Here is a 115,343-nt window from a genome sequence, read left to right as displayed (position 1 = left end):
GTGGCGAGCGGACGCTGTGACGGCCTCGTGGTGATTGGCCAAAGTACCCTGCACGCGCAGCTGAACCAGCTTGCACAAAAAAAAGTGCCCTTTGTGGCGTGGGGTGCGCAACTGCCTGAGCAGCAATATTGCTCGGTGGGAAGTGATAACCAACAAGGCGGCCGCCGCGCGACAAACCACCTTATTCGCATGGGCTGCAAACGCATTGTGTTTGTGGGTGACGCTGAGGGGCCTGAGGTGCAGTTGCGGCTTGCGGGCTACCGCGAGGCGCTTGAGCTGAGCGGCCTTGGGTATCAGGAAGAACTGGTGCGGCCCGCTCATTTCTATCCGGAATCGGGCATGGAAGCGATTGACGTGCTTATTGAACAGGGCATCAAGTTTGACGGTGTGGTTGCCGCAAGTGACATGATCGCTATCGGTGCCATGCGCGGCATTGCGCGCGCGGGCTTGCGTATACCGCAGGATGTTTCCGTGATCGGGTATGATGATGTGCTTGTGGCGGCTTATTCAAGCCCCGCGCTCAGCACAATCCGGCAGGATGTTACCAAAGCAGGCAGGTTGCTGGTGAGCAAACTCCTGCGCATGCTCGAAGGCCAGAACGTGCAATCTTCCAACCTGCCGACTGACCTGATTATCAGGGAGTCTTGCGGCTCTTAGAACCGCAAGACAGCTTCGGGCTTAGCTATACAGATGCGATGAAACCGCCGCACACGGGCAGGCGGTTCTGGTGTGCGCTCTCAACGCCGCCGATGCCTAACAGAAATTTTTGGGGGGGCATCGGACAGGCCCAAGTGGCTTCTTCCTCACCAAGGTTGAAGACGCAGAGCAGGGTCTCATCACCTAGTGTACGGGTAAAGGCGATCACCGGCTCCGGCACATCAATGAAACTAATCTCACCTGTAACCAGAGCAGGGTGCACTTTCCTGAGGGTCAGCAAATCACGCGTGAAGGCGAGGGTGGATGCCGGGTCATCTTCCTGTGCGTTTACCGCGAGCGGGAAATGCGCTGCATCAAACGGCAGCCACGTGTCAGCAGGCCAGCCGCCGCCTGCACCTTCGCATGACCAAGGCATGGGCGTGCGGCATCCGTCGCGGCCCAATGTTTCTGGCCAGTTTTTGATCGCCTCAGGGTCCACAAGCCGGTCGTAGGGCACATCTGCCTGCGGCAGGCCCAACTCTTCGCCCTGATAGATGAAAATCGTTCCCTTGAGCGATAGAAGGAGCGCGTTCATTGCCTTGGCGAAGGCTTCGGCTGGTCTTGACCGTTTCCAGCGTGATACCACCCGCTTGCGGTCATGGTTTGAGAAGGTCCAAGACGGCCAACTGTCTGCCGCCTGATCCCAATCTTCAATTGCGCCGCGAATGCCGGGTACGGTTAGCTCTTCTTCCTCAAGGAAAATGAAGCTATAGGCCGTGTGCAGCAGTTGGTTACCTTTGGTGTAAGCCGCCATTTCCTCCAGCGAGCGCCTGCCACCCACTTCCGCAACGGTAAATTTGGCACCGTAGTCGTCAATCAGCGTGCGGAGACGTGTGAGGAATTTTTCAATATCGGGATGCGACTGGTTATAAATCTGATCCTGCATATCGAACGGGCGTACCGCATTGCCGTTCTTATAGGGCGGGTTATCCCTCAGCTCCGGGTCATGCATATAGAAATTTGTGGCATCAAGCCGGAACCCATCAACACCCCTGTCCAGCCAGAAGCGGGCCACGGACAGGAGTTCTTCCTGCACCGCCGGGTTATGAAGGTTCAGGTCCGGCTGTTCTGAGAGGAAGTTGTGCAGATAGTATTGCTTGCGTGCGGCGCTCCATGTCCATGCAGGTCCCGCGAAAACAGATTGCCAATTGTTTGGCGGGCTGCCGTCAGGCTTCGCGTCAGCCCAGACAAACCAGTCTGCCTTGTCGCCGTTTTTGTCCTTCTTACTTTCCTGAAACCATTCGCAGTCCATCGAAGCATGGGAATAAACCTGATCAATGACGACTTTCAGGCCTAGTGAATGAGCCTTTGCCAGCAGACGGTCAAAATCCTCTAGCGTACCAAATACGGGGTCAACATCACGGAAGTCCGCGACGTCGTAGCCGAAGTCATGCATGGGGGATTTGAAGAAGGGTGATACCCAGATACCGTCCACCCCAAGGCTGGCAACATAGTCCAGTTTGGAGGTTATGCCGTTCAGGTCACCAACGCCGTCGCCATTGCTGTCGCAAAAGCTGCGGGGGTAGATCTGGTAAATTACAGCGCCTTGCCACCATTCACTCACGCTTGATACTCCATCATTACTCATTTGTGCAGCCGTTCAGGCTGTGCGCTGACCAGCTTAAGGCGGGCATGGTCACAGCAGTTTTTTTGTTGTCTGTTTTGAGGGATACGGTCGTCCCGCCTACATGGCAGATTGTGCCAGAGAGGCTCAGGTCCGCACTGGCCTCACGACCAGAAGTGTTGAAAATGATGACCAATGTTTCATCATCATTTTTACGCTCTATGGCAAAGATGCCAGGCTCATTAGCCGCATGTAAAACTGTTTGCTCACCACCACGCAGCGCTGGATGCTTCATCCTGAAGGATGCGAGTTCAGTCAGCGTCTTATAAAGAGGGTGGCTCGTGTCGAAATTATCGACCTCTGGCGTCACATCTGAGCCGATCGCTTCATTGTCGTTATAAACAGCAACCTGGCTCGGGAACATGTCTTCCCGTGCGTCCTGGTCATGCCCGTCGCCGGTGAAGCCTTGTTCATCACCATAATAAACAACCGGCACCCCGCGGGTCATATACATCAGCGCGTGCGCCAGTTGGCTGCGTGCCAGGGCTTCGGATTTATCGGCATTCTCGGCGGTGACGATAAAGCGGCCGATGCGGCCCATATCGTGGTTGCCAAGGAAGGTGGGCAGGATAGAGGCGCTGCTCCATGCTGTGTCATAGAGGTGATCCTGCGCGTAAAAGTCTTTCAGGAGCTTCGGCGCCTTGCCGTCAGCGATAACCTGACGGGCCTGCCACTGAAAGCCAAAATCAAGCACAGCGGGCAGCTTCGCAACGCGTGTGAAGTGGCTCAGGTGTTCCGGGTTGCCGTCATAAACCTCACCAAACACATAAAACTGGTTGATACCTTCTGATTTGGCATGGTCGACAATGGCGGGCGCAAAAGTCTGCCAGAAACTATCGTTAACGTGCCGCACTGTATCGATACGGAAACCGTCGATCTTGAACTCGCTGATCCAGAATTTATAGATGTCAATAAAACCCTGTTTGACATCAGGGTGTTCGGTGAACAGATCATCAAGGCCGGCGAAATCACCATAGAGCGAGCTTTCGCCCTTCCATTCGCTGTCTCCCCGGTTGTGATAGTAGCGAATATCGTTGAGCCACGCGGGCACTTTCACGCTCTCTTCGCCTTTCGGGATATAGGGCGTGTAGGCGAAGGTCTGGTCCGTCAGTTTTGCAAAATTCTCTAGCGTTTGATGCTCGGGCTCGTCGCCTTCGAAGCCTTGGTTGATGGGTTTGCCATCTGCTTCTCCGACCGTTGTGTAGGGGTAATCCGCCTTGCTGCGATAGTCGCAAAGTGGCACATTGCCGTCCGCTGTCAACTCTTCTTCGGGCAAACATTCCTGATATTTGATCACGTCCGCCGTGTGGTTGGTGATGATGTCAAAAATCACCTTCATGTTGCGCGCATGGGCAGCGGCGACAAAGGCTTTGAGGTCATCATTGGTGCCAAGGTGTGGGTCTATCTGCGTAAAATCAGTGATCCAGTATCCGTGATATCCGGCGGTGACATTCTCGACATTCCCTTGGGTTGGCTTGTTTTTGAAAATGGGGGTGAGCCAGATTGCGCTGACGCCCATATCGGCAAGATAGTCCAGTTTGTCGGTCAGGCCCTCGAGGTCACCACCGTGATAAAAGCCTTTATGGCTGGGATCAAAGCCGTGATCAATCGGTGTGCCCTCGATGCCGCCGCGATCATTGCCTGTATCGCCGTTTGCGAAACGGTCCGGCATGACAAAATACATGATGTCATCGGTTATTGGCCGTTCATTATAGGGCTTAAGGGCCTCGGGTCGCGGTGTTGCAGGGCCTGAGATGGCAGCAGTTGTGACGCAGCTTGCAAGAGCTGTCGCGGCCAGCAGGTTGCGGCTGAGTGAAAAGATTTGTTTACGCATTACTAGTTTCTCCTCTGCCAACAATCAGGGTGGTGAAGCCGCCAATGATCATGGATACGCCGCCGATAACGAGTGCATAGATTGGCTCACCGCCGAAGAAGCTTTTCACAATCAGGCTCAGCACACTTGCGGCCAGCAGCTGTGGGATAACGATGAAAAAATTGAAGATGCCCATATAGACGCCCATTTTTGCAAAAGGCACCGCGCTTGAAAGCAGCGAGTAGGGCACGGACAAGATGGACGCCCAAGCGATACCGACACCGACCATGGATAGAAGAAGCCACGTTGGGTCGCTGATGAAAATCATGGACACCAGCCCGGTGCCACCGAGGCATAGGTTAATAAGGTGCGTGACGCGACGACCAAACAGATCAGCGAGTTTGGGGATCAGGAGCGCCGCAAGCGCCGCAAACACATTATATGCCGCAAATAAAACACCGACCCAGTCAGCCCCTTCGTTAAATGCGGCGGACGTAGTGTCTGTCGCACCAAAATGAAAAGCGGTTACTGCGGGGGTCGAGCTTGTCCACATGGCAAAAAGGGCGAACCATGAGAAGAACTGCACCGCTGCCAGCTGTTTCATCACGCGGGGCATGAGGAAAATATCGTCAACCACTTCACAGAAGCCGTTACGGCCCATATCACGGTGTTTCAAAATGCCTGTGGCGATCTGCAAAAGGCCAAACGTCGCTATACCGCCCACGAGGATATAGAGCTGCTTGTCCAGACCTTGTGACGCCACAAGCCAAATGCCCGCGCCACCCGCTATCAGCCAGAAGGTTGAGGCTTTCAAGTACACTGAGGATGTGCGCTCACGTGTTTCGTGTTGGAGCGGTTCAGTGTGCTTTGCTTCCGCCTCAGCGAAAGCATCCAGCTGTTCCGGCGTATATTCCCTGCTTTTTAGGACGGTCCATAAAACCGCGAACAGCAGGGCACCACCACCGATATAAAAAGACCATTTCACCGAATCGGGGATCACGCCTTCAGGCGCCACATTGCTTACATCAAACCAGTTGCTCATCATATAAGGCAGCGCAGAGGCCACGACTGAGCCAACGCCAATGAAAAAGCTTTGCATTGCGAACCCGGTGGTGCGTTGCTTTTCTGGCAGGTTGTCACCAACAAAGGCGCGGAAAGGTTCCATTGTGACATTGATGGAGGCATCCATGATCCAGAGCATGCCCGCCGCAACCCATAGGGCAGGGGAGTTGGGCATGAACAGAAGTGAGGCCGTTGCGAGAATAGCACCCCACAGGAAATAAGGGCGCCTGCGGCCCATGCGGGTCCAGGTTCTGTCGCTCATATATCCGATGATGGGCTGAACGATGAGGCCGGTCAGAGGGGCTGCAACCCATAACATGGGGATGTCGTCAAAGCTGGCGCCAAGGGTCTGGAAGATACGGCTGACATTGGCATTCTGCAGGGCGAAGCCGAACTGTATGCCCATGAAACCAAAGCACATATTCCAGATTTGCCAAAACCCCAATTGTGGCTTGTTGGTCATAAAGAACCCTCTTCCCAAACGGTATAAAACCTTAACTTTCGATTGCCGTTCTTCCCCTCGGCAATTCTCGTATTATCAGTTTTTGCAAAAAATGCAAAAAAAAATGAAAATATTTTTATCAAGGGGTGATGGGTGTTGGTCCGTGTCTGCGAAAATGAGGTCTATTATTAGTTATATATTAAAAAAATAGCTCTATAATTGCGCTGTTGCAGGAAGATCACGGTGTTTTCATTGTTTGCAATGTTTAGCAAAAAAATGAAAAAATATCTTGATTTTTGCAAAATTATGGACGCATTTTGAAAAAAGGGAATGCCAATGCGCTCCGGTGGAAGGGGGCGTACAGGTTCACCAAAGCACTTTGGTTTAGGGAAAGGTGCAGGGTGACCCGGGAAACGTTAAGAGCGGAAGGGGAAGGTTGCATGCGCACCTCAAGGACTAGGTCTACACTTTTATCATTTGCGTCACTCTCGGCAATCGCGCTCGCGGCAGCGCCTGCAATTGCGCAAGAGACAGAAAGCCAAGCCACAGAAGTTGGCGAGCTTGAAGAAATTACCGTAACCGGCATTCGTGCCAGTATCATGAACTCGGTCGCCCGCAAGCGTGAGAGTTCGTCAATCGTTGAGGCGATTTCGGCGGAAGACCTCGGCAAACTGCCAGATGCGTCGATCGCAGAATCGATTGCTCGGTTGCCGGGCCTTGCGGCGCAGCGTCTTGACGGCCGCGCCAACGTGATCTCCATCCGTGGTCTCGCGCCTGATTTCACCACAACGACGCTGAATGGTCGTGAGCAGGTTTCAGCCAACAACAACCGGGCCGTGGAATATGACCAGTATCCGTCTGAGCTGATCAACGGTGTTGTTATCTATAAAACGCCTGACGCCAGCCTTACCTCACAGGCCGTGGGCGGTACTGTTGATATGCAAACCATTCGCCCGCTTGCTTATGGTGAGCAGGCGCTGGTGGTGAACGTGCGTGGTGAATACGCTGATCTGGGCGCCTTGAACTCAGGCACATCTGCCTGGGGTTACCGCGCCAGCGTTTCCTATGTTGACCAATTCGCGGATGACACCGTTGGTGTGGCGTTTGGTTATGCCCGTATGCTTTCGCCAACACAGGAAGAGCGCTGGAACGCCTGGGGTTTCCCGGGCGACAATGGCAATGCTGACGGCAACCTGGTGATCGGTGGTGCCAAGCCATATGTTAAATCAAACGAGTTGACCCGTGACGGCCTGCTCGGTGTGATTGAATATGCGCCGCACGACAGCGCATTCCGCACCACGATCGACGCCTATTATTCCAAGTTTGATGATGAACAGACCCTTCGGGGTATCGAAATCCCGCTTTCATGGTCTGGTGCACAGTTGCAGGACGGCTGGACCGAAGTGGACGGCCTGATCACCGAAGGTCAGTTCAATGGCGTTGAGGCTGTTGTTCGCAATGACTTTGTTGACCGTAAAGCGGAAACCATCGCCCTCGGCTGGAACACCGAATACCAGATGAACGAAAGCTGGCTCCTGGAAGCTGATCTCAGCTACTCCAAGGTGGACCGTGTTGAGCGCAACACGGAGACCTATGCTGGTACTGGCCGTGGCTCAGGTGTTGGCGCAACCGATGATATCGGCTTCAGCATCACGCCAGACGGTGCTGCTGTCTTCACGCATGGTCTGAACTACTCTGATCCGGCCCTTATGCAGCTTGGTGGTCCGCTGAGCTGGGGTGGCGGTCTTGTCAATGCTGGTGCCTATCCGGCCGACAACGCGCAGGATGGTTTCATCAACGCACCGGAAGCGGATGACGAGCTTTATGCAATTCGTCTGAGCGCAGAGCAGACAGTGCAAAACGACTTCCTGAGCTCCATTGAGTATGGCGTACGCTACGCAAAACGCACAAAAAGCCTGGATGACAAAGGCTACTTCCTGACGCTGAAAGACTATCCAGCGGATGTGCCAGTGCCTTCGCAGTATCTGCTGGACCCGACATCGCTTGCGTTCATTGGCATGGGCAATGTGCTCTCCTATGACGCGCGTGCGCTCTTTGACTCCGGCGCTTACGTGCTCACTGATGCGTCCGAGAGTGAACTGTCCCGTTCCACCAACAGTTGGCTCGTGGAAGAGAAAGTCTTCAATGGCTACGTGCAAGCCAACATCGACACCATGGTGGGTGACCGCCAGTTGACGGGTAACGTGGGTGTTCAGGCAGTGCATACCGACCAAAGCTCCACCGGTGCTGCGGCGCGTGTTGTGGCGGTGAACGGTGTGAACACGGTTCAGCTCATTGAGGTAACCGACGGTGCCAAATACTGGGATTTCCTCCCCAGCATGAACCTGAGCTACAACCTCAGTGAAAATAACAAGATCCGCTTCAGCGTGGCGCAGGTACTCGCCCGTGCGCGCATGGACCAGATGAACGCGGGTTTTGAGCTGGGATATGACCAAGTTACTCGGACCGTGCGCGGTAAAGGTGGCAACCCACAGCTGAAGCCGTTCAAAACCTGGCAGTTTGACCTTGCTTTTGAAACCTACTTTGGTGACGGCGGTTACGTATCGCTCGCAGGCTTCTACAAGAAGGTGCAAAGCTTCCCGTTCACCACATTCACCGAGTATGATTTCTCCGACATCCTGGCGCAGGCAGAGATCGACGACGCTATCTCAACAACCGGTTTGATCGAGCAGCCTGACAATATTGATGGCGGCAAGGTTTACGGTGTTGAGTTCTCCGCAAGCCTGCCGTTCAACATGGTCAGTGAATCGCTTGACGGTTTTGGCGCCTTGTTCTCAGCAAGCTTGACGGAAAGCTCGATCAAGGAAACACCGGATAGCGACCCGATCCAGATGCCTGGTTTGTCCAAAACGGTTATCAACAGCACCGTTTACTATGAGAAGTATGGCTTCCAGGCGCGGGCCAGCTTGCGGCACCGCTCAAGCTTCCTGGGTGAAGTTTCAACGCTCAGCCTGCAACGCGCGCTTGTGGACGTGAAGCCTGAAACCATCATCGATGCACAGATCGGTTACGATTTGAGCGAGGTTGGTATCGATGGTCTCTCGGTGCTCTTCCAAGTCAACAACCTAACGAACGAGCCGTTTACGTCATACTATAACGGTGACCCTCGTCAGGTGCGTGACTTCCAGAGCTATGGCCGCACATATCTGTTTGGTGTGAAGTACCGCATGTAGGACACATGAGACTTGTGAAGTCTTGAACCCCCAATCCCCGCCGGTATAGTCATCGGCGGGGATTTTTATTGAACAATACCTGAAGGGCAGAGATGCATCAGTCGGCTGGAGCGAGTGTGAAGAAAGTTGTGATCGCAGGCGGCGGTACAGCCGGATGGATGGCGGCGGCTTTTCTTGCCACCCGGCTTGGCCGCAACCTTGAGATCACCCTCATCGAATCCGAGCAAATCGGCACTGTTGGGGTGGGCGAAGCCACTATCCCGCCGATCCAGCTTTTTAACAAAGCGGTCGGGATCAAGGAAAATGATTTCCTGAAGCACACCAAGGGCACCTTCAAGCTGGGTATTCAGTTCCAGAACTGGGGCCGTGTTGGTGACAGTTACATGCATGCTTTTGGCTCCACCGGCCATAACCTTGGTATGACCCCGTTTCACCATTATTACCTTCGCGCCCGGCAGGAGGGCATGGAAGAAAACCTGTGGGATTATTCCTTCAATGACCTTGCGGCCAATGCCGGGAAGTTTGCGCCCATAGACAAGATCGAAGGGTCACCGCTCGCGGGGCTCGTGCACGCCTATCATTTTGATGCAGGGCTTTATGCGCGTTACCTACGCACCTTGGCGGAAGGGCGCGGTGTTCGGCGCGTGGAGGGCAAGATCGCAAGTGTGGCGCAGGATAATGAGACCGGGTTTCTCCGGTCACTCACCCTCGAAGACGGTACGACTATAGAGGGCGATTTCTTCGTTGATTGCACCGGCTTTCGGAGCCTCCTCTTGGGGGACAAGCTTGGTGTCGATTTCGAGGATTTCGCACACATGCTACCGTGTGATCGTGCTATTGCTGTGCAAAGTGAGAATGTCGCACCGCTGCGGCCTTATACACAGTCCATCGCGCACGCGGCGGGGTGGCAGTGGCGGATACCCCTTCAGCACCGAACCGGCAATGGGCATGTGTTCTCGAGTGCCTATATGAGCGAGGATGAGGCGACATCGATCCTTCTGGGTAATCTTGAAGGCAAGCCTGTTACTGAGCCGCGCACCATCAAGTTCCGCACCGGGCGACGGCAGGTTTTCTGGGAAAAGAACTGCCTCGCGGTTGGTCTCTCAAGCGGGTTTCTCGAGCCACTTGAAAGCACCAGCATCCACCTCATCCAGTCCGCCATCGTGCGGCTGGCAAAAATGTTCCCGACCCGCGGTGTGAGTGAGGCTGTGGTGCGGGAACATAACAGGCAGGCCATTGCTGAGTTTGACTATATTACCGATTTTATCGTGCTGCATTATCACTTGAACCAGCGCGGGGATAGTGAGTTCTGGCGCTACTGCGCCGCGATGGAAGTGCCGGAAAGGCTCAAGCGCAAGATAGACCTCTTCAAGGAGGATGGTTTTCTTCTTAGGGAAGATGACGAGCTGTTCACTGAAGGTTCCTGGCTTCATGTATTGCTTGGTCAAAACGCTGTTCCCAAGGGATATGGTGCGCTGGCGGACGATATCAGCTCCAAGGAGTTGACGGACTTCATGACCAACCTGCGCACCATCATGAACGGTGCTGTTAAGCGCCTGCCCACGCACGAGGCCTATATCTCAAGGTTCTGTGCTTCCTCGTAGTTTAGGGCTTGCGGGTTTGACAAAGCTGAGCGGAAAGTGTCGTAATGGCGCGTCATTTTTGAAGTAGAATAGAGCCAGCCTTCATGCGCCTTCGTCAGATAGAAATTTTCCACGCGGTTTATAGCTGTGGTTCGGTCACCATGGCGGCCGAATATCTGAATGTCTCGCAGCCTTCCGTCAGCAAGGTGTTGCGAAACGCGGAAGATACGCTTGGATATAAGCTTTTTGATCGCATCAAGGGCAAGATGGTGCCAACCGCTGAGGCTCACGCGCTGTTTGAGGATGTAAAAGGCATCTACGACCAGCTTGGGGCCCTGCAAAACCGGGCCAATAACCTCAAGCTCGGCCGCTCTGGTCATGTGCGTATCGCTGTGATGCCAGCACTCGGGCTCGATGTTCTGCCGCGCGCTATTGCGGGTTTCAGGCAGAAACACCCGGATGTGACCTTTGATGTAAGCACCGCGCATTTCAGCGAAATATTGTCTTCCATCCGTGAGCAGAACTGCGATATCGCCATCGCGTTCAACCCACCGGCGCTGGCGGGGATAGCGAGGCACCCGGTGGGGCGTGGCGAGTTTGTGTGTGTGCATCAGGCGGGGGATGTGCCGATACGCGAGGGGCGGGTGAGCCTCGCCGCGCTTAACGAGCGCGAGGTGGTGGGCATCAGGTCAAGCGGCCCGCTCTCCCAACTGCTTGCGGCCCATCTGCAAAACAGCCAGGTACAGCTTCAGTCGGTGGTGTCGGTACAGACCTATTATATCGCCAAGAACCTTGTGGGGTTTGGGTGTGGGATTGCGCTCGTAGATCATCTGACCGCCTTGGCCGGTAGCGAACCGGCGCTTGAACGCACGCCACTTGAGCCTGCCATTCCTTATGAGGTGGTAGCGCTGTCGGATGAGGGCAGGCCGCTGTCGCGGGTGTGTGCAAACTTCCTCAGGCACTTCAGGGAAGTTTACGCCGAGGTTGGCACGCTCTAAGCTATAACCTCAGGTTATGAATTGGGTAAGTCACAGAATTTCAACTGACGGCATGGCCAGACTATAGTTCTCTAAATCGCTGAAATCGCGAGATTATGAGAGGGCTAGACAATGATCAAAACGCCATATCTATTATTCCTTGGTGAAGCGCAGGACCCGATAGCGGTGAAAACCGCGCGCGGCGTGGCCCAGTGGCGGCCATCGCTTTGCCTTGCGGAACATAGCCTTGAAGGTTGCACCATCAGCCTCGGCTTGCCCGCAATGACGCCGCGTGAAGCCAAGGCCGCAGGCGCACAGTCATACGTGCTGGGCCTCGCAAACGCGGGCGGTGTGATCACAGATAAATGGGTTGAAGCGATTGTTGAGGCGATTGAGGCGGGGCTTGATATTGTAAGCGGGCTTCACCGTAGGCTTTCAAGTGTTGAGCGCATTCGGGATGCGGCAGCGCAGCACGGTGTGGCGCTCGTTGACCTGCGCTTCACAGACAAACCCCTGCCCGTTGGAAACGGTGCCAAACGCGCTGGCCTGCGCCTCCTGACCGTGGGCACAGACTGCTCAGTCGGCAAGATGTACACGACCCTCGCGCTTGAAGAAGCGATGCGGGTGCGCGGCATGAACGCGGACTTCCGTGCAACCGGCCAAACCGGCATTTTGATAGCGGGCGAGGGGCTGCCGATTGACGCGGTGGTGTCTGATTTTATCTCGGGCGCCGTTGAACAACTGACCCCTGCGAACAGCCCGGACCACTGGGACCTGATCGAAGGCCAGGGTTCGCTTTTCCACCCATCATATGCGGGCGTGAGCCTCGGCCTTCTGCACGGTGCGCAGGCTGATGCCCTTGTGCTGTGCCATGAACCCAACCGCCCTCATATGCGCAGCTTGCCGCATTATAAGTTGCCAACAATGGCGGAAACGCTGGCGTTGAACCTTGAGACGGCCCGCCGCACCAACCCGGATGTGAAGCTCGTGGGTATCTCGCTCAACACCTCGTCGCTGGATTTGGAAGCCGCGCAAAAACTTTGCGCAGACACGGCGAAGGATTTTGGTGTACCGTGCGTGGACCCGCTGCGCATGGGTGTGGAAGAAATTGTAACAGTGTTAGAAGGTTTTACCTGTCCATGAGTAGACGTGTTGAATTCCACGCTGAAACCTGGCCCCTCAAAGAACCCTTTCAAATCTCTCGAGGTGTGAAAACTGAAGTGACCGTTACGGTCGCGGAGGTGAGCGAGGGGGTGCATAAAGGCCGTGGTGAATCAGTGCCTTACGCCCATTATGGCGAGAATGCCGAAGCGGTGATCAGCGCGATGAAAAGCGTGCAGAAAAACCTTGAGCTGGGCTGCAGCCGCGCGGACCTTCTGGGCCTTCTGCCTGCGGGCGCCGCACGGAACGCGCTTGATTGCGCCTTGTGGGACCTTGAAGCCAAGATGGCAGGCCGCACAGCTTTCGATATCTCCGGCGCCGCCGCCGCGCGGGAGCCGAACACAGCGCTGACAATCGGGATCGATACAGCGGAGCGGATGGCCGCAAAAGCCGTGCAGCTGCGCGATTGCAAGCTTCTCAAGGTGAAGATAGACCGTGAGCAAGTTGTTGAAAAAATTAGGAAAATACGGGAGGCAGCACCATCACCCCGTATGATTGTTGACCCCAATGAAAGCTGGGATATTGAGCTCCTTGAGCAGGTGCATAAAGACCTCGCCGCTCTTGGTGTTGATATGCTGGAGCAACCGCTACCTGCCGGAAAAGATGAAGCATTACAAGGCTTTGCGTCTGCCGTGCCGCTTTGTGCCGATGAAAGCTGCCATACCCGTGCTGACCTGCCGCGCCTGAAAGGACGCTATGATATCATCAACATCAAACTTGATAAAACCGGCGGGCTAACGGAAGCGTTGGCGCTGAAAAACCAAGCGGAATCAATGGGTTTCAGGATCATGATCGGGTGCATGATCGGCACCTCACTCTCCATGGCGCCAGCCCTTTTGCTGGCCGAGGGCGCCGAGTTTCTGGACCTTGATGGCCCCGTGTGGATGGAGCGCGACAGGGACGGCGGCCTCAACATCGATTTTGGCGCCATCAGCCCGCCATCCGCAGAATTCTGGGGATAATCAGCCCTTTTGGGGGTGTGGCGTCAGTGTGGCGGAATCCAGGTCATAACCGGGTATTGTGTGGCGTAAGTGTGCGCGTTTCTGCGGCGTATGTGTGGCGCGAGTGTGGCGCAAATCCCAGCTATTCTGGCACACCATAACCTCAGGTTATGGCATCACCATAAAACTCGTTTCCAATCACCTCAAAATGCTCGGCCTTCTCTGGTATCTGGAGAAGGAAGTCGCGGTCAAAGTCATAATATTTTGCGGTGTCATAAACCTCGCCCGCGAATTGTTTGATCGCCTCGATATCCGGCCAGAAGGTGAGCATCGTCACCATGGTTGCCGGGCCAAGCTGTCGGTGCAGGCAAAAGGCGCCCCGATTGGAGCTGATGCGTTTATAGTCGGGGATCGCAATCTCCCCCATCAGGCGCACATACTCTTCCGCTTTTTCGTTAGGGACATATCCTGTCCATAGTCTCGCTATCATGGCTCGGCCTTTCAAAATGTTCTAAGCGTGGTGGTGATGAGAACCCCGGTGCAAAGCGACAGAAGCGCGCGTTTGCTGATGATCATCACCAAACAGGCAGTGGCAACACCAACCAGCCGCGTGATGTCGCCGCTTGCCAGCGCAGGCGCCACAAGCGCCGCCAGCATGGAAGACGACAGATGCTTGAGCAAACGCTCGAGCCGCTTGGGGTTTTTGATGCGGGCCGCGAACCATGCACCGATGGCGCGGGTGAAATAGGTCACGGTCGCCATGATGAATATCGCGAGCCATGTGGCGCTAGTGCTCATCATCACACCATGCTCCGATCATCGCGCCAACGGCGGCACCTATAAGGATGGCCCAGTGCAGGGCGATCACCGCTGCGAGCAGGGCGGAAACCAAAGCTGACGACGCGAGCGCGGGCATCTCCGCCCGGCCTTTGGTGAGCCCGATCAGCGCACAGGCAAAAAAACCTGGCATCACAACATCAATGCCATAAGGGTGAAGGGAGCCAATCGCCTGCCCGAAAGAAACCCCAACGGCTGTGCCAATAAACCAGGCCACCCAAAGCGCAATGCCGCCCCCGGCCAGATGGGCCACGTCCATATCCCCCTTGCGGATAGCGCTTTGGCTCGCCGCCCAGTTCGCGTCACTAAGTACGGAAAGCGCAAGATATTTAACCGGTGCACCAAGGTGCGCCAGATACTGCCGTAGCGTCAGCGCCAGCACGATATGGCGCGCGTTTAGGGCAAGGGTAATGAGCGCGATGGCGATATAGGGCATCGGCTCGCCCCACAGCTCAAGCACCGCATATTGGGCGGAGCCCGCAAACACAAATGCGCTCATGCCAAGGGCGGCACTTGCCGGCAGGTCATGTTCAAGCGCCGTGGCCCCAAAACCAATACCAAAGGCAATCACCGCTGGTACCGCCGCCATATTGGCTTTCATCCCCCGTCTCAGCCCGGCTTTGGTGAAGGGCGCATGGTTGCCCGATATGTTTTCTGCGTGATCCATAGCCGGAATATCAGGGCAGGCGGGTTGATTGAAAAGTGGCATTAATGCCATTATATGGGAAGATAGTGCCAACAAGGATTATGGGATGCAAAACACCGGTTTAAAGTCGCCTGAACGAACCCGCCCACACCATATTGCGGTGCTGGCCTATCAGGGGCTTTGCCTTTTTGAGTTTGCGACCGTGATGGAGGTGTTGGGCAACCGGCCCGATGCTAGCGCTACAGCTTGGTACCACTTAGATGTCTGCTCGCTTGAAGGCGCACAGGTGCGGGCAACGGGCGGCGCACTAGTTGAAGCCACGGGCGGGCGCGAAGCATTGCTGTCGGCGGATAGCATCATCGTCCCCGGCTGGCGGCTCGGCCCTGTACCACAAGAGATTACCAGCGCCCTTCTTGAGGCGCACGCAGGCGGCACCCGCATTGCGTCGGTTTGTACAGGCGCGTTTGTGCTGGCAGCGGCTGGGCTGTTGGATGGGCGGCGCGCCACCACACACTGGAAATATGCGGGCACACTCGCGGATGCTGCGCCTGCTGCCACCATTGAACCCGGCGTACTTTATATTGATGAAGGTAATGTGGTAACCTCTGCCGGTTCTGTCGCTGGCATAGATATGCTGCTGCACCTGATGCGCCGTGACCACGGTGTTGAGGCCAGCAACAAGGTGGCCCGCATGATGGTGGCGCCGCCCCAGCGGGAAGGCGGGCAGGCACAGTTTATCGAGCATACGCGGCCCTTAAAGGCTGCTCCTGCAATTGGTGCCGTGCTGGATGCCATCAGGAGAGACCCGGCGGGCGAACATTCCGTGAGCGAGATGGCCCTTAAGGCACATATGAGTACCCGCACCTTCTTTCGGCGCTTCAAGGCTGCAACCGGGCACACACCGCTTGAATGGATACTGCTAGAGCGCCTGCGGCTCGCAAAAGACATGCTGGAGTATACGGATCTCACCATTGACCGTATCGCGTTCGAAGCGGGCTTTGGCGCAGGCGATACCTTCCGGCATCATTTCCGGCGTATCGTGGGGGCGAGCCCCATAGCCTACAGGCGTAGCTTTCAGACAGTATAGCACATCAGGAGTGTCGAGATTTTCCTCAATGTTAAGAAATGGGCAATCAGTGAGTGTTATAGATTGAGGAACAACCATGTGTTTGAAGGAACCTCAGTATGGCATATAAACTCGCAAACATTTTAGTACTGGATGATGATACCGCGGTCAGGGAGGGTGTGGCCAAGGTTCTGGGCAAGGCGGGTTATACGGTGCACAAGGGGGCAAACGGCCGGGAGGGGCTGTCTATTCTGGAGAACATCGAGTGTGACCTCGTCATAACCGACATTATTATGCCGGAGATGGAAGGCATAGAGACCATCACTCACATAAGAGAGCGTTTTCCTGCATTGAAGATCATTGCGATGTCGGGCGGCGGGCGTCTAGGAAACACGGATTTCCTGAAAATTGCGAAAGATATCGGGGCCGCGGCTACGATTTCCAAGCCTGCGACCGTCAGGCAATTATTGACAACGGTCGAAGACAACCTGCCTCCGTTTGCCAAAATGTAATCCGGAACATATCCGCGAGGCCGTTAGCCCCCGCTGTGGGCGCCCGCAAACTTGTTTACGCAACAGTGCGAAACTGGCTGGTGTAAAGGTCCGACAGGGTGAGTTTCTTCGCAACTGGTTTTGGTGGGCTTTTCACGATACTGCCGTCCATATAAGTCACTCCGGCGCCGATGGCACCCGATACCAAGCTCATTGAATTCACACCGCTCAGGAAAATCTTGATCTGTGTCAGGTCTGCCATTTTGCAGAGGTTTTCCAGTTCTCCAAAGATGCTGACCTCCCGTAGTTTAAGCTCGGCAACATCGTGGCCAACTGCATATACACCGGCCTGTTTAAGGTCGTTCAGGTAGCGATACCGGGGTGGAAGCCGGAGCGAGATCGCGCCGCATTGATTTTTTAGAAACCCTACAGCCTCGGAAATCCGGGAAGACCAGGTGTTGGCGTCAATGTTGATGATCTCCAGTTGTAGCCTCGGGCGCAGGGTCTCGGGCAAGCTGTTCAGGGTTTGCACGACTATTGACCTGTTGCGGGCTGATGAGACCGAGGAGAATTTTATCGGGGCGATCAGCGTGATTGGTTCACCTTCTGTGGCGGTGGCGACAACATCTCTGATTACCTGCCGCAATACCGCGCAATCCATTTGAAAATGAGCATTTTCCAGATTGTGGCCGGAAAATAGCCGTTCCACCGAAAATGGTTTGCTAACATCCTTATAGGATATCTTGCAGCGGAACCGGGAAATTTTCTCCTCAGGAATATCCCATACCGAGCTATAGATGAACTTCACCTGACTAAGTGGATCAAGACGGTCCGCCGCTTTTTGCTTTTCCTCGAAATAGGCGTCTGGATCGATCACCAGTTCCTGATTGGTGTTTTGCTCGGCCTCATGCTGGTCGTTCGTGGTGACCTCAATCGTCTCCTTATATTTTTCAGCCTGATTTTTCAGCTTCGCAATTGCTTGTGAATAGGTTTCCGTGATCTTGAGTATATTGGCCAGTTCGCTCGCGCCGTCGGATGTGCCGGTGAAGGACGTGCCGGTAGATACCAATTGACGGCAGGCATCCTGGGTTTCCTGCAGGGCGGGGGAAAGCTTGTTCAGGATATTGATGAAATCGTTGATGTCTGCGTCGTCGGTAACGCCAGCCAGCATCTTTTTTGTGTACGCTATGGTTTTCTTGGCGTCAGACAGAACGGTGGTTGCCGGAAGCATGTCATTGGCCTCAAGCTCCATTCTGGCGCGGGAGTAGGTTTCACGCCAATCGGAATTGTCGAGCGAAGCAAAGACCTCGGCGAGAGTCATTTCCGGATTTTGACTGCTGGTCAGGGGCGCTGCCGTTGACTGGATTTCAAATCCTTCAAGAAGGGCATCCGTGCCAAATACCTTTTCAATGACTTCGTGCGATATGGTTTTCAGGCGTTGGCTGGTTTCCTGTTTGTCGGCATTGGCAAAAACAATGACATAGTTGAGTTCCGAGCGTCTCATCACCTCGTCACCCTTTTGCAGGTGGCGATCAATGATCGTCTCGATGTTCATCTGGATCACTTTGCTCAGGCGATCCCAGCGGTCACCCACTTTTTCTTTAATTTTTGCGATATTGAGAACATGCAGATTGCTCGCTACCACAACATCCTGTCGTGACGCGATCGCTTGCAGCCGCTTCTCAAAGTCGGCCAGTTCGTCATGTCTTTTTTTGGATCCGGTATTCTTCTGACGGCGCTTTGGCCGGTCTGTGTTGTGGCCGGGCTGTTTGGGGGAAATTCCAAAAATGGATTGAAGAAAAGATTGATTCTTCGTTCCTGTCTTGGCGTTGTTTTGCATTACTTTTCCACGTACATAATAAAAAGCACAAACAATATAAATAAATTATAATATTGTTTACTTTATTATTTGTGCATCCGGTGCCTCAACCCCATTTGGTTTCTCAATATTCGTTTCCAGTATAAATTAATACAATCACGATTAAGAAATCGTGAACGTATTTGTACTATTTATAGAGAGGGGCGAGATGAAGGAGTTCGTAACCGGATGCTGGCAACCGATCAATTATCCAACACGCTACTCGATGGTTCTGCGTATCAACACGACCTATTGTTCGCCATTGCCGACAATGCGGCAGACGGGATCGTTGTTGCGGATGAGTGTGGAAAAATCCTGCTTGCCAATAAGGCCGCCTGCGTGATGTTCGGATATTTTCCAACCGAGCTTGTGGGGAAAGATATAAAAACGGTCTTGCCTGCGGGTTTTGGGGCCGAGGCACAGGGCGCTATTCGCAGGTATTCCTCCGTTAGTATGCGTCAGGCCACAAGTGGTTCGTTGGTGGAACATAGCGGATTGGCACGGGACGGACAGGAGGTACCCCTGGAGCTTAGTATAGGGGCTGTCACGATGGAGGAGGGCCGCACCATCTATATCGCCAATATGCGCGATATTACCGAGCGTAAACTGGCGATGGATAAAGTTAGACGCCAGGCACAAATTATCGACCAGATAAAGGACGGGATTCTCGTCACTGGGATCGACCGCCGGGTAAGAAAGTGCAACGCCCTTTTGTGTGAAATCCTCGAAATGCCCAAAGCTGACGTTATTGGTAAAGATATCTATGAATTGGTGGAGTATGACCTTGGCGGAGACCTTACGCGGGAAGACCTGAGGGCCGAGGTGGTGGAGCACGGTGTATGGAACGGCCAGATAAGAATTGTTAACGCGGCGGGCAATGCACGATGGCTTGATGTTTCTGTCACGCCTCAGCGCACCGATGGCCATGAGATTGATGGTTTTATCTCCGTATGGCGCGATATCACCAGCCGTTATGAGGAAGAAGTGGCTGCGGCCCGCTGCGAGCGTATCGAGTCCTTAGGGCGGGTCGCTGGAGGCGTGGCGCATGATATCAATAACCTTCTGTTCCCTCTGTTCCTGAGCCTGGACAGTGCACTGGAAGATCTCAAGTCAGTAGAGAAAACAGAGTTTCTGGAAGAACTTGAAGAGAATGTCTCGGATGCGCTGTCGGTTGGTATGAACATCAAGGAAGTGGTGCAGAACATCATGGTGTTCTCCCACGACAGTTCCACTGAAGTAACGGAATGCGATACCGACGCCTTGTTTAAGGAAATGTGGCGCATCGCCAAGCTTTGTGTGCCGTCGTCTGTTAACGTACGAACGGACTTCACCAGCGAGAGTGGCAGGATTTGTTTGTCTGGCACCGCGCTGAGCCAGGTGGTGGTAAATCTTGTATCGAACGCAGTTGATGCGGTTGACGCTGCGAAAGGGGAAATTACGGTTAGCACAAGGATCGTCCGCGGGCAGGATATAGCTAAGCCTAGATTGTTTGATATCCGACCTGAACGTTATGTGGCGCTCTACGTCGAAGACAATGGCACCGGTATAGACGAGTTTCTATTGGATAAGATTTTTGAACCCTTCTTCACCACCAAAGGGGTTGGCGAAGGGTCTGGTATCGGGATGTCGCAAGTCAGTCAGATCGTGCAGGGACTGGATGGCGCGATAGATGTAGAAAGCGAGGTTGGCAAGGGAACCCGGTTTTCAGTGTATCTCCCCTTGATCTAAAGCCCTGATCCAGCCACGAACCAGAGAGGCTGGCCTCGACAAGAGCGGCTGCCTGAGCACCACGCACAAAGAAAATTGTGCGTGCCCGTCTTTATGCGATTTTTATCTGGGCTCTAGCCCTCCCTATCGAAAACTCATGTCTGATTGTTGATCATCTTCTCATTAGGAGACGAATGATGACAGCAACACACACACCGTATGGCAGGAGTTCAGATTTTGATGCTTTTGCTGTCAGCCTTCATCAAACCCTCAATCGTCATCATGACGCGCTTGAGGAGGAGGGCCTTGGCAGTGATGCACGCCAGCTTTCGCGCTGGATCGAGCGGGTCTATGCCGGCTCGGTAACCGCGCTTGAAGCGCTTGAGCTTCATGGCCCTCAAAACCTCGTGCATCTGCGTGACCAGATCATGCATGCGCTCGAGGAGCAAAACCACATCGCGGAAGAAAGCCCCGTGCCTGCTGCGACGCAGGACGACAAGCAGCATGACTATGCAGCCGCCCTTCGCGATGTATCCGACGCGATTGATCAACTGATCAAAGCAACAGAACCCGAAACAACAGGAGACGACGATATGAAGCTCGTAACGCCTATTAAAGACGGCCAGTCAATGGATACCGGTATCGGTGAAGACAGCCGGGCAAAAGTGGCGGAGGCGCTTGGCGGGATGTTGGCGTCCACATATTCGCTTTATGTGAAGTCGCTCTTTTACCACTGGAACGTAACGGGCCCGCGCTTTCATAGCCTGCATAAGCTCTTTGAAGAGCATTATCAGGACTTGCACGAAGCGGGCGATGAGATCGCCGAACGTATCCGGGCGCTGGGGCATTTCACGCCCGGCACGCTCAAGTCATTTGGGGCGCTGTCTGCCGTTGATGACGATGAGAAGCTGCCTTCAAGCGCGGAAGACATGCTGAAGAACCTGAAGGCAGCCCATGCTGTATGCGCGGCTGAGGCCCGCAAGGTGCTGAATGTTGCTGAAGAAGCAGGTGACGAAGTAACCGTCGATCTGATGGTTGGCCGGATGCGCTTCCACGATGAAGCGGGCTGGATGCTGGGGGCTTCGCTTTAAGGCGGGCCACCCCACAGGTTACATAGGTTTTCAAAAATAACGGAGAATGTTATGTCTAGGAATATGAAGATTTTGCTGGGTGTTGTGCTTGCGGCCATTGTTGTGATGGTAGCTGTAGACCGTGAGCCGGACCTTGGTGATCAAATTGAAGAAGCGGCTAATGATGCAGGCCGTGCAATTGAGGACGGCGCGGAGGAACTTGAGGGGCAATAAATCCTCACGCGTGGTTGCCAGGGGTTTACCCTGGATGATGAAACGGGCCCATGGCCCGTTTTTTTTATGCGCCGGGGGCGCCCGATTTTGGCCAAGGTTATGTTCCTAATGGAATATTTATCTGGCGAAATCTAGGCTTTAGGGGAGGATAAGAAAATCGAGGTCGCCATGTCACTGGACGTTCTAGTCTGTATCGATGGTCATCCGCGTAGCCATTTGCTTCTGGATGCGGCGCTCAGGAAGCTGCCTGCGTCGGGCGCTGAATGGCGCCTGCTTTATCTTGAGCGCCCCGATGAAGACGTGGGCAACGCCATGCGGCAGGAGCGCATCATGCGGCTTCTGCGCCGGGCTGAGGCGGCGGGTGCAACCATCGTAAACCTTGAGGCGGGTAAAAGCTCTTACGCCATCCTCGACTATATCCAGGCCTGTTTTTCCGCTGACGAACATATCGAACATATTTTCATCGGCCAGTATACACGCTCTGGCCTTGCTGCAACCCTGACCCGCAGCACCGCCGACAAGGTAGCGCGCCGCTTTGGCCGCAAGGCGCAGGTTACCATCGTGCCGCTTGACGGTGTGATGTCGAAACCGAGCCTTATGTCGCGCCTGCATACAGGCTCTTTCACGTGGGAGCATTTTATTGCACCCTTCGCCGCCGTGGGGCTTGCCTATCTGGCGGCGGAAGGTGTGCGGTCTCTGATGCCGATGATCATGCACCGCATCAACACCCACAATATTGCACTTATTTTCCTGCTGGCGTGTGTGATCGTGTCGCTCAGGTACGGCTTGCTGCCTGCGCTTGTGTCCTCGGTGCTGAGTTTTCTGGTGATCAACTATTATTACACGGTGCCGATTGAGCAGTTCAACATGGGCACGATCACCGATGTGATCAACGTATCGATCTATATGTTTGCGGCGATTGTGGTGTCTGTGATGGGGGGGCATGTACGCGCGAGTGTGGACAGCGCCCGTATGAAAGAAAGACGCAGCCGTGCGCTTTATGACATTCACCAGATGACATCGGGCGCCGATAGCGCGCATCAGGTGTTGGAGATTCTCGACCGTGAGGTGCACAAGCTTTTTGGCATGGATGTGGGTTTCTTTCTGCCCACAACAGAAAAAGGGGCGGATATCACGGTGTCGTCGGTTGCGGGGGCTGAGGATGTTAGCTTTTTTGCCTACCCAAGCGATGCCGAGCTGAATGAGCGGGACAAGCTCGCGCTCAAAAAATGTTGGGAACAGGGGCAGACGGCGGGTTTCGGTTCGCTTCTCGGGATCGGCTCAAGCTGGCGCTTTGAGGTGATGAGCACCGGCAATAAAAAATATGGCGTGTTTGGGGTGAAAATTCCGATAAGGGCCCGGCTTGACGCGGCCTTTGGCCAGCTTCTGACCGCGCTGACCGACCATGTGGCGGCGACGCTTGAGCGTGTGGAGCTGATGAACGACATGTCTGACAGCCGCTTCCGCGAAGAGCGGGAGAAGCTCCGCTCCATGCTGCTCTCAAGCGTGTCGCATGACCTTAAAACCCCGCTGGCGTCTATCATCGGCAGTATCAGTGTGCTCAGGAGTTTGCGCGCCTCCGGTCGTATTTCGGAAGAGCAGGCGGATACGCTTACGGAAACCGCGCTTGATGAAGCGCAGCGCTTAGACAGCTTCATCACCAATATCCTTTCCATGACCCGGATTGAGAGCGGCGAAATTGAGTTTGCCCGCAACCCGCATGACCCGATGGAGCCAGTGGGTACGGTTCTGAAGGCCCTCAAGTCCCGCCTGAAGGACCGTGAGGTGACGGTCGACAATCGGGCTGAAGGTGTGCGGGTTGAGATGGATGCGATGATGACCACACAAGTGCTGCAGAACATTGTGGATAACGCGGCCAAATATTCGCCGGAGGGCGCGCCCATTACTATAACACTCAAACAAACAAGTACGGGCTTTTGTTATCAGGTGAGGGATGCGGGCGCGGGCATACCGGAAGAGATGCTCACGAAGGTTTTCGATAAATACGAACGGTTGAACAAAAGCGATAGCCAGGTGGCGGGCACCGGCCTAGGCCTCGCGATCGCAAAATCGGTCATGAAAGCACAAGGAGGTGACGTGACAGCAGGGAACCACAAGGACGGCGGCGCCGTCTTTACGCTCAGCTTTCCTGTCAGCCAGACGCTGATAGCGGAGGCAGCACAATGACAGCGCTTGAAAACACCAAGGTACTGGTGATTGATGACACCGCATCAATCCGCACCTTTCTCAAAATCTCCATGATGGATCACGGGGTGGATTTTTATGAAGCCGCGTCGGCGGAAGAGGGTATGACCCTTTGCGAGAGCGAAAGCCCCGAGGTTGTGATCCTTGATCTCGGCCTGCCGGACCGTGACGGGCTTGATATCCTGCCGGAGATTGTCGCAAGTGCTAAGGGCGACGAGCCCAAGGTCGTGGTGCTCACGGTGCGCAGCGACAGAGAGACCCGCGAGACGGCATATGACCGCGGTGCCAGCGCCTATCTGACCAAACCTTTCATCATGGATGACCTCATCGAGACGATTGAGCACATCCTCCATTAGCCTCTTTATCGCATTTTTATAAATCGCCCATAGGGCTCGCATTGTTCCCTAAGTCGATCATCGCCACTCTTAAGGTGTCAGCGCGACGGAGCCACTTATGAGGCTTATCGCGCCTAAATTTGAAACACATAGGAGACGACGATGGCTACTGCTCAGCAGGAAATTAAGACCCTCAAGAAAGATCTGGCACAGATCAAAGAGATGCTTGCTGCCACTGCGAACGGGCATGCTCCTAACGGTCTTGGCGAGAGCTCGCGCTTCGATATTGATGCGATCAAGGAGCGGGCGCGTGAGGCCGGTGTGAAGGCCCGTGAGTATCTGAGCGAAAAACAGGACCAGGCGAAGGTGGCCCGCGACAAGGCGGAGAAAACCATCCAGAAGCGTCCGTTTGCCTCAACCGCAGCGGCCTTTGCTGGCGGCGCGATTGTGGCGGCGCTCCTGAGCCGGAAATAAGCACCCGCAATGTGGGACACAGCTTTAAAGCTGATCGCCGAGCAGGCCTTGAACTCGAGGCCTGCTCTTGAGCGGCCCATCACCCACGCCAAATATGGCGCCTTGGGTGCCATTGCGGCGGGACTCAGCATCGCGGCGGGTTCGGGGCTTTTGGTGACGGCGTTATATGTATGGCTCATTGGCGCCGGGGTGCCCCAGCATATTGTGCTTCTGCTCTCTGGTCTGGTGCTGTTGCTCAATGCCGTGTTTGTCTGGTGGTTGTGCCGCCGCATGACGGTGCGGGAGCTTGAGGCTCAGGCGCGCGAACGTGCGCAGGAAGAAGCAGCACACGCGCCTGCGGATATGGCCTCGCTTCTCGCCGTGCTGGCGCAGGAAGTTGCGCACGGTTTTGCGGAAGGTCTGGCAAGCGGACGTGAGAAAAGCGCGCGTGAGAGCCGTGAGCCTTCGGACTATGCCCCACCGGGGCAGCAAGATTAATACCTACCGGACACGTGCCTACGCACGTATACCGGCGGTGCCTCGGGGCCGTTTCCTCGGGTTTCCTCGCTTCCCCGGGGCACCTTTTTTCTTCGGATTTTCGATTGGCGACGATCGCCGTGCGGTGGTTTTTATATCTTCCTTATATGGCTGGCATGCGGCCCAATCGAAAACTTGCAGGCGAGGGCGTATTTATGAGTTTGGGCGGTCACTATGTGTGCCCCCAAAGGAAGTGGTCCGGGCATGGTCATACCTCCCCCAGGCTAGCAGGTTCGGGCCGCTTCCTTCCTCAACTTCTATCCATCTAAGCCCAGATAATATCTGGGCTTTTTTTTGGCCTATCAGCGCCGATGGGCAGAATGTGGCAGCCTGCCACATTTTCTTTATCACAAATTTACCAAGGCCCAGCCTGCCGCCAATCGAACCCTGACGCGAGGTCCCATAGTATCAGACCATCACATAAGACATTGGAGGCAAAAATGGCCAAGTTCACAACTGCACTTTTTCTGATCGCCGCGCTTTTCACTGTAAGCGCATGTAACACGATGCACGGCATCGGCCGCGACGTAGAGTCCGCTGGTGATGCGGTTGCGGATGCTGCCAAAGACTAAGAGCTTTGGTTTTACCTTCACCAATGACTGCGGAGGAGACTTGATATGAAAACGACAAGCTTATTGATTGCAACGGCCCTGTCGGCCTCATTTGCTTTGGCTCCCGTATATGCCGAGGCTGCAAAACCGCCGACCGAGCCCATGACAGTTTCCAAGCTGGACGCCAAAAAGGCGGCAGCGTTTGAAGACGACAAGCGTGAGATATTTGAGACGCTGTTTGAGACACACATGAGCCTTGAGCGCGGCGCAAAAGATGAGGCTGAACGCCAGATCAACGAAGCGTTTGCTGACCTTGAAGACGCGAACAGCAAGGGCGCAACCGTTGAGGGTGTGCGCGACCTGCCGGTGACCAAGGTGGTGGAGCTGAAGTTTGGCAACGCCCTTCTGCCGAAGGTGGTTTATGTGCCGGTTGGTGACCATGATCTAGATGTGGAAGATTTTTCTGACGCACTCAAGATCAAGGGTATCGAACGCGGTGATATCGAGGACGCCAAGGTGAAATATGTGCGGCTGAAGATTGATGAAGCCAAACTGATCCATGACCTCAATGAAGCCCGTGAAGAGATCGCCGATGATGATATGAGCGGCGCGCAGGCCCAAATTCATGACGCGCAAACCACCATGATCCATGAGTTTGATGGTGGCCAAAGCGCCGAGGTAATCGCCCGTGACCATCTGGCTCTGACCCGCTTCATGCTGAAGGCGGCCGAGTATGAGGGCGCGCGTGAAGCGCTTGAGGTGGCTGAGGCTGCGTTTATCGACCTGCAGGACAAAGATGTAGATGCGGCTGGTCGTAATGCGCCAGGGATCGAGAAGATCCGTTTGGATATGGATGAGTTGCAGGCGCTTATTTCACGACGTGATCCATCGCTTGCAGACCAGATCGATGCGAAGCTTGAGAAATGGTGGAACTCTGTGGGCTAAGTCCCCCGTACAAATCCACAATATTGAAACCAGATTGAAAAAGGAGCCTTTGGGCTCCTTTTTTTGTGGTCTAGTCCGTGAGTTTGTCGTCTGCTTTCAACGGTTTTGCGCTGGCGGGCGGCTTGTCGTAATTGAAGGTTGCAGGCACATCGGCCCCGCCTGAGATGATGAACGACATGGCTTCATCAAGCTTCCAGTTTGTTGGCACGATATTCTCAACCGGCACAATCTCCAGGTAGCCTGACGTGGGGTTGGGGGTTGTTGGCACATAAACGGCGGCCAGTTCGCGGCCCGTGCGGCTGTCCTTGAAGGTGCGGGTCACAAGCCCCACCGTTTTCATGTCAGCGCTCGGAAATTCAATAAGCACCACACGCTCAACATCGTTTGAGCTGGTCTGCATCGCATCCGCGAGGCGCTTGATGGTTTTATAGATGGTGCGCGCCACCGGAATACGCTGGATTGTGTCGTCCAGAAGCTTGAGGAACTTTTGTCCAAGCCAGCGTGAGGCAAGCCAACCGGCGGCATAGAGCATGCTGAGCATGATAATAACCGCGAGTGAGGTTTGGAACCATGGGTGTTTCACGATCTCATAGGCGAGGCCGCCCGGATCAGCCCAGCCGGTCAGAAGGTTGATAGCCGGCGACGCCATGGTGTGAATAAACTGCAAGATAATGTTGAGAAGCAGCAGCGTAAGCCAGATCGGGATAAGGGTGAAAAGCCCGACCAGAATGTATCGGCGGGCACCGATCAGGAAGGAGGGTTTATCTCCTTGTTGCATCAATTCTCTCCATAATTATAGCAGTGTTGGGCGGGGTGCTTTGGGTGAATGAACCCGAATGCCCCGCGCGCCGAGTATGGCGAAGCACGCGGGGGCTTGAAAGTGTTTTATTGGTCTATCTGAACGGTTTAGACAAAATGGCCGCGACGACGGATAGGAGTGCGCGGGTCAGAAAGCCGTTTACTGAGCCAGTGCCCAAGCGCAAGCAACAGGATAAGCGCAAGCGCGATCAGGCACATCTCAAGGCTGACGATATCACCGGGCGTGCGAATGCTTGCAAGCTCGCCGCCGGCGACCACATAAAAGCCGATCCAGGGCACCACACCAATGAGCGTGGCGGTAAAAAACGTCATGGCTGAAATGCTGGTAACACCCATTAAAAGATTGGTCAGCCCCACAGGCAACCCCGGCATCAGCCTGAGGAGAAGCACGTAAAAGCTGCCTTTCTCCTCAATGGTTTTATCCATAGAGATAGCCTGGCCGGGGAAGCGCCCGCGCACAGCATCATAGAGAATGTAGCGCGACACCGCGAATGCCACCACGGACCCGAGCGCAGCCGCGAGGGACGCAAGCACGGTACCGACGAGCGGGCCAAAAATGGCACCGGCAAGCAGGTTCAAGACAAAAGGGCCGGGGAGATACAGGGCCACAAACAGGAGGTAGAAGCCAATGAACGCAACAGCAAACGCAATAGGGGCGCTATTATATTCCTGCTTCAACGCCTCAATATTCTGCTGGATGAAATCGAGCGAGAGATAATCTCCGCTCACCGCCAATAAAACGACAGCAATCGTTGCCAGTGTTAGTGTGATGGTGGCTTTCAGCCTGAAATTCGTCATGGTCTCCTCGCATGTCTTGATGCATTGAAGGCCAGTATTTCACGCGCGTCGTCAGGGCGAAATTGGGCGTGGGCGTTCACACATCAATATCCCATAAACGGCAGCCATCCTGCATTTGTGAAACCATAGCTTGTGGATGTCATTGATATTTATGGCGTTTTTATGAGATTTTTATGCGGCCTCCCTTATGCGCCAATCTCAAATTTAGCAGCGATTTCATATGTTGAAGGCATGTTGTTGAAAGGAAATACCGTGCCGACACGAGATCACAGCACCGGGAACACGGCGTCCGGGGCCAACCTTGAGGTTGCCCGCGAGACAGTTGAAGGCACTACGCGTTCTGTTGGTTTTGAGATTGAGTATGCCGGTGTGCCGCTTAAAAAGGCAGCCGGCATCGTGCAGTCCTTCTATGGTGGTGAGGTAAAGCAGCATTCCAAAGCCGAATGGTCAGTCGAAGATACCCGTTTTGGTACGTTCCGACTGGAGATTGACGCGGCACCGGTGAAGAAGTTTGTGGCAGACAATGCCGAGCGTGCGCTGGAGATCAAAGATGGTGACCAGATTGATGATCTCTACCGCAAAACACTTGATGCAGCGGATGATATCGTTACGGCAATTGGGGAGAAGGTTGCGCCGTTTGAGATTATCGCGCCCCCGGTGCCGATTGATGAGATCGACGCACTTGAAGAGCTGCGAAGCGCGCTTTTTTATGAGAATGCAAAGGGTACACGTTCCTCCCTTCATCATGCCTTTGGGGTGCATATCAACCCGGATGCGGTGTCCTTGGAGGCCTCTAGCCTGCTCGCGCATATGCAGGCGTTTACGCTTCTGTTCCCGCTCCTGAAGGAAGCGCATGATGTGGATTTCTCACGGCGGATTGCCCCTTTTATCGAGCCCTACAGCGATGCCTATGCGGAGCTTATTCTGGCCAAGGACTATGCGCCGGATCTTGAGATGCTGATCCGCGACTATCACACTCATAATCCAAGCCGGAACCGGGCCTTTGATATGCTACCGGTTTTTGCCCATCTCGATAAAGAGTTGGTGCGGTCGCTTTACGGCGAAGAAGAGAAGATCAACGCACGCCCAACCTATCACTACCGCTTGCCCAACTGTGAGCTTTCCCGCAGCGACTGGACGCTCACCCAGGAGTGGCGCCGGTGGTGTGTGCTGGAAGATCTCGCGTGTGATGAAGACAAGCTCGCCCGGTTGATGAAAGCATGGCGCGAGCGCCCAACCGACTGGCTTACCCAAATGGCCGGTGGTGGTCTTGCGTGGCGCCGTGTGCTGCGCGACCGGCTTGGCAATATGGGAGGCGCATATGGCTAGTGAAACACCACATGAAACCCGCAAGCCCCTGATTGGTGTAACAACCGGCCGCAATGCCAATGCGGTGGCCTATACGGCGGTGACCTTTGGTGTGTGGCTCGCCGGTGGCCGCCCCGTGCGTATCAGTCCCATCCATAATATTGATATGGTGCGTGAGATCAGCGGCCTTGTCGTTACCGGTGGTGTGGACGTAAACCCCCGCTTGTATGGTGAGAAGAATATAGCGAGTGCGATACCTGAGCCCGAGCGTGACGCGCTAGAGATGGAATGCCTTGAGATGGCTTTTGCCGCGGACGTGCCGATACTGGGCATCTGTAGGGGCGCGCAACTTCTTAATGTGGCGCGCGGTGGTAGCCTCTATCAGGATGTACCGTCGGTATTTGACGGTTTCCTGCCGACTAAAAGCACGCTCGGTAAAATTTTTGTACGCCGCCAAGCCGAGATTGAAGAAGGCACCCGCATGGCGGATGTGATGGGGCGTCACGGCGCCTTTTGGGTAAACAGCTTGCACCACCAGGCTATCAACCAACTGGGGCGCGGCTTGCGTGTTGCTGCGCAGGATGAGCTTGGCATTGTGCAGGGCATTGAGGGAAGCGCGCGCGATCCCTTCATGCTGGGGGTGCAATGGCACCCGGAATTTATGCTGTATTCAAAGGCCCAGCGACGTATTTTTGCAGCCCTGATTGCGGCAAGTTCGCCGCGTCATGCACGCTCTGTCGCCAAGGAAGGGCGGTTTGGGTCCAAAGAGCAGGAGCTCGCGTATTACAACTGAGTATTGCGCTTTACCACCAACTATATTTTACCGCATAGTGAGTATTGTCAGGGATTGGCGAAACGCCAGAACGAGGGGTTAGACGGTCATGAAACAAAAGAAAAGCACTATTCTGGTCGTGGATGATGAGCCACAGATCCGTAAGCTGTTGAAAATCTCGCTTGAGGCCAACGGCCTTAAGGCTGAAGCGGCAGAGAAGGGCGGAGAGGCGATCCGGCTCACGGCGTCCCTGAAGCCAGACCTGATCCTTCTGGACCTCGGGTTGCCGGATATGGACGGCAAGGACGTGATAGCGCAGGTGCGGGAGTGGTCGCAGGTGCCGATTATCGTGTGCTCTGTGCGGGACGCTGACAAAGAGATGATTGAAGCTTTCACGCTTGGGGCTGACGATTATGTCACCAAACCTTTCAACCCGGATGTGCTGCTCGCGCGCATAACCGCCAACCTTCGCAAAGCGGCAACGCAGGAAGCAGGTGAGCCTATCCTTGAGAATGGCCGCATCAGCATGGACCTCGTGCGCCACGAAGTGAAAGTGGACGGCGAGCGGGTAGATTTCACACCGAAGGAATATGACCTGCTGCGCTATTTCCTTGTTCATCGCGGCAAGATGCTGACCCACCGGCAAATCCTCCATGAAGTATGGGGCCCGGCGCATGGCGATGATATGCAGTATCTTCGGGTTTATGTGAGCCAGGTGCGGGAGAAGGTGGAGCCAAACCCGGCAAGCCCGGACTATATTATCACAGAATCCGGTATAGGATACCGCATGGAGACGGTCGAGAAGGATCAGGTTGACGCCTAAAGGCCATAAAGCCGGGAATTTATCCCGGCTTTATGTTATCCCACCCACCCTCTAATCGAGAATTCACATCCCACGAGCTATCGTTGCAGCATTGAGAAACCGACCCAAGAGGAGGTTACGATGAAAAAGATGCTGCTCACCCTGCCTGTTGCCCTGATGGCGGCGGCCTGTGCGTCCTCCGGTCCGCGTTATATGGCGGCCAGCGACCCGGGCGATTATGGCTACTATGAAAGCGTGATTGAAAAGAACCGCTACCGCGTTGCCTATAAAACAAAAGGTGACGAGGCTGGCCTCGCAAAAGATTATGCGCTTCTGCGTGCTGCAGAGCTGACACTTGAAAAAGGCTATGACTGGTTTGAGGTTGTGGACCGCGACACAGACATTGACCGCAGCGACAGCCATTCCCATGCGGTTGCGTCCATGCGGGTGCATGCAACAACCTACCGCGAGTGTGGCGTGCTGAGCTGTCGCACCGTAACGCGCCCGACCTACATCGAGCCGGGTGTTACGGAAACCCGCCATGCCGAACGCGAAACCACCGTCACCTTGATCGAGATTGTGATGGGGGCGGGAAAAAAGCCTGACGGTGGCGCTTTTTATGAGGCTCACGGCCTTGTGGAAACCCTGCGCGACCGGGTTTAACCCATACTGAAAACTTAGCAGTGAAAAACCGCCAGGGCCCGCAACAACGCCCTGGCGGATTTTTAGTGAAGTTTTTGCTGTGCAGACGGATGAACTGATATTTTGTGAACCAAACTTTGGTTTAGTTGGGGGCTATATAGTCCTTCCTAATTTCAGCCGCCCCCGCATGTCCGGAAACATGCAGGCGGACGTCCGCTGTCCGCTCCCCTAAGTACTAAAACGTGTTTTCGGACGACGAAATTCTCTCTCACCATCAGTCTAGTCCTTGAGTTCAGGTGACAGCATCATCAACGAGCGCTGCACCACCATAAGCCCGCATTGGGCTTTATGAGGCATGTGAGGAGGATTGAAATGCATGCGATGGTTTTTGATAGCCGCGAATTGATGCGGCAAACACTGGGGTCGATCCTGTCGTCGTCGGTCCCCTGTCTTAAGGTTTCGGGTATTGGCAGTGTTGGCGGCTTGATCAAGCAGTCGCTTGACCCTGTGTATTATGATCTGATTGTGGGGTCGCCTGCGTCGTTTGGCAGTGAAAGCGGCACCTGCGTTGCCCTTGTGAAGCGACTTTACCCGGATGCGAAGGTGGTACTTCTGCATGATGAACCGCTGGATGATGACGAGGAGACCAGAGCGCGGGTGACAGCGTTGCCCACAACAGTTGGTGCGCTTAGCCTCAAGAACCATATCAAGCGCCTCGTTAATATTGATGACGATGAGGACAACGAAGAGACAAGCCAGCCCTTCAGTTTTGATCTGGGCAGCGAGACGGTGCGCCCGGCGGTGCCCATGTATCGCTCTCGCCCGCATCTTTCCAAACGCCAGCGCCAGATCATGGTGCTTGTGGCGTCAGGCCTTGGCAATATCGAGATATCAGAACGGCTCGGCATCGCGGAAGGCACCGTGAAGTCTCACATGCATACCATCTTCAGGGCACTCAACGTTCGGTCCCGCACGCAGGCGGTGATCAAATACCAAAAGCTGTCAGAGGAACTGAACTAATCCTCTATAAGAATATATCAAAAATCTATTTAAGGTTTAATTTGAGGGCATTCGAGCCCTCATTTTTTATGCCCAAAGTATCAGGTTCATGATCTTATGGTCTGAACTGGGTTTCATATATAACACATTGAAAATATTATATATAATTAAAGTAATGTGACACTTGAAACCACCCATAAACCGAGAAGACACTCTAATCTTGTCCTGGGGTTTTTCTATCTCAGAGCAACTAAAAGGAGTGTTTTGTGCACTCTCTCTAAAGTGCAACTGCCCGGCCTTTATTACGAGGTTCAGGGCTGCTTGGGAGGACAGGAATGTCTAGAAACAAAAAATGGTCAAACCGCCTGTTACTGGGGACCGCAGCCGCAGCGCTGCTTGCCAGCTCAGCAGCGGTTATGGCAGAGGACTATACTACAGGAACCATGCGCGGCCTCGTGCGAGACGAGGCGGGTACGGTTCTACCGGGGGTAACGGTTGTTGTTACCTCAGACAAGGGTGTGCGCCGCACGATCGAATCTGACGCAGATGGTCAGTTCAGGTTGCCGCGTTTGCCTGTTGGCCGTTACACGGTGACAGTTGAGCAAAGCGGGTATGAAACCCTGGTCGCTGACGATGTTCAGGTATCGCTTGGTGCCGGTGGGGCCTATACCTTCACGCTCGACTCGCTCGATATTTCCATCGAGGAAATCTATGTGACCGGTAGCCGTCGTGGTACCTGGTCGTTCAACACCACCACCACGGGCCTCACGCTTGATGTTGGTGAGATCTTCTCCCGTACGCCAATTGGGCGGAACCAGACCTCCATGGTGTTGCTGGCTCCGGGCACGACGGAAGGGGAGCAGGACTTTGCGATCGGCGGTTATTCCGCGCAAGGCACAACAGCCTCCATCGGTGGCTCATCTGTTGGTGAGAACGCCTATTATATCAACGGCATGAACGTTACCAACTTCCGCACCATGATTGGCGGAACCACCATCCCATTTGAGTTTTATGAGCAGATTGAGGTGAAAACCGGTGGATACTCGGCAGAGTTTGGCCGGGCGACGGGCGGTGTGATCAACGCGGTCTCCAAGTCCGGTTCTAACGAGTTCCGCTTTGGTGCCAATATTTTCTGGGAGCCTGACGCGCTTCGTGGCAAGGCCAAAAACACCTATGACAGCCTTGAGTATCTGGATGAGCTGGGCCGCCGTAATTCGGTTGATTCTAACATCTGGCTCTCCGGCCCGTTGATCAAGGACAAGCTCTTCTTCTTCGGTATGTTCAACCCGCGCTACTACAAATCCGAAGGTTTTACGGAAGGCTCGGCTGGTACGCTGAAACGGAACGACCCGTTCTGGGGCGCGAAGATCGACTTTGTACCGTTTGACGGGCACCGGCTCGAATTCACGGCCTTTTCTGATGACCAAAGCTCAGAGTACCACAGCTGGAACTTTGATCCTCAGCTCGCTGAAGACCATGACCTGACAGACGCGGGTATCCAGAGCTATATCGGCGGTTATAACCGTGAAAACGGCGGTGGGAACTATATCTTCCGCTACACGGGCGTGATGTCTGACTGGTTCACGATCTCCGCGCTATATGGGGAAAGCACCTACAAGCGCCGTCTTGTGCCAGATACGGCAGATGTTAACCCAATCCGGGATTCCCGCGACGTTGACAGGCGCAACTACTCCACTGGGTTGACGGAAAATAACATCGATAAGCGGAAGAACTACCGCATCGATGCCGACTTCTATTTCAAGGCAATGGGCAACCACCATATCCGTGTGGGTTATGACAAGGAAGAACTGCTCGCTGAGAACGAGACGGTCTATAACGGTGATGGCTGGTTCCGTCGCTATTTGCCTGAGTATTTCTATGAGGTCCGGTACTATAATATCGGCACTTACGGCACCGACCTGTCGGCCATGTATATCCAGGATGAGTGGGAGCTTTCCGATAACCTCACGCTTACTCTTGGTATCCGTAACGAGACTTTTGACAACAAAAACGTCAACGGGGAATCTTTCGCCAAGATCGATAACCAGTTGGCGCCGCGCTTTGGCTTCTCCTGGACACCAAACGGTGGCAAGGGCCGCGTATATGGTCATTGGGGTCGTTACTTCCTGCCGATCTCTACCCAGAACAACATCCGGGCTGCGGGTGCTGAACTGCAGGAGATCAACTATTATGAATATGCTGGTGCCGATGCGTTTGACCCAGCGTCCTTCACATCACCGCAGGCAAACGACAGCCAGAACTTCCCTGTCGCGATAACCGATCCGGCGAACCTCTTCTTCCGGCAGGTTTATCAGGACGGTACCACTCGCCCGGTTGAGGAGATAACCGACAGCACCATCAAGCCGATGTATCAGGATGAAATGGTGCTGGGTTATGAGCACAACTTTGACAGCGGCTGGATTTTGGGGGCTCGGGTTATCTACCGTGACCTGAAACGCCTGACGGAAGACGTGATGATTGACCACGGCATCCTGCGCTGGGGCATTGAGCAGGGCTATAATGTTGACGACCTTTGGGAAGTCTTTGGGCATGGCAGCTTCTATGTGCTTACCAATCCGGGCACGGACGTAAACGTTTGCGTATCCGGCTTGCCGGGTGAGTCAGGCTGTGTGGATGTCAATATCTCAGCGGAGTCTCTCGGGTATCCTGAAGGCAAACGTACCTACAAGGCGCTTGAGTTTACCTTTGAGCGTCCGTGGGACGGAAAATGGTCGGTGCAGGGTTCCTACACGCTTTCGCGGGCGAAAGGGAACTATGAAGGCAACGTGAACTCAACTCTGGGGCAAGATGATGCGGGTGTTACCGCTGACTTTGACGCACCCGGGTTTGTGCGCGGTGCTTATGGTCTCCTGCCAAACCACAGGGCGCATCGCCTTAATGTGTTTGGGTCTTATGCGATCACCGACCGGTTGATCGCGGGTGCTTCTGTGCGCATTCAGTCACCACGCAAGTTTGGCTGTCTCGGCACCTATGCTGACAACCCGGACTTCACCGCGCAGGAAATCTACGACATGGGCAACCTTGAAGGGGCGATCCGTGAGTTCGCAAATGAGCTTGCCTATGCGTATGGCGCGGCCAGCTTCAGCTGCGGTGGCCAGGTTGTGAAACGTGGCACCAAGTTTGAGTCCGACTGGACCAAAACTCTCAGCCTGTCTCTCGGTTATACACCGGATATGGGTGGCCTGCCGGGTGACCTGACCTTCCGTGTTGATGTCTTCAACGTGTTCAACAGCCAGGCTGTAACGGACATTTACGAGGCATATGATAACGGTGATCCGGGTTCACTTGATGACGGTTATGGTCGTGCATCGGGCCGGGTGTCACCACGTCAGGTCCGTCTAAGCGCGTCCTACACATTCTAATCAAGCTGATATTAGAGTTTAGACATCAAAGCCCCGCTTCTGGCGGGGCTTTTTCTATGCGGTTTGTTCTGCGTGTTGCTCTAACGCCGTGATCTGGTCCGCATAGTCTTCGATTCGCTCCGGCCTGCCCAGCAGGAAGCCCTGAACCTCGTCACAGCCCATATCCTGCAACAACGCCAGTTGGGCCTCAGTTTCAACGCCTTCCGCGAGCACAGGAATGCCGAGCCCGTGCGCGAGGCCGATAACACCGCGTACGATACCAACAGAGTGGCTGTCGTCATCCATCTGCATGACAAAGCTGCGGTCGATCTTGATCTTGTCGAACGGGAAGGTTTGCAGGTAGCTGAGCGAGCTGTAGCCAGTCCCAAAATCGTCCATTGCGAGACGCATGCCCGCTTCCTTGAGCTTCTTGAGGATGCGCAGGGCGCGGTGCTCGTCGGCGATCAGGATGCTTTCGGTGATCTCAAGTTCAAGCCGGTCAGGTGTCAGCCCATGCCGCCTGACGATGCGGCCAATAATCTCAACAAGGCCGTCCTGCTCAAACTGGATAGGCGACATGTTGACCGCGAGGCCAAGCGATGCGGGCCATGTTTTGGCCGCGCGGCAAGCCTCATTCATCATCCAGATGCTGATCTCGTTGATAACACCGGTTTCCTCCGCCATCGGGATGAACTCACCGGGGGAAATAAGGCCTTTTTCAGGGTGGCGCCAGCGCAGCAACACTTCAAAACCAGAAAGCTTGCGGCTGTGCGCGTGATACTGTGGCTGATACTGCAGATAAAGCTCGTGCCGCCCCAAGGCTTGCAAGAGGTCTTGTTTAAGCGCGCGGCGTTCTTCAAGCTTCTCATCGATCACCGGTTCAAAGAAACAATATTTCCCGCGTCCTTCAAGCTTGGCGCGCTTCATGGCGATCTCAGCCCTCAGAAGCAGCACCTCAGGGTCCTGTGCGTCATTGGGGTGCATGGCGATGCCGATGGATGCGGTAAGCGATACCGGTTTATCAGCCACCGGGAAGGGGGCAACAAGTGCGGTTTTGAGGGCGAGGGCAAAGGTATCCGCGTCGTCGTTATGCTCAACACCGTCATGCAGGATGCAGAATTGGTCGGCAGACAGGCGCGCAACAAGCCCTTGGTCGCCAACAACTTTCTTGAGCCGCTCAGCAACTTCCTTAAGCGCCGCATCGCCTGCTGCATGTCCAAGTCGTGCGTTCAGCTCTTTAAAGTCGTCGATATCAACAAAGTAGAGCGCGTGTTTCTTAGGGGCGTGTCGGCCAGATGACCCTTTGCTTACCGCATGTTCCAGCTGTTTCTGGAAAACAGCGCGGTTGGCAACACCTGTGATGCTGTCGTGATGGGCGAGGAAGTTGATCTGTTGTTCGGCTGCGCGGCGTTCGCGAATGTCGCGTACAATCGCCACCATCTGCGCGCCGATCCGGTCCTGCACCGGGCGGAAGAATATCTCTGTCGGGATTTCTTTTTCATTGGCGCCAATCAGTATGGCGTCATTCACGAACCATGCTGAGCGGCGATCCGGGTCAAATTCAAGGCGTTGGAAGCATACAGTGAAGGGCATGCCGCGCAGTGGCTCTAGGTGCCTGCCACATAGGCCGAGGAAGCTGTGGTTAGCGTCAACAACAGCGCCTTTGCCGTCAAGAAGTACGATACCTTCCATCGCGGCGTTCGCGAGGTTCCTGAGGCGCCGGGCTTCGACCGTGCGGCGATCCGCCAGATGTTTATCAACAATGCCTGTCGCGAGTGCGGACGCGAGAACCATGAAGGTCGCGAGGGTTACAGCAACCAGAAGCACGCCGTCTGACATCATGCCTTCGATCTGACTGACGGTTGGGTCTGGTGTGACGGACAAGGCGGTCATCGCCGTGAAATGCAGGCCGCAGATCGCGAGGGTGAGGCACACAGCCGCCCACATCTGACCTTTAACCCCGCGCAGGCGTTCAAGGCACAAAAGTGTACCTGTACATCCGATAATGCCAATGATCAGCGCGCTGATCGCCCATGTCATGTCATAGCTGAAGGCACCCCAGATATGGAGGCCCGACATGCCGGTATAATGCATCGCGCCAATGCCTAACCCCATTACCCATGCGGCGACATGCAGCGACAGCTTGTTTTCCCGGTTGGTGTATATGGCAAACCCGGCACCCATGAGGATGATGGCGATCAGGATGGACGCGAGCGTGGGTAACAGATCATAAGATTTGGGGGAGCCTGCATCATAGGCAAGCATGGCAACAAAGTGAGTGGCCCAAACGCCGATCCCTGCTGCGATGCCTGTCAGGATCAGCCAGCGATTTCGGTACTGTTTTTGGCTGCCTGCCGTGTGCTGTTGCAGGTTTATCGCCGTAAAACACGAAAACGCACAGATTACAGCAGCGAGAAGCACCAACCGATAATCGTGGTCAATAATGATACATTGATACAGCTTTTCGAGCATAAATGCAGGCGATCCCAGACTATCTACGTCTTCCCTCCATACAGGAAGTTTCTTTAGCGTTTATTAATTATAGCGTTACTGGATACGTTTCCAGACCTGAATTTCCTATATTTCCGCGCCTGTGTCAGCCTTTATCGTCGGAAATCGACATACTTTTCACCAGCGCGAAGGCCATTTGGTTTTTTTCCAGCCCCAGTTCCCTGATTGCGTGATGGGTTATCTGCGCGCGGATAGCGGCGCCGTCAACATCCAGAAGAAGCTCAGCCAAGCCGGTTTTTTTGTCATCGCGGATGTCCGTGATGTGGGCTTCAAGGATATTGCGGATGCTGATGAAATCTGGCCGTTTGGTGGCGACCGCCACATCGCTTGCTTTAACGCGTACACCTAACTCACTGCCCACATCTGCAGTGGAAAGCGGGATGCTGATGGATTGCGTCCCAATCGCCAGTTTGGTCAGCCCATTCTCTTTGTCGTGCCCAGAAACTCGGGCTCTTATCACCATGCTGGTCTCGTGCCGCCCTTCCGGGGGGTGAAAGTCCAGCGCTGTGAAAATCTCACTCGCGGGGCCGCTCATGCGCTTTTTGCCGTCAGCAATCACAACTGCATGGTCTGCAAGGCGCGAGACCTCTGTGTAGTCATGGCTGACATAAAGCATAGGTAGCGAAAGCTCATAATGCAGGCGTTCGAGATAGCTCATCAGGTCCTGTTTGCTGGTATGATCAAGGGCGGCGAGCGGTTCGTCCATCAACAACAGGTCAGGTTGACTGAGAAGCGCGCGGCCAATGGCGATGCGCTGCCGTTCACCACCTGAAAGGGTCGTGGGCTGCCGCTCGAGGAGCGCGGTTATGTTGAGGAGGTCTGCCACCTGATCCAGTTTGAAATTACTGGGGTTTGGCGCCTTGCGCTGAGAAAGCTTGGACTGCCGCCCTGCACCAAACAGCAGGTTCTGCTTTACGTTCAGGTGCGGGAGCAGGCTGGCTTCCTGAAAGACATACCCAACCGCCCGCTTATGGGGCGGTGTGAACAGCCCCAAACTGTCATCCTGCCAGCAGGTGTCGCCCAGATAGAAGCTGCCCTTTAGCCGGGTGAGGCCTGCAATGGCGCGCAGAAGTGTGGTTTTCCCGCTGCCAGAACGACCGAAAAGAGCGGTGACGCCCTTCATGGGCGCTTCGAATGAAGCGTCGACAGTGAAGGAGCCAACCTGCCCGGAGAATTGCGCCTTGATGATCCCTGTCGTCATAGGTCAGGTGCCTTCCGGCGCCCAAGAAGCGTAACCGCAAAAATAACCGCAAATGAAAATGCCAGCATGCCAGCCGAAAGCATATGCGCAGGCGCCCATTGCAGGGTCTCAACATAGTCGTAAATCGCGACAGACAGGACCTTGGTTTCGCCAAGGATGTTGCCACCGATCATCAGCACAACACCAAACTCCCCAATGGTGTGGGTGAAACCAAGCACAGCGCCAGTGATAAACCCCGTGCGCGCCAGCGGCACCGCGACCCGCCAGAAACTGTCCCACGGTGAAGCGCCGAGCGTGCTTGCCACCTCAAACGGCCGCTCACCAATGGCTCCAAATGCGTTTCTGATGGGCTGGACCACAAAGGGCATGGAATAGATGACAGAGCCAATAACAAGGCCTTCAAAGGTGAAGGCGAGCGAGCGTTCCCCAATAAGGGGCGCGAGCCAGCCGCCAGGCCCATCAGGCCCCAGTGCCAGCAAAAGGTAAAACCCAAGCACCGTAGGCGGCAGCACGAGGGGCAGGGCGATGATGGCGGCGACCGCCTCTTTCCACCATGGTCCGGGGCGGGAAAGCCACCATGCGATCGGCGTGCCGATGAGAAGCAGTACCAGCGTTGTAATGCTGGCAAGCTCTAGCGTCAGGGTTATGGCTGACCATATTTCCGGTGATGCAGGCATGGTGTCGCTTGGGTCCAAAGGATGCTTCGTTATATTTTCAAGAATATATCGGCTATCTTGGCGACGGTGACGCTGCTGTCAATGTCTATCTGATTAGAATGGCCCGAAAGGAAGCGGGGCGCCCGATGGGGCGCCCCGACAAAGATCTTCAGTTACCGGCTTGATTTAACCACGGGGGTCACGGCCAGTGTATTTCTCAAGTGATAGCGGGTCTGCGATACGCTCCCACGGTACAAGCTTGAAGTTCTGCCGTTCTTCAGGGGTGATGTTCCGGCCGTCCTGGGCCACAAACACGCCGTAAGGGAAGTTTGGCCCAAGCGGTGTGCTGATGATATCAAGCCCGTCGGTCTCGGAGGAGCCGTCAATACCTGCATCACTGTCTGCGATCACTTTGAAGGAACCGAGATAAGCATGTGGTGCCTGCCGGTCAAAAAGCGCGTAGGTGTTATTGCCCTGGCTTGAAAGCACGATGTAGCCGCTTTCGCCTTCACCATAGTAGATGGAGACACCTTCAAGGTCATCCTTAAGGGCCGGGTTCATCTGCGGGGTGGTGATGGTCTCGCGGGCGTCGCCAGCATCTGGCTCAGCGCCGTATTTATAGAGCGCCACGTCTTCTTCCGCCACATAGAGCATGCCGGTGTCGTCGTCTGCTGAGCAGCCTTCCGCTGTGCTGCCGACGGTGAATTCACGTACTGTTGTGGCTTTCACACGGCCCGGCGCGCCCTCGTCCAAACGCCACTGGCGTACAAGACCGTCCTTCTCATTGATGAAGATATAGGTCTGGTTGTCTTTCGGGCTTTGATAAAGGCACATCCCGTATGGGTCGGGCATGCCGGTTGGTTGCAGACCGTCAGCGATATCGATGAGTTTGCCGGCTGTTTCGTCCATTTTGTAGAGCGAGATACCTTCCGTGGTGCGGTTGCTTGCGGCAACAAGAGTGATTTTCTCACTGCCCACAGACACACCGTAGCGGACATCCACATTGTTCATTTTGCCGTCAGCCACATACTGGCGCACGCTACCGTCCAGATTATAGACATAAAGCCCGCCCTGTTTGTTCGTGCCGATAATCAGGCTTTTCTCTGGCGCGGTTGGGTGAACCCAGATGGCTGGGTCGTCTGCCGCGTCCCCACCGTCGGCCACCGGTGCTGTTTCCACACTTGGCTGCACAAGCACGAGCTTGCCCGCCGCGTCTTTTGTCTCAGGGGCCGTGAGGGCAGTGTTGAAGCTGAACGCGGCCGCAATATCGCTCATATTCACGAGCTTGAAGTTGGTTGCGTCCTCGCCATTGTCTTCATCCGCGAGAATCAGTTGACCGCCCGCACCGTCAGTTGCGGAAAGGGCGCCTGCGTTATCCACACCATCAACCGCGCCTGATGCTGTGAGGTGCATGCCCCCCATGAAACGGTGGTCATCAGCGACGTCATAGAGGTTTACGGTGCTTGTCTCTACATCTGACGCAAACAGGACCGACTGGCCGCTGTCTGTATGATGAATGGCAACACCGCCAACCTCGCCGGTGAAGTGCCCAAACTTCTTCACATCCACCAGTTCAGGGATGGTCTCAGCCTCTACGTCGGCATCAAACTGCCAAACGCCAACAGCTTCTTCCGTTACATAGAGCTTGTTGGTCTTTGCGTCTGCCACACAGAATTTTGGTTCTGTACCCACCTGGAGGGACCGGGCGAGGGTGCTTTTCAGGCTGCCGTCTTTGCTTTCATACACATGCCACTGTTGCACTTGCCCGTTTGATGCCAGAAGAAATGCATAACTTTGGCCATCCAGCGGGCTCGTAAAACTACACATGCCTTCAAGAAGAAGGGATGATGTAACAGCGGGCGCACCGGCTTGCACAAGCGCATCACCGTTGAGGCTATAGGCCTGAACCGTACTGTTTGAGGTATCTAACCCAAGCAGGAGGTCGCGTTTGTCAGCACCAAAACCAGTGAGGAGGCCAAGGGCTTCCACTTCACCGGTATCGGTTTTTGAAAGAACAGCGCCGGTTTGGTCATAAACCTCAATGCCGTCTTCAACCGCACCGATGACATATCCCTGACTTCCCGGCCACAGCAGGGCCATGGCGGCGCTATCTGAACTGCTTGGTGCCGTCTCACGCGAAACTGTAACATTCACGGGTGATGTTGACTTGCTTGTTGCCTGAGCGTCCGATGTTTGTGCCTCTGGTGTGCACGCGGCGGCGCAACCCGCCGCCAAAACTGCTATATAGTGATTAAATTTCATGGTTGCCTCTCCCTTTTTTGGCTTCCCTTGCTCTTAGATATGCCTTGCCCTGCGCCAGTTTCAAGAGAAAAAAGAAGAAAATTTTCATTTGTGTTGAAAAAAAGAATATAAATTCTATAATAACTCGTAACGGAAAGCCCGATTCCAGATAATCAGGCATCCGCGGGAAGGCGCCCCCACTGGCATCTCATTGGTCCTAAGCGAGATACAGTGGCGATAAAATTGGGAATGACAATCGGGAAACCTGGGGAGGTAACCATGGGATACACGACTGTAAGGCAGCGGCTTTTAAGCACCTGTATGGTTATGGCACTGGCACCCGCTGCGTTCGCGCAGGAGAGCCAGCAGAGTGAAGGGGCACAAGCAGCACCAGCTGACATGAGCCTTGAAGAAATTGTGGTAACGGGCAAAATTGTAACCCGGAACCGGACAGCTTCCGTTTCACCGGAGCTGACATATGACACTGAATTTTTCCAGAAATTTGAACCTATTTCCGCAGGCGACATGCTTAAGCGTGTGCCTGGCGTGGCGTTTACAAGTGATATTGGTGAATATGATGCACCGCAGATGCGCGGTATGGCAGATGGCTTTACGCAGGTTTTGGTGAACGGCAGACCGGTGCCGGGCGCGGGCAATGACCGCACCGTGCTGGTTGACCGTATCCCGGCAGAGATTATTGAACGTATTGAAGTGATCCGTAGCCCAGGCGCGGATATCGATAGCCAGGGCGTGGGCGGCACCATCAACATTATCCTCAAGGAAGGGGCAACACTGCCGGAAGGTGGTTCGGTCCGTGCGAGTGGGCTTTATACCGCCAAGGATAAAGAACTGCGCGGCGCGGGGGCTATCTCCTACGCGGGGCGTAGTGATAACGACCGGGTGTTCTATTCCGTCACCGCAAACGTGCAGCAGCGTTTCAACGCCAAGAAATTTGTTGAAGAAAAAATCGTCGCCGGTGATTTCCCGAACTCAGTGGATGGCCGTGATCTGTTCTCGCCGGATGACTTTAACGCATCTGTCGCAGACGGCAGGGCTGTTCAGCTCGATAGTCGCGAGAACCTCGATCTGTCTCTCAATGCAGACGTTACCTTCAAGGTGGGTGATGATGGTGAATTGCGGTTTGACGGTTTCTATATCGATACCAACCGCGACGAGCGTGAGGATACCACCGAGTGGGAACGCGATGATGGCGAACTTGTTGGCGACAAGGTGGCATCGCAGGACACTGAAATCCGGCAGGAGAACTTTGGCTTCAGTGCGCTTTATGAAGGCATGATCTCGGATGAGACATCTTTTGACACCATGGTGCGCTACAGCCAGTTCAAAAACACCGAAGACCAGTATGACCGCGAGTTTGATTTTGAAGACGGTGAAGAAAGCCTTGATGATCGCGAACGTGAGCTGGTCACAAGCAAGGATAAAGAGTTCGCGGCTGATTTCGGTATCAAACATGAGTTTGACTCCATGATGCTCAAGTTCGGGGCCTCCACCAAGTTCAAGGACCGTGATTACGGCCTGACGTTGATGGAAGCGGACGATTTTGGTGAGCTGGATATTGAAAGCGAAAGCCAGTTCGACGTTAAGGAAAAACGCTATGACGCTTTCCTCGTGGGTGAATGGCAGCTCGGCAACGGCATGACGGTAGAGACCGGCGTGCGGCTTGAGCATACCAACACCAAGGTTTCAGCGCCCGGTGCGGCAGAGGTCTCAAACTCTGTCACGCTCCTGAACCCATCTCTCCATATCCAGAAAGATGTGGGCGCGGACGGTCAATTGCGCATGAGTATTGCCCGCACGGTGCGCAGGCCGACCTTTGACCAGCTTGTGCCAGCCGAGTTGCAGGACGAGCCCGATGATGATGATATCACCATCGGGAATGCCAACCTCGCGATGGAGAAATCCTGGGGCCTTGACGTGGGCTATGAGCATACGCTGCCCGCAAACGGTATTCTGGGTGTAAACTTCTTCTACCGTAAGGTTTCAGATCTCACCCAGCTTGTGCGCATTGGCGACACGGAAGACGGCGGGCTTTATACCTACAACAACGTGGGCAACGGCAAAACCTACGGCATCGAGTTTGACGTCAGTACACCGCTTGCCTTCATGGGGCTTGAGGAAACTGGTTTCTTCGCGAACTATACCCGCATCTGGTCCAGCCGGTATGACGAGTTTTTGCAGGAAGACGTACGTTTCAATCACCAGCCCAAATATGTCTATAACGTTGGTGTGACGCAGAACTTCCCGGCCATTGAGGCAACAACGGGCTTCAGCTACCAGAAACAGGGGCTGGCCAGAAGTGTCTTCTTCGCCGAGATCGAAGACCAATATTATGGCGGTAACCTTGAGCTCTTTATCGAGAAACGCTTTGAAAGCGGGCTGGTGTTGCGCCTGACCGCCAACAACCTCCTGAACGCTGAAAGCAATCAGGCAGAGCGCAATTTTGATAGCCTTGATGATATGCGGGCTGGTGTCGTTGACGAGTTTGAGGTCGAGCGTGAGCAAAGCTCCCGCGTGTTCCTGCTCACGGCACGCTATAACTTCTGATTTTCCCTTCCAACTGTGCTTTGGGGCATAAGTAGGAACATCTGGGGCTGGCTTTCGCCGGCCCCTTTTTTATGAGCAGTGCATGCCATGGTTTGAGCTTGACTTGAGATTGTGTGGAAGTACCTATAAGTGGAAATTGGGGTAGCAAGGCGCGACGGGAAGGGCGAGTGATGCGGAGGCTTTTAGCGATTGTTCTACTTAGTTTTATTCCCGTGGCATGCCAAGGGGCCGGTGAACAAGGATCTGACCGAAACTACGACGGTGTGTTCGACGGCCTAAATATACATTCCCGGTATGTTGAGAAGATTAAACTATTTGACCGTATGGCTTTCGCAGATGGGCAGGATAGGTTTGTCAGTGCAGGTTTGAGGAAGGTGATTTACGGGGCGGGAAAGCAAGAGGCATATCAAACTGCGGTGTTCTATGGCGGCACATTAGCTTCAAAACCAAGCTTCATTCGCGGAAATGCCGCCGTTTTGCGAAGCAATTATTTTTATCCCTACCTCAAAGAAGCAGCGACTGCGATTGATTCAGACCTTGTAGTTGTGGGAAGCCCAGCGTTGCTTGATGAGAAAATAGGCCCTGAAGGTATATCGGCGATGGAATACCTGACGGCTTCCATTCCGAAGAATGTCACGTTATCGCGTCATGTTTTAGATCAGGGTGACTGCGTATTGTTTAGTCTGGAAGGCAACTATAGAGTCCAAAAGACAATTGCGTTCGCAGCGTTGGGTCCTGATCAACACCCATCTGAAGAGGTCCAGCAAAAAGTAGTGTCTTGTATCAATCGGGCGCACTACCTGCATTTCGGCTTTAGTAATGTTCTCAACTTAGAGGCTGTAGATTTAGTGGAACGTAGCGGTGCTACGAATCGTTTTCGCATGGATGCCAATATGGGTGTTCATTTTCCCATTTTTTTTCAGGATAGTTCAATGGCAGGTAAAAGCCGTTTTGATGTTTTGAGGGCATATGCCGAGCAGGTAGGAAAAGCGAAATAAAGCTTGTTCGCCTGTAGCTCACAGCTGGTGCGGATAGCCGCACCAGCTTGATTGTAATTTCGCGATAAAGCCTAGAGCTTGACGACGATACCATCCCTGAATGACCGACCTGCAGCTTCCGCGAGGATGAGCGCTTTCTCACCGTCCACACCGGAGGTTAATGGCGCCGCTTTGCCGTCGAGTATATCAAGGAAATGAAGCGCCTCGCGCTTATAGGCTTCGGCGTAGCGCTCAAGGAAGAAATGCTGGATCTTGTCGCCGCGCAGACCGTCACCACTGTTCACTTGCAGTGTGCTGTCATGCTGGTTGCCGATCTGGACAAGGCCGTTGCTGCCGTGTACCTCAACCCGTTGGTCATAACCATACACCGCGCGGCGGCTGTTGGATATCTGGCAGAGCTTGCCTGATGCTGTGCGCAGGGTCACGACCGCGCTGTCCACGTCGCCCGCCTCAGCAATCGCAGGGTCGGTCAGGCAACTGGCGTGGGCGGTCACTTCTGTGGGCTCTTCACCCAGTAACCAGCGCGCCATATCAAGGTCGTGGATCATCATGTCTTTGAAAAGCCCGCCGCTTGTTTTGATGTAGGACACGGGCGGGGCGCCGGGGTCACGGCTCGTGATCTGGATCATTTCCACATCGCCAACAGAGCCTGCGTCAATGCTGGCCTTAAGGGCCGCAAAATTGGGGTCAAAGCGCCGGTTGAAACCAAGAAGAAGGGGCACGCCAGCGGCTTCCGCCACCTTCAGGCACGCGGCGGTGCGTTCAAGGTCAAGGTCTACCGGCTTTTCACAAAAGATGGCTTTGCCCGCCTTGGCGGCTTTCTCGATAAAGTCTGCATGCGTGTTGGTGGCGCTCGCGATAATCACGCCTTTAACGTCCGAATCAGCAAGCGCGGTATCGAGGTCTGTGACCGTTGCGCCGGTTTTGGCGGCGAGGCTCTCCGCCGCTGCCGCTACTGGGTCCACAACATACTTCAGCTCAAATCCGCTCAAGGAAGCGAAGTTTGCTGCGTGTATGCACCCGATCCGGCCAGCGCCGATCAGGCAAATTGCGTGGGTCATATTGGTTTCCTTCCCAAAAAATATACAAAACAGAATTAAAATTCTTGACCTATTGTTAAAATAGAATAAATATTTCTTTTCGTAAATGGTTATTATGTAAATGCGTCGTCCGGCATTCTAGCATGGGCGAAGGTCTACTGGGGAGGGGCTCATGTTTGAGCATGTCACGAACCACCGGGAAGGTTTCGGGATGGGCTATACGACCATCACCGATCACACAGAAGCGTCGGAGCCAACGGGCATCGGCGTGGCTGTCTGGCGTTTTAAGGCGGGCGAGAGCACAAGCGTGCTATTCGAGAATGAATGCGCCTGGCTGTTGATGGACGGCAAAGTGAAGCTTTCGGTTGACGGGGATGTGTTTACGTGGTCGCGCGCGTCGCTTTTTGACGAGCATCCTTCCTGTGTGCATGGCGCGAAGGGCGTGCGCCTTGAGGTTACGGCAGAAACGGATGCTGAGTTCACGATCTACCAGTGCGACAATGAAGCCAAGTTCCCGACCGAAGTATATGAGCCTGATGCCGGTGTTGATGAGCCGCGCGGCAAGGGGCAGGTTGGTGGCACATGCCTTCGTTTTGTGCGCACGATTTTTGACGATACAAACTCGTCGCCCAACGCGCAGCTTGTGCTGGGTGAAGTGATCACTATGCCGGGCAAATGGTCATCCTACCCGCCGCATCACCATGCGCAGCCGGAGATTTATCATTACCGCTTCACCGACCCGCGGGGTTGGGGGCATGGTGAACTTGAGGACGATGTGCTCAAGATCCGCCCGTATGACAGCGTACGCATCATGGACAAGAAAACCCATGCGCAGGTCGCGGCCCCCGGCTACGGCATGTATTACGCCTGGGTTATCCGGCACCTGCCGGACAGCCGTTACGGCATTCCGCATTTTGTAGAAGAGCATGCATGGACCATGGATGCCGATGCCGAGTTCTGGCAGCCCAAAGGGATCAAGTTATGAGCAGGCAGAAAAGCCTCGATGTGATCTGTATGGGGCGTGCCGGGGTTGACCTTTACGGTGAACAGATCGGTGGGCTTCTTGAGGATATGGGCAGTTTCGCCAAATATATTGGCGGATGCCCGGCCAACATTGCTGTCGGCACTGCCCGTATGGGGCTTAAAAGCGCCCTCCTGAGCCGGGTTGGTAATGAGCATATGGGCCGCTTCATTCGCCAGACGCTTGAGGCGGAAGGCGTGGATACAAGCCATCTGCATACCGACCCATCCCGCCTCACGGCGCTTGTGTTCCTGGGTATCCGGGACCGCGAGACATTTCCCCTCGTGTTTTACCGGGAAAATTGCGCCGATATGGCCCTGTGTGTGGATGACTTTGACCCAGATTTTATCGCGTCGGCCAAGGCGCTGGTGGTGACCGGCACCCACCTGTCCAAGCCGGGTGTACGTGCGGCGAGTTTTAAGGCGGCAGAATATGCGCGTGCGGCGGGCACCAAGGTTGTGTTTGACATCGATTATCGGCCTGTACTCTGGGGTTTAACCAATCCGGGGCTTGGCGAAGAACGTTTTGTGGCGAATGAGGGTGTGAGCAAAAGTGTGGCGGAGATGCTGCCACACTGTGACCTGATCGTCGGCACGGAAGAAGAATTTCATATCGCGGGCGGTTCGACCGACACGATCACAGCGCTGAAGGCGATCAGGCGGGTGACAGACGCGGTGCTGGTGCTCAAACTTGGGCCAGACGGCTGCACCGTGTTTGAAGACGAAATCCCGGCGGACGAGACCGACTATGACATCCACGCCGGTTTTCCGGTTGAGGTGTTTAACGTGCTGGGGGCAGGGGATGCCTTCATGTCAGGCCTGCTGCGGGGATATATCAAAGGATTGAACTGGGCGGAGAGCTGCCAGCTTGCCAACGCGTCGGGCGCGCTTGTGGTGTCACGCCATGGCTGTGCCCCTGCGATCCCGAGTTATGAGGAAGCACGCTACTTTATCGCGCACGGCAGCCAGCATCATGCGCTCAGGCATGACCAGTTGCTGGAGCAGCTTCACTGGTCCACAACCCGCGAGCGGGATTTTGCCGAGGTTCTGGCTTTCGCATTTGATCATCGCAAACAGCTTGAAGATATGGCGCTTGAGGCAGGCCGTGGGCCGGAGGCGGTGGATGCGTTCAAACTTCTGTGCATTGCGGCGTTTGAGCGCGCGAAAGCAAAATATCAGGATAGGGGGCTTGGCATCCTGTGTGATGGGCGGCTTGGGCAAACAGCGCTGGACCGCGCAAGCGGGCAGGGTATCTGGATTGGACGCCCGATTGAATATCCCGGCTCGCGCCCACTGACATTTGAGGGCGGCGCAAGCCTGATGCAAACGCTTCGCGAATGGCCACAGGAACACTGCGTGAAATGCCTGGTGTTCTATCACCCCGATGATGACGAGGCGCTGCGTGAGGCGCAGGAGCAGGCGCTGCTCCGCCTGATGGCGGCGGCGCGCGCAACCCGCCATGAACTGCTGGTGGAGGTTATTCCGCCCGCCGATATGGTACGGGCCGACAATACCGTGCAGGTGGTTATGGAACGCCTGTATGACATCGGCATCTACCCCGATTGGTGGAAACTGCCGACGCCCCTGTCGGAAACGGAATGGCAGTTGCTAGCCGGTACGATTGAAAGCCGGGATGCTCACTGCCGGGGTATCGTGCTTCTGGGCCTTGATGCACCCGAGGCTGACGTGATGGCGGCAATTGACGCTGCCGCCCACCACAAGATTTGCAAAGGCTTTGCCGTTGGACGCACTATCTTCGGGGATGCCGCGCGGGCATGGCTTAAGGGCAGCTTCAGCGATGATGAGGCGGTCGGGCAGATGACGGAGCGTTATGGCCGCCTGATTGAATGCTGGATCGCGGCGCGAGAAGACGCTTTGGGAAGACAGAAAGCAAGCGCATGACAACAATACGTTTAACAACAGGTCAGGCGCTCGCCCGCTATCTGGCCGCGCAGATGGTGGATGTGGACGGCGAGTGCATGCCCATGTTTGCCGGTGTTTTTGCCATCTTCGGTCACGGTAATGTAGCGGGTTTTGGTGAAGCGCTTTCGCAAGTGCAGGACGTGCTGCCCACCTATCGTGCGCATAATGAGCAGGCGATGGCTCACACAGCTATTGCCTACGCCAAAGCAACCCGCCGCAGGCAAATGATGGCCTGCACAACCTCGGTTGGACCGGGTGCCACCAACATGGTGACAGCTGCGGCGCTCGCGCGTGTGAACCGCCTGCCGGTGTTGTTCCTGCCCGGTGATACTTTCGCCAACCGCAGGCCAGACCCCGTACTACAGCAAGTTGAGAACCCCCAAAGTCCTCTTGATGTCGCGAACGACTGTTTCAGGCCAGTGAGCCGGTATTTTGACCGCATTACCCGGCCTGAGCAGTTGATCACCAGCCTGCCACAGGCGATGCGTGTGCTCACGTGCCCCGCTGATTGTGGCCCGGCCACAATTTGTTTGCCGCAGGATGTGCAGGCTGAGGCGTATGATTTCCCCGAAGCGATGTTCGAGCCGCAGGTACACCGGTTGCGCCGCCAAGGGCCAGACGCGCATGAGCTTGAACGGGCTGTGGATATGCTGGCGAATGCCAAGGCTCCGCTCATTATTGCGGGTGGTGGCGTGAGATATAGTGGTGCGGAGGCGGCGCTGATTGCGCTCGCTGAGCACCGGGGCATACCGGTCGCGGAAACGCAGGCTGGCAAGGGCAGCCTTTCCTGGTCCCATGAGCTGAATGTGGGCGGTGTTGGCGTAACCGGCACCGCTGCTGCCAATGACTTTGCCCGTGAGGCAGATGTGGTGCTGGCCGTTGGTACCCGCCTTGCGGATTTCACGACCGGCTCACGCTCCCTGTTTGAAAACCCGTCCGCGCGCATCATTAATTTGAATGTGGCGTCGTTCGATGCGGTGAAACACCGCAGCGTGCCACTTGTCTCTGACGCACACCTCGGGCTCGAAAGCCTGAGAGTCGCGCTGGAGCCGTGTGAAGGTGCACGCACAAAAGCCAAAGAGAGACGCGCTCAATGGGCGCAAGTCACCGAGAAGGTGACATCACCGGATACCCGCCCGCTGCCATCTGACGCGCAGATTTTGGGCGCACTTAACCGTGCGGTGGATGCGCGCGACGTAATTGTCGCCGCAGCGGGCGGGTTACCGGGTGAACTGCACAAACTTTGGCAGGTGAAAGCGCCAGGCACCTATCATCTGGAATATGGCTTTAGCTGCATGGGCTACGAGATCGCCGGTGGCCTTGGGGTCAAGATGGCGACCCCAAGCAGCGACGTGTTTGTGCTGGTGGGCGATGGCTCCTACCTGATGATGAACTCTGAAATCTCAACATCGATCCTGATGGGACAGAAGCTGATCATCATGCTGGTTGATAACGGTGGCTACGGCTGTATCAACCGGCTGCAGGGCGGTACCACAGGGCGGTCGTTCAACAATCTGTTTGAAAGCGGCACCCGCACAGACGGGGAGCGGCCGTTAATTGATTTTGTCGGGCATGCCCGGTCTATGGGGGCGCTGGCCGAAAAGGTATCTTCCCTTGGTGATCTCGCCGCCGCTGTGCGCCGCGCCAAAGTGGCGGATAAAACAAGTGTTATTGTCATGAGTGCGGACCCTGCCGTCAGTACGGAAGAAGGCGGCCATTGGTGGGATGTGCCAGTGGCTGAAACATCTGACCTGACGGGGGCGGATGACCGACTGGCAACCTACCAGGGCGCAAAAGGAAAGCAAAAAATAGATGGGTAATTTAGTACGTATCGGCACCAACCCGATTGCATGGTCAAACGATGATATGCGGGAGTTGGGGGGTGCTACGCCACTTGATGTGTGCCTGAGTGAGGCCGTTGAAGCTGGATATCAGGGTATTGAGCTTGGGCATAAGTTTCCGCGCGATGCTAATGTGCTTGCACCGATACTCAAAGGGCACGGTATTGAACTTATCTCAGGCTGGTATTCGTCTGAGCTTTTAAGCCGTTCTGTCGACGAAGAGATCATCGCGCTTGAGCCGCATCTGTCGCTCTTGACAGCCATGGGCTGTGATGTGGTCGTCTGGGCAGAGACAAGTGGCTGTGTGCACGGTGCCAAAGATACGCCTTTGTCTGATCGTCCCGTGATGAGGGAGGAAGACTGGCCGGTGTTTACCGCACGTCTGTCTGAAATTGCAGCCCACGTGAAACGACGCGGTCTCACGCTCGCCTACCACCACCACATGGGGACGGTGATTGAGACAGAGGCTGAGGTTGACCGCCTGATGGCTGAGACGTCAGATGATGTCGGCCTGCTTTTGGATACAGGGCATTTGACCTTCGCAAGCGGTGATCCGCTTGCTGTTGCCAAACGCCATGCCAGCCGTATCGCCCATGTGCACTGTAAGGATGTACGCCTGAGCGTGCTTGCAGATGTGAAAGCGTCCAACAGCAGTTTCCTGAGCGGTGTGGTGGACGGTGTGTTCACTGTGCCAGGTGACGGTGATGTGGATTTCCCCGCGGTGCTTAAGGTCGTGGCGGAGGCTGGCTATAGCGGTTGGCTTGTGGTTGAGGCTGAACAGGACCCTGCAAAAGCTAACCCGCTTGAATATGCCCGTATGGGCTATGCCTCCCTTGAAGCTTATGCCCGTGAGGCGGGATTTGCGCTCTAGAAGATGATTGGGCGCCTACAGGCGCCCGATATCCAACCAGCAACGCTGTTCTGCGGATGCGACCCAGGTGTCAATCACCCGTTCAATGTCTCGCGCGGTATAAAGGTCCACGGGCACGTCGGCACCGCCTGCGATAGCCTTCATTAAACGGTTAACCTCAATGATTTTGAGGTCATTATACCCAAGGCCATGGCCCGGCGCGGGGCAGAAGGCCGCAAAGTCAGGACAGTTGCCATCCACAAGGATGGTTTTGAAGCCTGCGCGGCCTTTTGGGGCGCTCGTCTCATACAGCCGGAGTTCATTCATGCGTTCCTGATCAAACTCAAGGCTTGCTTTTGTGCCGACAATTTCGAAGGCGAGGCCTTGCTTTTTGCCAACGGCAACTCGGCTCGTCTCGATCATGCCCATGGCGCCAGACGCAAAGCGCACGATGGCCTGAGCCTGATCTTCATTCTCTACGGCTTTCATGGTGCCGGTTGCGTCTTTCCGCTCTGGCACCACAAGGTCTGTATCACCGCAGAGCGAAGCGATGGGGCCTATAAGGTGCATGGCCATGCTGATGATATGCGAGCCCATATCGCCCAGTGTGCCCGTGCCAGACGCCGCTTTTGAACAGCGCCAGCTGAAGGGTACAGATGGGTCCGCCATATAGTCTTCATTATGGCGCCCACGGAAGTGTACAATCTGGCCAAGCTCGCCCGCCTCTATCATCTCTTTTGCGACGCTGATCATGGGGTTGCAGAGATAGTTGTAGCCCAGCATATGCACAAGGGGTGCGGTGCCTTTTGGGCGGGCTTCATAAGCCTTGATAATCTCGTCTGCCTCAGGCGTATCGAGGGCTAATGGTTTTTCCACATAAACATGTTTGCGCGCTTCAATGGCCGCGATCGTCATTTCTTTATGCAGCGCATTAGGCGTTGCGATAGCGATAATATCGATCTCATCGTTGGTGAGCAGGCTGCGCCAGTCCCCGGTGGCGTGCCGGAAGCCAAGGGCCGCAGCTGCGTCTCTAGCGCGGGCATCGTTCACTTCAGCCAAGGTGTGGCAAATGGGTTTAAGCGGTCCGCCAAAAACCGCGTTGTGCGCCTGATAGGCGATAGCATGTGTTTTGCCGATGAAGCCGCTGCCAATCAGCCCAATCCTAATGTCCTGCATAGTGATCCTTCCCAAGGTAGTCGCATGGCAGATTTTGGGGCGCTTAAGGAATATATATTCCGCATTGGAAATTTGCATTCCTTTTCTTTTAGTTCTGGGTATAATTATTTCGCGGAAGGACATTTCAGGCAGGATAGAGGGAGCTTGGGGCTTTATGGCAAAGACGGAAACCCGTGCGGATTACAGTTTTGACGAGTTTAATACCGTTCTTGCGGGGCGTTTCGATGGGCTCAGCAAACAGCTTAAAAAGATCGCGCGCTTCATTCTGGATAACCCGGTCGATACAGCGCTTGATACGGCGGCGGAGATTGCATCCCGCCTTGAGGTGCAACCCTCAAGCCTGATCCGGTTTGCGCAAGCGCTCGATTTTGAAGGTTTCTCTGAAATTCAGCGTATCTTTCGCAGTAATCTGGTGCAGCAGTTGCCGGGCTATTCGGCCAACTATTCGGACCGTATCGAAAAACTGAAGGAAGGTGCGTCTGAGAACCCGGGTGGTGCTCACCCCATCCTCAATGTGTTTCTGGAGGCCAACCGCGACGCACTTACGAGCTTGCAAAGCGAGGTTTCAGCGCCACGGCTTGACGAGGCAATCGCTACCATTCGGGCCGCCAAAAATATCTATATTCTCGGTCAGCGGCGGTCGTACCCGGTTGCCAGTTATCTCTACTATATGATGCGCAATCTGGACATGCGCGCCTTCCTGCTTGACGGTGTAGGCGGTAACCTGATCGAACAGGCGCGCCTTATTGGTGAGGGGGATGTGCTTGTTGTGGCTACCTTCCCCAACTATGCGGATGAGGTGATCAGTGTGGCACAGCAGGCGCGCGAAGCAGGCGCTAAGGTGATTGCCATGACCGACAAGCTCGTGAGCCCCGTGGTTAAAATCAGCGACTGTTATTTCCTGACCGACAAGGTAACGGTCAGCGGTTTCCGCACAATCACGGGTACCATGTGTCTAGCGCAAGCCCTCGCTATCGGCCTTGGGCTGGATAGCGAACAGATCGCACGCGGCTAAACAGACACGGCCTTTATCCCCACGTTTCAGAATTGAAATGTTGACATTGCGCAGAAAAAGAATAAATATTCTGAAAATAAGGTCTAATAAAATATAAATTCTTTAACGAGCACAAAGCTCTCTGGGGAGGGGGTATTTATGTTGGCTCTGGTGACATTCGTCGGCTTTACCGCACTTGTGGCGGCAATCGCCTACTGGAAAACCAAAGACGATAAAATGAACACGTCGGACGCCTATTTTCTGGGTGGCCGGTCGTTAACGGCCTGGGTGATAGCGGGCTCTCTCATGCTGACCAACTTGTCGACCGAACATCTGGTTGGCCTCAACGCGGATGCTTTTAATCATACGATTGCCGTTATGGCGTGGGAAACAACCGCCGCGCTCGCGATGGTGGTGACAGCGCTTTATTTCCTGCCGCGCTACCTGAAAAGCGGGCTAACCACCATCCCTGAATATCTGGCGAACCGGTTTGATGAGCAGACACGGATCATTGCTTCGCTTTTGTTCCTATTCTCCTACGTGATTGCGATACTGCCTGTTGTATTGCTGTTTGGCGCGGCGGGGCTTGAAAGCTTGTTTGATGTCTCAGCCACCTTCGGGATCAGCAAAAATGCTGCCACCTGGATGATGGTCTGGGGTGTGGGCACCCTTGGTTCACTATACGCGATCTTTGGTGGGCTTAAGGCTGTCGCAATCTCCGATACAGTCAACGGTGTAGGTTTCCTGATTGCGGGCCTCCTCGTGCCGATACTGGCGCTCATAATGGTGGGCGACGGCGATATGTTTGCGGGGCTCAACAAAGTGTATACGGCTGAGCATCCCAAGTTTGATATCACAGGTGATGAGCCCGGCTCTTTCCTGCCATTTGGCGTTTTGTTTACCGGTATGATCGTGAACCAGATCTTCTTCTGGTGTACCAACCAGTCCATCGTGCAGCGCGCATTGGGCGCGAAGAATCTGGCAGAGGGGCAGAAGGGCGTACTGATCGCGGCATGCTTCAAGCTTATCGGGCCCTTCATCATCGTGCTGCCGGGTGTGATCGCCTTTCATATGTTCAAGGGGGAGATCGGCCGGGAAGACTATCTGATGGCTTACCCGATGCTGGTGAAAACGGTATTGCCTGATGCGCTCGTGGGTTTCTTTGCTGCCGTGATGGTGGGCGCGGTCCTCAGCACGTTCAATAGCGTGCTCAATAGCTCAGCCACCCTGTTTAGCCAGGGCATTTATCGTGGTTTCATCAACCCGGATGCAGACGGGCAGGCGCTGGTGCGTAGCGGCCGGTATTGCAGCATTGCGCTCGCGCTGGCGGCAATGGCATTTGCGCCGCTGATTGATACGAGCGGTAGCCTGTTCAACTATCTGCAAAAAATCAACGCGACATTTTTTGGCCCGATGCTGGCGGTAATTTTGCTGGGCATGACCACGCGTTATGTCTCCGCCTATGCCGCCAAGGTGGGCATGGTGCTGGGGCCGGTGATTTTTTACCTTCTGGTCTTTGCTTTTGGTGACAGCGTGCAGGCCTTTGCCCAAAACCTCCTTGGTACAACCGATGAGATTCACTTCCTGCACTTCCTCGCGCTCGTGTTCATCCTTACCAGCATCTTGATGGTGGTGATCAGCAAACTACGCCCGGTGCAAGAGCCTTATCAGGAAGTCTATACCAAGGCCGTGGACATCACACCTTGGCCGCACGCCAAAAAGGCCGGTGCGACGATCTCGATTGTCACAATTCTCTTTTATGTGCTGCTGGCACAATAAACCTGAACGGGAGATGGTTATGTATAAGTTTAAACCCCTAATGGCTGTGGCAGCTGCCGCACTTCTTGCCAGCACAGCGTGTGCGCAAAACGACGAAGCGGCGGGTAATGCAGCTGGCGATAAAACCATCTCCTTCCTCGCGTTCGGGGATAGCGGGTATCATTATGGCTACCAGAAGAAAAGCCTGTGGGAAGAGCCTTTCCGGACTTTGGAATCGTTTGAGGCGGATTATCGGAAGGACTGGGCTGAGGATCAGAAAAACCCTTCCGAGTTTCAGATGCCTTCGCTCTATTTCCATCCGGAGATGGGCGGTTATATTATGCGAAGCGGTCAACGGCCGGTGGCGGACGCCATGCTGGCTTACTGCAAAGTAAACGCATGCGAGTTTGGCATGATGCTCGGTGACAACATCTACCCTGACGGTGCCACGATGGGGGCAGATGGCATCAGTGACGAGAAGCGTTTTGAGGATATTTTCACCATTCCTTACAAAGGACTTGGGGCGGATGACCCTGACTTCCGTATCTACACGGCGCTTGGCAACCACGACTGGCACACATCGCGCGAAGGTGCGATGGCTCAGGTCGACTATATGGAAAAATCTGACCAGTTTTATATGGACGGCATCTTCTATAGCGTGAAGCCACCTTCAGCAGGCGGTGACGTGGAAATTTTTGTCATCGATACTGAGGTGATGCTCTCTGGCCTTGGCTACCCTGAGGCAATTTTGAACCCGGATGGCAGCGAGAAAAAAGGCACAGGCCCGGATGACATTGATGAATGGGCGAAACCCGCCAATGAGGGCGAGCGCAATATGGCGGCTTGGCTTGAGGAAGGGCTTAAAAACTCAACCGCAAAATGGAAGTTTGTGATTGGTCACCACCCACTGTGGTCAACTGGTGGTTCAAAGTTTGAGCAAGGGCGTGCGCTCAGGAAGGTGCTACTGCCTATGCTTTGTGACTATGCGGATGCCTATTTTGCGGGCCATGAACATTCGCTTGAGATACACACCGATAGCTGCGAGACCACACCAAATGGCCGCACGGAAGAGCCCTTGTTGCATGTGCTTTCCGGTGCTGCGTCCAAGGAGCGGTCTACCCACAATAAGTTCGCAGCCTATCAGGCCAAAGCGTACCCGCAGCAAACTGCCCATTATATACGTGGCATGATCTGGGGTTTTTCCCATATAGAGCTGAAAGGTGACGAGGGTGTACTTCGTATGATCTCAACACCGACAGATAGTTCCGGCACGCCTTATGTTGAGTTTGAGATGCCTTTCAAGCATCGCTCACACTAGAGCTTTGATGCGTAACAGATTAACGGCCCCGGCGACTGTGCGGGGCCGTTTTTATGTGGCGAGGTCACCCAGTATTGCTTTTAGTTTATCGAGGCCTTGGCCATATTTTTTCCACCGGTCAATGGAGCCCGAATACAGCGGCTGCCTGACCTGAACCGAGCTTGCCGTTGAGACGGGCATTTCATTTTCATGGAAGCGCATGCAGGCCTCATTCCAGCTCAAGTCACAGAAGTCGAGCAGCCGACGTGTCTGGTTTTCCTGATCAAAAACAATATCTTCGTAAGCGACTTCCATAAAACGCTCCGGGGGAAGTGTGGCGCGCCAATGGGTGATCAGGTCATCAAATTCACGGTAGAACCGAGCCGTGTTCTCAAGGTCGAAGGTATAATTATAGTAGGAATACTGAGTAGAGAAGAGCTGGCGGTAGTTGCTGAGGCAGCTATCCATGGCGCCGCGCCTCAACACAATGAAGCGTGCGTTTGGCAACGCCTGGTGAATAAGTCCGGCATAGAAAAAATTAAGCGGCATCTTGTCTGTCAGGCGGTGCGCGCCGCGTGAGAGTGCCTTTGTGCTAGCCATATAGCTGTGCCCAATGGGCGCGAGGTCGAGCGATGCCGCCTGCTGCATGGTTTCGGCGTCCAACACCGTGTTGCTACCGGTTTTTGTCATGGTTTTTATGAGCGCTGCGAATGTGTTCAACTCACCCGCTGCCGTAACGTCTGGATGCGATGAGATGATTCTGTCCACCAGGGTTGTGCCGGTGCGCGGAAGGCCCGTGACGAAGATGGGGGCACTATCGCTGTGGTCGCCACTTTCAGTGCCCGTTTTCGCCGTGGTTTTTGCCGCAGCGAATAACTTGGATTGTGCCCCCGCATCGACCGGATAGCGTTCCCTGTTGATGGTTTTTGCGCGCTCTAGCCAGATGAGACTTTCATCATAGTCCCCCAAATCCTCATGAGTTTTGGCGATGGCGTGCCCAATGTGCAGTGCCGCGTCACCATCTGCCTTGTGGGCCTCGAATATGGTGAGGAGCGTGTCGAGTTGGTTACCGTCAGCTGTCTGTTTTTCAAGCGCCACGAGCCCGGTGTAGGCCTTGAAAAAGCCAGGCTCACGGGCGAGCGTGGCACGGTATGCCTCTTTGGCTTCATCAAACCGGCCGGAGAACTGAAGTGATGAGCCAAGGTTGTAGTGAAAGTTTGCTGGCTTTGGGTTGAGCCTGATTGCGGTTTCAAAGAAGGGTATGGCGCGCTCATGAAAGCCCGCGCGACTGAAAACAACACCAATGGTGTCTGCCGTTAGTGGATCGGAAATTTTCAGGCTCGCGGCTTTTTCCGCCGCCTCTCTCCCCTCATTCTGGCGCCCTAGAACTGACCGAACCTGCGCTATGGCGGCCCAATATTGTGCCTCTTCAGGCGCAAGCTTGGTCGCGCGCGCGTATAGCTCCTCCGCCTTTGCGTAATTACCGTGGTCAAAAGCCAGAACACCAAGCGCATGATAGGGTCTGGGGTCACTCACGTTGGCACGGATCATCTCCATACACAGCGTGTGGCCTTCGCGGTATTGCTTCGCGTACATCATGCGCAGTGCTTCGGTCAAAGTCACCTCTTCGTTCCAAGTCTTTGAATCAGTAGCATATTAAGGTTGCTCTGATTTTGTATGCAGTGAAGGGCGCCTCACGCAACGACTTTTTCTAGAAAGAGAAGGAGGGATCTAAACTGGGAGTAGAACCATCGTCCTAAACCTGTGCCATTTTTGTTACAATTTTAGAATAAACCACCCAGCAACGTTGCTGAGATAAGTTTCTTTATTTGTGGAAACACGGAAATGAGATTGTCTCAAGGGTAGCGGCAAAAAATATTCAATAAGCCGCCGAAAAGATCGCTCGAGAAAAATAAAGCAGCGTGGGGGCTGCTCCAAGTGGCCTGAGGGTCGATAATACGGAGGAAACTCATGATCTTTGATCACGCTATGACAGGCATACAGCGAAAACAGGATACAAGAGCACGGTTTATGTGCGGCGCGGCAACCAGCCTCGCTCTTATGGTGACAGGGACAAATGTCGCCAGTGCACAAGACGGTCAAGACACAGAAGCGGCTTTCGCTATTGATGAAATTGTGGTTACAGCGACCCGTCGCGCCGGGACGGTTCAAGACGTGCCTATCAATATTTCTGCCGTTGGTGGCGCCCAAATTGAAGAGCAAGGCTTCACCGATATCTCTGACGTTCTGGCCTATGTGCCGGGCATTAACGTCGTGGACCGCGGCGGTCGGAACGGTAACCGGATCATTGTGCGCGGCCTTAATGCTGATGCTCTGGGTCAGGGCTCTGCAAGTGATGGCGGCGGAACGGTCGCAACCTATCTTGGTGAAATTCCGATCTATATTGACCTGAAACTGAATGACCTTGAGCGCGTTGAAACGCTGCTTGGGCCACAGGGCACGCTTTATGGTGCTGGTACGCTTGGCGGTGCCATCCGCTATATCCCAAACAAACCAGACTTTAATGAAATGTTGCTCGAGGTGCGGGCTGACGCCTACATGACCCAGAAGAGTGACGGTGTGAGCGAAGATGTTGGCTTTACCATTAACCTGCCAATCTCTGACACCTTTGCTATTCGCGGATCGCTTGATTACCTGAACGACAAGGGCTTCATCGACTATCCGTTTGTTGTGAAGAATATCGGCGTTTCCGAGCCTGACCCGGATTTCTCAAGTGAGACCGATAAAGCGGCGAACTTCAACCCAGCGAAGGACGTAAATGGGCAGGAAGCACTCTCTGGCCGTGTGGCAGCGAGGTGGCAGCCGACCGACCGGATTGATGCAACGCTCACCTACTATTTCCAGAACAGTGACAACGAAGGCCGCACAACCAGCGGGCATCGTGGCCCTGTGCCTGCGGGACGCTACGAATCCCCAAGCCGGGTGCTTGAACCCAACGAGACAGAGAACGAACTGCTCGCGCTTGAGATCACGGCAGATCTCGGCTTTGCAGAGCTAACTTCTGCCTCGGGTGTTGGACGCTACCGTGAGAATGGCCAGCGTGACCAGACTGACCTGCTTATCAGCCTTGAATACTCCTACGAGACATTCCCGACGTTCACGGCTTACACTTTCGAGGACGAGAAAAGCACTTTCTTTAACCAGGAAGTACGCCTCGTGTCCAAAGGGGAGCACGACTATAACTGGATTATCGGCGGTTATTATAACAAGTTGAATACCAAGGGTATTTCGGCTGAATATACGCCGGGTTATGCTGCTTTTGCAGGCTTCGATCGCCCTGATGATCTGGAATATTTCTCTTCCAATACAGGACGCCTTGTTGAGAAGGCCGTGTTTGGTGAGTTTGGCTATGACATCACGGACCGTTGGCAGGTCACCGTTGGTGGGCGGTATTTCGAGTATAAGCTAGAGACTTCTGCCGAGATTGACTTTCCGCTCTTTGACCCGGATTTCACCATTCCGGACTTTGATGGCCTCTCTGACCGGCCATTTGATCCGACAGCGGGTCAGGAAGACAATGGCACTTTGTTCAAGATCAACACATCTTATGAGTTGAACGATGATGCGCTTGTATATGCGACTGTTAGCCAAGGCTACCGGATCGGTAACTCAAATGGCATCGGGCAATGCGAGGCGTTTGACCCTGATAAGCAACAGGGTGCCTGTGCGTTGGCTCAAGGCCAGGTTTATAATGAAAACGGTGATACGGCCGAGTTTGACGAGCTTGCTTTTGGCCCGGACAAAACCACCAACTATGAACTTGGTTTGAAGACCGCGTGGCTTGATGGTGCCCTGACGCTCAATACCGCGCTCTATTATGTGAAATGGCAAGACCCGCAGTTGGGCTCAGCGACGGTAAACGCAAGTATTCCCATCACCATCAACGCGACTGGTGCCGTTTCCAAAGGCTTTGATTTCAGCGGTAACTGGCGGGTGACGGACCAGTTCCGTCTTCGTGGTTCCTTCAGTTACACCAAGTCTGAGCTTACGGCTGATGTGCCGTCGCTCATTCGCACCATTACCCCTCCGGGTTTTGGCTCCGCGTTTGTTGACGGTAAGGACGGCGACAGGCTTCCGGGCTCGCCTGAGGTGCAATTCTCCATGTTCGCGTCCTATGATCAGCCGCTTAGCAATGGCAATGCACTGCACTATAACCTTGGCTATGCCTACCAGGGCGATGTGCTGTCGCGCACCGGTGGTCGTGGCAACGGCTTGACGTTGGACTCCTTCGGGGTCGCCAATGCGTCGGTGGTCTATGACGCTGAGGATTGGGCACTCACAGCTTATGTTAACAACCTCTTCAACGAGTTTGGCGAAACAGGCGTTCAATCATCCCGCCTCTATAACCAGACCGTGAGTGGCGCGAGTGTGCGGTCGTTCCAGACAACGGTATTGCGTCCGCGGTCATTTGGCTTACGCCTGACCTACCGTTTCAGCGGTTAGCGCTGGACCTCAACCCGCTTTTATAGATGCGGTATATGAAGATATGGAAAGCCGGGCTTTTGCCCGGCTTTTTATTTGTCCTGCTGCTGACGCTTGAAAGTGAAGAGTTTTCAGTCTTAGCGTCTCGGTGCCACGATCTGTACCTCGATGCTATTCAAAAAAAGGGGAGCGTTTTGCCACTTTTTTGCTAGCATGCGATGAGGTGATCTCGGTGGGGGTATCAGATTTCGGATGAGGTCGGTTTCAGTTCGGGGTGGTATTCGCCCGCTATAAAGGTGCGGTAAGCGGTTATGGCAGTTGTGAAACTGACGCGAGCGTTGGTGTTGCTCGTTCTGATTATAATGGCGCGGCCCGCCTTGGCAAGGGCGCCGCTTGACGTTGAAACTTCACCTACCGAGGTAAACCTCACGCCTTATCTGGAAGTCTATGAAGACCCTTACGCTCGTTTTGGTGTTGAAGACCTCAGGCACGATAGTTTCAATGCGCAGTTTGAACCCCTAAAGCGAGAAAGTGCCAACTTTGGCTTCTCAAGCTCAGACTGGTGGGTGCGATTTTCGGTCAGAAACAGCGGCGACCGCTACCAGAACCTGACATTCAAGTTGGACTATCCTCTTCTTGATCATGTGGATGTGTGGGTTCTGTCTGGTGGGCGTGTTATTCGGACTTGGGAAACCGGGAACCGGCAACCTTTCAGTTCACGCGCGGTCGAGCACCGTGACTTTCTGTTTCCCCTTGCGCTGGCAGGTGATGAAGAACAGACAGTTTACTTGCGGGTTCGAACCAAGGGGCCGGTGAATATCGGACTTACGCTTTTTGGCCACAACACTCTCCTTCCGACCATTGAGCTTGAATACATGGTATTTGGCGCATATTTCGGCGGTTTCATACTGCTCGCGCTTTGCATATCGCTCCTCTATCTGATGGACCGACAGGTTGCGTTTCTCTATTACCTGACTTATATCGTCAGCTACAGCAGCTATATGATGGCCTTCAATGGCTTGGCGTTTCAGTATCTGTGGCCAGAAGCACCGGAGTTTGGGCAAATCAGCCGACCCATTTTGCTGACGCTCTCAATCATTTTCCTCTTGCAGTTTTGTCGTTCGCTTCTTGGTATAGAGCGGGTGTCGGCTTTCCTGCACCGCTGTGTAACCGGCCTTCAGTGCGTGCTCGTTGGTGTTCTCATCGCGGTGCCGGTTGTGGGCTACGGCGTGTTGGTTGAGCCGCTCGCAATCTTCCTGCTACTGGCGCTTGTGCTGGTGCTGGCGATGGGGCTTGTTGCGCATATGAAAGGCGAGCCAGCCGCCAAATATTATTTGTGGGCATGGTCGGTCTTCCTGGGCGGAGTATTCATATATCTTTTGAAAGTGTTTGGTGTCCTGCCGCACAATTTTGTCACCCACTATGGTTTCCAGATAGGTTCTTTTTTCGAGTTCGTGTTCCTTTCCATTGCGCTTGGCGTAAGGGTGAGAGAGTTGCGCATCCAATCCAACGTGGATGGCTTGACCGGGCTTGCCAATCGTCGTCATTTCGACAGGGAACTGACAAGCGAGTTCAGATTGAGCGACCGGCCCGAGGCGGAGCTTTGTCTGATGGTTCTGGACGTTGACCATTTCAAAGATTTCAACGACAAACATGGACATCCGGTTGGCGATAAAGTGCTGAAAGAGCTGGCCCTGGTTCTCAAGAAGCAGATACGCAGGCCCGGAACAGCCTTTCGCTATGGTGGCGAGGAGTTTGCGGTTCTGTTGCCCCGAACCGATCTAGACGAAGCCCGTGTGCTGGCTGAGCGACTACGCACCCGTATCAGCAAAGACGTACCCTTCGATGATGTGACGGTCAGTATCGGTGTGGTTAGCCGCCGGGATGGCAGCTTTGATAGCTCAGCCGAATTTTTCAACGCAGGCGACAAGGCGCTCTATCTGGCCAAAAACACAGGCCGAAACCGTGTGGCCATATATCGGACGGGCATGAAAAGCTTCGTGGATGCAAGGCAAGTCAGCCCTGTCACTGGTGGTGGCGAGGCTGGATAACGCAGCGACAAAAGGGGGCTATGTGTTCGAAAATCTCGTGTTTGAAGGCGGTGGAGTGCGAGGTGTGGCCTATGCCGGCGCGCTAAAGATGCTGGAGGAGCGAGATATTCTTTCCGGTGTGCGGGGGGTTGCAGGGGCTTCTGCCGGTGCATTTGCCGCGCTTGTCTTAAGCCTTGGCGGGACGGCAGACAGCCTCAGTGAAGCGCTTCGTTCTATCCACTTCAAGACACTTGAGGACCAGCCCAATCCGCTTCGGATTGGGACCCATTATGGGCTCTATAAAGGCGATGTGCTTTATAGTTGGATTGCTCGACAGGTAACCGGACTGGGCCTCCCAGAAAGTTTGACATTTGAAGAGCTTGCGACGCGGGGAAGGCGTGACCTCAGGGTGTTTGCAACAGACCTTACTACCTGCAATACGCGGGAATTTTCCGCGCGTCATACACCTCATGCTCCCGTCGTGGGTGCCGTGCGGGCCTCGATGTCGATCCCGCTGATGTACGCTGCCTGGCAATTCCCGGATAGTGAACCGGATGATCACATCTATGTGGATGGCGGTGTCGCTTACAACTATCCGATTGGTGCATTCGACGAGGTTGGCGTTATTTCAAGCACGCTCGGGTTCCGTTTTGTAACAAGTGGTAGCCATAAGAGAGATGTTGATCATCAACCGCACAATTTTTTTGAGTATGCCAAAAATTTGTTTGCGACGGTGATGAAGACACAAACCATTGATTTTGAGCAAGACGCCGAGCAGGTCAGCCGCAGTGTTTTAATTGATGATCTTGGGTTTAAAGCGACTGATTTGGGCCTTTCAGATGATGATTTTGATCGGCTCTACGCGTCAGGATATCAGGCGACAGGTCGATATCTGGATGGCGCCGCACGGTGCGGGTAGGAGACGATGGAGGCTGGACGGCGGTATGTTGCTTGGATAGTCTCACAACTTAGTGGTGTCAGATCTCTGGGGGCAGGGATCATACGGGTTCATGTATGCAAGGGGGGACGAGTGTATGACAAAACCTTCAGGGGCCGCCAAAACTTTCAGCCTGACTAACCAACGACCAGGGCCGGTGGCCCAATTTTTCGTCACTCTACTTGTGCGAAAACTTATTCCCTTTGTATTCGGTGTTTTGCGGCGATTTGCCCCTGTGTTTCGTTTTCCCTTCACCAACACGGTAATAGTAACGAGCTTCGACCATGTGCAGGAAGTATTCTCGCGGCAAAAAGACTTCCCGGTTCCCTACCAGAAGCAGGTTGACCTGCTGGATTGGAAGCCAACTTTCCTGCTCGCCATGAAAGATACACCGGCCTATTGGGAAACGCTCGAACAGGTCAAAAAACTGTGGTGCGCTAGTGATCTTGATTTTGTGCGTCAGATTGCCCGTGATGTCAGCGAAAACCGGCTGGAAAAAGCAGGTGGGCGTATTGACGCCATTCAGGATCTGATGGTGCCAGTAACCGAAGCAGTGATCCAACGGTATTACGGTGTGCCTATCCCTGAGGATGCGAGGCAACCTTTCTTTGACGGCTGTATGCATGTGGCGGGTTTTTTGTTCGGCTCGCAAACTCTCACTCCCAAATCAACAAAAAGCGCACAGCAGGCGATCTCAGTCGTTTGGCAGGTTATTGATGATGCCATTGATGCGGCTCGCAAAAATCCGCTTCCAGAGAACACCATCATTGGCCGGTGTCATGCCCTCAAGGTGACGGATGACGCACACCTGCGGTCTTACCTGATGGGTATGATCATGGGATACTTGCCTACTAATACTCTCGCGAACGGGCATGCCTTTGACGTGATTTTGAATAGCGCTGATGCATACCGTATCGGGTGTGCTGCGGCTGAGCGCGAAGACCACGATATGATGCTACGTGTGGTGCGGGAGGCGCTGAGGATCAGCTACATCCTGCCGGGGCTGTGGCGCACCACACCTGAGGCGCAGGACTTAGGTATCGGTAGCACCAAAACTTACAAAATTGAAAAAGGACGACTGGTCTACATCTCCGGCATGTCAGCGATGAAGGACCCGCGCCGTATTGAGGACCCTGACAGGTTTGACCCGGACCGGTCCCCCGATGTCTACATGGTCTATGGGCATGGGTTTCACTACTGTGTCGGCGCTGCCATTGCGGATGTCATGATGGAGGAAATATTCACGGCTCTATTGCGCCGGGAGCCAAGGGCCGTGGGCAAGATGGTCTTCAACGGCAATTTCCCTTGGAACCTGAACATCACCTACCGAAATTTGTGAGATAGCCATGCCGCTAGTGCCGACACATTTTAAGGGAAAAGCATTCCCGATGACCGTGATCACACCGGTGCCGCGTGGTTGGAAACGACTGGGCGCGAAGCTGGTGCTGTTCATTTTTAAACATCTGCCGCTCACCATTGTGACCCAACTGGCATTTATTCATTTTGCGCGCTGGATACTGGTGCCGGGCGATGGTTTGCCGCGCCTTGACCCGGAGCAGCCAAAAGAGGATTGGCCGTACGATCTCTATATCTTCACCACGAATTTCAACGGTTCGTGGGATCAGTATATCGATGCCTTTGGGCGGATTAAGTCCGTAAGTAAAGGGCTTAATATGCTGTGGTATACAAGCGCTGGGTTCCCCGGCCCGTGGCCCATGCGCCTTTTCAAACGGTATATTCGTTATTTCGAGTGGCCGCTTGATCTCTACTATAACGCCTATCCCGGGGCGACGGTTCGCGATATCGAGACTGCGGTGCAGCTCGATGGCAAGCTGGAAGCGTTTCTCAAAAACCCCGTTGATGAGATGAGCGATGAGGAGTTTGGCCGTCAATACCGCGCTTTCCTGAACGAGGTTGGGCCATTCCTTGGGTCGACGGGATATGACGCCGCTCCTGTAAACCTTGAGCATCGGGCACGACCGCTGGAGTTGGGCCAATGAGCAAACACAGTTTCCTGACAGCACTCTCGCCTATTGAATATCGCCACAATGATCCCGAAAACCGTATTGCGAGCATGCTTGAGGTAATCTGTGATCATGAGCAGGACGACAGTCCATTTCGTAAATGTCCGATGGTGCATATGGCGCGGCTTCAGATCGTTGACCAGCTGGTGCCGCCAATGGGCGATACGAGCGGTGTGCACCTCAAAACAAAATACCTTCTGTTTGTTGTGGATCTAGACGGCAACAATGATGACTTCCTCGATTGCCTGTACCGCGTTGCGCCTGAGTTTGTACACGCCATATGGGGTAGGTGCCTTGGGTACCCAGCCTATAAGGGCTCCGTCTTTTTCAGGCGGTATATTGCGCGCTGTATGTTCAACAATCCTCTCGGATACGCAGGCTTTCCGCTTAGCGTGCAGGAAACGCTGCGTGTCCTATCCCGCAAGCAAGCACTGGCGAAGTGGGCCTCGGACCATCAGGGGCTTAGCGACGCAGAGCTAAAAGCGGCCTGGCAACGTGACCAAGAGATTCTTGCAAATCCCGATACACCAAACCCCGGAAGTTTCTAATGAGCGCATCAACCAACATCAACACCAAGGATATCCAGGCGCTTGTGAAGGGCATCGGACTTCATTGGCCCAAAGGGCGTTTTTTTTATTGCCGGTTTGACAATGCGGCCGCGGGACGGGCGCTTCTCAGGCATTTATGTCCGCTCACGTCATTTCATGACCTCAAGAGCCACCATAAGCCAGACGTGTGTGTAAACGCAGCGCTCACACACACAGGGCTCGTGGCGCTGGAGCTGAACAATGATCTCCTCTACAGCCTGCCGGAAGACTATCGCGACGGCATGCGTCGACGTGCCAGCATCAATGGCGATATCGGGGTAAGTGCGCCGGCCCAGTGGGAAGATGTATGGGCGAACGGTCAGGTTCATTTGTGGGTTGGGGTTTATGCGCGTGACGAAAAGCTCCTTGAAGATTGGGCTTCCGGCTTTGACCAGTGGATACAGTCAAACGCAGGAATTTCTGTTATTGGCATGCAAGACGTCTCACGTGTTGTGTCATCACCGGAGGTGCCGGTTTATATAGACGATGCAAAAAGCCAGCCCGAGAAGCCCGTATTGTTGGAACATTTCGGCTTTCGTGACGGTATGGGTAATCCGCCCATTGAGGGCCTTTCGGACAAGCACATCAAAGGCAACGGACGTCTGGGTGCGGATGGTGAATGGCAAGCTTTCCCGGCGGGCGAGTTTGTCCTCGGTCATGTGGATACCAATGGTGAGATACCCGTAGCGCCTAAACCGGAGGCATTTGCCCGCAACGGGTCTTTCATGGTGCTGCGGAAATTGGCGCAGGATGTTGATCTGTTTCGGAGCTATATGCAGGGGCAGGCCGAAAAGCTGGGGCAAAACGCTGACGCAATCGCGACCCGCATGGTGGGGCGGCACCGCAACGGCACGCCGCTTATGAACTCGCACGGTGACTATGAGTTTCGCTATGATAGTGACCCAGAGGGCAGGGTGTGCCCTATGGGGTCTCACGTCAGACGCACAAATCCACGTGATAGTTTCGGGGCTGATTTTGGCTCTCTTCTTGTTGACCGGCACCGCATTCTCCGCCGCGCGATCACCTACGGCAAACTGGTGCCAACGGGCGAAAGTCAAGTGGAGGTGAATGGCGATGACGGGCAGGGCATCATGTTTATTGTGCTGAACGCGAGCATTTCACGCCAGTTTGAGTTTGTGCAGCAGCAGTGGGTGAACTACGGCAACGACTTTAATCAGGGCAATGATCGAGACCCAATTGTTGGTACACGGGTTGGGGCCGATAAGATGGTCATTCCTGGTGACACTGGCGCTGAGCGCGAGACAGTGATCTGTAATGAACTCCAGCAATTTGTTCGCTGCCGTGGCGGAGAGTATTTTTTCCTGCCAAGCCTTAGCGCTTTTGAAGCGTTGTCGAGCGACGCATGTGACTGGAGGCAAGGGAACGAAATGCCCGCTTGACCTTGAACCATGCTCCGGGGTGTAGGCTTATAGGATGCAGGGTCATGACCGGGAGGTGGGAAGGTGAACGAGTTAGCAAAAACAGCTTTCAATGCTGCGATGACAGAGGCACGAAGCGCCTACCGCTCAGGTGATTATGATGCATGCTTTCAACAGTTGAAACGGGCGCATATTCTTGGCCAACGGCATCTAGTGCGACATTGGGTGTCTCATTGGTGGATGTTAAAGGTTGGACTGAAAACGCGGGACAGGCGAGAGGTTTTTGGTCAGTTGGTGCGGCTTCTGGCTGTTATCCCCGGTTTTCTTGTAGGGTGGGTGCCTATCGGGAACACGGGTGCTGCGGAGGTCTCTGCACTTCGCCCAATGCCGCTACCTTATGACTTGAGCCAAACTTTAGGTGATATTAGCCTGCTGCGGGATGTTCTTGTCCGCATAGCACTCTTGGTTATCGTTTTCTTATTGCTGGTAATTATGTGATCCACCGGGCTTGATCATTGAACAGACAACCGCCTATAAAGTTTGCACGGGGTACGCAGGCAGCAAGGCATAAAATTGGACGCAGAAATAAATATCGCGGTCCTCGATGATCACCGCATGTTTCTGGAAGGTGTATCCATGCTTGTCGGGGGCATGGATAAAAACTATTCCGTCCATAACTTTCATGTGCCTATTGAGCTATTGAATGCACTGGAAACTGGCCAGAAGTTTGACCTGATCATTTGTGACCTAATCATGGATCAAATGAATGGCCTGGCGTTTGTAACCGCCGCGCGCAGCTACACAAAAAAAATCCCTATTTTAATGTTGTCGGGTATCAACACGTCGCCTCCTGTGGCGGAAATGATAAGTTTGGGTGCCAACGGTTTTGTGCACAAGTCTTCTGGCAATGAAACCTTGGGGGAGGCTGTACAGTGCCTGCTTTCCGGTAAGCGCTATTTTGGTGACTTTGAGGCTGATCAGAACCACCCTGCATCGACTGCGGAGGATGACGACGGATTTTTGATGTCAGAACCGTTGCCAACACTCGGGAAGCGCCAGCTTGAGGTGCTGAAAATGATTGCGCATGGTGCCTCAAACAAAGAGATATCCAATACGCTCAAGATAAGTGAAAACACGGTGAAAAGTCATCTGAAGCAGATTTTCATTGCCTTTGGTGTGAACAAAAGAACGGCGTGCGTTCGTAAGGCGCAGACTCTTGGTCTCATTTAGTTGGTTTGGGGTGTCTCGCTCGGCGTACCACCAACCACTCGTTCAATCGTCTTATACAGAAGGCTAGGTTCCACAGGCTTGGCGAGGAAAAGTATTTTTTCATCCGTCATCGTCCGCTGATCAATCTCACTGATAAAACCACCACTCATCAGCACTGCGGGAGTGTCCTCATTCACTTCTTCTCGTAGTCGTGCAATCAGATCAATGCCGCTGTTGCCGGAGCCTAGCATCTTGTCGATCAACAGAAGGTCAGGCATTTGTGGTGTTGCTGCAAGTAGGTCCACAGCGCCGCCGGGCGTGCTTGCGCAGATCACCTGGCAGCCCCAGTCCGTCAGCAGGTTGGACATGCCTTCGCGAATAACTTCTTCATCATCCACAAGAACGACGACCGGTGCCGTTTTAAAGCGCCTAAACTGTGGTAGTGAACCGACCTTCGGCTTGGCTTTGGGCGCGGTATCGATAAGAGGAATTGCAAGCGTAAAAGTGGTGCCCTCGCCCGGTGTGGACTCAACGTTGAGGGTGATATCAAGAAGGTCACAGAGCCGCTTCACAATCGATAGGCCGAGCCCCACACCGGTCCGGCTGCTACCTTCAGTTTCAAGCTGTACATACTCCTCAAATATTCGCTCCTGATCTTCGAGGGGGATGCCAGGGCCTGTGTCACCTATAGTAACGATGGCACTCTCCTTCTCGCGTGTCAGGCTAATCGAGATGGTGCCATGCATGGGTGTGTATTTGATGGCGTTTGAGACAAGGTTGCGAACAGTGCGGTTTAGCAGCACAGGGTCGGTGACAGTTTGAACATCTTCAAAACTGCAGTGTAGGACCTGTTCTTTCTCTGCCATCTGGTCCACGAATTCCGTCACCGTGGTTTGCAGTTCTCCTTTGAGGTCTACCCGCGCCGGGTTGGGGGTCATTGAACCGCTGTCCAGTTGGTTCATGTCCATGAGGCTGCGCAGGAATTGGCTCTGCCGCTCCCATGTTAGTTCAATCTTATCCAGAAGATCATGTTGCGTCTTGTTGGTCAGTTGCTGACGCATCGCCTGAATGAAGTAACCTTGCGCATGAATGGGCTGGGATAAATCGTGGCTGGTAGCTGCGAGAAAGCGATGTCTTTCTTCGTTGACGCGCCTGATAACATCGTTTTGCGCCTTCACCTTCTCCATGAGCGCCTGAGTGTTGCGGGCGGTAATAGTCTCCCGCATATCTAGTTCGGCACGCGCGCTTGTGACCATGCCAAACAGGAAATAAACAAGGGTTGCGAAACCTAGCAAGCGGGTTGGCCATTCCGCATAGATTAAGAAATACAGGGCAACAGGCAGCAGCGAAAATACCGCGAGCCCGATATAGCCAGGCCGGTATGCAGAGTTGGGGAACATGCCCCCGATCGTGATGCTGAACACAAGTATACAGGCGACAAAAATGGTGAGGTATGATGACCAGTCGATCAGATAGATTGCAAATGAGGACCATACCAGCCCAGTGACGCAGCAGATGACGATATGGCCGACCAGATAGGCTTTTACACTTGCCCGTGTAACGCCGCCCGGGGCCACCCACGTGCCGTAAAGGTAAACCACCCCTACCATGGAGCCGCTTGCGACCAGCCACAGAAGCGCTTGCGTGGTGTACCCGGTGAAATAAAGAATGAAGGAGTATGTTGCGATGATGACGAGCACAAACAGGCACGAGGTTACTACCCGTTGCCTCAACAGCGTTGCTTGCTCGACCCTGATGTCTATCAGGTCATATGTGTGCTCTTTCAACACCTTAAGCGAGTTTCACCTGTGCTGTGCTTTCATGCCCGGCGCTGTCGGTTGCCAGAGGTAAGCGCCGCACCAGCGCAAATGCGACCAGGCGAATGGCTATCGGCAGCAGCGCATAAAGCAACGTAAGCGTCATGAGCTGGGAGGGCGTGTTCTGACCCGCTTCATCGAAGCCCACCAGCTCTAGTACGGGGAATGCCAACCCCATGGGGACCACAAAGGCGAGCTTGGATACAGAGTTTTTAAGGGCAAGAAAAAGACCGCCGAGTCGGTTTTTACCGTCCCGTTCGCCCGTATACACAATATCGGCCAGCAGGCTGGTTGGCATGACCGCATCACATCCAAAACAAGCACCAACAACCATTGAAAGGATGACTGCCCCAACCACATCCCCCGGGCCTAGCAAGAGGGCACCGGCGAGGCCCACACAACATGTGAGGATAGAGGTTTGCCAGGCAAAACGTTTGCTGAGGCGTTTGGATAGTATGAACCATATGGGCAGGAACAGCGCGGTTGATAGCAGCATTAGCCCCATGAATAAGCCAATCAGGTCGGCCGCGACAACTACGTGAGTGATAAACAGCACCATCAGCCCGGCGGTAAGCGCGTTGGCTGCCTGTACTATAAGAAAACACAGGATCAGATGGCGGTATGGTTTGCTGGCCCAGATCATCTTGAATGAGCTAAAGAAGCCTGTTTTGGCCACGGTCACTTCCCGGTTGCGTATTGGCACAACTGCAAAAAACAACAGGAGCGCCAGCACACTGGTGATGATGATGAACTTGGCGGTCAGAGACAGCGCGGCGGCAACGGGCAGGGCAAGAGCAAAAGGCAAGGCCGCTGCTGTCAAAGCGCCAATAACCTGAAAGCTGGCTTTGGAGCTGGCGAGCACAGACCGCTCATGAACATGAGGCGACACCTCAAGCCCGATGGAAGAATAAGGCACATCCAGCACCGTATAAAAAAGGAAATAGAGCGCACTGGCGGCCATGAGATAGCCGAGCCCGGCGCCCTCCGGCGGTGACAACAGCATGAAAACGGCAAGGACAAAGCCCGGCAAGCCGATAAGCATCCACGGTTTTCTGGGTCCGAAGCGGGACCGGGTCTCGTCACTCAGGTGCCCGATAATGGGGTCTGTCAATACATCAAACAATCGGCCAGCCACAAAAATGGCGCCAACCGCTGCGAAGCCAAGCCCCATGTCAACCGCATAGAAGGTGGGGATGAACATCACCAGCGCAAAGCCAGCCATGGCGATGGGAGCTGTTAAAAAACCATAGGAGAAGAGTTGCCAGACTGTGAAGTTGCCAGCTTCTCCCGGTTCACGTTGTTCTGATCCGGCCTGTTCTGATGTGGGGGCAGGTTCGTTCATATATATTCCTATACGGGCCTATCCCCGATATTGCGCCAAGTTTCGGCATTTAAAAAAGCGACGTCAATCACCCTTTTGGGCGATTGTTTTGTGCTGCCCCTTAGATGACCCTTGCCAAGCAAACCACGCTCAGGCTTTCAGGTAAAGGGTATGCAGTGATGACAGGCATTTCAGGCATTCGGCGGGACTTTCATTTCATCTCCGGTCTCCCCCGCTCAGGCTCCACTCTTCTTTCGGCTATCCTGCGGCAGAACCCCAAATTCCATGCAGGTATGACGAGCCCGGTGGGGCACTTGTTTAACAATCTCATTGGCTCCGTTAGCGCGGGTTCAGAACTGGCACCTATGGTCTCAGTGGCTCAGCGCAAGCGCCTGTCACAGGGGCTGTTTGACAGTTTTTATGCCGATTTGCCTGATGAGCGCAGCACGGTGTTTGATACCAACCGGTCGTGGACCGCCAACCTATCTGCGGTCACGGAACTATATCCGGAGGCCAAGATGCTATGCTGTGTGCGGAATGTGGCATGGGTGATGGATAGTCTTGAGCGGCAGATTCAATCCAATGCGTTTGAGAACACGCGCCTGTTTGGCGACAAGGCAACCCGAAGCAGCGTGTTCACTCGGTGTGAAGCTCTGGCCAGCCGCAATGGCTTAGTGGGTTTCGCATGGTCCGCGCTTCAGGAAGCACTATACGGCGCCCATGCTGACCGGCTTTTGATCATCGACTATGACTTGTTGGTCTCACGCCCTGCGGAAGTAATAGGGCTTATCTACGGCTTCTTGGGGGAGGAGCCGTTTGAGCATGATTTTGACAATGTGGCTTATGACGCCCCAGCTTTTGACGAACAGCTCGGGCTGGCTGGCCTGCACACCGTGCACCGGAAGGTCGAGCCTCGGCCTCGGGCCACTATCCTGCCACCGGACCTGTTTGAGCAATATGGCAGGCTCAACTTCTGGAAAAGCCTGAAGGGTAGCCGGGCCCGCATCATTACTGAAGACAAGGCGGAGACGCGCCCCGTTAGCGCTGTGGCCTAAGCAAGCATCAATTCCACCAACATAAATACAGGGGAGGCGGGCTATGGCCACGCTCATCGTAACCACCAATAGTGACTCTGGCGTGGATAATACCACCGATACAGACCTGGCGACCGATATGAGCGACGGGGGCGGGTTGTCGCTCCGGGAAGCAATCGGAAATGCCCAAAGCGGGGATGTTATTGTTTTTGATCTGGATAGCGATACAGACGGTTCGCAAGGGGGTACGATCACTTTCGGCCCTAACGCGCCGCTGGTTATCAGCACCAGCCTCACCATCAATGGCGATGTGGATGATGATGGCGTTGCGGATGTGACAATTGATGCCGATGGTGCGAGCCGTGTATTCACGGTATCGGATGGCAGCAGCACCTTTAATGGACTTGTGGTGACAGGTGCCTACGGGAATAGCTCCAGCTCAGGTGGTGGCTTTTCCCTCACCACAACAGGTACTACAACGATCAGCAATAGCGTGATTACTGACAATGTCTCCGGTTATGGCGGAGGTATATGGAAGTCGGACGGTACACTGGAAATCAGCAACAGTCTGATCTCGAACAATACCGCCTATTACGGTGGTGGCCTGTATCATTCAGGTGGCAATACCACGATCTCCAACACTATCATTACCGGCAACGTCGGAGATTTGGGCGGAGGGATCAATCTGCGGTCGGGGACTGCTGCTATCAGCGATACGACTATCAGTGGCAATGTACCTTTGTATCCATCCGCTGATGACGCTTCAGAGTTGAGGGTGAGCGGTGCCACGGTAATGGTTGAGGATAGCATAATCGCGGGTAATAATAACACCACGGCCGCGAATATCATTGATGTGAGTGGTGGCGTAACCTTCTCCGGCGATGTGTTTTTGAGTGAAGCGTTTACACCCACGAGCGGCAGTTACACACTCGATACTCTCGGTAATATTTTTGCTTCAACGGAAAATATTACACGCAATAGTCAAAGTATCACACGAGGAGAACTCGCTGACGGAGACCGGGTGGTTGATTGGATCGAACCCGCTTCGGGCATTACCGCTGGGGCTTTCCCTACGTCGTTGAACCCCAACACGGATCCGGTGATAGATACCATGCCGGAGGAGGATCTTACTTTCACGGAAGACGGGAACCTCCTTTACTTGGCTTCCACGGGTACTCTGTCAGACAGTGACGGCAACGATGACTGGGACGGCGGAACGCTGGTTATCCAGATCACAGCCAATAATACAGATGCTGACGAGATCGGCATTCTGGATGACGATGATGATAGCATTGATATCTCTGTCTCTGGCACGAACCTGATCGCGGATAGTGTGACAGTGGGTACGGTGAGCGCGAGCGGTGGCACGGTCACCGACGGCACCGCTCTTACCATCACATTCAATGAAAATGCCACCAATGACATTGTGCAGGAAGTGCTGCAGAGCGTGACATATGAAAATACGTCCGACGAGCCAAGCACTCTCACCCGCACCGTGACCTTTACAGCGACTGATGCCAACAGTGGCAGCGACACGGAAACCAAGGAGGTCAGCGTACAGGCGGTGAATGATGAGCCGGAGGTGTCGGTTACCGCGTTTAACCCTACGTTTGTTCAGCATGGCGCAAACGTCAATCTGTTCTCTGACGCTGAGCTCGACCCGATTGAGACTGGTCAGACTATCGCAGGCTTCACACTCTATGTGACAGGGGTGGTGGATGAAGGAGATGAATATCTCTATATCAACAATACCACTGTTACCCTTATTGATGGGAATTCCGGCGCATGGGGAAGCATGACTTTCTCCGTCAGGGCTAGCGGGGATGCCTTACGTGTTGAGATTTCAGGGGCAACCTTGAGCCAAAGCGAGGCGGAGAACCTTGTTGAGAATATCAGCTATGGTAACTCTGCAGACAACCCAACGGTGGCAAATACCAGAACCATTTCTCTTAGCGATATTGCGGATAGCGGCGGCAGCTCAGCAAGTGGTGGTACCGGCTCGACCGTGACGGTGGCGCTGGATGCAGATCCGACCTTCACCGGCCTGCCGACGGACATTTATGTTGAGATTGAAGAAGCTTCGAACATCGACCTGTCTGCGGCTACGGTAGCGGATGCGGATTCTGACTTTGTGACACTCGTCTTATCAGTCGATACTGGTAGTTTAACGGCGGTACGGGAAGGCGAAATAAGGGTCTCTGATACTTCGCAGGGCGACGGTATGCGGAGTAGACTTCAAATCGAAGGCAAGACGCTATCAGCAGACTTGGTAGACAAGTCTTTGGCAACTGGCACCAGAATTACCCTATCAGGCAGTATTGATAACGTTAACGCATATCTGAGCGACCCCGCCAACATCCAGTATACCAGCGCAACCGGTGTTAAGGGCAATGACGCGGCGACACTGACCATTCAGATTGGAAGCAATGAACGCAATCTAGACACTCTCGCGACCATCAATCTTGATATCGGGTATTCCAATACCAACAGCGCACCCCATTCCATATCGCTTAACGGCTCGTCAGTAATGGAGAACGCGCCGGGCGCCGCCATCGGTACTGTTTCGGCGACCGACCCTGATGGCGACGCCATTAGCTATAGCGTGACTGACAGCCGGTTTGAAATTGTTGGAACCACGCTCAAGCTTAAGGATGGGGTGAGCCTGGACTACGAAGACGACAAAAGCGTGCGTGTCGGGGTGAACGCAACAGACACAGCTGGCAACAGCAGTCGCATCTATTTCAATATCATCGTTGGCGATGTGAGGGAAACAACCGGAACAGATGACGCTGAGCAACTGACAGGCAGCAACGATGACGACAATGTATTCGCAGCCGGTGGTAACGACACCGTTGAGGCGGGTGATGGTCGCGACACCATCGATGGCGGCGCGGGGGATGATAGCCTCTCTGGGGGCAATGACGATGACCGGATCAAGGGCGGTGACGGTGATGATCTTGTTGACGGCGGTAGTGGACGCGACACGTTGCGTGGCGGCGTCGGAGACGATGACGTTCGCTCCGGTGATGATAATGACAAGGTTTTTGCGGGCGTCGGCGATGCCGGTAACGATACCATCAGCGGTGGATCAGGAAACGATAGCCTTGGTGGTGGTGCGGGCGATGACAGCATCTCTGGCGATGAAGGGGACGACCTTATATGGGGCCGGGACGGTAATGACGTTATAGCTGGTGGCGCCGGTGATGACATGCTCTACAACGGCGCAGGTAATGATACTGTGAGTGGTGGTGTCGGTGACGATACACTCTGGGGCTCTGGCGGGGATGATATTTTCACTGGCGGCGAAGGGGCAGATGTTTTCGCCTTCCGCAACGCCACCGGGAATGACACGATCACAGATTTTGATGCCATTGACGATAGCCTCAGCTTTGACATCAGCGTAGGGATGACCACAAAGGACGAGGTGGTTGCCGCATCCAGTGACGCCACGGTTGCCGGCGAGAGTGGGGTTCTCATAGATCTTGGCGGTGGGGAAAGCATCTTTCTCATCGATCTGAGCTTGAGTGACCTTGCCGATGTGACCATGACTTTCTGATGTAGCTCTCAACCCACTCGCTACGATGAATGGCGGGTGGGTTGAAGCATCAGTGTCTTTTACCGGGAGGACTGGTCTACAATCGTGATGCGCTTTAGGTGGCGCTCAAGTTTACGGCTTACTGCCGTTTCCATTCTGCCGCCCACGTGTTTGGCTAGAGCCTTCTCCAGCATATAAAAATATGCCTCACGAGCGATGGGGGTGGATGGACTGTGTCCGGCCGCAGGCTCTTCTAAATACATGATATCTTTCCCGGCGTGCTGTTGGCGCAGCACATAATCTCTAACGTCCAGGACCGAGACTTTGGAGTCTTTCCCGCCAGCCCAAATATAAAGTGGCTTGCTCACCTGTTGCCAATGTTTGTCAGGTGATTTTTCGTATAGGCGCATACGGTCCTCTGGGTCATCCGGGTCAACGGCTTGATCCTTATAAAATGCCAGGCTTAGGTCAAAATCTGGGGTGTCACGTACCTTCCGGTAATGGTCTATGGTTTTGGCTAGGTCGGACGGTGGTGCGCCTGCGATGCCAACACGGAAGATGTCTGGAGTGAAAGCTAGTGCGCCCAAGACAGAGAAACCGCCAAAGGAGTGCCCGAAGATGGCGAGTTTTTCCGACGCGCCAACCCCTCGGCCTAATATATGGTTCATACCGTCAATGATATCTTGCTGTACACGGCCGTCACCAAATTCACGTCTTCCGCTGACCATATACTGATGACCAAAACCCGTTGAGGCGCGAAAATTGGGCTCAAAAACCGCATAGCCCCGGTTGGCTAGAAATTGTGCGCGAATATCGAACGAACCATTTGTACGCCCCCAGGGGCCACCGTGAGGCACTACCACGAGAGGCATCGTCTTCGGGTTTTTTCCTAGAGGGAGCGTGACATAACCTTGCTGCCGCATGCCGTCACCAACCGTGTACCAGATAGGGACGCGAGGAGCTAAATGCCGCCGTGTGAGAGAGGTGTTTTTGACTGCTGTTAGGCCTTCTGTCGGTTTGGTGATCTCTCCTGTGCTTGGGTCATAAAGAGAAATGTCGGGAACAGGTTGGTCTCCACTTTTATCAACGATCAACAGATGCACCAGGCCCGCACTGACCTCAATATAATAATAGCGAGCGTCTATCTGGCCGGTGACATCATCAAGCAATTTTTGTGCAGTTGGTGTTAGTCCATAGAAGCTTGTGTGGTCGTCCTTGTAGCCGGTAAATATCGGGGTCTGGGTATCCGCTTCCAGCAGCACGGAATTGAGATCAAAACGGTCCTGGGGGTCGCGGTGTAGCCGTCGGGGTGTGCCGGTATGGGTATCAACCGCATAGAGGCCGACGAGGTCGTCACCGAAGCGACCGCGCATATAGAGAGTTTCCGTGCTGGGTTTATAACTTATTAGGCCGCACTGATCAGTGATTGAGCATCTCAAGATCGGTGTGGTTTCGCCGTCCTGAATACGCATGACGTCAAGGCCAGTACCGTTAACCTCTATAGAAAAATGTGGGGTATCTTCGGCGCCAGGGAGGAAGTCCGAAACATATCTCTGGGTAGTGTATAGCGGAGTGCGTTCCCCGTTTGGAGAAACCCGAAAAAGTGTTTTGCCGGGTTGGTTTTCTACTCGCTGAGACACAATGAAAGCATGTGGTGCCGTGATGTCTACACCATAAAACGCTTCTTCTTTTTTTGCGTCGAGGTTGATGACGTGAGCGGGCTGATTGGGCGCGTTCATCGCAATCATGCCGATACCCTGTTCGGTCTCCATAAATATATAGCCGCTGTCGCTGGACCAACTGATTCCCTTCAGCATCTTAGAGCTAAAAAGCATCTGCGGTTGATGGTCGTCCAGTGTGATTAACCACAGCTGTTTCGCGCCATCTATGTCCTGCGCATACGCGAGGAAACGGCCGTCTGGCGACAGTTTGGCAATTGGCCCTGTGCCAAGTTTGCTGAATTTAGCGCGGGGTATCAGGGGCGCTTCGGGCCGCGCCGCTGCGGCCGAGATGGCCTCATCAAGCTCATCTGCGGTAAGTGGTGTTTGAGTAAACGCTACCGCACATATGGCGGGTAGAAAGGCAAAGTGCAGCCGTTGCCGCACCCATGAGAGAGAGGGCGTCATTATTGATCCTATCCGTTTCGCTGGTGTTCTCTTGGTGCTGGGCCCGCTGTAGCCCAGCACATTCTTGTTTATCGCTTAGTCTGAGCTTCGCTCAAGCCGCCAAGGGTTCATCAGAAGAAACGCTACAACAGCGGGGACGCTGAGAATGGCGCCGAGTGAGGCCCATGTGATCATTTGTGCCCGCCCGAGGCGTAGCCGGCGGCTGAGGGCCATAATAACGAGGGCCGAGAGCACCATCAGAACTCCTGCCCCCCAGTAGATGGATGTGGGGTAGGTGCGGGCAAGTAGTTCACGAGGGCTTATATAGTCCGCATTTGTAGGCTCGATTGTGTTCAGGTAGCTGTTGTCCATCAGGTGCAGGGTTGGGGAGATCATTTCCATGAAGTGCCGAACCCACGCCGGGTGACGCTGAGCGCTATAGTGGCGTGTGTGAACGACCTCCGCCCCGCCACTGAGTTTTGCGTGCATTACCATGCTACCTGGCTCATCGAAGCCGAAGAAATTGGAACCGCGATAAACCAAAAGATAGCCATCAACGAGACGGTAAGTATCTATGAAACGGATATTGCTGACAGGTACGGGATGCGCGATCACATAGTCAGGCTCGGCAGTTTCATAGTCATCCTGCATAACGGAGGGATCAAACATCAATACGTGCTTGTTGGTGACGAGCGCGACATAGTTTTCCCCCATCTGCGGCCGCCCGATATAATATTCTCCCGCCTCTGGTGTGTGTTTGATGTCAAGCTGGCGCTCAGTGAAATTGACCTGATAGAGCGCATTAGGGGTCGCGAGGAATTTCTCACCGATCATCAGCGGCACGCTCTTGAAACGATCTTCCGGTGAAGCTTCATCTGCGGTGCTGAGGAACCCACGCATGCCGATAGCCCCAAGCGCTTCCTGGCCGATGCTTGAGTAACCAACCATCAGCATCTCGTCGTGAGAGAACTGCCAAGTCTGGCTCGTACCCTTTGGGGTCAGGGAGTATTGAAGGTCTTGCGTATGGAGTTGGCCCTCGCGTGGGTAGGTCCAGGTACCTGTTGATATCCAGTCTTCTTCCGCGAGTGCAGCTTGTTTTACGTAATAGTCCGCGCGGGGGTTGCTGCTGCCCTCAAGCGCGTAAGCGACACGATCTGCGCCTCTGACTGACCACAGGTACTCCACCGTGCCGTTGACCGGGTGATTGTCCGGGTGTGTGCCCATGATGAAGCGCGGGATGTGATAATACACGGCGGTTGAAAGGGCGAGGCCATAGCTCAGGGCGTAACACATAGGCAAAGCCATCAGCACAATAGCCCACGGGCGACGAACATGTGTGCTGAGGTCGGGCTTGAAGCTCACGATGTTAAGTGCAAACAACACCGCAAGAACTGTGAGCATCGGCACGTATTGCGCAAGGTCATTTGAGGGGCGCGGGTTCATGATGATCAGCAGCAGGATTGCGAGCAGGATCGAGCCTTTGCTTGGGTTAAGTGCAGACAGGGTGCCGACCATATAACCAGTGAGCGCACAGAAAAGCATGAACAAGATGTAGGTATAGTGCCGATTGTCGACGACGGTAATGGTAAAAGCGTCAATGCCAATCACCATGACGAGCCAGGGAACAACTAGAACAAGCGCAATGGACAGCATGCCTGCGAGCGAAAGGCCGAAGAAAATATGTTTTGGGGGCAGTGGCCGATGAACCAGATATGTCCAGTGGTTGCTACGCCGGTGAAGCAGCATTTGCACCAGACCAAAGGCAAGGGAGCCCCCTACCGCGATAATATAGCTAATGGCTGTTAGTTCAGGCGGCGCACTGAGAAAAGGAAACAGTTTCGCGAGGAAGCTGTAGGCGGCCAAGACTGCGACAAGGGCGACCAGGGTCCATGTGCGGTAGCGCAGGAACTCACTTTTGAAAATTTGTAACATATTGATTGTCCTATGCTCTGCTGTCAGGAGCGCTATGGTTTTTTGTTAGGAACGCATTGACCGCGCGCTCCAGGTTGACCGGGTTGCGGGCCACTGAGCGTGCGCCATTTTGTTTGAGATAATCACCGAAATCATCGGTTTGATCGGCGACCAGAATATGGTGTTGGCCCTCAATGTTGCGGACATTCAGATAGCCGGGGATAGTGTCCTTGGCTGGCAAGCCGGTTGGGAATTCCGCCACCCAGCATGATACCCGGTCTACAAATGCGTCGGGGCTGCTGTTGTTCTTGAGTGTGCCTTTTTCCATGATGATAAGCTGGTCTGCTACGCGCTCGATCTCTTCCATCTGGTGTGAGCAGTAGATGATCGTGGTATTGGCCGACGTTTCCGTGAACATGAGGGCTTCGAGGAACGATTGGCGGGCCACCACATCAAGGCCGAGTGTGGGCTCATCAAGAATTAGAAGCTCTGGCGCTTGCGCGAGTGCCATTGAGAGGTTCAGCCCGGCACGTTCACCACGGGACAGGCCAGATACTTTCTGGTCCTGATCCACATCAAAATAGCCGATCACGCTATCGTATGTTGATTGGTCCCAGGACGGATAGAAGCTGCGTTGATGATTGGTTATCTCGCGCGCTTTCATCCAAAGGGGCAGCGTGTGTTCTTCGTTCACATAACCCACTTTACCGCGCACGGCCGGGGACAAGTATCTGCTGTCATTGCCCAGCAGGTAAGCGCTACCTGTGGTCGGGGTGGCGACACCCAACAACAGGCGAAAAAGCGTCGACTTTCCGGCGCCATTGCTACCAACAATGGCGTGGATGCCCCCTTTGCCGATTTGGAGGGTGAAGTCATTCAACGCTAGTTTTTTGCCGTACCGTTTGGTCAGGCCGTTTGTTTCAATGCAGTGCTGCATGGTGGTGTCCTCAGTTTCTGTCGTTGGGGCTTGACGCACCCTCTAGCTTGGTTAAGGCATCCTGCACTTCCTTGAGGATGTCCTCGGTTCTGAACTCGAGGTAAGCAACCTCGTTCACGAAGTTATCAACGGCTGTATGCAGCCGTTTTTTCTGTTCTTCCTCGCTTAGTAGCTGTCGTGGCTCGGACACAAAAAGGCCCAGCCCTTGTCGTGGTTCAACGAGGCCCTGTGCAGTCAGTTCGCCATATGCTTTTGCGACTGTGTTGGCATTGATCATCAATTGCATGGCCAGCCCGCGCACGCTGGGGAGCTTGGTGCCGACGGGTAATTCGCCGCGCGCAATCTCCATGCGGATACCATCCACAATTTGCTTGAAGATGGGCCGGGCATCGCCGGTCACGATCTGAATTTTCACGTTGCTCATAGCGCCTCGAATCACTGTACTGTGTGTAGTAGTACAGTGCATACACGCTATTGATTCGTCAAGGTAATTTAATTAAGGCGCTGTTTGGTATGGTAAATTTGATGTGGGGAGGGGGCCTGGGAGGAAAAAAGAGGGGCGGGCAAGGGACATAGTAGCCCGCCCCCCATAAGTCTTCTACCAGCTTTGGGACAGGATGTGGTCCACGATAGGACCGGTGCCGGTCAACAAGGGGTCTACGACAGGCAGACCGGTTTCATCCGAACATTGCTGGAAGAAGGAAGTTCTCTCGTCTTTCGTCATGGCGCTTGAGTTGATGGCCACACCCACAAACCGTGCGGATGGGTTAACCCGGCGCGCCATGATGAGATTGGTGTCGATGGCCTCTGTAATCGACACAAGACCATAGGTGGTGGAGCCCAGGTGATATTTGCGGTGCGGGTCATGACACAGCACCAGCGCGTCGGGCTGGGACCCATGTAGAAGACCAAGGCTTACACCGGCGTAGCTTGGGTTGGTGAGCGCACCTTGCCCCTCAATCAAGTCCCAGTGGTCGTCACTGCTGGCGTCGGGGGAGATCACCTCTGCGGCACCGGAGATGAAGTCTGATACCACGGAATCGATAGGGATACCCTGGCCAGCGATCATAATCCCCGTTTGTCCGGTCGCACGGAAGTCTGCGGGCATATTGCGGGCATGCATTTCTTTCTCAAGCGCAAGGGCCGTATATTTTTTGCCGACAGCGCAATCGGTCCCCACGGTCAACAGCCGCTTGCCACGCCTTTTGATGCCTGTGCCGATCGGCAGGCTTGTTGGCGGTGTGCGGATGTCGATGAGCCGGGCACCTGATTTTTTGGCTGCAGCGACGAGGCCAGGGAAGGCGCTCAGTTTCTCATGCATGCCGGAGACAATGTCGATACCAAGGGTGGCCGCTTCCGTGAGATCATTCAGCCAGCTTTCGGATAAACGACCACCGCTTGGTGCGACTCCAATGATGATAGAGCCAACACCAGCCTTTGCTGCCGCTGCGACGGTTACATCCCTAATACCGAGGTCGGTGCAGCCTTCATCATGTCGCAACTGACCAAAACACATTTCCTTTCGCCATTCCACAAGGCCAAGGCCGGTTTTGGCGTACGCGATTTCCTTGATGTCGCCGACATAGATCACATACGGCTGACGCAGCTCAATCTGGACAAGGGGCAGGGAAGCTATGGGCTTATTTGCCATGGCAGAAATCCTTCTCAAAATACTTTCAATATTCGTCTGAGGCGAGACGGCTGCGCCGAAGGCCCGACTTGTTTGTAATTAATTTTGTCCCTTATATCCGGGGCCTTTGACAAAGCGCCCGGGTGTAGCCCCTGTGTGTTGGCCGTTCCTTATGACGGCTTCTCCGTTGACGAACACATGCTGCATGCCGCTCGAGAGCTGATGAGGTTTGATAAAGGTGGCGTTGTCCTCGATACGATTGGGATCAAAGACGACCACGTCTGCGAGAAAACCAGTTTGAAGAAGGCCGCGATCCTTGATCTTGAGGTTTTCGGCGGGTAGGGAAGTGAGGCGACGAATAGCTTCCTCAAGCGGCATCACACTCTCATTCCGCACATATTTCCCCAGAAGCCGTGCGAATGTGCCGTAAGCCCGTGGATGGACACTTTGGTCCAGAAACGCCCCTTCGGGCGCCATCGTTGGGGCGTCCGACTGGAAACTCACCCAGTCTTCCTGCATTTGTTTTTTGAGGTTCTCTTCGCTCATCATGAAATAGACAGCTTCTACGCGGCTACCGTCTTCTACTATCAGGTCGATGATCGCCTCGGCGGGTGTTTGGCCGCGCAGTTCAGCGGCCTCCGCCAGTGTTTTGCCCGTCAGATACTGGAGGGCCGGGCTTTTGAACCCGACGAGGATGACATTGTCTGCCCCGCCAGACGCCATGAAGATATTCTCCCAGTTTTTGCCTGGGCTGTTGATCTCCTCAATAATACGAGCCCTAAGTGAAGGGTCTTGAAGACGCCTCATCCAGGCCTCAACCCCGCCTTCCTGAAGCCACGGTGGCATGGAGGCGCTAAGGCCTGTGCTGCCTGCGGTATAGGTATACATATTGGCGCGGATATCTGTGCCACGTGCACGTGCTTCGTTGATCTTCGCAATGACCCTGTCCATCTTGGGCCAGTTGGCTTTGCCGGCTGCTTTCAGGTGGTATATCTCAACGCCCATATTCGCTTGTTCAGCGATGCGGATCATGCCATCGACGCTTTCTTCCAGCCGGTCTCCTTCAGAGCGCATATGAGCCTGATAAGACCCGCCATAACGCCCGGCAACAGCCGCCAGGGCGGTTAGCTCTTCATCTGTAGCGAAAGATCCGGGCGGGTATATAAGGGCCGCCCCAAGACCCATGGCGCCTTCTTCCATTGCCTCGGCAACGGTTTGCTGCATCGCGGCAAGCTCATTCTCGTTTGGAGCACGGCTTGTTGGCCCAAGGTGCATAACCCGGACAGTTGCGGCACCAACGTACGATGCAATGTTTGGTGATACACCCCGGTTCTCAAGATAGGTGAGAAACTCACCAAGTGTGTTCCATTCAATGTCGTACTTGAGGTTAGTCTGGCGTGCCTTGACGATATTCTTCATTGGCTCCGTTAAGGGGCCCATAGACCAACCTTCACCAAAGACTTCGAGGGTTACGCCCTGCGTGACGTCTGAAAGGCCGCGACCATCGTGAATGAGCGCATCTGCGCCCCAGCTCAGCATGTTGATAAAGCCGGGCGCGACGGCCATGCCTTCAGCGTTAATCACCTCTTTTGCGTTTTCGGGTGCGAACTGGCCCAGGGCCACAATACGGTCGCCTTTAATAGCAACATCTAACGCTCTTGGGCTGGCGCCACTGCCGTCATAGACCAAACCACCATCAATCAGGATATCGTAGGTTTTGTCGGTAGAGGTAGTGTTGCGCTCTTCACCACTATCGCAGGCAACAAGAAAGCCGCAAAGGCCGCTGATCAGCAGGGTTCTTAGTACTCTGTTTTTGCTTCGGTTAATGTCAATATACTTGCTCATTTTTCCCGGTTCTCCCTACTGATGTTCGTGTTGCCGTGCCATGGCCGAGGCCGCACGTTCCCTGTCCTGCACACGTTATGCAGGTGACAAAATGATTTCTCTCTGCTCTTGTGAGGCGGTGTCTATTGCTGCGGTTTATCGTTCCCCACTGGCTCAAACCGAATGCCGCTGGTTGATGGCCCCGGCATCTGAAGAAGGACGGATGAAACCTTGCCAGACTTCTCAAAGGCGAAGCTCAGATTGAGAGGGGCAGGTGACGCTGCGGCACGAACCGGGTCCTCAGGGGTGATGTCGAAGGTATATCCCCGGTGTGGCGTTAGTGTTCCCTTGAACGCGGTGCCATAAAGGGTATGAAGCGTGCCTTCTTTCTCTGAAATTGTCAGCTCGCCATAAACCGGGTTGGAATAGACCCCGACTACCGCCGTGGCGTTCACCTCGTATCCGGTGGACGGTGCATGCGTAGCCGCATGGAGTTGGGCTGCACCTGCGTTCCGTCCACGTCGTTTCGCGAGGTTTGCGTTGAAGTCAGAGAGATAGTCTGTCTTCGGGATGCCAAGTAGGTGGTCCATCACCCAATCGGATACGAATTGCCTGACGCCTGACCCTGTTTCACCGTTTGTGAGCACAGCAACACATAAGTCGGCATCAGGGATGAAGGAAATAAGGGACGCCATGCCCTGAATGGCCCCACCATGAGAATAGACCACATGCCCGTCGCCGTAGTTCATGCGCTCAAGCCCCATCGCGTAGGTCTTGTGTTGGGTGCCGATGTGCCCTTTTTCAGCATGCTCCATGAAGGTGAGAGGAGTGCGTACAGCATCCAGTGCTGCGGTTGGAACCACTTGTTTGCCGCTATGCGAGCCACCATCAATCTGCATTTTGCACCACGTGGCCATGTCATTGGCGGTTGAGTTGACCGAACCAGCAGGCCCCATATGCGCGAGGTCAAAATATTCAGTTGGTACTGCGCGCTCGGGCTTCAGGTAATGCGGGGTTGCGACGTTTGCCATGCCCTCTAAGGCTGCCACATTTGTTGTTGTGCGGGTCATGCCCATAGGGGTGAACAGATGTTCATTGAGATATGCATCCCACGAGACACCCGTGACAGCGGGGATGGCCTCGCCAGCCGCAAGGTACATAAAGTTGTTGTAGAGATAACTGTCGCGAAAGGCCTCTATGCGAGGGATGTTCCGGATGCGGGAGACCATATCTGCCCGTGTGGCACCCTTGCGGGCAAACCAGATAAGGTCCGCCCGGTCAAGCCCGGTCCGGTGAGAGAGCACATCGCGCAAGGTGAGTTGTTCATTCAGATACGGGTCTGAAAACGCCAGTCCATCCACATAATGGGTGAGGGGTGTGTCCCATGACAGATCACCTTTTTCGACTGCGATAGCGAGCGCTGTGGCTGTAATGTTTTTGGTCATGGAGCCGATAGCAAAAACGGTATCGCCGTCAATGGGGTCTTCAGCCCCCGCCGTTCGTACGCCAAAGCCTTTGATCGTTACTTGGTCACCTTCCACAATGGTGAGGGCGACGCCGGGAACGTGGGACAGGTCCATTAGCGCCGCAACATAATCATCAAGCCCTGTCAGGCGTTCATCCGCCACGCTGGTGGTTGCGACGACTGCCGAAACGCTGAATGATGCCAGAAGCTGGACAATCCGGTTTGTGTGCTTTTTCATTGATCTGCCTCCCTGATGACCATGCCGTATACGTTATTCGCTTTTGCCAAACAGTTCGCGCAAGCCGCGTGCGAAGGTGACGGGAATGACGTCTATATGGCCGAGGCCGTCGTGAATTTCGCTCGTGACGGTCAGCCCTTCATAACCACGCTTCATAAGCGTGCCACCAAAGTGGGCCTGACCGCTGACGACCTGACCAACACCTTCGATATAGGGGTGGGTCATCTCAAGTGAGCCGGAAGACATATAGACACCAGCGTTCAGGCTTTTGTGCTTTTTCGAATAAGTTTCTTCCAGCCGGAAGATTTCACCGTCGCCATAGGCCATGGCTGGGCTGGATATGATATAGTTTTTAAAGGGGCTTTCTTTCTGGAACATGGCCCATGAGGCGAAGTAGCCGCCAGCAGATGCCCCGCCGAGCGCTAGATTGTCGAGGTCAAGACGCATGCCGCGTGCGAGGCCAGGTAACAGCTCTTTTGACAGGAACTTTAGAAACTTGGGCGCGCCACCGGTACAGTCCCTAAGGTCAACCCCCGCCTGCTTGCAGGTGCTGGCCACCGACTGGCCAAATTCATCCTTGAGGTCCCAGTTCTTTGGCGAAAACTCATAAACGCGGCGCACATTATAGGCCATAGGGCCTTCCTCAAAGGGGGTGCCTACGGCAACGATGATCATCGGCTCTATCAGCTCGGCCTCTACCGCCATAAGGGACGCCGCAACGCCGCCAAAAAAGCGGTTTCCATCTGTCATGACCAGCGTGGGAAACTTTCGCTCCGGGTCTTGCATATAGGCCATGGGAAAGCGCACGATGATGTCATAGTTGCGGTCCATAAAGTCTGATTTGAAGCTGAAAGCCTGCATGCCCAGGGTAGGGAACTCCCTTGGCTGCATCTTGCCGTTCCCTCGCTCGGCGCCGGATGGCCTCTCTGCTTGGGCATTGGGGGCGGTTTGCATCTCTGCCGCGGCGCAGGCAGACGTTAGCAGTGCCGCTGCGGCCGCAAGCGATAAAATCTGTTTCATGCTGTCGTTTCCTCATATTCGTTTTTGCTTTGGCGAAGACGCGTTTGAGGTGGCCTTCGCAGGGGTCGTTTTTATTAGACTGACGAGGCTGAATAATCCGCAGGTGTGAAATACAATTTTTTTGGTGCGAGGAGGGGGTGCCATAAGACAAGATAATCATGAGGGCGCCATTGTTGGGGGCGCCCTCATGGACCGAATACCAGTCCGTGGGAAACCAGTATTCGGTGGCTGGGAGAAAGAAAAACTAGAAACTATATCCCAGTTGAACACCATAGGTGCGAGGACGCAGACGCCAGCCCCGATCAAGGAAGAAGCTAATGGTAACATCGTCTTCATTGGTGATGTTGGAGGCATAGAACTTGAGATCAAAGTCGCCAAGCGTAACACCTGCGTTGAGGTCGAGCGTTACGTATCCACCGGATGCAGTGGGGATTGAGTTTCCGGTACTGAACTCACCCACGTAGGTGAGGTCAGCGCGCATGAAGGACGGATTGTCCGCCAGTGCAAAATCATACTGCAGCCCCATATAGCCGTTATATTTTGGCGACATGGGAAGTGGGTCACCTTCAGCGCCCAGGAGGTTGTTGCGGAACTCTGCATCTGTATATGAGCCGGATAGCTGCACAGTGAAATTATCTGTCAGGATCAGACGTGCTTCCACCTCCAAGCCCTGCGAGCGTGCTTCACCACCGTTTACCGTAGCACTACAAACCGGGTTGGCACCCAGAACACCAACCGGGATATCTTTCCAGTTGATGCGGTACGCCGCGGTGTTGAGCTGGATACGGTTGCCGGCCATGCTAAACTTGCCGCCGATCTCGAAGTTCTCGGTGGTGTCTGATTTAAGCTGCGCGTCACCGAGTGAGCTTTGGGTACCATCCATTAGCCCATCACCATTGGTATCACAGATATCCGGTGAAGCAGTCGCAGCCCCAAGACCAAGACGGAAACCTTGTGACCACAGACCGTAAATCAAGGTGTCGTCATTTGGTTTTACATCGATGCCGGCCTTGAAGCGGGTGCCGGATTCTGAGCTTTCCAGCACAGTTGGCAGCGCGGCAAGTGGGCCGCTTTCATCAATGTCATCTTCACGGGTGTAGTCAAACCAGCGCGCACCAAAGGTGAAAGAGAGCCAGTCTGCCGCTTCATAGGTGGCCTCACCAAAAACTGCTTTTTGTTCGATGGTTGAGAGAGTGTTGATGATCCTCATGTCGCGGGCGCCAAAGGGGTTCAGGGAATTATCTTTCCCGGTCCAGCGCCAACAGCATTCCTCGTAAGATTCAAAGTCTTCGTAATAGAGGCCGCTGGTGAACTCGAATGGCCCACCAAAGTCTGAGGTGAAACGAAGTTCTTCTACAAAACCTTTCTTCTCAAGGTCGCTGAAACCAACTGCCGCCCACGGGATAACCCGGCCAAGATCTGATGAATCGCCTTCTTCACCCTTCACATATGAGGTGGAGGAGGTAATCGTGCCGACGCCCACATCATAGTTCATGACAAGGTTATAAAGCTCGATATTGTCGCGCTTATATTCCTTGCCGGTGTTCAGAGCTGTTGCTTCGTAGCCCCCACGTGAAATCTGCACGTCGTTGCGGCCATATTCGTCCAGTTCCTGAAAAGCGATCATCAACGTGGCATCGAATTTATCAGTCGGGCGCCAAAGCGCAGAAGCGCGCATGCCAGCATATTTATTGCCGCCAACACCTTCTTTAACCGCGACGGGGGCGCCGGTTGCGGCGGCTCTTGCTTCCATCATCCCGGTTGATACGAGGTCAACGTAACCGGAGTTCTCAAAGTGATAGGCAACCACGCGCATAGCGAGTTCGCCATCAATCAACGGCACGTTAACGACACCGGTTACGTTCCCGTTGCCGCCAGAGGCTTTGTTGGTATTGGAATATTCTACACTCACGCGACCCTCAACCTCATCAAGGTTGGGGGCGTTTGGAATGTTCCTGACAGCGCCGCTCATGGCGCCGCCGCCATAGAGGGTGCCCTGTGGTCCCCGCAGAATTTCGATGCGCTGCATGTCCACGAGTTTCATGTCTGATGACGTGGAAATGATTGGGTTGGAAAGTGGTGTTTCACCAAAATAGGCGCCAACTGTAGCGCGTTCCGCAAAACCAAGGCCGATGCCGCGAATGATGATCTGGTTTTCGCCCACACCGCGGTCAACATAGTTCACGCTTGGCACTGCGTTTAGATAGTCGCTCATATCAACAAGAGACTTGTTGGCGATTTCTTCACCGCCGAGCGCAGAGATGCTTGCGGCAGTGTCCTGAAGTGCTGTTGCGCGCTTGGTGGCGGTAACAACGATTGTCTCAATGACAAGGCTATCGTCGGCGTCATCTGTTGCTGCATCTTGTGCACCGGCTGTGGTGCCAAATACAGCGGCTGCCACACTTGCGAGTAATGATTGTTTCAGTCCGGTTTTTTTCATGGGCCCCTCCCGCCTCTTAGTAAGATTGTCGGAGACCGTGACGGTCCCGTTCTTCGTAAGGCCGGCAGAGAACCGTGTGTCGTGGAACATAATCTTAAGGGCTTCCCGGAGGGTGTAGCTCCCCCGTACCGGGTTCAGCCCCTTTTCACTTGCCAAATTGTAGGGGTAGAGAAGCTGTACATTGGTGGTTTTAACCAGGCCATCCATCGCGGCACCTAAAGAAGTGGCTCTGATATCAAAATCAAAACGTGCTTCCGTATTTGCTGCGAAGACATTGCTACTCGTCACTAGCGCTGCGAGTATCAATGAACAGAAAAGCTGCAATAGCCGCCACTGTATCGTGCTTCGTCTTCCTCTTCCTTGGCTCAATGGATACTGGTCCACTCAAGTTTTCTCATCGGCCTAGAAGTGAGACCCATGAGAGATAAAAATCCACAGTAAGATTGGTAAAATAATTTTTCAGGCATGCGGGTTGGAGTACATTTTACAGATGGTGAAAACAAACGCGGACCTCAGGAAGACTGGGTAATTCGGACGTGTTTTTCATCCACCCACTCGGCGCGAATACCAAAGGTGGTTTCAAGTGCTTCGAGAAGGCCGTCAAGCTCCCCCACCTTGAAGTATCCTCCGACGGGAAGCGCGGCGATTTTAGCGTCCGTGATCTCTACCCTGACATCTGTATAACGCGATACTTGCTCCAGCACATCCGAGAGCGGGTCACCGGCAAAGGCCAACATGCCGCTACGCCACGATAGTTTGCGGTTGATGGCAATTTCCGAGATGGGTTCGAGCCGTTTGAGCCCATCGTCTGCCATCACGGCCTGGTCGCCAGCGGCGATCACCTTGAGAAGGGTAGGGTTTGACGTATCTGTTTGAGCGCTGTCTCCACCCGAAACGGGTGGTGTGGTTGCCATTAATTCCACCCTACCTTCAGATACAATCACTTCCACATCGCGCTTCTTGAGGTAAACGGAAAAGGCCGTACCCACGGCGCGTACGAGGCCATGACCAGCATAAACGCTGAAGGGGCGAGACGCATCTTTAGCGACGGCAAAGTGGGCCTCACCCTTGAGAAGGTTCAGGCGGCGTTCGCTACCCGACATTGCCACTTCAACCGTGGTGTCTGTGTTGAGCGTCAGGGTTGACCCATCGCTGAGGGCAATGGTTTGTACTTCGCCGAAGTCCGTATGGAATGTTGCGTGCTGCTCAAGGCCTTTGTTTGGGCCCATGCTTAGATACGAGGCAATGGCGATCAGTAAAAGCGCCGCTATGCCCCCAATGCGTTTGAGCCATATAGGGTTTGAGTGCCGAGTGGTTTGCTCGGCTATATTATGAGAATCGTCCAGATAGTTCAGGTCGTCCAGAATGTCCATCTCGCCCCAAAGGGCGCTCAGGCGACGGAACTCTTCCCGGTGGGTAGGGCTCTTGTTGAGCCAGTTCTGCAGTTCGTTCAGTACATCCGGGTTATTTTCGCGGGAATCAAGGCGCGCAACCCATAGGGAGGCTTCCTCCCGGACTATCTGCCGGTCAGGTAGGTCGACCACTTTGTTGTCGTTGTCTGCCATTCGTCTGTTTCGGGCCCGCCATTTTTAACACTGTACCACCGTCCGCGCGTCCGCGCGCAACACGGCCGAAATCTTCGGGACTATATCCCCGTTCAGCCAGATAGTCGCTGCATTTAAGCAGGCCGGTAGCGAGATGCTTCTCGACAGAGCTTACCGTGATACCAAGGCGTACGGCAATTTCTTTGATCGGCAATCCGTCAATCTTTCTCATGAGAAACACGCGCCGGCACTGCGGTGGTAGGTGTCCTACCGCCTCAGAAAACAGGGCAAGCTTCTCTCGTCCCTCCAGTGTTTGGTCTGCAGGGAGTTGCTTTTCATCATGTAAGACTGCCGTGCCCTCAAAATCCGCAAGTGCGTCGGAGGTTTTATTCGCCTTTTTGGTGAGCTCTGACAGTGCGAGGTTGCGAGCTGTTGTAAAAAGGAATGACTTGGGTGCTTTTATTTCTTGCCTGCTTTCGGCCGCAAAAGCGCGAAGGAAAGCCCCTTGTGCCACATCGTCGACATCTTCGGGACGGGAAAGATACTTCCCGAGCAGCCGCTTGAGCGCGGCGCTATGTCCCAGATATGCCTTAACGATTGGACTCATGCCTATGATACCTTAAGCTTACTTGTTACTCGCTCTACCTCGTATGTCTATGGTTTCAAGACGCTAAGCTCAGATGCGAGTTAATGCTGTCGGTAATTTTTACCAACATTCACCATTAAAGCAGCTTTAAATTTATTTTCAACGATTTTTAGCAGCCATAAATCAAATTTATTAATTTTAAGGCCGATGTGTCGACGGTGGGACTATCATTTGTCCCACGACAGTAATCCTGTCCACTCTAACTACCAGATGATGTAGCCGCGACCTTCGCCACCAATATTCGCCACATTCTGTCTGCTGGTGCTACCTCGGAAAACGACACTAAAAATGTCTGAAAATTTCTGGACAAAATTAATGTCGTTGTAGGATTTAGCGCGCGGGACTGCGTTTGCCTGTCTGTTCCCAATGGCCAGGGTTGATGACGAGATTGCCACCCTGGCCAAAACGAAGGGTTAGCGGGTATCGGCCCGGCACCATGAACTCGCCCTGTGATACGGGTTTGAGTTCGGTCGCGTGTTCGTGCTCAATACCATATACCTTGCGCTGACCGCTGGCTTTCGCGAACAACTTGCCACCCTCCACACTCACACTCAGGCTGGCGAACTGGCTGAAATGATAGTCGCCTGCATATGCCTCAAGCTCCGCCGCACTGTGGCGGACAGTGGCATCAGGTGTGGTCGCTTTCTGCTGCTCGGGCACCGAGGCCAGAAGTGCGTCCCACATCACTTCGGAAGCCATCACGCCCAGATCGGGCGAATAGAACTTGGGCTCTTCAAGTTCACCGGTTGAAACGGCGTACAGAACGTCACCGTCATATTGGGTGGCAAACGGCTGGATACCGCGCGCCATCGAGGTATGCACCTGCACGGCGAGACGCTTGAGGTCTGCCGGGTCCATCTTCTGGTTGGTCACAATCATGCTGACGGTGGTGTTTTTGCTGCTGGCGGCTTCGTCTTCGGCTGCGCTTTTACCGGTTTCACGGCTTGCAGGGAAACCTTGCATCAGGTCTGGCGTGCGGAGGGTGCCTTCGGGCCAGCCCTCAGCTTCATAACAAGCGGCCAGACTGCCGTCGCGCCTGGTGATGGCGCCGTAAGGGTTCGCGATCACGAAGGCGGCGATTTTAACGCCGTCGATCTCACGGTATGCACCACCCTGGCCCGAGAAGGCATTACAGCCAAAAAAGCCACCGCTTTTGGCAAAACGCCCGGCACCATGTGCGCCAAGGGGGAAGGTACCGGTTTTTGCGGCACGGAAGGCGGCTTGTGCCAGGCGTTTATCAGGATAGATCTCGTTCAGCCTGCGGCTGCCGAAATCAAAAATGATCGACCCGACTGACATGGCGATGTTGGGTTCCAGGCTGAAGGCGTTGCCGTCTCTGATGCCGTCATCCTTCAGTGCTGTGGCAACGGCGGTCACTGCCTCAAGCCCATACCAGGAGCCGCCAGAGAAGACGATGGTATCAAGCTCGGCATAATTATAACCGAGGTCCATATAAGGAGCGTTTACGGTACCGGGCCCGCCACCCCGCACATCAACGGCAACAAGTGCTTTTTTTTCAAACTGAAATACGGTGACGCCGGTTGGTCCTTCTTCATAGGTGCCGGTACCAACCTTGAGCATAGGCCAGTCATAACTTAGGGTCTTGTCAGACGGGGCATTGAGTACGGGTTTGAGCTCATCTTGGGACGCAAACGCGCCTGCACCAAACATAAGTGCAGCCGCCGCCACACTCGTCGATAATTTTTTCCCAATTGTCCGGTTCATTGTCCCGCGCTCCCGAGTTTCATTTTCGCTTCAAGGGTAAATATTAGCGTGCGGGATACAAGCAGGAAGATGCGCGCGGCATCTCACCTGGTGCGCTTTATGCACCAAGGGGCACCTCGCGCGCGTTATGTGGGTTATGGCAGTTCTTTGGTAATGGCTGTGTGTAACCATGTACGGAACCGGCGGATAGAAGGCAGCTCCCACCGGTCGGCGCGGGCCATAAAGAAATATACGCCGGGTGTTTTGCTTTTGAACGCCGGTTTGCCTGCACCCACTTCCACGAGCCTGCCCGCTGCAAGGTCAGCTGCAGCAACAAGGTGGTTGGCAAGCGCGATGCCGCGGCCGTGGCGCGCAGCATCCATCGTCAGGTGCCCCTGCCACAGCAGAGGACCTGAAAGCCCCACACTCGGCTTCACGCCGTAGGCAGAGAGCCAGTCCTGCCAATATTGAGTGTCTTCCTCGTGCAGAAGCTGGTGTTCGGTCATGTCCTGCGGGGTATTGATCTCTGGTCTGCCCGCCAGATAGTCAGGGCTTGCCACACCAATGATGGGCAGTTCTGCCAGTTTGAGCCGCTTGATACCCTGCGGGGTCTGAAACGCGCCGCCATACTGCGGCACAAAGCGGATATCCACGTCTGCCTCGTTGGCGACAAGGTCGGGGCTTGTGTCTGTGGGGCGCACTTCAACGCCAACACCTGGGTAGGCTGCCTCAAACGCACCAAGCCTGCCGGTCAGCCAATGGAAGGCCAGGCCGGGCATGCACCAGATATGCACCGGCTGGTTGTCGGTGCTTTTCATCATATCAAGGGTGGCGTTTGCGAGCGCATCAATCGCGCGGGCAATTTTCTCGTGGTATTCACGGCCCTGTTCTGTGAGCACAATGCCCGTGGGCGTACGTTCTACCAGCACAGCGCCGGTCCAGCTCTCAATGGTTCGGATATGGCGGCTGATCACTGCATGGTCTCGCTCCAGCCCTTGTGCAGCTTTCCTGATGCCACCAAGCCGGGCCACAGCGTCAAACGCACGTAGCGCCTCAAAAGGCGGTAGTGCCTTGCGGGACGGCAGGCTCGTGTGGATAGGGGGCTGTTTCTGCTTTTCAGCGCTCATAAACTCTGACCAGATTAACTGTTACACCAAACACCACCGTCATGCTGGTGGTGTTACAGGCGTCTGTCAAGCAAATGCACATGGGTACGGCGACCCGCTTAAGGGTGTGTTTTTTAAAGCATTAGCTGTGTTTTGCATCCAACTTCAGGATGCGGGTGAACGGGCCATAGAATATCAACACAAGCACAGCACCCGCGCCTACGATGCCCGCGTGCAAGAGCCAGAAGGCGCTTTCGGAAAGCGGCTCATAGAAGCGGCCAAGCCAACCACTCGCGAACCCGCCTACAAAAAGCGATAGATAGTATGAGCCCACCATCATAGCGTTTACGGCCTCCGGTGCGGCGCTTGATACCAGCGCTAACATGATAGGCCCCACATACAGAAAACCGACAGCACAAACAAAATGGAACACTGTGGGCCACAGGAGCGAAAGCTGGTCACCGCCTGACAGGGCTTCCCCCAACGCGAGCCATACGCACGCGGCTGCAAAAGCGCTGCAGCCAAGGATAATTTTCTTGAGGTCGCCGGGCTCGGCCTTACGGTCCCGCTGCTTGCGCCAATACCACATGATAAGCGGTGCAAGGGCTAGCACAGCCACGGAATCAAGCGCCTGAAACCATGTGACAGGCACCTGCATGTCAAACAACACGCGGTCGATCCGGTCCCTGATCCATAGTGGATATGTGTTCCAGACTTGGCTCTGCGCTGTCCAGAAAAGAGCGGCAATAACAAAAAGCGCAAGGATGCCGGCGATGGTGCGGCCGTCGCCTTTTTCCAGCTTTGGGCGGTTTGCGCTGTCACCGCGCACGGTGTCTGGCGGCAGGTAGCTGCGTCCGCGAACATAAATGACAATACCAACCAGCATACCAATGCCCGCTGCACCAAAGCCGTAGTGCCAGCCATAAAGTTCGCCCAGTGTGCCACAGATAAGGGGCGCGGTTGCGGCACCCACATTGATAGCCATGCAGTAAAGTGAATAGGCTGTATCCCGGCGTTGGTCGGTCTTGGCATAAAGCCGCCCGACCTGAGCGGCGAGGTTGCCCTTGAGAAGGCCCGCGCCAAAAATAAGCGCGCTAAGCGCAAAGAGGAAGGCGGCTTCAAAAGCCATCAGGAAATGGCCAAGCGCCATAAGGGCCGCACCGGCAAGAACCGCTTTCTGCTGGCCCATGACACGGTCACCCAACCAGCCGCCCAGCACGGGCATAAAGTAGATGAGGCCGATATAAAGCCCAAAGATTTGCGTGGCCAGCGCCTGGATGGACAATGGCCCAAAGACAGTTTCCACGCCGGCACGGAAGCCTTCAAATGCTACAACATTTTCAATGGTGCCGGGCTGCAGCAGATAGCCTGCCATATAAAGCACGAGAAGTGCCTGCATGCCGTAGAAGGAAAAGCGTTCCCACGCTTCGGTAAACACAATGTAAGCAAGGCCGCGCGGGTGGCCCATGAAGTCTTTCCCGCTTGCTGCTGCCGTGAAGATCGGCGCTGTTTCTGCCTTGTCTGTCATTATTGTCCCCTGTTCCCACTTTTATGTTTTTTGGGTGTATTGCGGCGCCAGTTGCTGCTTTAGCGGATTGTTTTTACCACCGCATTGAAAAAGTCGTTGTCGAGAATGACCTCAGAACCAATAGGTTTTGCCCGTGCGCTCCACACCACAATCACGATCTTTTCCGCTGGGTTGATATACATATATTGTCCAAAGATACCGCGAGCGCTGAAGCCGCTTTCAAAGTTGGTGCCTGTGCTGGGGTGCACTGGCCACCACATGAAGCCATAGTCAAGCGGCTGGCCGCCAACTTCGCGGGCGCTGCCCGCTTCCCTTACCCAGCCTTCTGGCAGGATGCGCTCACCGTCAATCACACCGTCGTTCATGACAAAATGGGCGAAGCGGGCATAGTCTCGCAGGGTTGCACTTAGCCCGCTGCCTGCTACCTCCAGCCCGTCTGGCGCTTCAAGCCACCATGTGGCGTCCGCTTCCATGCCGAGGCGAGACCATATTTTGCGGGATAGATAATCACACAGATATTCGCCTGTTGCAGCATACAGCAGTTCCCCCACAACATGGGTTTCGCCGGTGGAATAATTCCAGTGTGTGCCGGGCTCTGCCACGCGCGGCAGGTTCGCCATATATTGAAGGATGGAGCCTGCTTTTTGCGCCAGCTGCAGCTCAAGCACATGGCGGCGTTCCGAGTTCGGGTCTGTGTGGGTTTCATCCCAATGCACACCGGATGTCATCTGCAACAGGTGGCGGACGGATACTCCGTCATAGGATCCGCCTTTTAGGATGGGCAGATATTTGGTGAGCTGGTCATCAAGGCTGCCGATAAAACCGTCGTGGATTGCTGCGCCCACCAGGGTAGTGCTGATGGATTTTGCCATGGACATGGACATCCAGCGCGTAGCGTCTGTGTTGCCATATTCATATTGCTCAAGTGCTATGCGTTCATCCTTCGCAACGAGAAGTGCCGTCACACGGTTGCGAGCGATATAGTCGTATAGGTCATAATCACCCTGGTCGGTCTCGATCGTCATGTCATCGAGCGGCAACGGGCGGTCTTTGAAAGCCTTTACTGGTGCATCTCCACGGGAGACGGTACGCACGGGGAAAAGCTGGTCGATATTCCTGAAAGTTTCAATCTGCACAGTGGGGAACAACCTGCCGGAATAAGCATCCCGCGCTGAACCGATTTTAGGTGTCAGGTTTGTCATATATGGCCTTCCCATTTTTTGATCTGTCCCGCTACTCATATAGAGGCTAGCCCATGCCAAGGGTGGAACGGTAGGTGCGAATAAGGCTAAAGGTGGTGAGAAGGGCGCACCAGCTTTATCGGCGTTGGCACCTTCTGGCGGGAATTGGTGCTGCTAGCCTTACCGGATATTAAGAAGGGGAGTTTCAACCATGGACCAGATATACCGCCTATTGCCTGTCGCCGCGCTTATGGCTTTTGCCGCCGTGCCTGCGCGGGCCGATACACTTGATGTGTGCGCAGATGTGCCGGGTGCAGCGTGCGCCTATAAGGGGACTGCGGGTTTGCAGGCCGCCGTTGATGCCGCAGGTGTGGGCGATACCATTAAAATTGACGCGGGCATCTATCGGCCCGGCGCGACCCAGGATGTGCCGTTCACCGATGATGGTGAGGCGCTACGCATTCGCGGTGCTGTGTTGATCAATAGGAAGAAGTTGCATATTGAAGCGGCGCCCGGGGCGGTGTTTGACGGCAGCGACGGCACACCCTCCAACGCGTTTGTGATTGTAGGCAGCGATGTCAGCTTCAACAATATCAATATCCGCGACTATCAGTCAGGCAGCGATACGGACGATATCTATGACGGCCATGGCCTATTTTTCATCAACAGCCGGGGCGTAGTGACCAATACCAGCATTCACGGCACGAAGAAGATGGCGCTTACTATTCGCGGTGCCAGCACGCTTGATGTATCCGGCCTCAGGATCACAGACAGCCATATGGGTATCTGGCTTGAGGAAAACGCGAAGCTCACGCTCAGGAACTCGCTGGTGTCCGGCAGTGAGGAAGCGGGCATTGGCGGCTATGATATCACCGAAACCTTGATCGAGAACAGCGTGTTTGTCGGCAACCTTGATGACGGCATCTATGCGCCGGACACCGGTCATATTGTGGTGCGGAACAGTATCATTGCAGGCAATGCACCATACGGCATGCGCGCGCTCACCGGTGGTGTGATCGAGATTGAGAACAGCCTGATGTTTGGTGATGTCGAAGCCGCTTATTTTACAGACGGTGAGACCGCCAAGGTGGTGTTGGGTGAGGGTGTTGTCACGGATATTGACCCCAAGCTGGATGCAGACTATCTCCCGCAGGCGGCAGCACCTGCCCTGAAGGGCATAGGGCTGAAATCCCGTCCCGGAGCCGCGGAAATCAAAACGGATTAATACCCAGTGTGCGGGGCGCACCAGCTGTGGTGCGCCGGAGGCACCGTTTGTTGCACTATTGGCATCTGTTTTGTTGAAAACGCGCAGTCATACTTAAAAGCGTGAGGAAATCTCGGGTGGAATAACCGCAAGATCAGGGGTTGTTACCAGCCATCTCGGAGGGGAAACCAAAATGAAAAAATATGCAGTTCACTATCTTGCATCCTTGTCATGTATTGCACTGATGCAGGCACCCGCGCTGGCTCAGGAAGCCGCTGATACAGATATCATGCTGGAAGAGATTGTCGTGACCGCCCAGAAGCGGGAACAGCGCCTGATTGAAGTGCCGATGGCGATCACGGCCATGAGCGGCACTGAGCTTGAAGAGCGCGGCATCGACAGCATTCAGGACCTGTCTTTCGCTGTACCGGGCCTGACCATGCGTGAAGATGGCCCCGGCAGCTACCAGATATTTCTGCGTGGTATTGCAAACGCCTATGGCGGCGGCTCGCTCACATCCATCTACCAGGACGAAGTTCCAATGGTGCTCACGGGGTATGACGTGCTGCCAACCCGCACATTGGATATTGCACGCATTGAGGTGCTGAAAGGCCCGCAGGGCACGCTATACGGCCAGGGTGCCGTTGGGGGTGCGATCCGTTACATCACCAACGACCCGGTGCTGGACGCCTTTGAAGGCAATGTCTCAGCTGACCTCAGCACAGTGGACAGCGGCTCCATGGGCGCAGAATTTACCGGCGTTGTGAATGTGCCAGTGGTTGAGGGCAAGTTTGCCCTTCGTCTTGCGGGCACCGTGAAAACCGGTGGTGGCTGGCAGGATCATCCTGAAGCAGGCATCAAAAACGGTAACGATGAAGAGTTGCAGAATTTCCGCCTGAAAGCGCTCTGGAAACCAACAGAAGACCTGAGCCTTTTGGCTACGTTTGTATCCTATCACGCAGAATATGAGCTGGGTCAAGGCTATGAAAACCCTGACCGCACGATCTTTGTGGCGATCGACCCGTCTGAGGCGCAGATGTCAAAGCTCTGGGACTATGAGCTTTATAACCTGACGCTCACATACGACATGGGCTTCGCAGAGCTGATCAGTTCCTCTTCCTATGTTGACCAGACCCATAACTATCCGTTCTCCTACCGGGGCGGTGAAGACACGATTTATCTGGGCGGATATGAGGGTAACGACGAGCGTTTCAACCCGGGTGAACAGTTCACACAGGAAGTACGCCTCGCCTCAACCGGCGATGGCCCACTTCAGTGGACAGTCGGTGGTTTCTACCGGGATATGGAGCGGTCACTAACCGCATATTTCGAGTATGACTATTTCGGGTTTGTTGTAACGGACCAGGAATACTTCTCTGGCAATAAATCAGAGTCGTTTGCGCTGTTCGCGAACGCATCCTACCGCTGGAACCGCCTCGAGCTTGGTGCTGGCGTGCGTTACTTTGAGGACAACGCGTCCGAGACCAACGGCTTCGCCCCTAATCAGGTAACTGAAGAAGGCAAGTTTGACACCATCAACCCGCGTTTCTATCTCTCCTACGCCCTGACAGACGACCTCAATATGTATGCGAGTGTCGCCAAAGGCTTCAGAAGCGGTGGGTTCAACACAGGTGGCAACCCGGCCTATGATCCAGAATCACTCTGGAGTTATGAGGTGGGCTTGAAAGGTGCAGCGCTTGACGGCGCGGTTTACTTCGATGTCGCCGGTTATTACACCAAATATGACGACATGCTGCGGCGCGGCCTTGTCTTCCTTGGTGTGGATCTCGGCTTGCAGTCTTTGGTCAGTAACGTTGGTGCGGCAGAGGTGAAGGGCCTGGAGGCATCGCTTTCATGGCGTGCAACTGATGCACTTACCTTCAGCGCAACCGGTACTGTGATTGATGCCGAGGTAACCGAGATCAACGCTGAAGATACCTCAAACGTTGTGGGTGACCCGATCGATTACGTGCCGGACTATAGCTTCACGCTGGGCGCAATGTATGACTTCCAGTGGTCAGCAGATATGCCGGGTTATGTGCGGCTTGATTATAGTCACCGTGCAAAGATGCCTTATGTGGATCTCACCAGCTTCCCGGCAGAAAATACACCGCAGTTTTCCGATACAATCGGGCTTCTGGACGCACGGATCGGTCTGACCCGCGGTGCGGTATCGGTTGAGCTCTATGCCAAGAACCTGACCAACGAGAATAAATATATCGACCCGTACCACGCCTGGAACAATGCGAACCGCACCCGGCCACGGACCATCGGTATCAAAATGGGTTTGGATTTCTAGGAACCCCCTCCCCAAGTTCCACCGCCTTGTGCCTGTCTCCCAAGACCCGAGCATAAGGCGGTGGAAGGTTCGAGTTTCAGCCGTGTCTGCTTCCGTTAAGTGCGTGGCGGCACGGCTTTTTCTTTCAGCTTTCTCCGGGTGAGGTCATGACAAAAACAATCCGTACTATTCATCGCTACCTGAGCCTGACAGTGGCCCTGTTCTGGTTTGTTCAGGTATGCTCCGGTTTGTTGCTGGTGTTTCAACGCAATCTTGACGACGTAGCGCATCCCTCCGCTGATGTGCCCGCCAATTTTGCGCTTCTGGAAAAAAGTATGAACGGCCTCATAGCGGAACGGCCCGGCAGCCGTATCCCGTTTGTCTATGCGTTTGATGCACGTTTCAACAGCTTCGATGTTTACCTAGTGGAAGAGAGCGGTGATTACCGCGCCTTCCGGATGGCGGGTGACGGCACGGTGTTGCGCGAACTACCTTCAAATCCTGAGGTGTTGGACGCGGGCTTCTTTGAACTGGTGCTAGAGTTACATCATAAATTATGGCTGGGTGATCTGGGCGCTGTGATCCTAGGGGTTAGTGGTATTCTGCTGATCAGCAATATTGGTTTTGGGCTGTGGCTCGCGTGGCCCAAGCGCGGTCAGTGGCGAATGGTATTCAAGTGGCCGCGTAAAGTTGGTGGTAAAGCAGGCCATTATGCTGTGCATCGCATGTTGGGTTTGGCTGTGGCACCGGTAGCTATCCTGAGCATTGGCGCAGGTGTTTTACTGGCGTGGGAAGACCCGATCGCAGACGCGCTTGGCGCTCATGACATCAGCCCGGATATCCCGGCCGTTGAGGCATTCACGGGTGATGAAATTGGCCTGGGTGCCGCGGTTGATGTGGCCAGGGGCTTGTATCCGGAGGGGCAGGTGGCGGTGTTCACTCTCGCGACGCCCGCAAAACCTTATTATAAAATCAGGCTCACGCAGCCGGAAGAGCTGCGCCGCCTTTACGGCAAGACAATTGTGTTTGTCAGCGCACTCGACGGCGCGGTAATCGCACATCAGGATGCGCTCACGCTGCCAGCCTCCAACCGGTTTGTTAACAGCTTTTACGCCATCCACAGCGGTGAATATCTGGCCACTTTTGGTAGGCTCATATCATTCGCGGTTGGCCTGTGGCTGCTGGTGATGATGGTATTTGGGGTGCGGCTGTGGTGGTTAAGGCGATGATGAAATATCTGGCTGCCGTGCCACCCATTCTCGCCGCTGTTCCAGTGCACGCCGAGCAGTTCTGGGCTTCGGACGTGCGCATCACGGGTGTTGCCGTGGTGACGAAAGACAGCAAGCACCCGGAGTTTGAAAATATCGTCTGGGTGGGGATAGACAAAACAGATTGGCTAGGGGGTGACTGTATGGCTGCTGCGGCAGGCGGGCTTGCGTTTAGCGCAGACAACCGCTTGCTTTATGATCTGGTGATACGCACGGCAGAAGAAGGACGGCGTGTTACCATGAAGGCGGAAGACACGGACAAGATTGGTGATCTATGCCGGTTGATGCAGCTAACGGTCTATTTTGAGGACTGAACGGGGAGCCTGACGGACACACAGGCGAACACCATATAAATTCACTGTTGGGGAGTATGAGGATGACAGGCCTTTTTTCCGCGAGTTCCAAAACACGCAGCTTACTTGCAGGCGTGGCGCTTGGTTGCATGATGGCACCAGCCCTCGCGGCAGATGACTGGGACATTGCTGACACCGGACAGCCCTATATCGAGGCAGAGTTTACCCTTGATGAAGGCACATGGATGAGCCTTGACGTCAGCCCTGACGGCAAGACTATTGTGTTTGACCTCTTGGGCGATTTGTACCTGTTGCCTGCCCATGGGGGTGAGGCAGTGCCGCTGACTTCTGGCCCCGCGATCGACCGGACCCCGAGCTTCAGCTCTGACGGTAGCAAAATCCTTTATATCAGCGACGCGAATGGCGCGGACAATGTGTGGATGGTGGGTACAGATGGCACCGGTGCCCGCGCGGTAACAAGCGAAACCACCAATCTCGTAGCCAACCCGGCATGGAGCGCAGACGGCAACTATATCATCGCGGCCATTGTAGGCGGCGGATACTCAGACCAGAAAAGTTCAACGCTGCGCATGTATCATGTGGGTGGCGGGCAAGGGCGTGTGGTGGTGGAAACACCTGCCAATGGTCGTGATGTGCAAGAGCCGGAGTTCTCCCGCGACGGCAAATATCTCTATTATACCCAGCGTCTTAAAGATCATCACATCTATGTGGACGCCAACCATATCAACTATGGCGTGATGCAACGCGACCTGAAAAGCGGGGAGACTGAACAGCTTGTTGCGGGCTTTGGTGGTGCGCTCGCACCTCAGGTGTCGCCAAGTGGGCGTTATATCGCCTTTGTGCGCCGGGTGAAGGACAAAACCGTGCTGTTTACCTATGATCGGGATACCGGCACCCAGCGCCCGGTGTATGACAAGCTGGACCGGGACCAGCAGGCAGATTTTTATCTGCAAGGCGTATATTTCCCCAAATTTGGCTGGTTCCCTGATGAGAAAAGCGTTGCCATCTGGGGCAAGGGCAAGCTCTACCGCGTGAATATTGAAACCGGTGAAGCGAGCGAGATTCCGTTCAAGGCACACTCCAAACACCGCATTACCAAATCCCCGCGTTTCGCGCCTGACTTTGAACCTGACAGCGTGACGGTGCGCAGCGCCCAGTCGCTGAAGGTGTCGCCAGACGGCCAATATGCCGTGTTTCATGCGCTGGGGTATCTTTATAAAAAGCACCTGCCGGATGGCACACCTGTGCGGCTCACCACGGGCACAGCTTTTGAGTTTGAACCCGCATGGTCATCAGACGGCAAGCATATCGCCTATATCACGTGGGATGATGAGAAGGGCAGCACGCTCAAGGTGATGAAGGCAAACGGCAAGGGCATTAAAACCGTGGCATCCAGCCGGGGTGTAATGCGTGCGCCTGCTTTCTCAAGCGATGGCAAACGCCTTGTGTTCACCACCGATGGCGGCAACAAGGGCCTTGGCGGATACCGCACCCGGCCCGGGCTTTATATTGTGGATGCAAAAGCGGACGCGACGCCCGAGCGCATTGGAGATGGTGGCACTGACGCCCGCTTCTCACCCGATGACAGCCGGGTGTATTTCACGGCGAGCGACGGGTATGACAGCGTGCTTTATAGCGTTACCACAGGCGGATTTGACAAGCGCGAGCACGCCCGCGCGAGCACGGCAGACCGGTTTGAGCTGACCCTGAGCCCAGACCACCGCTGGCTCGCCTTCAAGGAAAACCAGCAATATTATGTGATGCCGTATCTGGAGACAGGCCAACCGCTGGACGTTCGCGCAACGGGCGCAGCGGTACCGGTACGGGCGCTCACAAAAACCAGTGGCTATAACATCAGCTGGAGCGCTGATTCCAGTAGCCTCTACTGGACGCTGGGCGACGCGCTTTTCGAAACTACGCCTGTGGATGACGGTATGCCGGAGGCTTTCGCGAGCCTTGGCCTTGAAGTGAAGGCCGACAAGCCGAAAGGCCTGGTCGCTTTCACCGGTGGCCGGGTGATCACCATGAAGGGTGAAGAGGTGCTGGAAGCTGGCACTGTGCTGGTGGACGGCGGCACCATCAAGGCCGTTGGCGCGGTGGGCGCGGTTGATATTCCCGTAGGCGCCTATGTGGTGGATACCACCGGCAAAACCGTGATGCCGGGCCTTGTGGATATGCACGGGCATATTGACTGCTGTTATTATGGCGGGCTGATGCCGCAAAAACATTCAAGCCATTATGCGGCGGCGGCGTTTGGCGTTACCACCAATTATGATCCCTATACCTCCGAACTGCCGTCTTATGCGGCAACAGAAATGCAACAAGCCGGTGTGCTTGTAGGCCCACGCTCCGTCACCACCGGGCGGGTTATCTACGGCAGACCAGGCAAAGGGGACAACACTTATGTGCCTATCGGCAGCCTAGAGGACGCGGCAGACACCATGGCGCGTAAACGGGCGCTGGGGGGGCGTGTCATCAAAAGCTACAAACAGCCATTCCGCAAAGCGCGGCAACAGCTTGTGAAAGCCGGGCGCGACGCGGGCGTGATGGTGGATGCGGAAGGCGAAAGCCATTTCTACTATAACATCAGCCAGCTCTTGGATGGCCATATGGCGCTGGAGCACAACATTCCCGTCGCCACCTATTACGATGATATCATCCAGCTCATGGCGCATGGGGAGGCGGCGAATACCCCAACCCTGAACGTAACGTTCGGGGAAATTATGGGCGAGAACTATCTCTACCAGACCACCCGTGCGTGGGAAGACCCCAAAGTCATGGCCTATGTGCAGGAGAGCACCAGTGGTTATAGCCCTACCGCAACGCCCTACAGCGCGCCGGTGCATGTGCGCAATATGACCAGCCTGCATGCGGTGGATGAGATATATGATATCGGTTTTCGCGCCGTGAGCCGGTCAACCAAACGGCTGGATGATGCTGGCGTAACGATCAACGCGGGTTCACACGGGCAGGTGTATGGCCTCGCGCTCCATTGGGAGATGTGGACCATGGCGGAAGGCGGCATGGACAATCACCGCATCTTGCGCACCGCCACACTCAACGGTGCCAAAACTTTGGGCGCGGAGGACAAGATCGGCTCGCTTGAAGTGGGTAAGCTGGCGGATATCATTGTGCTGGACGACAACCCGCTTGCGGACATCAAAAACACCAACACGGTGCGGTTTACCATGATTGGCGGCAGGCTTTATGACAGCCTGAGCATGAACGAAATTGGCAATTATGACCGCCCCCGCACCAAGTTCTATTGGGAGATGCCTGACTATCACGGCATCGATTGGAACGAGGCCTGGGCGGGACAATGATGATGGGTAAGCACTTCATTTTATCGTTTCTGGCGGTGTTCGTCATGGCCTCCAGCGCGGCCGGCGAGGGGTGGGATATCACCGCCACAGGCGTGCCTCACAATGCGCACACTATCACCACGGATGAAGGCACATGGATGAGCGTGGATGTGAGCCCGGACGGCAGCACCATTGCCTTTGATTTGCTTGGGGATATTTATATTATGCCCGCAAGTGGCGGGGCCGCGAGGCTTATATCCGCCGGGCCCGCGCTTGAACGCATGCCGCGTTTCAGCCCGGATGGTAGCCGCATCCTGATCCTCAGCGACAGAAGTGGCAGCGATAACCTTTGGACGATTGGTCTTGATGGTGGCCACGAAAAACAGCTCACGTTTGAAGGGGTAAATGTGCTCTCTGGCCCCGCATGGGGCCCGGGCGGGGACTATGTTATCGCCACCCAGCACTCGGCACTGTTTGAAAATATCCATACAGCGTCGCTCAGGCTTTTTCATAGTGGTGGCGGTGCAGGTGTTGAACTGGTTCCGTCCCCCGGCCCGCGCCAGAATGTACAGGAAGCGCAGTTTTCACCCGATGGGCGTTATCTCTATTATACCGAACAAGTGGGCGAACCTTATGTGTCTTACGTGCATGTAGATGCCAACCACGCCAACTATGGTATCCGCCGCCGGGATATGCAAACCGGGGAAACCATCACGCTGATCGCGGGTTTTGGTGGGGCTCTAACGCCGGAGATTTCGCCTGATGGTCGCATGATCGCCTTTGTGCGCCGGGTGAAGGACAAAACCGTGCTCTTTCGTTTCGATACTGAAACAAATGAGCAAATACCGGTTTTTGACGGGCTCGATCGTGACCTGCAGGCCGAATTTATCGCGCAGGGCACCTTTTATCCGCAATATGGTTGGTTTCCTGATGGGCGGCATGTGGCCATCTGGGCGGGCGGTAAAATCCAGAAAATAGATATGGAAAACGGTGCGGCTGAGGTGATCCCTTTCACCACCAGCGCCGAACACCAGCTGGCGAAAGCCCCGCGTGTCAGCCATGACCTTGCGCCCGATGTGGTGACAGCCAAGGCTGTGCGGCAACTGGCGGCGACAGCAGGCGGTGATGGTGCGGTGTTTCATGCCCTCGGGCAGCTTTGGCACCAGAGCGCGGGGGAGGCCAAAGCCAACCGTGTGACTGATGAGGCCGGGCTTGAGTTTGAGCCCGCGTTCGCAAGCGACGGCAAAACACTCGCCTATGTGCATTGGCGGGACGAAGAAGGTAGCCGCTTGAAGGTGCTGGCGCTGGGTGGTGACGCCAAAACTCTGCTGCATACCCGTGGCATGGTGCGCGAACCAGCCTTCTCGCATGACGGTAAAACACTTCTGTACCGCATTGAAGCAGGCAGCAAATGCATGGGTGGTTACGGCACCGATGTGGGCATTTATACCGCTGACCTGATGAGCGGCAATACCAAGCGGGTGCTGAAAGCCGGGGAAGCGCCTCAGTTTTCACCTGACGGCAGTCGCATCTATTTCACCACCAGCGAGTGGGGAGCCTCTGGCCAGATCACTCGTATTGAAAGTGTGAACGCGGCCGGATTTGACCGCCGGGTGCATGCACTGGCTTATGGCTCAGATACCCTCGAGTTGAACATGAGCCCCGATCTGAATTGGATCGCCTTCAAGGAAAACCGCCAGTATTACGTCATGCCCTATATGGAAACTGGCACGCCTATAGTTGTGTCATCATCGGCAGATGGCGCACGCAAGCTTACAAGCCTGAGCGGCTATGACATTACATGGGCGGCGGATTCAAAAAGCCTTCACTGGGTGCTGGGACAGAGCCTCTATCGCGCTGATGTAGCCAGCGGTACAGCTTCGGTACAGGCCACGCTGGTGGCTGAGGCACCGGCACAAAAGCCAAAGGGCATGATTGCCTTCACTGGCGGACGCATCATCACCATGCGCGGTGATGAGGTGATCGAGCGCGGCACCGTGCTTGTGGAAGGCGACCGCATCAAGGCTGTGGGCGCTGATATTGTCGTGCCTGCTGTGGCTAAAATCGTTGATGTTTCCGGTAAAACGCTGATGCCGGGTTTTGTGAACATGCATGGCCATCTGGAGGATTGTTATTATAGCTCTGTTGGTTTGATGCCGGAAAAGCAGCCCAGCCATTATGCTTCCCTCGCGTTTGGGGCCACAACAAATTATGACCCTTACGCGACAGAGTTGCCAAGTTATGCCATGAGCGAAATGCAGGCGGCTGGTAAAATGGTCGGCCCGCGCACCATCAGCGTTGGTGGGGTTGTGTATGGCAGGTCAGGCAAAGGCGACCCGGTGTATGAACCTATTTTCAGTCTTGAAGATGCAGACGCCCTGATGACGCGCAAGCGTGCACTGGGCGGCACGATTATCAAGAGCTATCGCCAACCTATGCGGTCACAGCGGCAGATGCTTGTGCGCGCGGGCCATGAGGCCGGGGTGATGGTGGACATAGAAGGTGAAAGCCATTTTTATAATAATATCAGTGCAGTGCTCGATGGCCACACGGCGCTTGAGCACAACTTCCCAGTGGCAACCCTTTATGATGACATCATCCAACTGATGGCGGCGGGCGATACTCCCAACACGCCCACCATTATCGCCACCTTTGGTGAATTTATGGGTGAAAACTTCCTCTATGCGCAAACACGCCCGTGGGAAGATGCCCGCATTCAGGCTTATGTGCCTGCGGTTACCAGCAGCTACAGCGCGCTTGGGGTGCCATACTCAGCACCCGCCTATGTGCGCGGCATGACAGGCCTGTCTGTCGCGGATGAGCTGTGGGATGTGGGTTTCAAGTCGGTTGCGCGCTCTGTGGCGAAACTTGATGCCGCAGGTGCCACCATTAACGTGGGCTCGCATTCCCAGATACAGGGCTTGGCCGTGCACTGGGAGATGTGGTTGATGGCAGAGGGCGGCATGCCTAATGCGCGCATCCTGAAGGCAGCGACCATCAACGGCGCCAAAACATTGGGCCTTGAGGGGCAGATCGGCAGCCTTGAGGCAGGCAAGCTTGCTGACCTTATTGTGCTTGAGCGCAACCCGCTTGAGGATATCCGCAACACAGATAGCCTGATCTACACCGTGGTTGGCGGGCGCATTTATGACCCGATGAGCATGAATGAAGTGATCAGCGCCGATGTACCGCGCAGTAGGTTCTATTGGGAGCTGCCAGACTATCACGGCATCGACTGGAATGAGGCCTGGGCGGGACAATAGGGGCTGCCCGGCACCACCCCGACCGGTGCATAAGTGTCACCACGCGGCGCACGGTTGGCGTCTCCTCACAGGTAGGTTGCTTCGTCACACTGCCCTTCAATTCTGTTGAAGTGAGGGGATATCATGTCAGCAAAAGCAACAGGCGGTGCAACACCGCTCGCGCGCACATGGGATAATGTGGGAAAACATAGTTTTGTGCCCGAGCATTATGAGTTTTCAGACCGGAACGCCATGATGGCTTATATCAAGGCCAATCCGGTGGCGCAGATTTTTGCGAACCATAAGGGCGAGATGCACCTGACATCCGCCCCCTTCATTTATGCCCCAACGCCGGGCAAGGACATGCGGCTTGCAGGCCATATTGCCGGGCGCAATGCCTATGGCGATGCCATCAAGGCGGGCGTGGAAGCTGTGGCACAGTTTATCAGCCCCGGTGCCTATATCTCACCGCGCTGGTTCCGGGAAAATATCACAGCACCCACTTTCAGCTACGTATCGGTGCAGGCGCGCGGACGCTTTGTGCCTATATCGGATGCGGACGAAACCCTGCTGATTTTAGCCAAAACGGTTGATCATATGGAAGTCCTGACAAGTGCCCATGATGGTGCCGACCCGTGGTGCATGACCGCGCTCACAGCTGAGCAGATAACGCGTTATATCCCCATGGTGCAGGCGTTTTACTTTGAAGTAACCGCCCTGGAGGGCATCGCCCGGCTTAATCAGGAAAAAACAAAAGCCGATATGGAAGGCATTATTGAAGGGCTTTCCGGGCAGGAAAATGCAGGTGCCCGGCATATAGCCAGCCTGATGAATGCCAACCTCAAGCGGGTGGCAGATTAACCTCTTCCCTTAATACGGTGCGCGATGGTCACCGCCTATGGCTTGCTTCGCACCTTCCCGAAAAGCCCTCCGTTCCTTACTCATTTCACTATGCCCGTGGCCTCAAAACAGAAGGGGTGGCCATAAGTGGCAAAGTAGAGAGCAGGGGGGATGTGAGGGATGAAGCATCCAGCCAAGCGCCGTTAGGCCGCAATAAGCCGCAGTCGCGACAGGAACAAAGAAAAAGAATTGGAGTGATCTATGTCTAGCGTTGAGCGAAATACCAAAGAGTGGCAAGACCTGGACGTTGCCCACCATCTGCACCCATTTACCGACCCAAAGTATTTTGACACCAAAGGCCCGCTGGTGGTGACCCGTGCGGAAGGGTCATATGTGTGGGATTCAAACGGCCGCAAGATACTGGACGGCATGGCTGGCTTGTGGTGCGTTAACGTCGGTTATGGCCGCGAGGAACTGATCGACGCTTCCCACAAACAGATGCAGGAACTGGCGTATTATAACGTCTTTTTCCAAAGTTCCACACCGCCGCAGATCGAGCTTTCCCGTGTGCTGGCAGAGCTGACACCGGGTGATCTTAATCACTTCTTTTTTACCAACTCGGGCTCTGAAGCCAATGACACCATCATCCGCATGGTGCGCCACTTCTGGGAAGTGGAAGGGAAACCCGAGAAACATATCTTCATTGGCCGCACGCTCGGCTACCACGGCAGCACGCTTGCGGCCACCAGCCTTGGCGGCATGCAGGCCATGCACGACATGGGCAAATCACTTTTGCCGGGGTTTGAACACATCATGCACCCGCACCATTTCGCGAATGGCAAGGGACAGACCCGTGAAGCTTTCGGTATCAAGGCGGCACAAGCGCTTGAGGAAAAGATCCTGGAACTGGGGGCCGATAATGTCGCTGCTTTTGTCGCAGAGCCTGTGCAGGGCGCGGGTGGTGTGATTGAACCACCAGCCACCTATTGGCCGGAAATTCAGCGTATCTGTAAAAAATATGACGTGCTTCTGGTGACGGACGAGGTGATCTGCGGCTTTGGTCGGCTGGGCCACTGGTTCGGCTCTCAGGCATACGGCATTGAGCCGGACCTGATGCCGATGGCCAAGGGTCTGTCGTCTGGCTATCTGCCTATCGCTGCCGTTGCTTATAGTGCCCGCATCCAAAAGGGTTTGCAAAAGGGCGGCCTGTTCTCGCACGGGTATACATATTCCGGCCATCCGGTGGCTTGCGCTGTGGCTCTTGCCAACATCAAGCTAATCAAGGACGAGAAGCTGATAGAGCGGGTACATGACGAAACCGCGCCTTACTTTCGCAAGCGCCTGAACGAGGCGGTTGCTGGCCATAAATTGGTAGGGGAAGTACGCGGCGCGGGCTTGCTTGCCGGTGTGCAACTGGTGAAGGACAAGAAAACCGGTGAGCTGTTCGATGCGGCGGAGAATGTGGCGGTGCGTTGCCGTGATCACTGCCTTGAACGCGGCCTTATCATGCGGGCGGTTGGCCAGTCCATGGTGGCAAGCCCGCCGCTGATTATAACCAAAGCCGAGATCGACAATATGATCGATATCCTGATCGCGAGCCTTGACCAAACAGCTAAAGACATGGGGGTGGCATAATGGCTGCCCCGGCTGATGGTGCCCATGCGCCCGCGCGCGCGGTAACGCTTTCTTCCCCGCTGCACAAAGCGGTGCTTCGCCATGCGTGCCAGGGCGGTGCAAGCTTTCCGGTCCTCAACCCGGCGACGGGTGAGCATCTGGCTGATGTGGCGGAAATGGGGCCAGATGATGTGATCGCTGCTGTTGCGCGGGCGAAAGCAGCCATGGCTATCTGGTCCCAAAAAACAGCGAAGGAACGAGCGACAACCTTGATGGCATGGCATGGGCTCATCATGCGCCACCAGGAAGAGCTGGCCGAGCTGCTGACGCTCGAGATGGGCAAGCCGCTCGCGGAAGCGCGGGGTGAGGTTGCGCACGGCGCATCCTATATCGTCTGGTTCGCGGAAGAAGCCAAACGGTTATACGGTGACATCATCCCGACAAATGACCAGAACCGCCGTCTGCTGGTGATCAAACAGCCTGTGGGTGTTGTTGCGGCCATCACGCCGTGGAACTTCCCAAGCGCCATGATCACCCGCAAGATAGCGCCCGCGCTGGCGGCGGGCTGCACGGCTGTGGTGAAGCCGGCGGAAGATACACCACTTTCTGCTATTGCGCTTGCTATCCTTGCTGAGGAAGCGGGTCTCCCGGATGGTGCCGTTAATGTGATAACCTGCAAGAACCCCACCGATGTGGCCAAGGCGCTCACTGACCATGATGACGTGCGCAAGCTTTCCTTCACCGGCTCAACCCGTGTAGGCAAGCTATTGATGCGCCAGTGCGCCGATACGGTAAAAAAAATCTCGCTTGAGTTGGGTGGAAACGCGCCGTTCATTGTGTTTGATGACGCGGATATTGATGCCGCCGTGGCGGGTGCCATGATGGCGAAATACCGCAATGCGGGGCAAACCTGTATCAGCGCCAACCGCTTTTATGTGCAGGCCGGGGTACGGGCAGAGTTTGCCACCAAGCTGGCGGCAGCAGTCACAAAGCTCAAGATGGGCAATGGCGCAGAAGAGGGCACAACCGTTGGTCCGCTCATCAACCCCGGTGCGGTCGCCAAGGTGGACGGCCTTGTGCGCGGCGCCTGCGCAAGTGGTGCCACCATTGTGCTGGGCGGCCAGCCGGGCGTGATGGGGGAAAACTTCTATGAACCCACGGTGCTCACAGGCGTAACGCCCGAGATGACCATCAGCCAGAATGAGATTTTTGGCCCCGTCGCGGCCATCTATCCGTTCGAGGAGGAAAACGACGCCATCATGATGGCGAACGATACGCCATACGGCCTTGCGGCTTATGTTTATACCCGTGATATGGGCCGCATCTGGCGCGTATCCGAGGCACTTGAATATGGCATGGTTGGCATCAATGATGGCACCTTCTCAAGCGAGGCAGCGCCCTTTGGTGGGGTCAAACAATCTGGCATCGGGCGCGAAGGCTCAAAGTACGGACTGGATGACTTTGTTGAGATCAAATACATCAGCATGGCGGGGCTTTCCTGATGGTGATGAGGTCGCTGGTTATCGCTTACGCACTGATCGCTGCGGGTCCCACGCACGCTGAAGATGGCACTGAGCTTTCAGAAGTTTTAGCTTTGGTACGTGCACAGGCTGAAGAGATTGCGGCCTTGAAGGCGCGGCTGGTGGCGCTTGAGGGAACACTGGTGCCGGTTCTGGTCTCCGGTC

At 54.7% G+C, this 115,343-nt stretch carries 85 protein-coding genes and 1 pseudogene (1 of these 86 running past the window's edge); 53 read left to right on the top strand and 33 right to left on the bottom strand.

Annotated elements, in window-relative coordinates; all coding sequences use genetic code 11:
* Window positions 1-657, top strand: the 3' portion of a protein-coding gene (locus ACN0XZ_RS10295; RefSeq protein ID WP_417457669.1) for a LacI family DNA-binding transcriptional regulator. Its footprint begins 369 nt before the window's first position; only the last 657 of its 1,026 coding nucleotides appear in the window; the start codon falls outside the window, past its left edge; it ends in the stop codon at window positions 655-657.
* A gap of 25 nt (window positions 658-682) precedes the next feature.
* Here the strand turns inward: ACN0XZ_RS10295 and ACN0XZ_RS10290 are convergent, their stop codons facing one another.
* Genes ACN0XZ_RS10290 through ACN0XZ_RS10280 form a run of 3 tightly spaced genes read right to left on the bottom strand, consistent with a single transcriptional unit; the run spans window position 683 to window position 5,658 of the window.
* The gene (locus tag ACN0XZ_RS10290) at window positions 683-2,284 is read right to left on the bottom strand and encodes an alpha-glucosidase (RefSeq protein ID WP_417457668.1); all 1,602 of its coding nucleotides are present in this window, start codon (window positions 2,282-2,284) and stop codon (window positions 683-685) included.
* The gene (locus ACN0XZ_RS10285) at window positions 2,277-4,154 is read right to left on the bottom strand and encodes an alpha-amylase family glycosyl hydrolase (RefSeq protein WP_417457667.1); all 1,878 of its coding nucleotides are present in this window, start codon (window positions 4,152-4,154) and stop codon (window positions 2,277-2,279) included. The genes ACN0XZ_RS10290 and ACN0XZ_RS10285 overlap by 8 nt, the downstream gene beginning before the upstream one ends.
* Entirely contained in the window at window positions 4,147-5,658 is a 1,512-nt protein-coding gene (locus tag ACN0XZ_RS10280) for an MFS transporter (RefSeq protein WP_417457666.1), read from the bottom strand. Before ACN0XZ_RS10280 ends, ACN0XZ_RS10285 begins: the two co-directional genes overlap by 8 nt.
* 419 nt (window positions 5,659-6,077) lie before the next feature.
* Here ACN0XZ_RS10280 and ACN0XZ_RS10275 point away from each other — a divergent pair, with 419 nt between their 5' ends.
* The 5 genes from ACN0XZ_RS10275 to dgcA all read left to right on the top strand — a co-directional run bounded on the left by ACN0XZ_RS10275 (window position 6,078) and on the right by dgcA (window position 13,514).
* Window positions 6,078-8,831 carry a TonB-dependent receptor gene (locus ACN0XZ_RS10275; protein WP_417457665.1) on the top strand — a complete coding sequence of 918 codons (2,754 nt, stop codon included), beginning with the start codon at window positions 6,078-6,080 and terminating at the stop codon, window positions 8,829-8,831.
* Window positions 8,832-8,947: 116 nt separating this feature from the next.
* Window positions 8,948-10,435, top strand: a complete 1,488-nt coding sequence (locus ACN0XZ_RS10270; RefSeq protein WP_417457664.1) for a tryptophan halogenase family protein — start codon at window positions 8,948-8,950, stop codon at window positions 10,433-10,435.
* Window positions 10,436-10,518: 83 nt separating this feature from the next.
* On the top strand, window positions 10,519-11,412 hold the full coding sequence (locus tag ACN0XZ_RS10265) for a LysR family transcriptional regulator (RefSeq protein ID WP_417457663.1): 894 nt from the start codon (window positions 10,519-10,521) through the stop codon (window positions 11,410-11,412).
* Between the two features lie 111 nt (window positions 11,413-11,523).
* Entirely contained in the window at window positions 11,524-12,534 is a 1,011-nt protein-coding gene (gene dgcN / locus ACN0XZ_RS10260; protein WP_417457662.1) for an N-acetyltransferase DgcN, read from the top strand.
* Window positions 12,531-13,514 carry an N-acetyl-D-Glu racemase DgcA gene (gene dgcA / locus ACN0XZ_RS10255; protein WP_417457661.1) on the top strand — a complete coding sequence of 328 codons (984 nt, stop codon included), beginning with the start codon at window positions 12,531-12,533 and terminating at the stop codon, window positions 13,512-13,514. The genes dgcN and dgcA overlap by 4 nt, the downstream gene beginning before the upstream one ends.
* A gap of 142 nt (window positions 13,515-13,656) precedes the next feature.
* Here the strand turns inward: dgcA and ACN0XZ_RS10250 are convergent, their stop codons facing one another.
* From ACN0XZ_RS10250 to ACN0XZ_RS10240, 3 genes are read right to left on the bottom strand one after another with little or no spacing between them, the layout of a single operon-like run.
* Window positions 13,657-13,983, bottom strand: a complete 327-nt coding sequence (locus ACN0XZ_RS10250; RefSeq protein WP_417457660.1) for an antibiotic biosynthesis monooxygenase — start codon at window positions 13,981-13,983, stop codon at window positions 13,657-13,659.
* A gap of 11 nt (window positions 13,984-13,994) precedes the next feature.
* Window positions 13,995-14,294, bottom strand: a complete 300-nt coding sequence (locus ACN0XZ_RS10245) for an AzlD family protein (RefSeq protein ID WP_417457659.1) — start codon at window positions 14,292-14,294, stop codon at window positions 13,995-13,997.
* Window positions 14,281-14,997 (bottom strand): AzlC family ABC transporter permease, encoded by a 717-nt coding sequence (locus ACN0XZ_RS10240; protein WP_417457658.1) that lies wholly within the window; start codon window positions 14,995-14,997, stop codon window positions 14,281-14,283. The genes ACN0XZ_RS10245 and ACN0XZ_RS10240 overlap by 14 nt, the downstream gene beginning before the upstream one ends.
* 28 nt (window positions 14,998-15,025) lie before the next feature.
* On the opposite strand from ACN0XZ_RS10240, the gene ACN0XZ_RS10235 reads away from it, so the two are divergent.
* Together ACN0XZ_RS10235 and ACN0XZ_RS10230 are read left to right on the top strand one after the other, a co-directional pair.
* Complete coding sequence (locus tag ACN0XZ_RS10235; RefSeq protein ID WP_417457657.1) at window positions 15,026-16,063, top strand: helix-turn-helix domain-containing protein; 1,038 nt, start codon at window positions 15,026-15,028, stop codon at window positions 16,061-16,063.
* Between the two features lie 98 nt (window positions 16,064-16,161).
* Window positions 16,162-16,554, top strand: a complete 393-nt coding sequence (locus tag ACN0XZ_RS10230) for a response regulator (RefSeq protein WP_417457656.1) — start codon at window positions 16,162-16,164, stop codon at window positions 16,552-16,554.
* A 55-nt stretch (window positions 16,555-16,609) separates the two neighbouring features.
* On the opposite strand, the gene ACN0XZ_RS10225 is transcribed toward ACN0XZ_RS10230, so the two are convergent.
* Window positions 16,610-18,178 (bottom strand): hypothetical protein, encoded by a 1,569-nt coding sequence (locus ACN0XZ_RS10225; RefSeq protein ID WP_417457655.1) that lies wholly within the window; start codon window positions 18,176-18,178, stop codon window positions 16,610-16,612.
* A gap of 402 nt (window positions 18,179-18,580) precedes the next feature.
* Here ACN0XZ_RS10225 and ACN0XZ_RS10220 point away from each other — a divergent pair, with 402 nt between their 5' ends.
* The 9 genes from ACN0XZ_RS10220 (at window position 18,581) to ACN0XZ_RS10180 (ending at window position 26,428) form a co-directional block, all read left to right on the top strand.
* Window positions 18,581-20,119 carry a PAS domain S-box protein gene (locus ACN0XZ_RS10220; RefSeq protein WP_417457654.1) on the top strand — a complete coding sequence of 513 codons (1,539 nt, stop codon included), beginning with the start codon at window positions 18,581-18,583 and terminating at the stop codon, window positions 20,117-20,119.
* Between the two features lie 176 nt (window positions 20,120-20,295).
* Window positions 20,296-21,189 carry a Dps family protein gene (locus tag ACN0XZ_RS10215; protein WP_417457653.1) on the top strand — a complete coding sequence of 298 codons (894 nt, stop codon included), beginning with the start codon at window positions 20,296-20,298 and terminating at the stop codon, window positions 21,187-21,189.
* Window positions 21,190-21,240: 51 nt separating this feature from the next.
* On the top strand, window positions 21,241-21,402 hold the full coding sequence (locus ACN0XZ_RS10210; RefSeq protein WP_417457652.1) for a hypothetical protein: 162 nt from the start codon (window positions 21,241-21,243) through the stop codon (window positions 21,400-21,402).
* Between the two features lie 168 nt (window positions 21,403-21,570).
* Entirely contained in the window at window positions 21,571-23,589 is a 2,019-nt protein-coding gene (locus ACN0XZ_RS10205; RefSeq protein WP_417457651.1) for an ATP-binding protein, read from the top strand.
* Window positions 23,586-23,963, top strand: coding sequence for a response regulator (locus ACN0XZ_RS10200; protein ID WP_417457650.1), 378 nt, complete (start codon window positions 23,586-23,588; stop codon window positions 23,961-23,963). The genes ACN0XZ_RS10205 and ACN0XZ_RS10200 overlap by 4 nt, the downstream gene beginning before the upstream one ends.
* Before the next feature lie 141 nt (window positions 23,964-24,104).
* Window positions 24,105-24,416: a hypothetical protein gene (locus ACN0XZ_RS10195; protein ID WP_417457649.1), complete on the top strand. Its 312-nt coding sequence runs from the start codon at window positions 24,105-24,107 to the stop codon at window positions 24,414-24,416.
* Between the two features lie 9 nt (window positions 24,417-24,425).
* Window positions 24,426-24,893 (top strand): hypothetical protein, encoded by a 468-nt coding sequence (locus ACN0XZ_RS10190; protein ID WP_417457648.1) that lies wholly within the window; start codon window positions 24,426-24,428, stop codon window positions 24,891-24,893.
* Between the two features lie 479 nt (window positions 24,894-25,372).
* Window positions 25,373-25,504 carry an entericidin A/B family lipoprotein gene (locus ACN0XZ_RS10185; RefSeq protein WP_417457647.1) on the top strand — a complete coding sequence of 44 codons (132 nt, stop codon included), beginning with the start codon at window positions 25,373-25,375 and terminating at the stop codon, window positions 25,502-25,504.
* A 45-nt stretch (window positions 25,505-25,549) separates the two neighbouring features.
* The gene (locus ACN0XZ_RS10180; RefSeq protein WP_417457646.1) at window positions 25,550-26,428 is read left to right on the top strand and encodes a hypothetical protein; all 879 of its coding nucleotides are present in this window, start codon (window positions 25,550-25,552) and stop codon (window positions 26,426-26,428) included.
* A 70-nt stretch (window positions 26,429-26,498) separates the two neighbouring features.
* Here the strand turns inward: ACN0XZ_RS10180 and ACN0XZ_RS10175 are convergent, their stop codons facing one another.
* Both ACN0XZ_RS10175 and ACN0XZ_RS10170 read right to left on the bottom strand, forming a co-directional pair.
* The gene (locus tag ACN0XZ_RS10175) at window positions 26,499-27,206 is read right to left on the bottom strand and encodes a DUF502 domain-containing protein (RefSeq protein ID WP_417457645.1); all 708 of its coding nucleotides are present in this window, start codon (window positions 27,204-27,206) and stop codon (window positions 26,499-26,501) included.
* A 128-nt stretch (window positions 27,207-27,334) separates the two neighbouring features.
* A complete protein-coding gene (locus ACN0XZ_RS10170; protein ID WP_417457644.1) occupies window positions 27,335-28,045 on the bottom strand; it encodes a TVP38/TMEM64 family protein in 711 nt (236 codons plus the stop codon).
* A gap of 252 nt (window positions 28,046-28,297) precedes the next feature.
* Between ACN0XZ_RS10170 and ACN0XZ_RS10165 the strand changes: the two genes are divergently transcribed.
* The 6 genes from ACN0XZ_RS10165 (at window position 28,298) to ACN0XZ_RS10140 (ending at window position 35,951) form a co-directional block, all read left to right on the top strand.
* Window positions 28,298-29,374 (top strand): amidoligase family protein, encoded by a 1,077-nt coding sequence (locus ACN0XZ_RS10165; RefSeq protein ID WP_417457643.1) that lies wholly within the window; start codon window positions 28,298-28,300, stop codon window positions 29,372-29,374.
* On the top strand, window positions 29,367-30,146 hold the full coding sequence (locus tag ACN0XZ_RS10160; RefSeq protein WP_417457642.1) for a gamma-glutamyl-gamma-aminobutyrate hydrolase family protein: 780 nt from the start codon (window positions 29,367-29,369) through the stop codon (window positions 30,144-30,146). The genes ACN0XZ_RS10165 and ACN0XZ_RS10160 overlap by 8 nt, the downstream gene beginning before the upstream one ends.
* Window positions 30,147-30,234: 88 nt before the next feature.
* A complete protein-coding gene (locus tag ACN0XZ_RS10155; RefSeq protein WP_417457641.1) occupies window positions 30,235-30,948 on the top strand; it encodes a response regulator in 714 nt (237 codons plus the stop codon).
* Between the two features lie 120 nt (window positions 30,949-31,068).
* A complete protein-coding gene (locus ACN0XZ_RS10150) occupies window positions 31,069-31,590 on the top strand; it encodes a CC0125/CC1285 family lipoprotein (protein ID WP_417457640.1) in 522 nt (173 codons plus the stop codon).
* A 351-nt stretch (window positions 31,591-31,941) separates the two neighbouring features.
* Window positions 31,942-32,589: a helix-turn-helix transcriptional regulator gene (locus ACN0XZ_RS10145; protein ID WP_417457639.1), complete on the top strand. Its 648-nt coding sequence runs from the start codon at window positions 31,942-31,944 to the stop codon at window positions 32,587-32,589.
* Between the two features lie 314 nt (window positions 32,590-32,903).
* Complete coding sequence (locus tag ACN0XZ_RS10140) at window positions 32,904-35,951, top strand: TonB-dependent receptor (RefSeq protein ID WP_417457638.1); 3,048 nt, start codon at window positions 32,904-32,906, stop codon at window positions 35,949-35,951.
* A 54-nt stretch (window positions 35,952-36,005) separates the two neighbouring features.
* On the opposite strand, the gene ACN0XZ_RS10135 is transcribed toward ACN0XZ_RS10140, so the two are convergent.
* The 4 genes from ACN0XZ_RS10135 to ACN0XZ_RS10120 all read right to left on the bottom strand — a co-directional run bounded on the left by ACN0XZ_RS10135 (window position 36,006) and on the right by ACN0XZ_RS10120 (window position 42,560).
* On the bottom strand, window positions 36,006-38,402 hold the full coding sequence (locus tag ACN0XZ_RS10135) for an EAL domain-containing protein (RefSeq protein WP_417457637.1): 2,397 nt from the start codon (window positions 38,400-38,402) through the stop codon (window positions 36,006-36,008).
* Between the two features lie 124 nt (window positions 38,403-38,526).
* Window positions 38,527-39,642 (bottom strand): molybdenum ABC transporter ATP-binding protein, encoded by a 1,116-nt coding sequence (modC, locus tag ACN0XZ_RS10130; protein WP_417457636.1) that lies wholly within the window; start codon window positions 39,640-39,642, stop codon window positions 38,527-38,529.
* Window positions 39,639-40,319, bottom strand: a complete 681-nt coding sequence (gene modB / locus ACN0XZ_RS10125) for a molybdate ABC transporter permease subunit (RefSeq protein WP_417457635.1) — start codon at window positions 40,317-40,319, stop codon at window positions 39,639-39,641. The genes modC and modB overlap by 4 nt, the downstream gene beginning before the upstream one ends.
* 165 nt (window positions 40,320-40,484) lie before the next feature.
* Window positions 40,485-42,560 carry a phytase gene (locus ACN0XZ_RS10120; protein WP_417457634.1) on the bottom strand — a complete coding sequence of 692 codons (2,076 nt, stop codon included), beginning with the start codon at window positions 42,558-42,560 and terminating at the stop codon, window positions 40,485-40,487.
* Between the two features lie 258 nt (window positions 42,561-42,818).
* On the opposite strand from ACN0XZ_RS10120, the gene ACN0XZ_RS10115 reads away from it, so the two are divergent.
* Together ACN0XZ_RS10115 and ACN0XZ_RS10110 are read left to right on the top strand one after the other, a co-directional pair.
* Window positions 42,819-45,104 carry a TonB-dependent receptor plug domain-containing protein gene (locus tag ACN0XZ_RS10115; RefSeq protein WP_417457633.1) on the top strand — a complete coding sequence of 762 codons (2,286 nt, stop codon included), beginning with the start codon at window positions 42,819-42,821 and terminating at the stop codon, window positions 45,102-45,104.
* Between the two features lie 167 nt (window positions 45,105-45,271).
* Entirely contained in the window at window positions 45,272-46,102 is an 831-nt protein-coding gene (locus tag ACN0XZ_RS10110) for a hypothetical protein (protein WP_417457632.1), read from the top strand.
* 71 nt (window positions 46,103-46,173) lie between these two features.
* On the opposite strand, the gene iolG is transcribed toward ACN0XZ_RS10110, so the two are convergent.
* Window positions 46,174-47,163: an inositol 2-dehydrogenase gene (iolG, locus tag ACN0XZ_RS10105; RefSeq protein WP_417457631.1), complete on the bottom strand. Its 990-nt coding sequence runs from the start codon at window positions 47,161-47,163 to the stop codon at window positions 46,174-46,176.
* 151 nt (window positions 47,164-47,314) lie between these two features.
* Between iolG and ACN0XZ_RS10100 the strand changes: the two genes are divergently transcribed.
* From ACN0XZ_RS10100 to iolE, 4 genes are read left to right on the top strand one after another with little or no spacing between them, the layout of a single operon-like run.
* A complete protein-coding gene (locus ACN0XZ_RS10100; RefSeq protein ID WP_417457630.1) occupies window positions 47,315-48,127 on the top strand; it encodes a 5-deoxy-glucuronate isomerase in 813 nt (270 codons plus the stop codon).
* The gene (locus ACN0XZ_RS10095) at window positions 48,124-50,064 is read left to right on the top strand and encodes a bifunctional 5-dehydro-2-deoxygluconokinase/5-dehydro-2-deoxyphosphogluconate aldolase (RefSeq protein WP_417457629.1); all 1,941 of its coding nucleotides are present in this window, start codon (window positions 48,124-48,126) and stop codon (window positions 50,062-50,064) included. Before ACN0XZ_RS10100 ends, ACN0XZ_RS10095 begins: the two co-directional genes overlap by 4 nt.
* Window positions 50,061-51,905 carry a 3D-(3,5/4)-trihydroxycyclohexane-1,2-dione acylhydrolase (decyclizing) gene (gene iolD / locus ACN0XZ_RS10090; RefSeq protein ID WP_417457628.1) on the top strand — a complete coding sequence of 615 codons (1,845 nt, stop codon included), beginning with the start codon at window positions 50,061-50,063 and terminating at the stop codon, window positions 51,903-51,905. Before ACN0XZ_RS10095 ends, iolD begins: the two co-directional genes overlap by 4 nt.
* Window positions 51,898-52,797 carry a myo-inosose-2 dehydratase gene (iolE, locus tag ACN0XZ_RS10085; protein WP_417457627.1) on the top strand — a complete coding sequence of 300 codons (900 nt, stop codon included), beginning with the start codon at window positions 51,898-51,900 and terminating at the stop codon, window positions 52,795-52,797. Before iolD ends, iolE begins: the two co-directional genes overlap by 8 nt.
* 15 nt (window positions 52,798-52,812) lie before the next feature.
* Here iolE and ACN0XZ_RS10080 read toward each other — a convergent pair whose 3' ends face one another.
* On the bottom strand, window positions 52,813-53,952 hold the full coding sequence (locus ACN0XZ_RS10080) for a Gfo/Idh/MocA family protein (protein WP_417457626.1): 1,140 nt from the start codon (window positions 53,950-53,952) through the stop codon (window positions 52,813-52,815).
* Between the two features lie 154 nt (window positions 53,953-54,106).
* Here ACN0XZ_RS10080 and ACN0XZ_RS10075 point away from each other — a divergent pair, with 154 nt between their 5' ends.
* From ACN0XZ_RS10075 to ACN0XZ_RS10065, 3 genes are all read left to right on the top strand, one after another.
* Window positions 54,107-54,967 (top strand): MurR/RpiR family transcriptional regulator, encoded by an 861-nt coding sequence (locus tag ACN0XZ_RS10075; protein WP_417457625.1) that lies wholly within the window; start codon window positions 54,107-54,109, stop codon window positions 54,965-54,967.
* Between the two features lie 138 nt (window positions 54,968-55,105).
* On the top strand, window positions 55,106-56,725 hold the full coding sequence (locus ACN0XZ_RS10070) for a solute:sodium symporter family transporter (protein ID WP_417457624.1): 1,620 nt from the start codon (window positions 55,106-55,108) through the stop codon (window positions 56,723-56,725).
* 19 nt (window positions 56,726-56,744) lie between these two features.
* Window positions 56,745-58,022: a metallophosphoesterase gene (locus ACN0XZ_RS10065; RefSeq protein ID WP_417457623.1), complete on the top strand. Its 1,278-nt coding sequence runs from the start codon at window positions 56,745-56,747 to the stop codon at window positions 58,020-58,022.
* Between the two features lie 51 nt (window positions 58,023-58,073).
* Here the strand turns inward: ACN0XZ_RS10065 and ACN0XZ_RS10060 are convergent, their stop codons facing one another.
* The gene (locus tag ACN0XZ_RS10060) at window positions 58,074-59,624 is read right to left on the bottom strand and encodes a tetratricopeptide repeat-containing sulfotransferase family protein (protein WP_417457622.1); all 1,551 of its coding nucleotides are present in this window, start codon (window positions 59,622-59,624) and stop codon (window positions 58,074-58,076) included.
* A gap of 348 nt (window positions 59,625-59,972) precedes the next feature.
* Between ACN0XZ_RS10060 and ACN0XZ_RS10055 the strand changes: the two genes are divergently transcribed.
* From ACN0XZ_RS10055 to ACN0XZ_RS10015, 9 genes are all read left to right on the top strand, one after another.
* The gene (locus tag ACN0XZ_RS10055; protein ID WP_417457621.1) at window positions 59,973-62,465 is read left to right on the top strand and encodes a TonB-dependent receptor; all 2,493 of its coding nucleotides are present in this window, start codon (window positions 59,973-59,975) and stop codon (window positions 62,463-62,465) included.
* Window positions 62,466-62,755: 290 nt separating this feature from the next.
* Entirely contained in the window at window positions 62,756-64,495 is a 1,740-nt protein-coding gene (locus ACN0XZ_RS10050; protein WP_417457620.1) for a 7TM diverse intracellular signaling domain-containing protein, read from the top strand.
* 22 nt (window positions 64,496-64,517) lie between these two features.
* Window positions 64,518-65,393, top strand: coding sequence for a patatin-like phospholipase family protein (locus tag ACN0XZ_RS10045; protein WP_417457619.1), 876 nt, complete (start codon window positions 64,518-64,520; stop codon window positions 65,391-65,393).
* Window positions 65,394-65,508: 115 nt separating this feature from the next.
* The gene (locus ACN0XZ_RS10040; RefSeq protein ID WP_417457618.1) at window positions 65,509-66,750 is read left to right on the top strand and encodes a cytochrome P450; all 1,242 of its coding nucleotides are present in this window, start codon (window positions 65,509-65,511) and stop codon (window positions 66,748-66,750) included.
* 49 nt (window positions 66,751-66,799) lie between these two features.
* Window positions 66,800-67,411, top strand: coding sequence for a hypothetical protein (locus ACN0XZ_RS10035; protein WP_417457617.1), 612 nt, complete (start codon window positions 66,800-66,802; stop codon window positions 67,409-67,411).
* Window positions 67,408-67,983: a hypothetical protein gene (locus ACN0XZ_RS10030; RefSeq protein WP_417457616.1), complete on the top strand. Its 576-nt coding sequence runs from the start codon at window positions 67,408-67,410 to the stop codon at window positions 67,981-67,983. The genes ACN0XZ_RS10035 and ACN0XZ_RS10030 overlap by 4 nt, the downstream gene beginning before the upstream one ends.
* The gene (locus tag ACN0XZ_RS10025; protein ID WP_417457615.1) at window positions 67,983-69,422 is read left to right on the top strand and encodes a Dyp-type peroxidase; all 1,440 of its coding nucleotides are present in this window, start codon (window positions 67,983-67,985) and stop codon (window positions 69,420-69,422) included. The genes ACN0XZ_RS10030 and ACN0XZ_RS10025 overlap by 1 nt, the downstream gene beginning before the upstream one ends.
* A 63-nt stretch (window positions 69,423-69,485) precedes the next feature.
* Window positions 69,486-69,899, top strand: coding sequence for a DUF3703 domain-containing protein (locus ACN0XZ_RS10020; RefSeq protein WP_417457614.1), 414 nt, complete (start codon window positions 69,486-69,488; stop codon window positions 69,897-69,899).
* A 75-nt stretch (window positions 69,900-69,974) separates the two neighbouring features.
* Entirely contained in the window at window positions 69,975-70,631 is a 657-nt protein-coding gene (locus tag ACN0XZ_RS10015) for a response regulator (RefSeq protein WP_417457613.1), read from the top strand.
* Here ACN0XZ_RS10015 and ACN0XZ_RS10010 read toward each other — a convergent pair.
* Entirely contained in the window at window positions 70,628-72,400 is a 1,773-nt protein-coding gene (locus ACN0XZ_RS10010; RefSeq protein WP_417457612.1) for an ATP-binding protein, read from the bottom strand. The genes ACN0XZ_RS10015 and ACN0XZ_RS10010 overlap by 4 nt on opposite strands.
* Before the next feature lies 1 nt (window position 72,401).
* The gene (locus tag ACN0XZ_RS10005) at window positions 72,402-73,769 is read right to left on the bottom strand and encodes an MFS transporter (protein ID WP_417457611.1); all 1,368 of its coding nucleotides are present in this window, start codon (window positions 73,767-73,769) and stop codon (window positions 72,402-72,404) included.
* 158 nt (window positions 73,770-73,927) lie between these two features.
* Here ACN0XZ_RS10005 and ACN0XZ_RS10000 point away from each other — a divergent pair, with 158 nt between their 5' ends.
* Window positions 73,928-74,803, top strand: coding sequence for a sulfotransferase family protein (locus tag ACN0XZ_RS10000; RefSeq protein WP_417457997.1), 876 nt, complete (start codon window positions 73,928-73,930; stop codon window positions 74,801-74,803).
* 43 nt (window positions 74,804-74,846) lie between these two features.
* A complete protein-coding gene (locus ACN0XZ_RS09995) occupies window positions 74,847-78,338 on the top strand; it encodes a hypothetical protein (RefSeq protein WP_417457610.1) in 3,492 nt (1,163 codons plus the stop codon).
* 59 nt (window positions 78,339-78,397) lie between these two features.
* Here ACN0XZ_RS09995 and ACN0XZ_RS09990 read toward each other — a convergent pair whose 3' ends face one another.
* The 15 genes from ACN0XZ_RS09990 to ACN0XZ_RS09920 all read right to left on the bottom strand — a co-directional run bounded on the left by ACN0XZ_RS09990 (window position 78,398) and on the right by ACN0XZ_RS09920 (window position 99,617).
* Window positions 78,398-80,443, bottom strand: coding sequence for an alpha/beta fold hydrolase (locus ACN0XZ_RS09990; protein WP_417457609.1), 2,046 nt, complete (start codon window positions 80,441-80,443; stop codon window positions 78,398-78,400).
* A gap of 75 nt (window positions 80,444-80,518) precedes the next feature.
* A complete protein-coding gene (locus ACN0XZ_RS09985) occupies window positions 80,519-82,354 on the bottom strand; it encodes a hypothetical protein (RefSeq protein ID WP_417457608.1) in 1,836 nt (611 codons plus the stop codon).
* 10 nt (window positions 82,355-82,364) lie between these two features.
* On the bottom strand, window positions 82,365-83,270 hold the full coding sequence (locus ACN0XZ_RS09980; RefSeq protein WP_417457607.1) for an ABC transporter ATP-binding protein: 906 nt from the start codon (window positions 83,268-83,270) through the stop codon (window positions 82,365-82,367).
* A gap of 10 nt (window positions 83,271-83,280) precedes the next feature.
* Window positions 83,281-83,694, bottom strand: a complete 414-nt coding sequence (locus tag ACN0XZ_RS09975; protein ID WP_417457606.1) for a GntR family transcriptional regulator — start codon at window positions 83,692-83,694, stop codon at window positions 83,281-83,283.
* Between the two features lie 174 nt (window positions 83,695-83,868).
* On the bottom strand, window positions 83,869-84,921 hold the full coding sequence (locus ACN0XZ_RS09970; RefSeq protein ID WP_417457605.1) for a DUF1611 domain-containing protein: 1,053 nt from the start codon (window positions 84,919-84,921) through the stop codon (window positions 83,869-83,871).
* Between the two features lie 78 nt (window positions 84,922-84,999).
* Window positions 85,000-86,745 (bottom strand): N-acyl-D-amino-acid deacylase family protein, encoded by a 1,746-nt coding sequence (locus tag ACN0XZ_RS09965; RefSeq protein ID WP_417457604.1) that lies wholly within the window; start codon window positions 86,743-86,745, stop codon window positions 85,000-85,002.
* A gap of 122 nt (window positions 86,746-86,867) precedes the next feature.
* Window positions 86,868-88,427 (bottom strand): serine hydrolase, encoded by a 1,560-nt coding sequence (locus tag ACN0XZ_RS09960; protein WP_417457603.1) that lies wholly within the window; start codon window positions 88,425-88,427, stop codon window positions 86,868-86,870.
* 33 nt (window positions 88,428-88,460) lie between these two features.
* Window positions 88,461-89,447 carry an alpha/beta hydrolase gene (locus ACN0XZ_RS09955; RefSeq protein WP_417457602.1) on the bottom strand — a complete coding sequence of 329 codons (987 nt, stop codon included), beginning with the start codon at window positions 89,445-89,447 and terminating at the stop codon, window positions 88,461-88,463.
* A 244-nt stretch (window positions 89,448-89,691) separates the two neighbouring features.
* Window positions 89,692-91,887 (bottom strand): TonB-dependent receptor, encoded by a 2,196-nt coding sequence (locus ACN0XZ_RS09950; protein ID WP_417457601.1) that lies wholly within the window; start codon window positions 91,885-91,887, stop codon window positions 89,692-89,694.
* A 512-nt stretch (window positions 91,888-92,399) separates the two neighbouring features.
* Window positions 92,400-93,452, bottom strand: a complete 1,053-nt coding sequence (locus tag ACN0XZ_RS09945) for a FecR family protein (protein WP_417457600.1) — start codon at window positions 93,450-93,452, stop codon at window positions 92,400-92,402.
* Window positions 93,415-94,038, bottom strand: coding sequence for an RNA polymerase sigma factor (locus ACN0XZ_RS09940; protein WP_417457599.1), 624 nt, complete (start codon window positions 94,036-94,038; stop codon window positions 93,415-93,417). The genes ACN0XZ_RS09945 and ACN0XZ_RS09940 overlap by 38 nt, the downstream gene beginning before the upstream one ends.
* A 369-nt stretch (window positions 94,039-94,407) precedes the next feature.
* Window positions 94,408-95,802 carry a P1 family peptidase gene (locus tag ACN0XZ_RS09935; RefSeq protein ID WP_417457597.1) on the bottom strand — a complete coding sequence of 465 codons (1,395 nt, stop codon included), beginning with the start codon at window positions 95,800-95,802 and terminating at the stop codon, window positions 94,408-94,410.
* 134 nt (window positions 95,803-95,936) lie between these two features.
* On the bottom strand, window positions 95,937-96,908 hold the full coding sequence (locus ACN0XZ_RS09930; RefSeq protein WP_417457596.1) for a LysR substrate-binding domain-containing protein: 972 nt from the start codon (window positions 96,906-96,908) through the stop codon (window positions 95,937-95,939).
* A 121-nt stretch (window positions 96,909-97,029) separates the two neighbouring features.
* Window positions 97,030-98,415, bottom strand: a complete 1,386-nt coding sequence (locus ACN0XZ_RS09925; protein WP_417457595.1) for a peptide MFS transporter — start codon at window positions 98,413-98,415, stop codon at window positions 97,030-97,032.
* Between the two features lie 59 nt (window positions 98,416-98,474).
* Window positions 98,475-99,617: a serine hydrolase domain-containing protein gene (locus ACN0XZ_RS09920; RefSeq protein WP_417457594.1), complete on the bottom strand. Its 1,143-nt coding sequence runs from the start codon at window positions 99,615-99,617 to the stop codon at window positions 98,475-98,477.
* 190 nt (window positions 99,618-99,807) lie between these two features.
* On the opposite strand from ACN0XZ_RS09920, the gene ACN0XZ_RS09915 reads away from it, so the two are divergent.
* The 10 genes and pseudogenes from ACN0XZ_RS09915 to ACN0XZ_RS09870 form a co-directional block, all read left to right on the top strand.
* Complete coding sequence (locus tag ACN0XZ_RS09915) at window positions 99,808-100,821, top strand: right-handed parallel beta-helix repeat-containing protein (RefSeq protein WP_417457593.1); 1,014 nt, start codon at window positions 99,808-99,810, stop codon at window positions 100,819-100,821.
* A gap of 172 nt (window positions 100,822-100,993) precedes the next feature.
* The gene (locus ACN0XZ_RS09910) at window positions 100,994-103,099 is read left to right on the top strand and encodes a TonB-dependent receptor (RefSeq protein ID WP_417457592.1); all 2,106 of its coding nucleotides are present in this window, start codon (window positions 100,994-100,996) and stop codon (window positions 103,097-103,099) included.
* Window positions 103,100-103,245: 146 nt separating this feature from the next.
* Entirely contained in the window at window positions 103,246-104,307 is a 1,062-nt protein-coding gene (locus tag ACN0XZ_RS09905; protein WP_417457591.1) for a PepSY-associated TM helix domain-containing protein, read from the top strand.
* Window positions 104,289-104,660: a hypothetical protein gene (locus ACN0XZ_RS09900; protein ID WP_417457590.1), complete on the top strand. Its 372-nt coding sequence runs from the start codon at window positions 104,289-104,291 to the stop codon at window positions 104,658-104,660. Before ACN0XZ_RS09905 ends, ACN0XZ_RS09900 begins: the two co-directional genes overlap by 19 nt.
* A 62-nt stretch (window positions 104,661-104,722) precedes the next feature.
* Window positions 104,723-107,983 carry an amidohydrolase family protein gene (locus ACN0XZ_RS09895; RefSeq protein ID WP_417457589.1) on the top strand — a complete coding sequence of 1,087 codons (3,261 nt, stop codon included), beginning with the start codon at window positions 104,723-104,725 and terminating at the stop codon, window positions 107,981-107,983.
* Window positions 107,980-111,225, top strand: coding sequence for an amidohydrolase family protein (locus ACN0XZ_RS09890; RefSeq protein ID WP_417457588.1), 3,246 nt, complete (start codon window positions 107,980-107,982; stop codon window positions 111,223-111,225). The genes ACN0XZ_RS09895 and ACN0XZ_RS09890 overlap by 4 nt, the downstream gene beginning before the upstream one ends.
* Before the next feature lie 123 nt (window positions 111,226-111,348).
* A complete protein-coding gene (locus ACN0XZ_RS09885) occupies window positions 111,349-112,065 on the top strand; it encodes an FMN-binding negative transcriptional regulator (RefSeq protein ID WP_417457587.1) in 717 nt (238 codons plus the stop codon).
* 240 nt (window positions 112,066-112,305) lie between these two features.
* A complete protein-coding gene (locus tag ACN0XZ_RS09880) occupies window positions 112,306-113,679 on the top strand; it encodes an aspartate aminotransferase family protein (protein WP_417457586.1) in 1,374 nt (457 codons plus the stop codon).
* On the top strand, window positions 113,679-115,160 hold the full coding sequence (locus tag ACN0XZ_RS09875; RefSeq protein ID WP_417457585.1) for an NAD-dependent succinate-semialdehyde dehydrogenase: 1,482 nt from the start codon (window positions 113,679-113,681) through the stop codon (window positions 115,158-115,160). The genes ACN0XZ_RS09880 and ACN0XZ_RS09875 overlap by 1 nt, the downstream gene beginning before the upstream one ends.
* A pseudogene (locus ACN0XZ_RS09870) lies at window positions 115,160-115,343 on the top strand (hypothetical protein); the annotation flags it as partial. The gene ACN0XZ_RS09875 and the pseudogene ACN0XZ_RS09870, both read left to right, overlap by 1 nt.

The sequence above is a fragment of the Kordiimonas sp. genome (assembly GCF_048264555.1).
Taxonomy (GTDB): domain Bacteria; phylum Pseudomonadota; class Alphaproteobacteria; order Sphingomonadales; family Kordiimonadaceae; genus Kordiimonas.
The sequence above is the reverse complement of the archived record's forward strand: the minus strand, read 5'-3'. Positions and strand labels throughout refer to the sequence as shown.

What these genes read in the sequence shown, in the direction of transcription:
- ACN0XZ_RS10280 (WP_417457666.1), bottom strand. Translation starts at nt 5,658, where the DNA reads ATGACCAACAAGCCACAATTGGGGTTTTGGCAAATCTGGAATATGTGC.
- ACN0XZ_RS09995 (WP_417457610.1), top strand. Translation starts at nt 74,847, where the DNA reads ATGGCCACGCTCATCGTAACCACCAATAGTGACTCTGGCGTGGATAAT.
- ACN0XZ_RS09880 (WP_417457586.1), top strand. Translation starts at nt 112,306, where the DNA reads ATGTCTAGCGTTGAGCGAAATACCAAAGAGTGGCAAGACCTGGACGTT.
- ACN0XZ_RS10100 (WP_417457630.1), top strand. Translation starts at nt 47,315, where the DNA reads ATGTTTGAGCATGTCACGAACCACCGGGAAGGTTTCGGGATGGGCTAT.
- modC (WP_417457636.1), bottom strand. Translation starts at nt 39,642, where the DNA reads ATGACGACAGGGATCATCAAGGCGCAATTCTCCGGGCAGGTTGGCTCC.
- ACN0XZ_RS09975 (WP_417457606.1), bottom strand. Translation starts at nt 83,694, where the DNA reads ATGAGCAACGTGAAAATTCAGATCGTGACCGGCGATGCCCGGCCCATC.
- ACN0XZ_RS09980 (WP_417457607.1), bottom strand. Translation starts at nt 83,270, where the DNA reads ATGCAGCACTGCATTGAAACAAACGGCCTGACCAAACGGTACGGCAAA.
- ACN0XZ_RS10215 (WP_417457653.1), top strand. Translation starts at nt 20,296, where the DNA reads ATGACAGCAACACACACACCGTATGGCAGGAGTTCAGATTTTGATGCT.
- ACN0XZ_RS10240 (WP_417457658.1), bottom strand. Translation starts at nt 14,997, where the DNA reads ATGGATCACGCAGAAAACATATCGGGCAACCATGCGCCCTTCACCAAA.
- ACN0XZ_RS10265 (WP_417457663.1), top strand. Translation starts at nt 10,519, where the DNA reads ATGCGCCTTCGTCAGATAGAAATTTTCCACGCGGTTTATAGCTGTGGT.
- ACN0XZ_RS10035 (WP_417457617.1), top strand. Translation starts at nt 66,800, where the DNA reads ATGACCGTGATCACACCGGTGCCGCGTGGTTGGAAACGACTGGGCGCG.
- ACN0XZ_RS09910 (WP_417457592.1), top strand. Translation starts at nt 100,994, where the DNA reads ATGAAAAAATATGCAGTTCACTATCTTGCATCCTTGTCATGTATTGCA.
- ACN0XZ_RS10000 (WP_417457997.1), top strand. Translation starts at nt 73,928, where the DNA reads ATGACAGGCATTTCAGGCATTCGGCGGGACTTTCATTTCATCTCCGGT.
- ACN0XZ_RS09885 (WP_417457587.1), top strand. Translation starts at nt 111,349, where the DNA reads ATGTCAGCAAAAGCAACAGGCGGTGCAACACCGCTCGCGCGCACATGG.
- ACN0XZ_RS10025 (WP_417457615.1), top strand. Translation starts at nt 67,983, where the DNA reads ATGAGCGCATCAACCAACATCAACACCAAGGATATCCAGGCGCTTGTG.
- ACN0XZ_RS09985 (WP_417457608.1), bottom strand. Translation starts at nt 82,354, where the DNA reads ATGTTACAAATTTTCAAAAGTGAGTTCCTGCGCTACCGCACATGGACC.
- ACN0XZ_RS09930 (WP_417457596.1), bottom strand. Translation starts at nt 96,908, where the DNA reads ATGAGCGCTGAAAAGCAGAAACAGCCCCCTATCCACACGAGCCTGCCG.
- ACN0XZ_RS10180 (WP_417457646.1), top strand. Translation starts at nt 25,550, where the DNA reads ATGAAAACGACAAGCTTATTGATTGCAACGGCCCTGTCGGCCTCATTT.
- ACN0XZ_RS10245 (WP_417457659.1), bottom strand. Translation starts at nt 14,294, where the DNA reads ATGATGAGCACTAGCGCCACATGGCTCGCGATATTCATCATGGCGACC.
- ACN0XZ_RS10050 (WP_417457620.1), top strand. Translation starts at nt 62,756, where the DNA reads ATGGCAGTTGTGAAACTGACGCGAGCGTTGGTGTTGCTCGTTCTGATT.
- ACN0XZ_RS10150 (WP_417457640.1), top strand. Translation starts at nt 31,069, where the DNA reads ATGAAAAAGATGCTGCTCACCCTGCCTGTTGCCCTGATGGCGGCGGCC.
- dgcA (WP_417457661.1), top strand. Translation starts at nt 12,531, where the DNA reads ATGAGTAGACGTGTTGAATTCCACGCTGAAACCTGGCCCCTCAAAGAA.
- ACN0XZ_RS09920 (WP_417457594.1), bottom strand. Translation starts at nt 99,617, where the DNA reads ATGACAAACCTGACACCTAAAATCGGTTCAGCGCGGGATGCTTATTCC.
- ACN0XZ_RS10275 (WP_417457665.1), top strand. Translation starts at nt 6,078, where the DNA reads ATGCGCACCTCAAGGACTAGGTCTACACTTTTATCATTTGCGTCACTC.
- ACN0XZ_RS10095 (WP_417457629.1), top strand. Translation starts at nt 48,124, where the DNA reads ATGAGCAGGCAGAAAAGCCTCGATGTGATCTGTATGGGGCGTGCCGGG.
- ACN0XZ_RS10040 (WP_417457618.1), top strand. Translation starts at nt 65,509, where the DNA reads ATGACAAAACCTTCAGGGGCCGCCAAAACTTTCAGCCTGACTAACCAA.
- ACN0XZ_RS10070 (WP_417457624.1), top strand. Translation starts at nt 55,106, where the DNA reads ATGTTGGCTCTGGTGACATTCGTCGGCTTTACCGCACTTGTGGCGGCA.
- ACN0XZ_RS09915 (WP_417457593.1), top strand. Translation starts at nt 99,808, where the DNA reads ATGGACCAGATATACCGCCTATTGCCTGTCGCCGCGCTTATGGCTTTT.
- ACN0XZ_RS10135 (WP_417457637.1), bottom strand. Translation starts at nt 38,402, where the DNA reads ATGCTCGAAAAGCTGTATCAATGTATCATTATTGACCACGATTATCGG.
- iolD (WP_417457628.1), top strand. Translation starts at nt 50,061, where the DNA reads ATGACAACAATACGTTTAACAACAGGTCAGGCGCTCGCCCGCTATCTG.
- modB (WP_417457635.1), bottom strand. Translation starts at nt 40,319, where the DNA reads ATGCCTGCATCACCGGAAATATGGTCAGCCATAACCCTGACGCTAGAG.
- ACN0XZ_RS10075 (WP_417457625.1), top strand. Translation starts at nt 54,107, where the DNA reads ATGGCAAAGACGGAAACCCGTGCGGATTACAGTTTTGACGAGTTTAAT.
- ACN0XZ_RS09895 (WP_417457589.1), top strand. Translation starts at nt 104,723, where the DNA reads ATGACAGGCCTTTTTTCCGCGAGTTCCAAAACACGCAGCTTACTTGCA.
- ACN0XZ_RS10170 (WP_417457644.1), bottom strand. Translation starts at nt 28,045, where the DNA reads ATGACGAATTTCAGGCTGAAAGCCACCATCACACTAACACTGGCAACG.
- iolG (WP_417457631.1), bottom strand. Translation starts at nt 47,163, where the DNA reads ATGACCCACGCAATTTGCCTGATCGGCGCTGGCCGGATCGGGTGCATA.
- ACN0XZ_RS10230 (WP_417457656.1), top strand. Translation starts at nt 16,162, where the DNA reads ATGGCATATAAACTCGCAAACATTTTAGTACTGGATGATGATACCGCG.
- ACN0XZ_RS09940 (WP_417457599.1), bottom strand. Translation starts at nt 94,038, where the DNA reads ATGAGTCCAATCGTTAAGGCATATCTGGGACATAGCGCCGCGCTCAAG.
- ACN0XZ_RS09890 (WP_417457588.1), top strand. Translation starts at nt 107,980, where the DNA reads ATGATGATGGGTAAGCACTTCATTTTATCGTTTCTGGCGGTGTTCGTC.
- ACN0XZ_RS09955 (WP_417457602.1), bottom strand. Translation starts at nt 89,447, where the DNA reads ATGAAACAGATTTTATCGCTTGCGGCCGCAGCGGCACTGCTAACGTCT.
- ACN0XZ_RS10210 (WP_417457652.1), top strand. Translation starts at nt 21,241, where the DNA reads ATGTCTAGGAATATGAAGATTTTGCTGGGTGTTGTGCTTGCGGCCATT.
- ACN0XZ_RS10080 (WP_417457626.1), bottom strand. Translation starts at nt 53,952, where the DNA reads ATGCAGGACATTAGGATTGGGCTGATTGGCAGCGGCTTCATCGGCAAA.
- ACN0XZ_RS10145 (WP_417457639.1), top strand. Translation starts at nt 31,942, where the DNA reads ATGCATGCGATGGTTTTTGATAGCCGCGAATTGATGCGGCAAACACTG.
- ACN0XZ_RS09960 (WP_417457603.1), bottom strand. Translation starts at nt 88,427, where the DNA reads ATGAAAAAGCACACAAACCGGATTGTCCAGCTTCTGGCATCATTCAGC.
- ACN0XZ_RS09970 (WP_417457605.1), bottom strand. Translation starts at nt 84,921, where the DNA reads ATGGCAAATAAGCCCATAGCTTCCCTGCCCCTTGTCCAGATTGAGCTG.
- ACN0XZ_RS10120 (WP_417457634.1), bottom strand. Translation starts at nt 42,560, where the DNA reads ATGAAATTTAATCACTATATAGCAGTTTTGGCGGCGGGTTGCGCCGCC.
- ACN0XZ_RS09935 (WP_417457597.1), bottom strand. Translation starts at nt 95,802, where the DNA reads ATGAACCGGACAATTGGGAAAAAATTATCGACGAGTGTGGCGGCGGCT.
- ACN0XZ_RS10140 (WP_417457638.1), top strand. Translation starts at nt 32,904, where the DNA reads ATGTCTAGAAACAAAAAATGGTCAAACCGCCTGTTACTGGGGACCGCA.
- ACN0XZ_RS10065 (WP_417457623.1), top strand. Translation starts at nt 56,745, where the DNA reads ATGTATAAGTTTAAACCCCTAATGGCTGTGGCAGCTGCCGCACTTCTT.
- ACN0XZ_RS10115 (WP_417457633.1), top strand. Translation starts at nt 42,819, where the DNA reads ATGGGATACACGACTGTAAGGCAGCGGCTTTTAAGCACCTGTATGGTT.
- ACN0XZ_RS09950 (WP_417457601.1), bottom strand. Translation starts at nt 91,887, where the DNA reads ATGAAAAAAACCGGACTGAAACAATCATTACTCGCAAGTGTGGCAGCC.
- ACN0XZ_RS09925 (WP_417457595.1), bottom strand. Translation starts at nt 98,415, where the DNA reads ATGACAGACAAGGCAGAAACAGCGCCGATCTTCACGGCAGCAGCAAGC.
- ACN0XZ_RS10200 (WP_417457650.1), top strand. Translation starts at nt 23,586, where the DNA reads ATGACAGCGCTTGAAAACACCAAGGTACTGGTGATTGATGACACCGCA.
- ACN0XZ_RS09875 (WP_417457585.1), top strand. Translation starts at nt 113,679, where the DNA reads ATGGCTGCCCCGGCTGATGGTGCCCATGCGCCCGCGCGCGCGGTAACG.
- dgcN (WP_417457662.1), top strand. Translation starts at nt 11,524, where the DNA reads ATGATCAAAACGCCATATCTATTATTCCTTGGTGAAGCGCAGGACCCG.
- ACN0XZ_RS10285 (WP_417457667.1), bottom strand. Translation starts at nt 4,154, where the DNA reads ATGCGTAAACAAATCTTTTCACTCAGCCGCAACCTGCTGGCCGCGACA.
- ACN0XZ_RS10055 (WP_417457621.1), top strand. Translation starts at nt 59,973, where the DNA reads ATGATCTTTGATCACGCTATGACAGGCATACAGCGAAAACAGGATACA.
- ACN0XZ_RS09945 (WP_417457600.1), bottom strand. Translation starts at nt 93,452, where the DNA reads ATGGCAGACAACGACAACAAAGTGGTCGACCTACCTGACCGGCAGATA.
- iolE (WP_417457627.1), top strand. Translation starts at nt 51,898, where the DNA reads ATGGGTAATTTAGTACGTATCGGCACCAACCCGATTGCATGGTCAAAC.
- ACN0XZ_RS09990 (WP_417457609.1), bottom strand. Translation starts at nt 80,443, where the DNA reads ATGACGCCCTCTCTCTCATGGGTGCGGCAACGGCTGCACTTTGCCTTT.
- ACN0XZ_RS10175 (WP_417457645.1), bottom strand. Translation starts at nt 27,206, where the DNA reads ATGCAACAAGGAGATAAACCCTCCTTCCTGATCGGTGCCCGCCGATAC.
- ACN0XZ_RS10155 (WP_417457641.1), top strand. Translation starts at nt 30,235, where the DNA reads ATGAAACAAAAGAAAAGCACTATTCTGGTCGTGGATGATGAGCCACAG.
- ACN0XZ_RS10205 (WP_417457651.1), top strand. Translation starts at nt 21,571, where the DNA reads ATGTCACTGGACGTTCTAGTCTGTATCGATGGTCATCCGCGTAGCCAT.
- ACN0XZ_RS10030 (WP_417457616.1), top strand. Translation starts at nt 67,408, where the DNA reads ATGAGCAAACACAGTTTCCTGACAGCACTCTCGCCTATTGAATATCGC.
- ACN0XZ_RS10250 (WP_417457660.1), bottom strand. Translation starts at nt 13,983, where the DNA reads ATGATAGCGAGACTATGGACAGGATATGTCCCTAACGAAAAAGCGGAA.
- ACN0XZ_RS10290 (WP_417457668.1), bottom strand. Translation starts at nt 2,284, where the DNA reads ATGAGTAATGATGGAGTATCAAGCGTGAGTGAATGGTGGCAAGGCGCT.
- ACN0XZ_RS10185 (WP_417457647.1), top strand. Translation starts at nt 25,373, where the DNA reads ATGGCCAAGTTCACAACTGCACTTTTTCTGATCGCCGCGCTTTTCACT.
- ACN0XZ_RS10220 (WP_417457654.1), top strand. Translation starts at nt 18,581, where the DNA reads ATGCTGGCAACCGATCAATTATCCAACACGCTACTCGATGGTTCTGCG.
- ACN0XZ_RS10160 (WP_417457642.1), top strand. Translation starts at nt 29,367, where the DNA reads ATGGCTAGTGAAACACCACATGAAACCCGCAAGCCCCTGATTGGTGTA.
- ACN0XZ_RS09905 (WP_417457591.1), top strand. Translation starts at nt 103,246, where the DNA reads ATGACAAAAACAATCCGTACTATTCATCGCTACCTGAGCCTGACAGTG.
- ACN0XZ_RS10190 (WP_417457648.1), top strand. Translation starts at nt 24,426, where the DNA reads ATGTGGGACACAGCTTTAAAGCTGATCGCCGAGCAGGCCTTGAACTCG.
- ACN0XZ_RS09965 (WP_417457604.1), bottom strand. Translation starts at nt 86,745, where the DNA reads ATGAGCAAGTATATTGACATTAACCGAAGCAAAAACAGAGTACTAAGA.
- ACN0XZ_RS10195 (WP_417457649.1), top strand. Translation starts at nt 24,105, where the DNA reads ATGGCTACTGCTCAGCAGGAAATTAAGACCCTCAAGAAAGATCTGGCA.
- ACN0XZ_RS10005 (WP_417457611.1), bottom strand. Translation starts at nt 73,769, where the DNA reads ATGAACGAACCTGCCCCCACATCAGAACAGGCCGGATCAGAACAACGT.